This is a genomic window from Streptomyces sp. NPDC004788, assembly GCF_053601115.1.
Genome location: NZ_JBSGBF010000026.1, coordinates 1 through 86,521, shown reverse-complemented (window position 1 = coordinate 86,521; position 86,521 = coordinate 1). Strand labels below are relative to the sequence as shown.

Below are 86,521 nucleotides of genomic sequence, written 5' to 3'. Positions count from 1 at the left end.
GGGGGCGGGGGGGGGGGGGCCCGGGGGTGGTTGGGGGCCGGCCCCGCCCCCGCGGGGGAGGCGGTGGCGGGCCGGTGCGCGGTGGTGCCGCCTGGCTCAGCCCCAGGGCTGGGCGATGAGCCAGCTGGTGTCGGCGGCCCAGCTGGTGGCGCTGTCCCAGCTGTTGGAGCCGCCGTTGCTCGCTATGTAGGCCGTGTAGTTGTAGTGCCGGATGTACTTCGTCGGGAAGTTGACGGACTGGAAGGAGGTGCCGGCCCCGCTGTTGCCCCTGGTGGGGCAGAAGGTGGCGTCCTGGGCGAAGGCGCCGGCGCCGTTGTCGAAGTCCAGGTAGAGCTCGTAGTCGTAGTGGTGCAGGAACTTGCCGGGGTTGTTGGCGGACTCGAAGGAGAGGCAGGAGCTGTCGGCCAGGCCGGCGCGGACGATCCAGGTGGCGTCGGCCTTGTCGGTGGCCGAGCTGGAGGAACCGGTGCCGGCGATGACGACCTTGTTGTCGGCGTCGTTGTGGCGGAGGTAGTGCGCGGTGCAGCAGGGCGCGGTGGTGGCCTGCAGGGAGATCCGGGAGCCGGGAGTCAGCGTGCCGGTGCCGGTCGAGCCGCTGTTGTAGCCGGCAGCGGTGATGTTGGCCTGGACCGCGTTCTCGGTGGCGTCCGACGGGTAGCCCTGGGTCATGACCCCTTCGTAGAAGGTGCCTTGGGCCCACTTGCTGTTGTCGCCGCCGATGCCGAGGATGATCGCGCCCTCCTTGTGCATCGGGTTGTAGCCGGTGGCGTTGGGGCGTGCGCCGCTGTAGAAGGTGGACAGGCCGCCCGACCGGGCGTCGCCACCGCGGAGGGCCCACTGGTTCGGGCCGCCCTTGAGCATGGCGGTCAGGAATCGGTTGCCGACGCTGGGGTCATTGGCGTTGAACCCGCGGTTGACTCCGGAGAACAGGCCGTTCTCCAGGTCGGCCATGACCCAGGGGCCGTTGCCGCTGCCCCAGCCCCAGCTCTTGTTGTCGCCGAAGTAGAGGGCCTCCATGTGGCCGTTGCCGGTGTCCAGGTTGTTGGTCTCGGCGTTGCCGTAGTCGAAGCAGCAGCCGCCGTTGAAGTGCGTGCCGTCGAAGATGGCGTACATGCCCTCGGGCTGGTCGCCGGTGGCGATGCCGTTGGTGTTGTTGTTGCGGTAGCCGGTCCCGGGGGCGACGTAGACGCCGTACGCCTTGTGCCCGCCGACGGTGACCGGCGCCTCGAAGGCGTTGGCGAGGTTGTCCGGCCCGCCGGCCGCCCCGCCGGCAGGCGCCTGGGTGAGGTGGTTGCCCTTGCCGGACTGGTCGTAGAGGACCGTGATGACGCAGCTGGTGCCGGCGCAGAAGGAGTCCTGCGCGGCGGCGTCGGCGTATCCGCCGGCGCTCAGCGGGCCGATGTCCCTGGTCGCGTTGTCGGAGGCGCGCCTGACCTGGTACAGCGGGCCGCCGTACGCCCCGTACAGGGCCCGGGTGGTGCTGTGCGCCGCCACGCACGGCGTGCCACCGGCGCGGTAGATGTCGCACGGACCCTGGGTGGCCGCCTGCGAGGTCCCGGCCGTGGCGGTGAGCAGGCCGACGGAGAGCGCGGCGGTCGCACCGACCGCGAGGAGGGCCCGCCCGGCCTTGCGCATCGACGATCTGATCATGAAGCACTCCATTCACAGGGTGGGGGGTGTGAGGTGAGCGGTCTCCGGGGGTGCGCGGCGCAACCACGGTCACATGGTCTTGTTAGCGCTAACAATTCTCGGAAAGAGGCGCGCGTGATGACGGCACGGACACCTCCCGTGCCGCAACGGGCATCACTATGGCCAGCCGCCAGGACACCGTCAAGACATCGCGCATCGACGGACACTCCAGCCTCAACTGCCGCCTGGCACTTCGTATTCGCCCGGCAGCATCGAGGTCGGGGTCACCCGGCAGCAGGCCCAGGTGCAGCTGGTGGAGCACCTCGCGTCGGGGCCCGTCTCAGGCCGGGTAGGGCAGGTCCGCTTCACGGGTACCGGCCGGGTGGACGTGCAGCACGCCGTTCGGGCCGCCGATCCGCAGCCGCCAGGGGTGCGGGCTGTCGGTGGTCACCCGGATCCGGTCGCCGGTGCGGCGCACGTCGAAGCGGGCGGTCTCGCCGGGGCCGTCGCTGCGCGGGATCACCACGGTGCGCTCGGCGCCGTCGGCGAAGGCGTGCACCCGCAGCTCGACGTCCTCCGCCCAGGCGGAGACCGGGCGCTGGTCGTCCGCCCCGAGCGGGATGACGGAGTCCGGGCGGGCGAGCAGCGGCAGGGTGTGGAAGCCGTGCCGCTCGCGCACCCAGCGCGGGCCGGTGACCTGATCGCCGGTCAGGAGGTTGGTCCACGTCCCCTCGGGCACGTAGTACTCGACCGTGCCGTCATCGGTGAAGACCGGGGCGACGAGAAGGTCGTCGCCGAGCAGGTACTGCCGGTCGAGAGTGGCGGCGGCCGGGTCGTCAGGGAACTCCAGCACCATCGCGCGCATCACCGGGAGGCCGGTGGCGTGCGCCTGCTGCGCGGCGCGCTGGAGGTAGGGCGCCAGGCGGTGCTTGAGCAGGGTGAACTCGCGGGTGACCTCGACCGCCTCCTCGCCGAAGTCCCACGGCACCCGGTAGGACTTGCTGCCGTGCAGCCGGCTGTGCGAGGAGAGCAGGCCGAACTGCGTCCAGCGCTTGAACACGGCGGGGGTCGGGGTGCCCTCGAAGCCGCCGATGTCGTGGCTCCAGAAGCCGAAGCCGGACAGACCGAGGGACAGGCCCCCGCGCAGCGACTCGGCCATCGCGTTGAAGTGCGACTCGCAGTCGCCGCCCCAGTGCACCGGGTACTGCTGGCCGCCCGCCGTGGCGGAGCGGGCGAACAGCATCGCCTCCCCCTCCCCGCGCTCCTCGCGGAGCAGCTCGAACACCGCCTGGTTGTACAGCTGCGTGTAGTAGTTGTGCATCCGCTCCGGGTCGGAACCGTCGTGCCAGACCACGTCGGTGGGGACGCGCTCGCCGAAGTCCGTCTTGAAGCAGTCCACCCCGACGTCGAGCAGGGCGCGCAGCTTGCCGGTGTACCAGTCGCGGGCGGCGGGGTTGGTGAAGTCCACCAGGGCCATGCCCGGCTGCCACAGGTCCCACTGCCACACGGTGCCGTCCGCGCGCCGCACGAGGTGGCCCTCGCGCATGCCCTCGGCGAACAGCTCCGACTTCTGCGCGATGTACGGGTTGATCCACAGGCAGATGCGCAGCCCCTGCTCCTTGAGCCTCGCGAGCATGCCGGCCGGGTCCGGGAAGGTGTCCGGGTCCCAGTGGAAGTCGCTCCACTGGTACCCGCGCATCCAGAAGCAGTCGAAGTGGAAGACGCTCAGCGGGATGCCGCGCTCGGCCATGCCGCCGACGAAGCTGTTGACGGTGGCCTCGTCGTAGTCGGTGGTGAAGGAGGTGGTCAGCCACAGGCCCAGCGCCCAGGCCGGGGGCAGGGCCGGTCGGCCGGTGAGCGCGGTGTAGCGCTCCAGGATCGCCTTGGGGGTGGGGCCGTGGACGACGAAGTACTCCAGCGACTGGTCCTCGACACTGAACTGGACCTGGCCGACGGACTCGGAGCCGACCTCGTAGCTGACCTTGCCGGGGTGGTTGACGAAGACGCCGTAGCCCCGGTTGGTCAGGTGGAACGGGACGTTCTTGTATGCCTGTTCGCTGCTGGTGCCGCCGTCCGCCTGCCAGATGTCCACCACCTGGCCGTTGCGGACGAACGGGGTGAACCGCTCCCCCAGGCCGTAGACCAGCTCGCCGACGCCCAGCGAGAGCTGTCCGAGCATGTGGTGGCGGCCGTCGGCGTCGGTGACGAAACCGGTGCCGCGCTCCCCCACCGAGGTCAGCACCCGGCCGTCGGCGGTGAACTCCAGCTGCCACGGCTTGGAGGTGTCCACCCGCAGCGTCAGCTCGCCCGAGCAGAGCTCCACGACGTCGCCGTCCCGGCGTACCTTCCCGGTGCCCTGCTCGGCGCCGGGCAGCGCGAACTCCGGCCCGCGCCGCACCGAACCGGCGTGGTGGGTGGTGCGCACCCCGATCACGCCCTCGGCCGGGGACCAGCACTCGACGGTCAGCAGTGGGCTGTTGAGCGTGTCACCGCGGCCGCGCACGCGCCTCACGGGCGCGTAGAGGGTCATCCGGTCCTCGCCGGTGCGGAGGTCGGCGACCTCGGTGGCGTAGCGCGCCGTGACGCCCGGGCGCATCAGCCAGTAGCCGTCGGTGAACTTCATCGGGCAGGTTCCTCCGTCCGCGCACGGTGCGCGGTGATCAGGCCCCGGTAGCAGTGGTAGCTGTCCTTGGGCGTTCGGGTCTGGGTTTCGTGGTCGACGTGGACCAGGCCGAAGCGCTGTTCGTAGCCGCGGGCCCACGCGAAGGGGACGACCGGCCGACCGGCGACGTCCTCCGGGTAGCGGTGGTAATGGTCGAAGGCGGTGTCGCCGGTGGCGCCGCCGAGGGTGCGGCCGGGGGTGTGGCTGAAGGTGTCCCAGATGGAGGGGCCGCGGCCGTCCTCGTCGTGGGCGCCTTCGATCTGGTAGGCGGCGGTGGCGGCGCCGAAGCGGGATCCGGCGGGCAGGTCCGGGAAGGGCGGGGAGGTCACGGGCGTCCCGTCGCCGGAGGGCACGGCGCTCACAGCTCCGGCGCCAGCCCGCGCTCGCGCAGCCAGGCCAGCTGGACGGGCGGGTTGGAGCCGCAGCCGCCGGCGTGGTCGGCGAACGGCCACACCGTCATGGTGCGGTCCTCCCCCGCGTAGTGGTTGAACGCGGCGTAGACCGTCCGGGGCGGGCAGACCGGGTCCATCAGGCCGACGCTGAACAGGGCCGGAGCGGTGGCCCGCTGGGCGAAGTGGACGCCGTCGAAGTACGCGAGGGTGGCGAAGGTCGGCTGCACGCGCTCCCGACTGTGCCAGCGCAGATAGCTGACGAGCTCCTGGTACGGGCCGTCCAGAGAGGTCCGCGCGCCCTCACGGTAGTGGCACAGGAACGGGACGTCCGGCATCACGGCGGCCACCCGGTCCCCGCTGAGCCCGGCGACGGCCAGGGACAGGCCGCCGCCCTGGCTGCCGCCGGCCACGACGATCCGGCCGGCGTCGAGACCGGGCAACTGCGCGACGGCGTCGACGGCGCGCACGCAGTCGGTCATCAGCCGCCGGTAGTAGTGGTTCTCGGGGGAGTCGATGCCCTTGGTCATGAAGCCCCCCACCCACTGGGAGCCGTCGCCCATGCCCCGGTCCGGGGTGTGGTGGCCCTGGCCCCGGCTGTCGACGACGAGCTGGGCGTAGCCGGCGGCGGACCAGAGCAGGTGCTCGGTGGGCAACCCGCGACCACCGCTGTACCCCTGGTAACCGACGACGACGGGCAGCGGCCCGTCCACGCCGCGCGGGCGCAGCAGCCAGGCGGCCACCGGCTCGCCGTTCCAGCCGGGAAAGCGCACGTCGTCGACCTCGACGGTGCGCAGTCCGTACTGCGCGGTGACACGTTCGGCCTTGACCGCACCGCCGTGCGAACGGGCCTCGGCGAGGGTGCGCTGCCAGAACTCGTCGAAGTCCTGCGGGGCGATCGACTCGGGCCGGTAGTCGGCGAGTTCGTCGGCACCGAAGTCGGTGACGGGCATGGGGGGTTCCTCCGGGTGCTGCGCGTTCGAGGTCAGGTGGTGGGGCGAGGGCAGGGACATGCGGGCCGCCTCCGGGTGGCTGGTGACTGCAGGTCGGAGCCCGTGGGGCGGGCGGGATCGCCCGCGCGACGAGCCGGGCCGGAACGGGTGGCGGCCCGTCTCCCCACTGGACGGACCGCCGGTCTGCGGGGCGGTAGGCGTCAGCCGGCTGCGGCGAAGCGGAAGGCGGAGAGCCGGAAGTCGCCGTGCAGGGTCAGGCTCAGGTCGTGCACGCCGTCGAGCGGGGCGGCGAGTTGGGCCGTGACCGTCGTCCAGGCGTAGCGGTCGCCGGTCACCGGCACGTCGATGTCGGCCAGCACCCGGCCGCCGGCCCGGACCTCCAGCCGGGCAGCGCCGTTCGCGCCGTCCGCGCGGGCGGTCTCGACCTCGACCCGGACGGCGCCTGAGAGGTCGGCCTCACGGAACAGCAGCATCGCGGGCTGCCCGGGGTCGGTGGGCGTGACGGCGTCGCCGTCGGCGCGGGTGGCGTCGACGATGGTGATGTCCGTGTGGTCGTCGAAGTCGACGGCCCGGACGGTCCGTCCGACGACGGCGCGGGCAGCGGGCGCCGCCCCGGTCACGGTGAGCGGCGTGGCGAGGACCTCGTCCTCGGCCGACCGCGCCACGACGACCTCGTAGTCGCCGGGGTCGACGGCGAAGGCGCCCGTGGCGACGTCCCAGTGGGCGAACCGCTCGGCCGGCAGCCGGAACGTCAGTGCGAGGGCCTCCCCCGGCTCCAGGCGGACCTTGCGGAAGTCGGCCAGACGCAGCCGGGGCGCCGCGTAACGGGCGTCCAGGGCCCGCACGTAGACCTGGACGACGTCGCCGCCGGATCGCCGGCCGCGGTTCTCCACGGTGACGGTGAGGTCGACCACGCCGTCCGGGCCGATCGACGGCTGCGACAGGCGCGGGTCGCGGTAGGTGATGTCGGTGTAGGACAGCCCGTGGCCGAAGGGGTAGAGGGCGGCGCCCTGGTGGTACTGGTAGGTCCAGCCGGCCTTGATGATGTCGTAGTCGAGCGGGGCGGGCAGCGGGTCGTCGCCGCGGTACCACGTCTGCGGCAGACGGCCGGTGGGCTCGGCCTCGCCGAGCAGCACGGCGGCCAGCGCGTGGCCCGTCTCCTGCCCGCCGTGGGAGGTCCACACCACGGCGGGCAGGTGCTCGTCGGCCCAGTCGACGGCGTAGGGGTAGCTGCTCATCAGCACCAGTGCCGTCTGCGGGCGGGCTTCGGCGACGGCGCGCAGCAGTGCCTCCTGACCCTCGGGCAGGCGGATGTCGGCGCGGTCCTCGGTCTCGCGGCCGTTGATCATCGGGTGGTTGCCGAGGACGACGACCGCGGCGTCCGCCGTCGCGGCGGCTTCGCGCGCCTCGGCGCGGCCGTCGCGCAGCAGCTCTCGCTGCCAGCGCTCGGCGGTGTCCGGGGTCTCGGCGGTGACCGTCACCCGGCCGTCGGTCGGGTCCACGGCGGCGTAGCGGCCGGTGAACACGTTGCGCAGCAGCACGGTGTCCTCGCCGGCCGGTTCGAACCGGAAGGTCTCCTTGACGAACCAGGCCTTGATGACGTCCTGGTCGGCGGCCAGCCCATCGTCGTCCTGGAGGGTCAGGTAGCGGCCGGTGTCGACGGCGCGCAGCGTGGAGGCGCCGCCGCCCCAGTCGGTCACGTCGAAGGAGGTCTTGCCGAGCAGGTCACCGGTGGTGCGCGAGCGCAGGGCGATCCGGTCGCAGCCCTCCACCCGGACGATCTCGCCGCCGTGCGGGGCGAGGGCCGCGGCGAGGCCGGTGGCCAGGCCGACCCGGTACGGCATGGTGCCGCTGTACCAGTCCTCGAAGAGCGCGTCGGCGAGCGGGCCGATGACGGCGATCCGCGGCGTGCGGGCGGGGTCGAGGGGCAGCAGGCCGTCGTTCTTGAGCAGGACGACCGACTCGGCCGCGGCCTGCCGGGCCAGGGCGCGGTGCTCGGCGCAGTCGATCACCTCGGGGCCGATGGCGGCGTACGGGTCAAGGTCGGGGTCGAACTCGCCGAGGCGGAAACGCACTTCGAGCTGGCGGCGGACGGCACGGTCGACGTCGGCCTCCTCGATCAGGCCGCGTTCCAGCGCCTCGCGCAGCCGGCCGACCACGGTCTCCGTGTCCTCGCCGTGGTCGGTGAAGCTGTCGATGCCGGCCTTGAGCGCGGCCGCGTGGGACTCGGCGTGGTCGTCGAAGTAGTGCTCCGGGTCGACCAGGTTGGAGGGGGCCTCGGCGTCGCTGACCACGAACAGCTCGTGCCCGGTCGGCCGGGCCCAGCGGCGCAGCTCCGCCTCGATCAGCGGACTCACGTGGCAGGGGCGGCCGTTGACCAGGTTGTAGGCGGCCATCGCGCCGGTCGCCGCGCCCGAGGCGATGACGGGTCGGAAGGCGGCGAGGTCGTACTCCTGGAGCACGCGCGGGCGCAGGGCGGAGGAGGTGGTGCAGCGGTCGTCCTCGTTGTTGTAGGCGAGGAAGTGCTTGAGCACCGGGGCGGCCCGCAGGTAGTCCGGGTGATCGCCGGCCAGACCCCGGCAGAACGCCTCACCGATGCGCGCGGTGTGCACCGGGTCCTCGGAGTAGCCCTCCTCGTTGCGCCCCCAGCGCGGGTCACGCAGCAGGTTGAGCACCGGGGCCCAGGCCTGCAGGGAGTTGGCCCCGCGCTCGGGGCTGCCCACGGCCGGCGGGCGGTGGTAGTGGAAGGCCCGCAGCTCGGTGGAGACCGCCTCGGCCACCCGGCGCACCAGCTCCTCGTCCCAGCTGGCGCCCAGGCCGACGGCCTGCGGGAACACCGTCGCCACGCCCAGCCACGAGACGCCGTGCAGGCCCTCGCTGCCGGTACGGAACGGTTCGACTCCCAGCCGCGGCACCGCCGGCGCGTACTGGTGCAGCATCGCGAGCCGCTCGTCGGGCGTGAGCCGCCGGAGCAGGTCGTCGACACGCTCCCGCAGGGAGAGCGTGGGATTGCGGAAGCCGGGCAGGCCGGCAGCGGACACGGGCACGGGCACGGAACTCACGTGGAACACCCTTCGGGCGGGCTCGGCTCGGCGACCGGATGATCGAAGCGTTTCGACGCTGGCACGCTCCGAACGGGCCTGTCAACTCCCCTGAACTCAAACGGTTTTGGATTTGTTCAGCCTCTTGCCCAACTGGTAACGCGTCGTTAGTGTCGCCGAAACATCCAAGCGCTTCGACGCTTCGATGCTTCAACGCTTCGACGGAGAGGGCCACGCCATCATGAGATCCGGGTTGAACCGCAGGAGCTTCCTCACCACCGCCGTCACGGTCGCGGGAGCCGCCGCGATGGCCCCCCTGCTGTCCGCCTGCGGCGGCGGCTCGGACAAGAAGGTCGGGGCGAACACCAAGGAGGGCCTCAAGGCCGCCCTGCCGACCTACGTACCCAACCCCAACGCGGTGAAGCCGGACATAGCTCCCGTGCAGGGCTCGGGCGACGCCGCGACCGACCCGGCCTACCTCTCCTACCCCGCCTCCCCGCCCTCCAGCGTCTCCGGCGTTCCCGGCAAGGGCGGCAGCTACACGGCGATCACCCCGCTGTGGGGCACGGCCCCACCGGTCGGCAACTCCTTCTACCAGGCGATGAACAAGGCACTCGGGGTCGACCTGACCGTCAAGCCGACGGACGGGATCAACTACGACACCATCATCCCGACGATGACCGCGGCCAAGAAGCTGCCGGACTGGATCAACCTGCCGGCCTGGATGAACAACAAATTCAACACCGGTGGGCTGACCGGCACCCAGCTCGCGGACCTGACCCCCTACCTGTCCGGCGACAACATCAAGAAGTACCCCAACCTGGCCGCCCTGCCCACCGGCGCCTGGCAGCACGGCGTCTGGGGCGACAAGCTCTACGGGATTCCCTGCTTCTCCACCAGCTTCGGCATCCCCGGCGCCACCTTCTACCGCCGGGACATCCTGGACGCCCGGGGCATCACCGCCGACCAGGTGAAGTCCGCCGACGACCTGATGAACGTCGGCAAGGAACTGACCGACGCCAAACGGGGTGTGTGGGCCTTCGACGACGTGTGGACCTACCTCCAGTTCGCCTGGAACGTCCCCATGACCTGGAGGATCGACAACGGCAAGCTGGTCCACCCGTTCGAGACCCAGGAGTTCCTGGAAGCCCTCGACTGGCACAACCGCCTGGCCGCCTCGGGCTACATGCACCCGGACGCGCTCGCCGGTGACGTCGCCAACAGCGCCACCCGCTTCTACAGCGGCAAGACGCTCATCGGGGGCGGCGGACTGGGCGCCTGGAACCTGGCCGACCACCAGTCCGGCACCGCCGCGGACCCGAACTACCGGCGCGGCGCCTTCAACGCCGTCACCGCCGACGGCAAGGGCACGCCGGTGATGCCCATGGGCGCCGCCGCCAGCATGATCAGCTACCTCAACGCCAGTCTGAAGCCGGAGCAGATCCAGGAACTGCTCGCCGTCGCGAACTACCTCGCCGCGCCCTACGGCACGGCCGAGTACACCATGGTCAACTTCGGCGTCGAGGGCGTCCACCACACCTGGGTGAACGGCGTGCCGACCTTCACGGAGGAGGGGAAGAAGGACGTCCAGGTGACGAGCTACCAGTTCCTTGCCGCCGCCCCCTCCGTGACCAGCAACCCGGGCGGCGAGCAGATCACCAGGGACTACGCGAGCTGGTCGGCCGCCAACGTCAAGTACCTCACCAAGCCGCCCTTCTGGGGCATGAACCTCAGCATGCCGCAGGCCATCGCCTCGGCGGCGGCCGCGCAGAACGTCAACGACACCATCAAGGACTGCTACCACGCCAAGAAGAAGGTCTCCGAGGTGCAGGACGCCATCGCCGGCTGGCGCTCCGGCCCCGGTGAGCGGCTCAAGCGGTGGATGACCGACAACGTCCTCGACAAGTACGGCACCGGCCAGTGAGCACCGCGGCCCCGAAGCACCCGGCCGGCCCCGCGCGGCTCAACTGGCGGATCAGGCTGCGGCGCGACAAGTCCCTCCTGCTGATGACGGTGCCCGCGGTCGTCCTGCTCCTGGTGTTCAACTACGCGCCGCTGTTCGGCGTCGCCACCGCCTTCCAGGAGTACGACCCGCTGGTCGGGTTCTGGCACAGCGAATGGGTCGGGTTCGACCAGTTCCAGCAGCTGTTCGGCGACCCGGCGTTCTGGGCCTCGATGAAGAACACGCTGTACCTCAGCTTCGTGCAGCTGATCCTCTTCTTCCCGGTCCCCATCGCCCTGGCCCTGCTGCTCAACTCGGTGATCAGCGAGCGGATCCGCAACTTCTTCCAGTCCGTGGTCTACCTGCCGCACTTCTTCTCGTGGGTGCTGGCGATCACGATCTTCCAGCAGATGCTCGGCGGCGCCGGCGTGCTCAACCAGTTCCTGCGCCAGCACGACATCGGCACCTGGGACATCATGACCAACCCGCACACCTTCGCGCTGCTGGTCACCTCCCAGGCGGTCTGGAAGGAGGCGGGCTGGGGGATCATCGTCTTCCTCGCGGCGCTGAGCGCGATCAACAGCGAGCTGTACGAGGCCGCGGCCGCCGACGGCGCCGGGCGGTTCCGGCGGATGTGGCACATCACGCTGCCGGGGCTGCGCGGGGTGATCGTGCTGATGCTGGTCCTGCGGCTCGGCAACGCCCTGTCCGTCGGTTTCGAGCAGTTCCTGATCCAGCGCGACGCCGTCGGCCACGAGGCCGCGGACGTCCTGGACACCTTCTCCTTCTACTACGGCATCGCCACCGGCGGCTACAGCTACGGCGCGGCGGCCGGGCTCTTCAAGAGCGTGGTCTCCCTGCTGCTCATCTGGGGTGCCAACAAACTGGCGCACGCCTTCGGCGAGGACGGGCTGTACCGCAAATGACGAACGCACTCACCATCGGTTCGCGGGGCGAGAAGCGCCGCACCGCGACAGCAGCCGCCCTCCGCCGGGCCCGCTCCGCCCGCCCGCCCTGGGACGAGCCGCCCACCGCCGTCGGCCAGGCCGCCAAGGGCCTCACGCTCGGCGGGACGCTCGCCGTGATCCTGGTCCCGCTCTGGATCATCGTCCTGACCAGCTTCTCCACCCCCGGCGCCATCAACCGGGCCGGCGGCCTGGTGATCTGGCCGGACGGCCTGACCACCGAGACGTACCGCCAGATGCTCAGCGACTCGACGATCATCTCCGCGCTGGGGGTGAGCCTGGGCATCACCGTGGTCGGCACCGCGCTGTCCATGGCCGTCTCCATCCTGTGCGCCTACGGCCTCTCCCGGCCGCGCTCCCTCGGGCACCGCTTCGTCCTGCTGCTGCTGATCATCACGATGTTCATCAGCGGCGGCCTGATCCCGAGCTTCCTGGTGGTCACCGGTCTCGGCGGCTACGGCCAGTGGTGGGCGCTGATCCTGCCGAGCGCGGTCTCCGTCTTCAACATCCTGGTGCTGCGCGCCTTCTACCAGGAGACCTCCTCCGAACTGATCGACGCCGCCCGGATGGACGGCGCCGGGGAGTGGCGGATCCTGTGGTCCATCGTCCTGCCGACGTCACGCGCCGTCACCGCCGTCACCGCGCTGTTCTACGCCGTCGGGTACTGGAACTCCTTCTTCAACGTGATGCTCTACATGCCGACGGACAGTGAGAAGTGGCCGCTCCAGTACGTGTTGCTCACCTACGTCAACCGGGCGAACGGCCTGCCCGGTTCGGTCAATTCGGGCTTCGGGAACACCCATGTGCAGACCGCGCCGCTGTCGCTGCAGATGGCGGTCGTCGTCCTCACCCTGGTACCACTGGTGATCGTGTACCCGTTCGTGCAGAAGCACCTGCGCACCGGTGTCCTCACCGGAGCGATCAAGGGCTGAGCCGTCCGCACCGGTCCGGCGCGCCCCGGCCGGACCGGGACCGGGACCCGACCGGGACCCGGCCGGACCGGCCCGGGACCGGCCCGGGAACACGCCCTCAACGGAACCGACACGAAGGAAGCAGCGCGATGGTGACACTCGCCGATGTGGCCAGGCACGCCGGCGTCTCGTCGAGCACGGTCAGCTACGCCCTCAGCGGCAAGCGCCCGATCTCCGACGAGACCAGGACCCGCATCGAACGGGCCATCACGGACCTCGGCTACCACCCCAACGCGGGCGCCCGGGCCCTGGCCGGCAAGCGCTCGCACATCATCGCCCTGGTCGTGCCGCTCAACCCCGAGGTGCACGTGCCCACGATGATGGAGATCGCCATCGCCGTCACCGTCGCGGCCCGCGAACACGGCTACGACGTCCTGCTGCTGACCAACGACGAAGGCCCCGAAGGGGTCCGCCGCGTCGCCGCCACCGGACTCGCCGACGGCGTCATCCTGATGGACGTCCGGCTGGACGACGACCGCATCCCGGTCCTGCGCGCCGAGGACATCCCCGCCGCACTCATCGGCCTGCCCGACGACCCCACCGGACTCTCCTGCGTCGACCACGACTTCGCCACCGCCGGCGCCCTGTGCGCCGACCACCTCGCCGACCTCGGCCACCGCGACGTCGCCTTCATCGGCTACAGCAGCGGCGTCTACCGGCGCCACTCCGGCTACGCCGAGCGCACCCTGAACGGCTTCCGCTCCCGCGCCGAACGGCGCGGCCTGCGCTTCCTCCACCGGCCGTGCGAGGGCACGTACGAGAGCACCGCGGGCACCCTGGCCCGCATCCTCGCGGACCGCCCCGAGACCACCGGGTTCGTCGTCCAGAACGAGGCCGCGATCGGCCCGCTGCTGAGCCTGCTGCGCGCCGGCGGACGGACCGTGCCGGAGGACGCCTCCGTCATCGCCATCTGCCCCGACTCGCTGGCCGAGCAGCACGCACCGCGCCTCACCTCCGTCACCAGCCCGAAGAAGGACCTCGGACAGGTCGCGGTGGACCAGGTCATGGCGAGGATCGCCGCGACCACTGCGGGCGAGCAGCCCGACGACCAACTCCTCCTGATGCCACCGGAACTCGTCGTCCGCGAAAGCACCGCACCGGCCCCGCACCGCAGTTGACACCACTACCGGAAAGACGGTTCCCAGATGGACATCCGCCGGCTCACCGACCGCCTCGGCGGCCTCGCCTTCGGCGGGGACTACAACCCCGAGCAGTGGGACTCGGAGGTGTGGAAGCAGGACGACGAGCTGATGCGCCGGGCGCACGTCAACCTCGCCACCGTCGGCGTCTTCTCCTGGGCGCTGATGGAGCCCGAGGAGGGCCGCTACGACTTCGACTGGCTCGACGCCCACCTCGACCGGCTGCACGCGGCCGGCGTCGCTGTCGACCTGGCCACTCCCACCGCCTCCCCTCCGCCCTGGTTCACCCTGGCCCACCCGGACGCCCTGACCGTCCGCCCCGACGGCGTCCGTCTGACCCACGGCAGCCGGGACACCTACTGCCTCACCTCCCCGGCCTACCGCCGGGCCGCCCGCCGGATCGCCGCCGCCCTCGCCGAACGCTACGGCGACCACCCCGCACTCGCCCTGTGGCACGTCCACAACGAGTACGTCACGCCCTGCCACTGCGACCACACCGCCGCCGCCTTCCGCGTCTGGCTGCGCGCCCGCCACGGCTCCCTGGACGCCCTCAACCAGGCATGGGGAACGGCCTTCTGGAGCCAGCACTACACCTCGTGGGAGCAGATCCTCCCGCCTCGCGCCACCCAGTGGCACCACAACCCCGGCCACGTCCTGGACTACAACCGCTTCTGGTCCGACGAGACCCTCGCCGCCTACCGCGAGCAGCGCGACGCCATCCGCGCCCACAGCGACCGGCCGGTGACGACCAACCTCATGGTGCCCGACTACCAGAACCTGGACCTGTGGGCGTTCGGCCGCGAGGTCGACCTGGTCTCCGTCAACCACTACCCCGGCGCACCGGGCGTCGACGCCGCCGCCCACGCCGCCTTCGACGCCGACCGGGCCCGTTCCTTCGCCGGCGGCGCCCCCTGGCTGCTGATGGAATCGGGCACCAACACCGTCTACGCCGGCGACCGCGTCCTCCCCAAGGAGCCGGGCGACATCCTTCGCCACTCGCTCGCCCACATCGCCCGCGGCTCGGAGGGCGCGCTGTTCTTCCAGTGGCGCCAGTCCAAGGCCGGCGCCGAGACGTGGCACTCGGCGATGGTCCCGCACGCCGGGCCGGACAGCCGTACCTTCCGCGAGGTCACGGCGGCGGGAGCGGCCGTCGCCCGGCTCGGCGAGCTCGCCGGCTCCACCGTCCGGGCCGAGGTCGCCGTGCTGCACGAATCCGACGCCTGGTGGGCCATGCGGGTCGACGGTCTCCCGTCCGGCGAGCTCGACTACTACCCCGCGCTGCGCCGCGCCCACAAGGCGCTGTGGGACGCCGGCCTGACGGTCGACTTCGCCCATCCCGAGCACGACCTGAGCCGCTACCGGGTCGTCATCGCCCCGGCCCTGTTCCTGCTCACCGACGCGGGCGCCGAGAACCTGCGCCGCTACGTCGCCGACGGCGGCACCCTGCTCGTCCAGCACTTCAGCGGCGTGGTCGACGAGCGCCTGCACGCCCGGCTCGGCGGCTACCCGGCCGCACCGCTGCGCGAGGCGCTGGGCATCCGCGTCGAGGAGCACCGCCCGCTGCGGAAGGGCCAGGAGATCGTGCTCTCCGACGGCTCGACGGGCTCTTCCTGGAGCGAGTCCCTGCGCACCGAGGGCGCCGAGGCGCTCGCCGCCTACACCCACGGCATGCTCGCCGGCAGCCCGGCGCTCACCCGCCACGACTTCGGCTCCGGCCACGGCTGGTACCTCTCCACCCGCCTCGACGACGCGAGCTACGCCGCCCTGGTCGGCCGGCTGCTCACGGAGGCCGGGGTCGTCCCGGACCTGCCCGGCCTGCCGGCCGGCGTCGAGGCCGTCACCCGGCACGCACCGGACGGCCACGGCTGGCACGTGCTGATCAACCACCTCGACGAGCCCGTCCCGCTGCCGCAGCCCGGGCACGATCTGCTCACCGGCGCCACGGTGAGCCGGCTGCCCGCCGGTGGCTGCGCCGTCCTGCGCGCCTTGTGAGCGCTCACAAATGTGAACGCTCACAAGTCTCTCCCGCCTCATCGAGGAAGGCCACCATGAGCGACCCGAACGAGACGATCCGCTGGGGCCACGACGCCCTGGAGCTGGAGATCGCCCTGGGCGAGCACGGCACCCCTCGCCTGGTCCGCCTCGGCGCGCCCGGCGGGAAGAGCACCGCCCCCCGCCCCGGCGCACCGCTGCCGCTGGTGGAGGTGACGACCGCCGGTCTCGGCCGCCACTGGTCGGGCCGGCACCTCGTCAACACCGTTCTCGGCGGGCGCCTGCGCCACCGTACGCACCGGGCGACCCGGGACGGCGACTGGCATGTGCTCACCGTCGAACTCCACGACCCGGAGAGCGGTCTGACCGCCGAGGCGGTCTACCGCTCCCCGGACGGCCTGCCGGTGCTGCGCAGCGAGGTGCTGCTGCGCAACACCGGGGCGGCGACGCTGCACCTGGAATCGGTCGCCTCGCTCGTGGCGGGCTGCCTCACCGGGGGCGACCCGGTGCATCTGGACGACGCCGACCTGCTGTGGGCGGAGAACGAGTGGTTCGCCGAATGCCGCTGGCACCGCCAGCCGCTGCGCGTGTCCTCGCCCGAACGAAGCGGCCGCTTCCACACCACCAGCGGCCGCAGCACCCGCGTCGTGGCCGGACAGGGCGTGTGGTCCAGCTGCGGCCACCTGCCGATGGGCGGCCTGGCGGACCGCGAGTCCGGCCGCACCTGGCTGTGGCAGATCGAACACAACGGCGGCGGCTGGCGCTGGGAGTGCGGGGTGCGCGACGACACCGCCTACGCGGCGCTGTACGGGCCGAACGACGCGGACCACGGCTGGCGCCACCCGCTGGAGCCGGGCGCCGAGTTCCGTACCGTACCCGTGGCGCTGGCGTTCGGTACGGACGGCGGCCCGGACGACGCCTTCGCCGCCCTCACCCGCTACCGCCGCGCCACCCGCCGCCCGCACCCCGACCACCGGCGGCTGCCGGTGATCTTCAACGACTACATGAACTGCCTGATGGGCGACCCCACCACGGCCGAACTGCTGCCCCTGGTCGACGCCGCCGCCGAGGCCGGCGCGGAGTACTTCGTCATCGACGCCGGCTGGTACGACGACGGCGGCGAGTGGTGGAGCTCCGTCGGGGCCTGGGAGCCGTCGGCCTCCCGCTTCCCCGGGCCGAAGGGCATCCACGAGGTCCTGGACCGCATCCGGGAGCGGGGCATGGTCCCCGGCCTGTGGCTGGAGCCGGAGGCGGTCGGGGTGAACAGCCCGGTCGCCGCGTCCCTGCCGGAAGAGGCGTTCTTCCGCCGCGACGGGCAGCGCGTCGAGGAGGGCGGGGGCCGGTACCACCTGGACCTGCGCCACCCGGCCGCCCGCGCCCACCTGGACCGCGTGGTGGACCGCCTGGTCGGCGAGTGGGGCGTCGGCTACCTCAAGCTCGACCACAACACCGACCCGGGCTCGGGCACCAGCCGCCACCCGGGAGAGGCACCGGCGGCCGGCCTGCTCGGCCACAACCGGGCCCAGCTCGACTGGCTGGACGACATCCTGGACCGGCACCCGGAACTGGTGATCGAGAACTGCGCCTCCGGCGGCATGCGGATGGACCACGCCCTGCTCTCCCGGCTCCAGCTGCAGTCCACCAGCGACCAGCAGGACCTGCTGCGCTACGCGCCGATCGCGGCGTCGGCCCCTACCGCCGTCACGCCCGAGCAGGGCGCGGTCTGGGCCTACCCGCTGCCCGAGAACTCCCCCGACGAGGTCGCCCTGACCATGGCCAACGCGCTCCTCGGCCGCATCCACCTCTCCGGGCGGATCTCCGAACTCTCCCCGGAGGCACGGCACCTGGTCCATGAGGCGGTGACCGTCCACAAGTCGATCCGCGCCGACCTGCCGCAGGCGCTGCCCGCCTGGCCGCTCGGGCTCCCGGGCTGGGAGGACCCGTGGATCGCCCTGGCCCTGCACACCCCGGCCACCACCTACCTCACCGCCTGGCGGCGCTCCGGCGAGGACACCGTCAGGGACCTCGCCCTGCCCCACCTGCCCGGCGCCGACGTCCGAGCCGAGGTGCTCTACCCGTCCGACAGCAAGGCGTCGGCCACCTGGCACCCGGACACCGCCGCGCTGACCCTGACCCTCCCGGCGGCCCCGTCCGCCGTCCTGCTGCGCCTCACCCCCCGTCCGGGCGAACGGAGTTGACGATGCGCCGGACGACCGCGCGCGGCCCGCCGCGCCGACCCGCGTTCCGACGAAGCAGTCGAGCGTCCGGGCCCGATCCCGCAGCCGCGCGGGCCCCTGCCGTCCAGATCGCGGGAGTTCGTTTCCCCACTCGAACACCTCGCACCCCCACCCCGCTGGAGGGACGCAAGTGAAATGGTCAACCCGCACATGTCATGATCGCGTCATTACTCATCGCGTCATTGCCGCCACGGCGGCGCTGGCGCTCGCGGCCACCTGCGCGATCGCCGCCGTCGCCCCACCCGCCGCCGCCGCACCGCCCGCCCTCACCGCGAGCACCGTGTCGGTGTCGGTCGACGCCGCCCTGCAGCTCGCCACCGTTCCCGCCACCGGCGTCGGCGTGAACATCCCGGTCTACGACGCCAACATGAACGCCGCCGCCACCTCCGGCCTGCTCGGCACGGCCGGCATCAACACCGTCCGCTACCCCGGCGGCAGCCACTCCGACGTCTACCACTGGCAGACCGGCACCGCCGACGACGGTGCCTACGTCGCTCCGAACACCGGCTTCGACTCCTTCATGGGCACCGTGCGCGCCGCCGGAGCGCAGCCGATCATCACCGCCAACTACGGCTCCGGCACCCCCCAGGAGGCAGCCGCGTGGGTCCAGTACGCCAACGTCGCCAAGGGCTACGGAATCAAGTACTGGGAGATCGGCAACGAGGTCTACGGCAACGGTGAGTACGGCGCCCGGTGGGAGTACGACACCCACAGCAGCAAGAGCGCCACGACCTACGCGAACAACGTGCTCCAGTTCGTCTCGGCGATGAAGGCGGCCGACCCGAGCGTCAAGATCGGCGCCGTGCTGACCACCCCCGGCTACTGGCCGGACGGCATGGTCGGCCCGGGCGACACCATGGACTGGAACCACACCGTCCTGTCGATCGCCGGCTCGAAGATCGACTTCGCCATCGTGCACGCCTACCCCACCAGCACCAGCCCGGCCGACCTGCTCACCAAGCCGCAGGCCCAGAACCCGAACATCGCCGGCGCCGTGCGCTCGCTGATCAACCAGTACGCCGGATCCCACGCCCCCGACGTCGGCATAGCGGTGACCGAGGCGAACGCCCAGGCCTACCTCGACACCTCCCCCAACGGACTGTTCGCCCCGGACAACTACCTCACCTGGCTGGAGAACGGCGCGTTCAACGTGGACTGGTGGGACCTGCGCAACGGCACCGACTGCACGAAGGTGACCACCGTCGAGGGCGCCACCGACTACAACGACGGCGGCATGGTCTCCAGCGGCTCCCCCTGCGAACCGTCCGTCAACACGCCCTTCCCCGCCTACTACGGCATCCAGATGATCAGCAAGCTCGGCGCGCCGGGGGACACCCTGGTCAAGGCCGCCAGCTCGTCCTCGCTGCTCACCGCGCACGCCGTCCGCCGCGCCGACGGCGACGTGGACGTCATGCTGATCAACAAGGACCCGAACAACGACGCCACGGTGAACCTCTCGTACACCGGGTTCACCCCGTCCTCCGCCACCCCGACCGTCCACTCCTACCTCAAGAACGCCCACGGGATCGGCACGGCCCAGTCCGGCAGTCCGACCGCCCAGACCGTGCCCGCCTACGGCATCACGGTCGTCCAGATGCACCCGACCAGCGCGGCCTGCCGGGTCGTCTACAACAAGAACGAGTGGCAGGGCGTCATGGTCGGCTCCGTCACCGTCGTCAACAACGGACTCGGCCAGGTCAACGGCTGGTCCCTCGGCTTCGACTTCCCCGGCGACGACCTCATCACCAACAGCTGGAACGCCTCGGTGTCGCAGAGCGGCAGGAGCGTCAACGCCGGGAACGTGTCCTACAACGCCGCCGTCCCGCAGGGCGGCAGCGTCCAGTGGGGCTTCAAGGCCACCTGGTCCGGCAGTGACGCCAACCCCTCCGCCTTCCGGTTCAACGGCACCTCCTGCGCGATCGGCTGAACCCGATCAGCCGGTGGTGCCCCGGACCCCGGCTTCCTCCAGGGCCGAGGGCCCGGGGCACCACCACCCCGACCTGCACCTTCGAAAGGAACCGACCACGTGTCAGACCAGCCCCAGCCGACCGGCACCCTCCCCAACCCGGTGATCCCCGGATTCCACCCGGACCCGAGTGTCTGCCGCGTGGGCGACGACTACTACCTCGTCTGCTCCAGCTTCGAGTACTTCCCCGGCATCCCCGTCTTCCACAGCCGCGACCTGTTCAACTGGACCCAGATCGGCAACGCCCTCGACCGGCCGAGCCAGCTGCGCCTGCCGCGCGAGTCCCCGTCCTCCGGAGGGATCTACGCCCCGACGCTGCGCCACCACGACGGCCGCTTCTGGCTGATCGTCACCAACGTCAGCGGCGACGGCAACCTGCTCTTCACCGCCACCGACCCGTCCGGACCCTGGTCCGACCCGATCCGGCTGCCCGGCGTCCACGGCATCGACCCGGACCTCGCCTGGGACGAGGACGGCACCTGCTGGTGCACCGTGGCCGGCGTCTCCCAGGTCCGCCTCGACCCGGCCACCGGCGAAACCCTCGGCGAGCCGCAGCGGATCTGGTCCGGCGCGCCCGGCGCCATGGCCCCCGAGGCCCCGCACCTGTACCGGATCGGCGAGTACTGGTACCTGATGATCGCCGAGGGCGGCACCGAGCGCGGCCACGCCGTCTCCATCGCCCGCGGCACCTCGCCCTCCGGCCCCTTCGAGCCGTGCCCGGCCAACCCGGTGCTGACCCACCGCGGCATCGACAGTCCCATCCAGAACACCGGGCACGCCGACCTCGTCCAGGCGCCCGACGGCTCCTGGTGGATGGTGCTGCTCGCCGTCCGGCCGCGCGGCGGCACCCCCGCCTGGTACGTACTCGGCCGGGAGACCTTCCTCGCCCCGGTCGAGTGGGTGGACGGCTGGCCGGTGGTCGGCCCGCTCACCCCCGAACTGCCCAGCCCCGCCTGGCCGCTGCACCCCGCGCCCGCCGTACCGGCCCGGGACGACTTCGACCAGGCCGAGCTGCACCCCCAGTGGATCTCGGTGCGCGAGCGCCCCGAGCACCTGTGCACCACAAAGGAACGTTCCGGCTGGCTCACCCTGCGCGCCGCGGGTGCCTCCCTGGACGAGAACGACGTGGTGTTCGTCGGCCGGCGCCAGCAGGACCTCGGCTGCCGGGCCCGCACGCTGATTGATCCCGCCGGCGGCAGCGGCGGCCTCGCCGTACGCATGGACGAGGAGCACCACTACGAGATCGAGGCTGCCGACGGCGAGGTGAAGGTCTTCGCCCGGATCGGCTCGCTGCGCACCGAGGTCGCCTCCCGGGCGGTGCCCGCCGGAGCCGTGGTGCTCGGTGTCGATGTCGTCCCACGGCCGACGCGCGGCCCGCGCACCGGTCCCGACGACGTCGTCTTCGGCGTCGAGGAGCCCGACGGCACGTTCACCGTGCTCGCCGCCCTCGACGGGCGCTACCTGTCCACCGAGGTGGCCGGCGGCTTCACCGGCCGGGTCATCGGCATGTACGCCGCGGCCGGCACCGTCCACTTCGACCGCTTCGACTACGAGCCCCTCCCGCTCCCCTGACCAACCCGTCAGGGCTCCCCACCCTGCCTCACACGAAAGGGACACCCGTGAACGACGCACAGCAGACCGCACGCCCGCTGGGCCGCCGACTCCACCGCACCGCCTGCCTCGTGGCGGCGCTGGTCACCGCGGGCAGCCTCGCCGCCGGCACGGCCGTCGCCGCACCGGCCGACCGGGGCAAGAACCGGACCCCGGCGGTCTCGGTTCCGAGCGACCCGATGGCCGCGGTCGCCGCGATGCAGCCCAGCTGGAACCTCGGCAACACGCTGGACGCCCTCCCCGACGAGACCTCCTGGGGCAACCCGCTCACCACCAAGGCGACCTTCGACGGCCTCAAGGCGCAGGGCTTCCGCAGCGTCCGCATCCCGGTCAGCTGGTACCCCCACCAGTCCGCCACCGCGCCGTACACCATCGACGCGGCGTGGATGGCCCGGGTCAAGCAGGTGGTCGACTGGGCCCTGCAGGACGGCCTCTACGTCGAGATCAACGTGCACCACGACTCCTGGCAGTGGATCAGGTACATGTCCACCGACCACGACAACGTCATGGCCCGGTTCAACTCGACCTGGCAGCAGATCGCCACCGCCTTCAGGGACGAGCCGCGCGCGCTGCTCATGGAGAGCATCAACGAGCCGCAGTTCGCCGACGCGACCGACGCCCAGAAGACCCAGTACCTGCGCGAGCTCAACACCTCGTTCCACACCATCGTGCGCAACTCCGGCGGGCAGAACAAGGACCGGCTGCTCGTCCTGCCCTCGGAGGAGACCAACAACGCCCAGCACTGGCTCGACGACCTGTCGACCACGATGAACTCGCTGCACGACCGCAACCTGGTCGCCACCGTGCACTACTACAGCTGGTACCCGTTCAGCGTGAACATCGCCAACGGCCCGACCTACGACGCCACGGCCCAGGCCGACCTGCACGACGGCTTCACCCGGGTGCACAACACCTTCGTCGCCAAGGGCATCCCCGTCTACCTCGGCGAGTACGGCCTGCTCACCTCGCCCTACTCCGGCGTGGTCGAGCGCGGCGAGATGCTCAAGTACTTCGAGCACGTCAACTACGAGGCGCGGGTCAACGGCATGACCTCCGCCGTCTGGGACGCCGCCAACGACTTCCTGAACCGCTCCACCATGCAGTGGATGGTCCCCGAGATGAAGGCGCTGATCCAGACCTCCTGGCGGACCCGCTCGGGCACCGCCTCCACCGACAACGTCTTCGTCCCGAGGTCCGGCTCCATCGCGGCGCAGACCATCACGCTCAACCCCAACGGACAGTGGTTCACTGGGGTCTGGCAGGGCGACACCCCGCTGATCCAGTACCGCGACTACACCGTCAATGGCAACCAGCTCACCCTGACCGCCGACGCCCTCACCCGGCTGGCCGGCGACCGGGCGGCCGGGATCAACGCGACCCTCGAAGTCCGCTACTCCGACGGCGTGCCGTGGAAGCTCTTCGTGCGCTCCTACGACAAGCCGGCCATGGCCGACGCCACCGGAACGGCCGCCGGGATCGCCATCCCGACCCGGTTCAACGGTGCCCTGATGGCCAACGTGGAGTCCACGTACGCGGACGGCACCGCCGCCGGCCCGGCCTCCTGGACCACCTACCAGTCGTTCGACAACTTCCGCGCCGACTACGGCGCCGACACCACCACCATCAAGCCCGACTTCATCACGTCGCTGAAGGACGGCGCCCCGGTGACGCTCACCTTCCGCTTCTGGACCGGCGACACCGTGACCTACCACATCACCAAGTCCGGCGACACGGTGACCGGCACCGCCTCCTGACCTCAACCCTCCCGCGCCCGAAGCCCCCTGACTACCCGTCAGGGAGCTCCCTCACCCTGTTCACCCGAAGGGAAACCCCCGTGAACGACGCGCAGCAGCAGACCGCACGCCGGCGCCGCCGCCGACTCCACCGGACGGCCGGCCTGGCGGCGGCACTGTTCACCACCGGTGCGCTGACCGCCGTCCCCGCCTCCGCGGCCCCGGCCGCCCCGGCCGCCCCGGCCGCCCCGGAAGCCGCACAGTCCGCCAGTATGTTCGTCCCCAAGGACCCGATGAGCGCGGTCGCCGCGATGCAGCCCAGCTGGAACCTCGGCAACACGCTGGACGCGATCCCGGACGAGACCTCCTGGGGCAACCCGCTCACCACCAAGGCGCTGTTCGACAGGATCCGGTCGGAGGGCTTCCGCAGCGTCCGCATCCCCGTCACGTGGTCCGGCCACCAGTCCGCCACCGCGCCGTACACCATCGACGCGGCGTGGATGGCCCGGGTCAAGGAGGTGGTCGACCTGGCGCTGGCGGACGGCCTCTACGTCGAGATCAACGTCCACCACGACTCGTGGCAGTGGATCAAGTACATGTCCACCGACCACGACAACATCATGGCCCGGTTCAACTCGACCTGGCAGCAGATCGCCACCGCCTTCAAGGACGAGCCGCGCAAGCTGCTGATGGAGAGCATCAACGAGCCGCAGTTCGCCGACGCGACCGACGCCCAGCGAACCCAGTACCTGCGCGAGCTCAACACCTCGTTCCACTCCATCGTCCGGGGCAGCGGCGGAGTGAACAAGGACCGCCTGCTCGTCCTGCCCTCCGAGGAGACCAACAACGCCCAGCACTGGCTCGACGACCTGTCGGCCACGATGAACTCGCTGCACGACCGCAACCTGGTGGCGACCGTGCACTACTACAGCTACTGGCCGTTCAGCGTGAACGTCGCCAACGGCACGACCTACGACGCCAAGGTCCAGGCGGACCTGACCGAAGGCTTCGCCCGGGTGCACGACACCTTCGTCGCCAAGGGCATCCCCGTCTACCTCGGCGAGTACGGCCTGCTGAGCGAGCCCAACTCCGGCATCGTCGAGCGAGGGGAGATGCTCAAGTACTACGAGCACGTCAACTACGTGGCCCGCGCCAACGGCATCACCACCGCGCTCTGGGACGACGCCAACTACCTGAACCGCGCGACCCTGCAGTGGCGTGACCCGGCCCTGATGGCGCTGATCAAGGCGTCCTGGACCACCCGCTCGGGCACCGCCTCCACCGACAACGTCTTCCTGCCGAAGTCCGGCCCCCTCGCGGCCCGGACCATCACCCTGAACCGCAACGGCCTCCGGTTCGCCGGGCTCTGGCAGGGCGACACCGCACTGATCCCGTTCCGCGACTACACCGTCGACGGCGACCAGCTCACCCTGACCGCCGACGCCCTCACCCGGCTGGCCGGCGACCGTGCCGACGGGGTCGGCTCGACCCTCCAGGTCCGGTACTCCGGCGGCGTGCCCTGGCAGCTCAACGTGCGCACCTCCGAGCAGCCGGTGCTGTCCGACGCCACCGGAACGGGCGCCGGGCTCACCATCCCGACCCGGTTCAACGGCGACCTGCTGGCCAACGTGGAGTCCACGTACGCCGACGGCACCGCCTCCGGCCCGTACGGCTGGACCACGTACCAGGAGTTCAACAACTACGCCGCCGACTACGACGCCGACACGACCACCGTCAAGGCCGGCTTCATCGAATCGCTGAAGGACGACGCCCCGGTGACGCTCACCTTCCGCTTCTGGAGCGGCGCCACCGTGACCTACCACGTGACCAAGTCCGGCGACACGGTGACCGGCACCGCCTCCTGACCGCCGTCCTCCCCGCCCCGGCCGCCGCTCCCCCGGCGGCCGGGGCCTCACCCCGCCGAGGTTCCGCATGTTCCCGCTGCCCCCGCGCGTGCTGTTCGGCGCCGCCTACTACTACGAGTACCAGCCGTACGAGCGGCTCAAGGAAGACCTCGACCTGATGGCCGCGGCGAGGTTCACCGTCATCCGGGTCGGCGAGTCGGTCTGGTCCACCTGGGAGCCGGAGAACGGCCGGTTCGAGCTGGACTGGCTGGCTCCGGTGCTCGACGCGGCCCACGAGCGCGGCATCGCGGTCGTTCTCGGCACGCCCACCTACGCCGTGCCGCCGTGGCTGGCCCGGCAGTACCCGGAGATCGCCGGCGACCGGGCGACGGGTCAACGCATGGGCTGGGGCGCCCGCCAGGAAGCCGACTTCTCCCACCCCGCCTTCCGCTACCACGCCGAACGCGTCACCCGGAAGATCCTCGGCCGCCATGCCGCGCACCCGGCCGTCATCGGCTTCCAGGTCGACAACGAGCCCGGCCTGCGCCTGCCGCACAACCACGGCGTCTTCCAACGGTTCGTCGATCACCTGCGGCACACCTACGGCGACGTGGAGACCCTCAACCGGGAGTGGGGCCTGGTCCACTGGTCGCACCGGCTCTCCACCTGGGCCGACCTGTGGCGGCCCGACAACAACCAGCAGCCGCAGTACGACGTCGCCTGGCGGGCGTTCCAGGCACGCCAGACCACCGAGTTCGTGGCCTGGCAGGCCGGCATCGCGCGCGAGTACGCCCGCCCCGGCCAGTTCGTCACCACGTGCCTCTCCTACCACCATCCCGCGCTGGACGACGACGAGCTGACCGACGGCCTGGACGTCACCGCGGGCAACCCGTACTACGACATGCAGGACGCCCTCGCGCTGCCCGACCCCACGCCCGAGGACCACGAGCAGCAGTGGAAGACCAGCGGCGTCTGGGCCCTGTACCAGAGCGCCGACCGGATCTTCTCCTCCCGCCAGGAGCCGTTCCTGGTGACCGAGACCAACGCCCAGGCCATCAGCGGCACGTCGGAGAACCGGCCCGCCTTCGACGGCCAGTGGCGGCAGGCCGCCTGGGCTCTCGTCTCGCGCGGTGCGCGGATGATCGAGTACTGGCACTGGCACACCCTGCACTTCGGCGCCGAGACCTACTGGGGCGGCGTCCTGCCGCACAGCGGCAAGCCCGGCCGGGTGTACGCCGAACTCGCGCGTCTGGGAGCCGAGTTCGAGAAGGCGGGCGCGCTGGTCGCCGGAATGGAGCCCGATGCCGACATCGCGATGGTCTACTCGGTGCCCAGCAAGTGGCTGATGCAGAAGTACCCGCCGCTGGCGACGCCGGACGGCAGTCCGGACCCGGCCTCCTACCACCGCATCTTCGACCCGTTCTACCGCGGCGCCTTCGAGGCCGGCCGCCAGGTGCGGATCCTGCACGCCCGCCGGCTGCGCCACGCCGGCGGAAAGAGGGACGGCCTCGCCCCCGACCTGGCGGCCCGGCGCCACCCCGTGCTTGTGGTCCCCGGGCTCTACCTCGCCGAGGATGCTCTCCTTGACTGGCTGGCGGCCTACGCCGAGGCCGGCGGCCACCTCGTGCTCGGCCCTCGCACCGGATACGCCGACCACGAGGCCCGGGCACGCCACGAGACCGCTCCACCGCGACTCGCCGCCGCTGCGGGCGCATGGTACGACGAGTTCAGCAACCTGCCCTCGGACCTCAGGCTGCGTGCCGTCCCGGGCAGTCCACTGGAGCTTCCGGCGGGCGCGACCGTGACCCGGTGGGTCGAGGGCCTGACGGTCACCGACGCGACGGTGCTGGCCGGTTACGACCACCCGCACTTCGGCCGCTGGTCCGCCGTCACCACCCGCGCCCACGGCGCGGGCCGGATGACCTGCGTCGGCGCGGTGCCCGGACGCGACCTGGCCCGGGCCCTGGCCACCTGGCTGGCGCCCGCCCCCGTCGGCGGCTGGCGCGATCTGCCCGGGTCCGTCACCGCGACCACCGGGACGGGCCCCGACGGGCGCCGCGTCCATGTGGTTCACAACTGGAGCTGGCAGCCGACGCGAGCCCTGGCCCCGGTGGACCTGGCCGACGTACTGGGTGACGCCTCAATACCCGCCGGCGGGACGGTCTCCCTCGGCGCCTGGGACGTACGGGTCTTCGTCGCGCGCTGAGAGAAAGGGAGGGGTCGGGCATCCCCCGACCTCACATCGGCCCGACAGAGAAAATCGCAGGTCAGCGCACCCGCCCCCGGGCCTTCAGCCGGTTCGCCGGGACCTCCGGGGCGTCCAGCCGGCCTCCGTCGTACCCCTTCACCTCGCCGAAGCGGTCGCCCGTCATCCAGTCCTCCCTCGCCTTGCGGATCTCCTCGTCCGTGCGGCCCACGAAGTTCCACCACCACTTGATCCGTCGACGTTTCCGCAGGTCAGAGGCCCCCTAGTCAATCAAAGTCAGCAAAAGTCAGCATCGGAGTGCCTCTAGACGGCCGATTCAGCCCATAGTCCAGCCGCTGATTGCGGGGGGACAGGCAGCAAGGACCGATGCTGGGCATCCGGTCGCAGTCGACGAGGTACAGCTAAGGCTCCCGGGACGCGATGTGCGCCCCGGGAGCCTTCGGGAGGTCGGTCGCACTGCGCAGAGGATTAGATCGCGTTCCACTCGGTGGAGACGGCGACCTCATTGAGGACGCCGAGGAGCGGCTCGACTCCGAGCCCCGGGACGTCGGGACGTCGGGACGTCGAGATGGCCGTCGGCCAGGACGAACCGCTTCGTGATGTCCGTGGCGAAGTAGCGGTGCGAGCCCGAAGTGTCGCCCGGCAGGGTGAAGCCGGGGAGGGCTGCCAGGGCGACGTTGGCGGCGCGGTCGATACCGGTCTCCAGCATGCCGCCGCACCAGACCGGGACGCCATGGGCGCGGGCGACAACGTGGATGCGGCAGGCTTCGAGGTAGCCGCCAACGCGGGCCGGCATGATGTTGATGATGGAGCGGGCGCCCAGCGAAATGGTCGCGGCAGCGGACTCGATGGGCTCGTCCAAGCAGATCGGGGTGTGCAGTAGTTTGGCGAGCTGGAGGCCGAAGCCGTCGAGCTTCGCGAGCTGTTAAGCATCGACGAGCGTGTACGCGGCGTTGGTGTCGGCCTGGAGGAGGAGGTCGCCGCCGAAACGCTCGCGGACGGCGCGGACCGGTTCGACGTCCCAGCCGGGCTTGATCTTCAGCTTGATCCGGACGTGCCCCTCGGAGACGTAGCTGTCCACGGCGTCCAACAGCTCGGGTATCGAGTCCATAATGCCGCAGGGGACGCAGTCGCGAGCCGCGCCCAGGTAGGAACTGAAGGACTCGCCCGACGTTGCGGACGCCACATACGGCGTCGGAGGGCAGGTCGAAGGTGTACGGCCCTTCGGGCAGGGTCGGACCCCAGGCTGTCAGGACGCGGTCGGACTCGTCGCCGCGTTCCACCACGTTCAGGCCAAGATGTGCGCTGTGCGTTTTCGGACTGCCATGCCTGCGCAGCCTTCAGCGCAGCACCAGTGAGTGGTCAATTGCTGTACCCAGGGGGATGTCACCGTGCCGAATGAGCCGACCGAAACAGCATGGAAGATCCAGTCCGCCGTCGCGGATGCGACGGCCAAGGCGGACTCGAAAGCCGCGCTCGCCTTGACCCTGCAGTCCACCACGCTGGCCGTATTGAGTCTGCTGGCGAGTTCCCGGAGGGCAGCGGGCGGGTTCGAGTCCGCCGCGTCGCAGACGCTTTTGTGGCTCGGTGTCGTACTCATCATGGCGGGTGTCTGTTGTGCCGCATGGGCTGTTTCCCCCCGGCTCGGCAAAGAGCGGCGAGGACCAGAACCGGATGGTGACTTCCTGTACTTCGGACACCTGCGGCTTATGGAACCCGCCGCATTGGAGGGCGTGCTGCGCAACACAGACCCACTGCCCTCGCTTACCCGACAAGTGGTGGTGATGAGCGAGATCGCGTGGGCCAAACACCGCCGGGTGCAGTGCTCTCTCGTCCTGGCAGTCGCGGGTTGCGGCTGCTTCGCCGTGGCCACTGCCTTCGCGTGAGGGCGAGGAGGTGTCACGGTGAACTTCCTTTCCCTCGTGTCTCCTGAGGTATGGCGCGACTTGCTCGAACGCGGGCATCGGCGCACCTACCGGAGCCAGACGGTGCTCCTGGCACAGGGCGAGTCGCCCGACTGTGTGATCGCGCTGGTCGACGGTCTCGTCAAGGTGGTGCAGGGCAATGAGGCTGGGGACAGTTTGACGTTGATGCTCCGCGGCCCGGGTGAGGTCCTCGGTGAGATGGGTGTGCTGCTCGACCGGCCGCGTTCGGCAACCGTGACAGCGGTGCGCCCCTGCACGGGTGTCGTCATGGCTGCGCACGCCTTCCGCGGATATGTGGCCCGGCATCGCCTGGAATCTGTCGTGTACCGGCTGAGCGTGGACCGGCTGAACAGCCAGGAGCGTCTGCGCGCCGACCTTGCACACTTGTCGCCGCCGGCCCGCCTGGCACGAGTGGTCGTTCATCTCGCGGACGAGGTGGGGCACCGTGACGGAACTGGTGGTGTCGTCGTCGAACTCGGCATACCCAGGAAGGATTTGGCCACGATGGCGGCCATGAGTCGATCATCAGCATTTGCCGCCCTCGCGCGTCTCCAGTCCGACGGCATTGTCACGCTCGGCCGTCGGCGGCTCATTGTCAGAGATCCTGCCCTGCTGAGGGCTGCAGCCCAGGACGACGGAGTAGGCGGCGGCGACCGACCACGCGCGGAGCTCCTGTGATGTGACGTGTGGCACGCCCGTACCGTCCAGCGCTGGACGGTCGGCTCCCCGCTCCTCGAACAGGGTGGTGCTCTCCCCGCCGCATGGGCGGGGAGAGCTACGAGAGGAGCGGCGCATGCTGCCGTCATGGGAGCCCTTGTGGCCCTACCGGGCCGTGTTGGCTGTCGACGCCAGGGACTTCGGATCACTCGACAGCAAAGGGATGCAGCAGGTCAACGCCGACATCCCACCTCTGCTGGCCCAGGCGTTGAGCGCCAGCAACGTCAGCGCGCACTGGGAGCGGCGCGTATTCGGCCAGCACACAGGCGACGGTTACGTCGCCGGCATGGACCCCGAGGTCCTGCCCGCGCTGGTGGGGCACTTCCCCGACGCACTGCGCCAGGCGCTCTCCCGTCGGCGGGTCGAGAACCCGCACCTCAAGCCCCTGCAGCTTCGGGTCAGCATTCACGTCGGCCCGTTGCCTCAGAGTGGTCTGGGCGTGCCCATGGTGCACACCCACCGGCTCCTGGACGACAAGGCGCTGCGGGCGGTGCTCGAGCGCGGAAATCCCGAGATCACCAACACCGCCGTGATCGTCTCCCAGCGGGTGTACGAGGACGTCTTCGACAGCGGCTGCGTCAACGACGACGTGCTGCCGGCGCACTTCCACCGGCATCTGGTGAGGGTGAAGAAGTTCGAGCAGCCGGCCTATCTGCACCTTCCCGGTTTTGACTGGGGGCTCGCGGATCCGGACATCTTCGAGCCGTCCGTCGCGGCGGCAAATGAGGAGGAGCCGGGATCTGGGGCGCTTGTGGCGTCGGCTCCCACGGCTCCGGCGGGTCCCGGTGCGGTGAACTTCCACCAGTACGGCGAGCACGGCAAGCAGGGCTACAACTTCTACGACGAGCGGGGGCGGTAATGAGCGACCGCAGCAGCGAAGCACCCGACCCGACGTACCACGGAATCAATCCGGTGAGGCCCCGGGTATACGAGGATCCGGCCGACACGCCGCCATCGAACGCGTCGGAGTTCCACCAATACGGCGACCACAGCGTCCAGGCGGTCCACTACGCCGTACACCTGAACGGTGACTACGTCCAGACTCTGCCCATCGACGGCAGCGACCTCGCCTACCGTGCGAGCGAAGACGGCCGCTTCGTCGAGCCCCGGGATCCGAACCGTCTGCTCGACGCGGCCAAGATCCTCGAAGCGCACGGCGTCGTGGTGCTGTGCGCGTCCGCCGGCAGCGGCCGGCGGACCGCAGCGGTGCGGCTCCTGCGCCAAACGGCGGGACCGCAGGAGCCGGAGCTGTTCGACCTGGAACCGGAGTGGACCAAGCCCGGCACCCAGTGCTTGCCGGTGCGCTCGGCGACGGGCTACCTGCTCGACCTCTCCGACCTCCCGGACGAGCCGCCCGCCCGCTTCGGCCAAGACCTGGTCCATCATGGAGCCGCACTGCGCAAGCAGGGGTCTTTCCTGGTCGTGCTCGCCACCCCAGACGACTGGCAGGGTGCATGGGCCGACGCCACCGGCGACATCACGGTACAGCTGGAGTCCCCCAGTGCGCGGCGCCTCGTCGAGACCGAGCTCGACGCGCACGGTCACGCAGACCGGGTGGCCTGGCTGACGGACGAAAATCTCTCCCCGATCTGGGAAGCCGACCCCTCCGCCCGTGACGCGTGCCGGCTGGCTGGACTCATTAGCGCGGTGAGCGACAGGGAGCAGCTCAGGGAAGCCGTGGACCGTTTCGGGGACTGGCACACCACGGTAGAGAAGCTGCTCAACAAGCGCGGTGCCGTGGACGGCAGCCCGTCGTTGCTGTCCACTCGGGTCACGGTGTGGGCCGGAGCGCTGCTCGACGGAGGGCGGCGCGGTTCCCTCGTCCGCGCGTCCGACGACCTGCTCGCCTCGTTGGGCCAGGCCCGAGGGCCGGCCGACGTACTCACCGATGCGACGTCGTCCCGTCGACTCCAAGCAGCCGGAATCGAGGCCGTCGGCGACCGCGCCCACCACGACCGCAGCTGTCAGGGGTTGCCCGCCGCCATCCTGCGTCACCTTTGGGAGGAGTTCCCCGCCCAACACGACCTGCTGACGAGGTGGGCGGTCGGTGTCGCCGCGAATCGGTCCGTACCAGAGGACGACGCTCGACTGGCAAGCGAGGCCCTCCTGCGCCTGGCAGTGCGTCAGCACGACAGGCACGTGCTCGACGCTCTCGCAACGGGACTCACCGGCCCTCGGCGAATCTTGGCCGTCGAGGCGCTCACAAAGGCCGCGACCGACGCCGAACTCGGCCGCTATGTCCGCGACCGCCTGCTCAACTGGGCGGAGTCCAACAACTCGGAGAAGGTGGATCTGGTCGTCGACATCTGCGGCGGGCCCTGGGGCCTGGAGCAGCCGGCGCTCGCCCTGACCCGTCTGGGCAAGGCAGCGGGTGGGAAGGATTTCGGCGCCGAGAAGCTGGTCGATGCCTTCCGGGAGCTTATCCGGCACGCTCCTGGCCTCGTGGACAAAACGGTCGTTCAGTGGCTCAAGAGGCACGGGACCGAGGCCAGCGGAAAGGCGCACCGCCAAGCGTTGGGATCCTTCCTGGCACTCGTCTCCAGCGACACGGGCACGGACCTGGTCCTCGCCTCGGCCGGCGACCCGTCCAGCAGGGAGCACTTCGTCCATGCCTGGCAGACGCTGCTCACCACCAACGACGCCGTGGACGCCGTGCTCGACCAGCTCACCCGGTGGCAAGAGCGATTCGAGCACGACGCCGACCAGAGGGACGCGGTAATCGCCCTGCTGGCTGAGGTCTTCGCCCCGCCACGGCTGCGGTTGCGGCTCGACCGGCTCTTGGTGGCAGACGGAGCGGTGGTCCGACCGTTCTGGCGGGACATCCTCGGCCACGCCATGCAGCACTACAGCCTCGTCCGGAAAGCGTCGGAGGCATGACCAAGCGTCCCGGTCCCTGGTGGAGACGGCGGGTCGGCCGGTTCAAGGCGTACTGGCCCACCTGTCTGCCGGGCGTCCGCTTCCTGGCGCGTGGCACTCTCACCCATCTGGTCCCTCCCCGGGCGACCGGAACCTACCACGCGACCGCCGCGCGAGCGGCGGCCCGTCTGGCCCTGGACGAACTCGGCCGCGCCATTGCCGGGAGGCATCGGCCCGAAGAACTGGAATGCGCTCAGCATAGGCTCACCCTGGCGGTCTCGGCGTGGCACAGCCTCGACAGCCATCCCGGCCTCTGGCTCAGGGCACGACTCACCCTGCTGCTCCCCCAGCAGGACGCCGAGCGAGCCCAAAGGCACCAGAATGCCCTGCGCGAGGTTGAACTCCGTCTCGCACAGGATCGGTTGTGCCGGCAAGAGCTGGCTCGGACCGTGTGCACCGACCGTGACAGTGCCCGCCTGTGGTGGCTGGAGCAACATCTGGACGACCTGTCGGCCCTCAACTGGGCATCGTTCAGGGACACGATCCTGCCCTTGGTGGGGACGTCGGTCACCGAGCACACACAAGCCGAGCGGCTCGCCCACTCCCTCCTCTACCTCTGGGAGCGATTGGACGATGTGCCAGGACGGCAGGAGCGGTTCATGGCCACGGCCCGCACGCTCTTCGAGCAGATGGGCTGGTCCGACGGATTCCCCTGGCCGTCGTCGTCCGGCGACCTGGAGTCTGTGGCTCCGTCCCAAGCAACCGTCCCCCACGCAACGGAGGACGAGCAGTGAAGACCTTCCTACTGCGCTGGCTACTCGATCCGCTCACCAGTCTGCTCGCCCTCCGCCTGTGGTCCCCGGAGCGCAGCGGCAGGCCGTACGACGCGGCGTGGCGACTGGCCAGGGTCATTCGCCACCCGGACGAGCTCCTGCACCGCGTTCACGGCCACCGACCCGACGATCCTGGAGACTCGCTTCCCTGATCGCGGGGGGGCAGTGCTGCTGCGAAACACAACGTCAGCTCTCGCGTGCGAGAGAACCTTATCCCCAGGACTGCGCATCTCGCCGTCGTGCTCTCGATGTCTCAGGCCTCTGGTCGGGCAGCCGCTGCCTCCAGTTCTGCCAGCCGCTCCGTAGCGAACCGGACACCTGCGTCCTGCGCCTGGCGCAGGACGCGCTGCGCTCCCGCAATATCGCCGCATTCTTGACGGATCGCGGCGAGAGGCAGGAGGAGGCTCAAGTTTCCCTGGCGGATCGCTGGGAGCAGGACTTGCTCGGCGGCCTCACGCTCGCCGCGGGCAGCACGGGTCCTTGCGAGGACTTCGAGGAGGCTTACGGAACGGGCGGCTAGGTCCTCAGCTTGCCGTGTCCTTCCTGTACTCTCCAGGATGCGGACGAGATCCCTCTCTGCACTCGGGTCCCCCTCCTGAAGAATCCGCCAATAGAGTCGCTCCGCTCGCTTGAGTTCACCTGTCTCCTCTCGCAGTCTGGCCAGCTCTGGCAACGCGTAATGCACGCCGAGGTTGTACGCCCTCCAGAGCAGGCCAGCAGCAGATCGGTGGTCACCGTTGCCGCGGCGGATCATTCCCAGACCGCGCAGAGCGTTCGTATCGCCCAGGGAGACGGCCATCTCGCAGAAGTATTCGGCGCGGGCCGAATCCCCCTCTTTTTCATAAACCCACGCGAGTTCGCGAGGGGCATTCCTGTCGCCCGCCTTTATGGCGTGTAGGAACACCTCGATCGCCCGAGGCGTATCCGTGTACATGTAGCTCCAGGCGAGCCCGGTGAAGGCTTCACCATTGCCGGCTTGAAACGATAGCGTCGCGAGATCGAGGGCCCGCTCATGTTGGTCCTGATCGGCCAGCCATCGGGCCTGGTACTCAACTACCCGGGCTCCGAAGAAGCCGCGGTCTAGGACTGCCTCGTACAACTGCGCCGCAGCCGTGTCGTCTCCGCGCTGGGACAGAACGGACGCGAGCCCCACAGTGGCATCGAACCTGCCGCTGGACTCCGCAGCCTTCCGGTACAAACGTTCCGCCTCGTCGAACCGTTGCGCACGCTCGTACCGCCAGGCCAGGACAACTTGAGCCTCTGCATCGCCGGTCTCGGCAGCCAACTCGAAGTAGGGCAGAGCGTCCTCGTCCTTGTAGGCTTCCTCGAGCCATAGGGCGAACATGGACAGTGCCGCACCCTCGCCGTCCTCCGCCGCCGCCATGGCCAGGGCCTCAGCGTCCTTCGTCCTGCCGCGGGCCAAGGCTTCCCGGCTCAAGGCGACCTTGTCCCTCGCGCTGGCGGCATGCCGGACGGCAGCGGACCAGAATCCTGCGCCTGGGCACTCCATTTGGCGATTTCTTCTCGCGTGTAGTTCGACGAAGTCCGAGAGCCGGTAGTGGCTCGGTTCCAGTGAATTCGGCAGGGACGAGCCCGCGGCCGGGGCGAGGGGCCCACGTACACCCCGACACGGGACCGACAGGTACTCCACCGCTCGCTGGAACCAGTCGGGCCGGACCAGATCACGTTGTAGCGAGGTGAGGTACGCCGCAGCAGCCTCTCTGAGGAAAACGTGGGGGAGATCGAGACCGTGGCCCAGTCGGCGGGCGTCCATCGCAGCCTGCAGCACCGCGCGGGCTGCGGGGGAGCCTGTCTCGTAGCGCTCCAACTGGGCAGGGCCTCCCGTCAGGTACTGGATGACGTGTCCGCCCTCGGCAAGCCGTGCAGCCTGCAGAATCCGCCTGTCGGTGCGCTCAGGCTCTGCGGTGAGGGCGGAGAGCTCGTCGACACTGAGCATCTCCGGCACCCGGATCCAGCATTTGGCCAGCAGGGCTTTCGTCTGAGCGCGTTCGTCGCGCGGCGCGGTGGTCATCGTGGACCAGTGCTCGTGCCAGGCCGTGCCGAGGACAAGCACAGGGGCGGATCGATCACTTCTGAGCAACCCGATGAGCCTGCCAGCAACCTGCTCGTCCCGATCGGTATCGCCGGAGAGGAGGAAGCGGTTGATCTCGTTGAGCCACAAAACCGTTCGGGGGGAGACCAAGCCGATCGAATCGAGCAGGTCGTCAGGACCAGCCGGGTGCCATAGTCGCCATTCTTCGGGCAACCGCTGAATCGCCTCCCATGCCGCTCGCGTCTTTCCCGTGGAGGAGTCTCCGAGGAGCACCCTCATGACGCTTCGTTCTGCGAGGGCCTGGTCCACAGCGGTGCCGAGTTCGTCGTCGAAGGGCCGGCGGAAGTATGAGGGAAGTGGGTCATCGTCCGTGGCGTGGTCGATAGTGATCGCCTCATGGACCTCCAGGCCAAAGGGATCGGCGGCGGCAAGTGGGATGCCCGGACCAACCGGGCCGCCCGAGCGCTCCATGCGTGAGAGCTCCCCCAGTGCCTCGCGATCGCAGAACCGGCGAGCAACTTCGTCTCCGAAGTAGCGGGCCACGATGAGCGGCTGGCTACGGAGCAAGATCCCCAGGTGCTCTGCATCCCAGATCTCACCCAGGGCCAGCTCCGGATGCCGGCCCTGATAGTCATGGGCCAGGTCCCGCACTTGGGTTCGCGTTCCCCTGCATGAGGTGGCGATGACCAGGCGCGCCGCGCCCTGAGGGCGTGGACCGTGAACGAAGGTGTCCAACGCCTTCCTCGCGTCTGTCTCCGTGAACCGGGTCACTTGCTTGACCTGAAAGGCGTGCCACCCACCGTCCGTCGCACGCCCGACGATGTCGATACCACCCTGCGCCTGCCCCGGCGTTCCGTAGCGGTGGCAGGGCGACAGACACTCCACCACCTGCACAAGTTCCCAGACCAACCGTTCGAAGTCATCCCAAGGCATATCGTGGAACGGGAGGAAGTCGATCTTCTTGTCAATCACCACCGGCTGCCGTGAGAGCTGCCCCACACCAAACCCCCGCTCGATTCGTTGCGTCGCCATCCGGGCCACAGGTTAGACCGGGGGACTGACACCTCGTCGACCACGACTGCTCGCCGTTCAAGTCGCTCCGTTGCCCATCGGCGAATCACCTTCTGAGACCACATAGGTGGGGAGAACCTGGGGAGAATGGAGCCCTGCTGGGGAGCGCTGGGGAGGATCGACCGCATCAATGGGCAGCACGACACAAGAGGGCAGGAATGACGGGTCGGTGCAAGCCAGAGGGCCTCTCCGGTCGATTCCTGCAGGTCAGCACAACGAGGACGACAACCTCAAGAAGATCTCCTCACTCCTGGAGCATGAGGAATCGGGCCGCAACTGCTGACGATGGCCCATCAACGCACCCGACCGACACCCTTGATGAGTTGCACAGCGTCTCTGGTCTGCACGTATGCCGTTCAATGATCGGCAGCGTGCATCCCCAAGCCCTTGTGCCAGCCTCGCTCAGCGCCCCTGCACTCGCGCAGCGCGCTCTTTGCTTTCCGCCGTTCGCAGCAGCTCCTCTTGCTGAGCACGACCCGCTTCGGCGACGGCAGCGAGAGCCGGGACGCGAATGGAGAGGTCTGTGAAGTAGTCGATGAGATGTTGGTGTCTGGCCGCATCCTCTCCCCACCATGAATCGACCCACGCGACGTCGGCCGCGATGTGTGCGGCGGGTACGCCGTGGTCGAGGAGAAGCGGCCCGAGGCTTTCCAGTATTTCGTTCCGCTGGCCCACGAGGGCTTCGAGAAGCTTGTCGGGAGTGGCCACGTCATCCCTGATGAGCTGCTCTGCCAGGTTGCGGTCGGCGCCTACAAGCTGGACAAGTGGGCTGTGCCCGATGCGTGGAAGGTCGATACAGCGGACGGTAAGGCGATAGCGATGGCTTTGTGGAAGGCGGTCCAGGTGCAGGTCGCACCCGTGGGGCTCGGGCGCGGTGAAATAGCCCTGCTCGGCCATTTCGTCGAGGCGCGCGGTGTACCACGCTTCCAGCAGATTGGGGTCGTGCTCGGCAAGGTGGGCAAGGAGTTGGCTGGCACGCCACTCGTCGTGCTGGGGTAGATCCTCGGGGCGGATGCGGCGTACGGCATCACACCAGGTAGCTCGCCATGCATCTGGCAGTAAAGGGCCATGGGGTTGTCCGATGGCGAAGATTACCGCCGTGCTGCCGGCGACGACAGCGTCCGGGTGGCGCAGGAGACGGTGCAGTACCTCGTGCGGCTCGTCGCGGAGAAAGATCGAGTCGAGCAGCCAGGCGTCTTCGGCGCGCATCTTCGCGACCACGAGCTGGGCAGCAGTGTCGTCTGTACCTCGTCCAAGGACGGTGGAGATGACGCCGGTTCTGAAGCGGGGATCATCCAGCGCAGAGGTGAGGACCTCAGCAGACAACGTGTCGGGGGAAGTCGTGAGCCATCGGCTCAGTGCGGCTCGGTGAATCGGCGGGCTGCCAGCTGCCGTTGCCGCTGCGTGCCAGGCGGCGGGGTCGGTGAGGTGCGGCACCATGTGGTCGGCGACCCAGGTGCCGCCTCCGTGGTCTCCCGCGAGCTCGGATTGCTCAGCCAAGGCGATGAATCGCGCGACTCCGGCGGTCGGGCCGAGGGCAGCAATCCTTTGGGCGAGAGATTCCACTCTGCGGACGCTGCCTGGGGCGGTTTCGTCCTGGTGGCCCGTGGCGTCCCGACGACTCCAGCCGATGAAGGACTGCATATCTGGATCGATGTCCAGTGCCGGGAGGTTGCTTCCTTCGTCGCCGGTCCGCGCGTATGCGGCGTTGAGCATGCGTCGAGCACGGAGTGCGAGGCCGGGAGAGGCCTGGAGCAGATGATGCAGGGTAGCCAGCATGCGAGTTCCTCCCTTCGCTCCCTGGTTCTTCTGTTCCCTGCTCGGTTCGCTGTTGTGGGGAACGAATCCTGCACCGAGCCGTACCCATGAGGCGGCCAGGTCCAGCAGAGGAACAACCGCGGCGGGGGCGCTGTTCAGGCCGTCCTGTCGTTCGGTTTCCTCGATCACGGGCGCCGCCTGGTCCCACAAGGAGATGAGACGGGCCAGGTTTTCGGCACTTTCCACGCCCCGGGCGAGTGTGACCGTGTTGGGACTACCGGGGTCAGTCCAAGTCCCAGACGTTTCGGCGGAGAAGATGCTTGCGAGCACCTCGGTGGCTACACCCCAGTCAGCTGGAGAGCGGTGAGTACGCAGCCACTCAAGGACGGGCCTCAACAGCAGCCCTCGAACCTCGAATACGGTTCCGAAGTCCGGGTCGATCGTTTTGGCCACGTCGTCGAGCACTCGCAGTGGGTGCTGCGGAGTGGAGTGGCGCGGGCGCTCGTCGCCCACGGCAAGGTCGAGCAGAGCGGTTATGGCTTCAGGCAGTAGATACTGCGTCGCCGACTGTGCGAGCTGCCGAGCAGCTGCGTCAGCTTGCCGGTCCGTGATGGTGGCGTTCATTGGCTCGTCACGCGGGGCGGCGAGGATCGCACGAGCCTGGGTGACCGCGAACTGTGCAGCCTCTCGGTCCAGACGGGCGTATTCGGACACCAACGAGAGGGTGCCGGTGTCCCACTCGGCCGGTGCGGGCAATGCTCGCACCCAGTTCTCGACTGCCGTCCGAGCGTCCGAGGAGACTGAGACGCGGGCTGCGGAGATGGCGGCGGAGACGAGGTCGCGGCTCCTGGTGGGGAAGGCGTCGCAGAGAGTGGACCACGGCCTGTTTGCCGGACGTGTGAAGAACCACCGGGCAATCAGTGGCGCGCGCAGGGCTGGTTGCAGCCGCCAGACGTCGTGCACCGTCTCCACGAGGCCGTGGCGCGCAAGGCGCTCCATCAGGCCGGACATTCTGGCCGGCGGCTCGCCGACGAGCGGCGCAAGCGCGTATAGCGTCTCGCTTGAAGCCCCTCCCAGGGCCGCTACACAGGCCAGAACGTCGACGGCTGTCTCGGTCTCGGTGATACGGCGGAGATGGCGCTCTACGTTGGCCAGGTGTGCTGCGCCGTTGGCTACCTGGCCTCCCTCACCCGTTGTGAACAGCTGGCACAAGGTGACGGCCCACCCCGGTCGTCCAGCCGCCTGGTCGAGAACTGCCGCCCGGGCCCGGTGCCCAGTGACGCCCAGAGAGGTGACCAGGGCGTTCATGTCGGATCGCTCCAATAGGTCGATGTCAAGGCGGACAGCGCCGGGCAAGGCCGCCGTCACCTCGTCTGCTCTGTCGGGCCAGGTGGTCGCGACGATGGCGAAAGCATGTTCCGCACTGTGGCGCGCCCGTCGCAGCACACGCATCTCGTTGATACGAGTGTGGGCATCGTCCACGACCACGGCGGCAGGGCAAGAAGTCAGTAGCTCGTCCAGGATGCGATCTGCTTGCGCCTGCTCTAGGTAGGCGACCTTGCCTGTGAGCTCAACGGTGAGCCGGGTTTTCCCCACACCGGGCACGCCGGCCAACACGACATCCCGGCCGCTGGTGACGGCCTCGTCGAGCTTGGCCAGATCCGCCTCTCGGCCAAGGAGATCGGTGTGCTCAGCGCCGTCTTCCGGCAGCTCCAGCGGCCGGTCAAGCAGGGCCTCTAGCTCTCCTCTAACACCGAGGAGGTGGAACCTCCACATCGGCTCCTTGGACAAGCGCGAAGCGAACCAGTCCCGGGCATAGATGTGCGGCGCGGGGAGGCCACGATCTGCGCACAACCGGTCCAAGGAGGCGCGCCTGGTAGCGTTGACAGGCTGTGAGCAGGCCATCACAATCAGATCGGCTTGCACGCCCTCTTCACTCATACGACGAAGGCCCGTGCGCAGGTTCGCCACAGGATTACCCGTAGTCACGAGCAGGCGCCCACGGGCGTCCGCGTCCTGGGGTCCCCATGGGAAGTAGATGTCGGCGTCGCGACCGAAGTCATGCCCACCCTCGACCGCGGACAGGCCCGGATACTGTGATTGCAGGAGCGCACAGGCGCAACGCTCGAACTCCGTTGGATGGATGGCTTGTTCATCCATCGCCCGGCGCACGCGTGCAATGAGATCCATGATTATTCATGCTACGCGCACTGGCGTCCGTACACCCCATCCGGCGGTGGCCCCATGCCTGAAGGAAGATCGCTCCAGGCATGCACGGCAACGGCCCAGGCGAGCACACGCCGAGGTGAGACCTTTCCACGCGGCCTGACGGCTGCAACGCCACTTGCAAGGCACGTCGGCTCTGGTCGCGGACGCACGCAGGATGCCTTACGCCGACGACCCGGCATCGCCAGCTCCAAGACGGGTCCCAAGCGCCGTTTCCACAGCAGATACCGCTTCGGCCAGGCTCCGAAAGACCTGAGTGCTTCGCCCGAGCCGTCTCGCCCCCCGCGCCAGCGACTCCCGCATCTGCCGCTCACAGACGACGAAGTCGGCGTAGCCGGCCGCGCAGGAGAGATAGACCATGTCGATCACGTCATTCGGCTTCCACGTGGTGCCACGGTTGAGGTGACGTTCATGGAGCATCTCCCGGAAGAGGCCCAGAGCCGGAAGAGAGGCCATCTTCTGGACGGGCTGAGATCCTGTGCCCCATTCCTTCAGTTGCTCCGGCGTCATTCCTGCGGCAAAGGATTCCTCGGCCACCCTGTTCCGCAGGTCGCTGAGGAGCCATGCGTCGATCGCCTTGCGCTTCTGCTGAGCATCGCCGCTTTGGGTGTCCAGCCAGTCACTGAACTTCTGGTTCGCCTCCGTCCAGCCAAGCTCAGGACCACGCTCCCCACCTTCCGAGTCCAGCATGGTGTCGATCAAACTCACGGCAGAAACAAGCGCCTCCTGCTGGAACGCCGCCATCGGTGGAAAGTCCGCCGGCGCCGAAGCAGGAACGAAGCCTCTCGCGGCCGAATGAAGCGACTTCGGCTCCAACGTCACGACCGGCGCCATCACCTCAGACTGCCTGATCTGCGCACGGAACATCAGACGGAGTTCATCCCTCCACACCTGCAGGGGATCCCGCAACTGCCAGTCCCCGCTGGCCTGAAGAATGGAGAGGCCTAGACGGTAGCGCCCCTCCGCGTTCGACCACTTGGTCGTCTCGTAATAGTGCCCCGACGAAGCAGGAAGGATGATCTTGCGCTCCGCTGACCACTGCGCAAGCTGAAGAGCCGCGACTCGATCATCCGCCGTCCCGCTCCGCTGCCCTCTCATCACATCGCTCACGAGGCGCCATTTGTTCTGATCCAGATAGACGACGAGCCGTCCGGCCAACTGGTCGGCTCGGTCAGGCCGGGGGAGCTCGAACACGATGCTGTCGCCCTTGAGAGTCTGCACAACCAAGCCTTCGAAGGTCGGCGGTTAGGAGACCCGAGACAGCAGACTTGTCGGTTCGAACAAGGGGCCCGGCAGCGGCACCCGCGCCTCTTTGCCGTCGGACCTGACCAATACGAGGGCGTCCGAACCACGATCGGCTGTGATCATCACGATGGGCAACTCGCCTGGGCACTCCATCCGCTCATGATGCACAAGCAGCGGCGCTGAGGACACGGCGGTCCGATGATCGGCACTGTCTCGGGGTGCAGGCTGGGCATGCCAGATCGCTGTACGACCACCAGGCGAGGAAGCCACTGCCCCCGGCAACACACCTGATGACCCATCAGTAAAGTCAGCAAAAGGTCAGCATTCAGCTGACCAGACCTGCTCCCACACGAGCACACCACAGAAGCGCGCCGCGCTGGCTGCGCCACCGAGAGAAGGTGCGAAACCATCCCTCCCAGTGGCACGCCGAAAGTCGGAGGCACAGCCGAGCGAGCCTGCCGCGAAACGACCGCGAGGAGAAAACCCCAGCTTAGCGCACCCGCCCCCGGGCCTTCAGCCGGTTCGCCGGAACCTCGGGCGCGTCCAGCCGGCCTCCGTCGTACCCCTTCACCTCGCCGAAGCGGTCGCCCGTCATCCAGTCGTCCCTCGCCGTGCGGATCTCGTCGTCCGTGCGGCCCACGAAGTTCCACCACATGACGATCTCCTCCTCGAAGGGCTCGCCGCCGAGGAGCATCAGGCCCGCGTCGGAGACGGCGCGCAGCGGGAGTTCGGTGCGGCCGCAGCCGAGGTAGAGCATCGAGCCGGGCAGTACGGGCACGCCGTCGACGTGGGCCTCGCCGGACATGGCGAGGACCGCGTACTCGAAGTCGGGTTCGAGGGGCAGCCGGGTCTCGGTGCCGGCGGTGAGGGCGAGGTCGGCGCCGACGATCGGGGTGTACGCGGTGCCCGGCGAGGCGGCGCCGTCGAGGTCGCCGAGGATGACGGTGGCGGTGAGTCCGGGGGCCGTGACGTGCGGGAGCTCGGCGTGGTGCTGGAAGTGCGGCTCGACGTGCCGGTGCGCGTCGGGCAGGGCCACCCAGAGCTGGGCGCCGTGCAGATAGCGGGCGTGCGCCTTGGGGCTCTCCTCGGAGTGGGAGATGGCCCGGCCCGAGGTCATCAGGCCGAGTTCGCGCGGACGGACGGTCTGCAGGCTGCCGGTGGAGTCGCGGTGCAGCACCTCGCCCTCGTGGAGCCAGCTGACGGTCTGCAGACCCATGTGCGGGTGGGGCGGGACCTGCATGCCGGGTTCGTCGGCGATGTCGTCGGGGCCGTAGTGGTCGACGAAGACCCAGGCACCGACCATGCGGCGGCCCAGGTTGGGGAGCAGTCGGCGGACCTCGGTGGATTCGCCGAGCTGGACGTGGCGGGGGCTGAGGAGTTCCCGTACCGGTTCGGCGACCACGAAGCCCCGGCCGCCGCAGACCTGGAGGGCGGCCTGGCGATCAAGATTGCTCATGGCGCTCAACCTATTCCTGTCGGGGCGCCGTGGGGCGGGGACCCGCACCAGAATATTGCTGGAATGTTCAACCACCATCGGGTGTTGTCGCGACCGTCAGCACGAACGACAGGAGAGACGAGGCCCCGGTGAGCGACGAGACCTACTACGAGTTCGGCACGGCAGCCGACCGCTGGGACCGAGCGCAGATGTTCTTCGAGGCGAAGGAGTATCCGACCGCGGCCCGGATCCTGCGCGGCCTGGTCGCCGAGCACCCGGAGCAGACGGCGCAGCGACTGCTGCTCGCCCGGGCGTACTACCACTCGGCCCAGCTCGGCCGGGCCGAGGCGGAGCTTCGGGTCATCGTGGAGCGCGACCCCGTCGAGCACTACGCCCGGCTGATGCTCGGCCGCACTCTGGAGCGGCAGGGCCGGAGCGAGGAGGCGGCGCCTCATCTGCGCCTGGCCGGCGCGATGGTCGGCGACCTTCCGGAGTGACGCGACCACCGGTCCTCGGGGCGGCACGGCCGACGGGCGGCGACGGCCACTGAGGCCGCCGCCGCCCGTATGCGCGTCAGCGCGCTGTCGCCGTGCCGGCGTCAGTAGCCGATCCGCACACCGGTGACGGTGTGGCGGTCGGTGCGTCCGCCGGTCGCCCCGCTGAAGCCGACCAGGACGTTCTTGGGCAGGGTCACGGCGACGTCGATGACCCGGGTGCCGTCGACGCTGACCTGGAGACGGCCCGTACTGGTCACGACGACGTCGACGGTGTGGCTGCCGGAGCGCAGGTTCGGCACGTTGGTGGCCGTGGCCGCGTAGGTGAGGGTGGCGCCGCTGCCGCCGGTGGCCACGGCCACGAAGTTGGCCGAGGGGTCGTTCGCCCCGTTGTCGTACGTGTCGAGGGTGACGGCCACGCCGGGCAGTCCGGCGAAGCCGAGGCTGCCGCCGCTGCTGGCGGACAGCGCCTTCGGGGTGGCCTTGCTCGCGTCGAGGAGCATCATGGTCATCCCGTCGGCGCCGGTGCCGCCGCCGATGGTGGCGGTGAAGCGGGCCCTGAGGTTCGCCGAGGGCACGGCGGTGGCCTGGACGGCCGAACCGCGCTGGTAGGTCTGGAGCGGGGTGAGTTCGAGGGTGGTGCCGGACATCGCGGCGCTGCCGTTGTACGTCCAGCCGTTGGGGCCGGGCGGCGGAACGGCGTACGCGGTGGCGGTGACGGTCGCCTTGCGGACGGCGTGGATGTCGGTCTTGCCGCCGGTCGCGCCGGTGAAGGCGAGGAGCGCGCTGGGCGGGAGCGAGGCCACGCCGGTGCTGAGCCGCTGGGTGCCGTCGACGGAGACGGTGAGGGTCTTGCCGGTGACGGCGACGGTCACGGCGTGGGTGCCGGAGCGCAGGTCGGGGACGTTGGTGGTGGTCGAGGCGTAGGTGAGGGTGGAGCCGCTGCCGCTGGTGGCGATGCCGACGAAGTTGGCCGAGGGGTCGTTGGTGCCGTTGTCGTACGTGTCGAAGGTGACGGCCACGCCGGGCAGTCCGCTGTAGCCGAGGCCGCCGCCGAGGGCGCCGAGCGCGCTCGGGGTGGTCCTGGCCGGGTCGAGGAGGGCGAAGCCGAGGCCGTCGGCTCCGGTGCCGCCGCCGATGGCGGTGGTGAAGGTGGCCCTGAGGCCGTCGGTGAGCACGGGCACGGGCCAGACGGCGGTGCCGCGCTGGTTCGCGGTGGCCTGGGTCAGCTGGAGGTCGGTGCCGGAGATCTGGGCGTTGCCGTTGAGCCTCCAGCCGCCCGCGTCGGGGCCGGGGACGGTGACGCCGGTGCCGGCGGCGCCGGTGCCCACGAGGCGCTCGGCGATGGCGCCCTGACCGTCGTCGGCGGTGAGTTCGTAGCTCGCGTTCGCGGTGCCGACGGAGGTCGGCGCGAAGGTGACGGCCTGGTGGATCACGTCGCCGGGGTTGAGCACCTGTCCCTCACTGATGGGGGTGCTGACCTGGAAGGGGGCCGCGGGCGCCTTGGCCTTGGTGACGGTGAGGGGGATGTTGCCGCTGTTGCTGATGTCGAAGGTCTTGGTGAGGGACTGCCCCACCTTCACGGTGCCGAAGTCGGTCGAGGTCGGGGTGAGGGTCAGCTTGGCCTGGCCGGTGACGGCGGTGCCCTTGACGCCGACGGTCGCGGTGCCGTTCTGGCCGGTGACGGAGAGGGTGCCGGAGTCGGTGCCGTCGGTCGTCGGGGCGTAGGTCACCTGGACGGAGACGGACTGCTGGGGCTGGACGACGGTGCCGTTCGCCGGGAGTCCGGTCGCGCTGAACGGGGCGCCGGGCGGGGCGGACGCGGAGACGGTCTCGGGCCCGGTGCCGGTGTTGGTGAAGGTGACGCCGAGCGACTTGCTCGTGGACGTGGCGACCGTGCCGAAGTCGAGCGAGGCGGGCGAGGCGTACAGGCCGGGCCGGGTGCCGTAACCGGTCAGGCCGACGGCGCTCTCGCCGAGGTCGGTGGCGAGGGTGAGCACCGAGCTGTCGGAACCGGGCGTGGTCGGCGCGAAGGAGACGGGTACGGAGTAGGTGTCGCCGGCGTGCAGGGTACGGGGCAGGCCGCTCGGGCTCGCGGAGAAGGCGCTGCCGGACGGGGTGCTCGCGGAGTTGACGGTGACGTCACGGGTGGCGGTGACGGTGGCCGTGGCGTTTCCGGTGCTGCCGACGGCGACCTTGCCGAAGTCGACGGGGTTGCCGTTGAGAGCGGCGTTGGCGGGGCGGCCGAAGGCGAGGACGTGGCCGTCGCGGGTGCCGACGTAGACCCGGCCGCCGTCGGTGCCGGGGGTGGCGAACTTGGCGGCGGTGCCGATCGGCGCGGACCAGCGCAGTTTGAGCGTGCCGTTCACGGGGACGGCGTCGTACGCGCGGAGCTGGCCGTTCGCGCCGTTGGAGCCGTCCGCGTAGATCGACCAGACGAGGGCCGAGCCTGAGTTGGTGCCGGTGGAGGTGAGCACGGGAGAGCCGGAGGTGTAGCCGAAGGTCTCGGGGCTGCGGCCGGTGTTGGTCAGCGCGGGTTTCCCGTCGCCGGTGAGGCCGTACCGGAAGGCGCGCAGCGGGCCGCGCGAGCCGATGGTGTAGACGTAGCCGCCCTCGCCGCCGTACACGGCCGGGTGGCCCCAGACCCCCTCGTAAGGTCCGAAGGCGCCGAGCACCTTGTCGGTGCCGTTCGGTCCCTGGCCGCGGCCGCCGAGGTCGTCGCGGTCGAGGAGGAAGAGCCGGCCGTCCTTGCCGATCTGGACGAGGAGATGGGGGTGGGCGCCGGTGCCGAAGTAGCTGTCGGGAAGGCCGACGGGGGAGCCGGAGCCGAGGTCGGTGTCGTTGAGGTCGAGCTGGTTGGCGTTGCTCGGGGCGAAGAAGTCCTGGGCGGACATGGTGCCGTCGCTGTTGACGCCGAGCCGGACGACGGATTCGGAGAGCTGGCCGGGCGGCATCTTGCCGGGGCCGGGCGCGGGGGTGACGCCGTTTCCGGTGGTGAAGAGGATCCGGCCGGCGCCGTCGGAGACCAGGCCGCCGCCGCTGTGCCAGATGCCGGCCTTGCCGTCGGCGGAGGAGTCCTCGGTGGCCCACAGGGTGGTCTTGCGGGTGCTGGTGTTGACGCCGAGGACGTAGCCGACGTAGGGGCCGCGGTCGCAGTGGGAGGCGAACCCGGCGTACACGGAGCCGTTCATGAGGAGCAGCCCGGGGCGCTGGGCGGCGGTGTACGGGTTGAAGGAGCGGCTCGGGTCGTTGGTGGGGGCGCCCGCGACCTTGACCGGCCAGCCGCTGCGTTCGCCGCCGGTGGTGGGGTCGAGGGCGTGCACGTACCAGCTGGGGTGCTGGGTGTCGGCGCCGTCGTCGACCTTGGAGGTGAGGTAGAGGGAGCCGCTCGCCGGGTCGTAGACGGGGGTGGAGGTGACGCCGATGTCGGGGACGAGGTCGCCGCAGTTGATCGCGGAGGCGGGCCAGGGCGCGCCGAGGTTCCTGGTCCAGTTGATCTTCCCGGAGGCCGGGTCGAGCCCGTACACCTTGTTGTTCTCGGTGGCGACGACGAGGGTGCCGCCGACGACGAGGGGCTGGGCGTAGACCTGGCCGTCGACGGTGGTGGAGAACTGCCGGCCGAAGTCGGAGCTGGAGACCTGGCCGGGGGCGAGACCGGGTTCGTTGCGGTCCCAGCCGGTGCGCAGGTTGTCGGTGGAGATGGTGTTCTGATCGGCGGCGGCCCGGTCGTCGGCCGGGGCGGCGGGGGCCGCCTCGGCGGCACCGGCGGTGGCTGCCGAGGGCAACGCACCGCCGGTGCCGAGGATCAGGCACATCGTCAGGATTCTGGCGAGCGCCCTGCGTCTGCCGGTCATCGTCTCCACCCTCGTGTGCGCGCGTGGGGCGGAGACCGGAGTGTGCCCCGCCCAGGACATGGTGGAGCGCGCCCGCCGTCCTCGGCGGGGGCGCCGCACCGAAACGGCGTGCTTCACCTGGTCGGGTGGCCGGGAACCCGCTGGACGGGGGTGCCTGCCGCCGCCTGGACGCCCGGCGGCCTCAGCCCCAGGTGCGGGAGCAGAGCACGAGCCGGTAGCCGTCCGGGTCGGCGACGGTGGCCCCGTACTCGTCCCAGTAGGGGTTGTGGGACGTCACCCGGGTGCCACCGGCGGCGATCAGACGGTCGATCAGGGCGTCCTCGACCGGCCGGCCGAGATAGACGACGAAGAGGTCGTCGACGGTCGGGCTCGGTACGAGGGGCGGCTCGGCGGCCGGGTCGAGGGTCAGCTCGAAGTGCCAGCCGCCGCCGGCCGGACCGACCATCAGCAGTTCGTGCTCGCCGGGGGCGGGGTCGGCCTTGCGCCACAGCACGTCGAGGCCGAGGCCGTCGACGTAGAACCGCTCGGCGGCGGCGAGGTCCCGGGAGGGACGGGCCACGCGGACATGGGTGGTGGCGTCGATCACCCGGGGACCTCCCGGCTCGGTGGTGGCGCGTTCCGTCATGACGTCGACCTTACGATCTTGGAGCCGGGCCCCACCACCCCGTGCCCGTCAATGGCTCCTTCACGCGGTGTGCACCACCTCGCCGCCGACCACGACCGTCTCGGCGACCGTGCCCGGAATGGCGTCGGGCTCGACGCGCAGGATGTCGCGGGAGAGCACGACGAAGTCGGCGAGCTTGCCGACGGTGAGCGAACCCCGTTCGCGCTCCAGGAAGTTGGCGCGGGCGGAGCCCATCGTGTAGCCCTCGACGGCGGTGGTGACGTCGATGGTCTCCTCGGCGGTCCAGGCCGCCCCGCCGCCGGGCGGGCGGCGGGTGACGGCGGCGTGGATGCCGATCAGGGGGTCCATCTCGGCCACGTTCCAGTCGCTGGACAGCGCGAGCAGGGCCCCGGCCCGGTGCAGACTCCGGAGCGGCCACGCCTTGTGCCAGCGCTCGGGGCCGATGTTCTCGGCCCAGTCCTGGCCGGGGCCCGCGATGTCGGGGGCGGCGTGCCGGGGCTGCATGCACGCGGTGACGCCGAGGGCGGCGAAGCGCGGGGTGTCGGCCGGGTCGAGGCACTCGACGTGCACGATCTGGTGGCGGGCGTCGCGCGGCCCGTTGACGGCGCGGGCCCGTTCGACGGCGTCCAGGACCGTGCGGATGCCCCGGTCGCCGGTGGCGTGCACGAAGCACTGGAAGCCGCGGGCGTCGAGGCGGGTGAGCAGCTCGGCGAACTCCTCGGGCGGGTAGAAGGTGTCGCCGCGGTGGTGGCCGCAGCCCGCGTACGGTTCGAGGAGGGCGGCGGTGCGGGGTTCGACGACGTCGTCGATGTAGAGCTTGAGCGGGCCGACGCGCAGCCGGTCGTCGGCGAACTCCGCGGCGGCCGCGGCGAATGCGTCCAGGTCGGCGTCGGTGGTGCCGCGCGGGTGGAAGAGCGCGGCGACGATCCGCGAGCGCAGCCGGCCCTCGGCGCGGGCGCGCCGGAAGAGGGCGAGGTCGTCGAGGGAGTTCTGGGGCTCGACGACGGTGGTGATGCCGTAGCCGACGGCGGCGTCGAGGCTCTTGGCGAGCCGCCCGTACTGGCGGTCGGCCGAGGCCCACGGCACGCCGAGCACGCGCAGCGCGCGGTGGCCGTCGCGCGAGAGACCCTTGACCGCGAAGTCCTTGACGAATCCGGTGGGTTCGCCGGTGGCCGGGTCGGTGACGGCGGTGCCGAAGGGCAGGTCGGTACGGTCCGGGCGGACGTCGAGACGGCGCAGGGCGGCGGTGTTGAGCCAGGCCGTGTGGACGTCGTACGAGAGGACGAGGGCCGGCGTGTCGCCGGTGACCGGGTCCAGGTCGGCGGCGGTGGGCATCCGGCCGCCGGGGATCGCGGAGTAGTCGAACGCCTCGGCCTCGATCCAGCGGGCGTCGGGGTGGGCGGAGCGCCAGGCGCGGATCCGGGCGTGGATCTCAGGGAGGTCGCGGGCGCCGGCGAGCTGGACGCAGGCGTCGTCGGAACCGAGGCGGACGTGGTTGTGGGCGTCGACGAAGCCGGGCAGGACGAGCCTGCCGCCCGCGTCGACGACCCGGGTGCCGGGTCCGGCCCAGGCTCCGGCCGCGGCATCGGCGTCGGATCCGATCCAGACGATCCGTCCGCCACGGACGGCGAGCGCCTCGGCCTCGGGCAGGGCCGGGTCGACGGTGTGGATGCGGGCATGGGTGAGGAGGAGGTCGGCGGGGTGGTTCATGCGGGTCTTTCTCCTGGTGGAGGGGATGTCAGGCGGAGGCGGGGCGGACGGCGCGGCGGGCGAGGGGGACGTACACGGCGGCGGAGACGACGGCGCCGAGGAGGGAGAGGTCGGCGCCGCCGAGCGGGGCGACGAGCGGTCCGGTCCACAGTTCGGAGTCGCAGGTGAGGGCCGCGAAGGTCATCCCGGCGAGCAGGGCGGCGGTGCCGGCCGGGTGCCAGCCGGCCCGGTACCAGTAGGCGCCGTGCCCGTGCGCGTGCAGCGCCTCGGCGTCGTAGCGGCAGCGGCGCAGCACCATGTCGGCGAGGAAGACGCCGCCCCAGGGGGCGAACACGATGATGAGGAGGGAGAGGAAGGAGAGCAGCGAGGTGGTGAAGTCGGCGAGGAACAGGGCGCCGAGGGAACCGGCGGCGGTGACGGCGGCGCTGATCAGGATCGCGCGGGCGCGGTTCCACGGGATGCCGAGGACCTGGAGGTTCAGGCTGGAGGAGTAGAGCGTGATGATCGAGTTGGTGACCGAGCCGCCGAGGACGAGTGCGAGGAACAGCGGCTGGAACCAGCCCGGCAGCAGTCCCTCCGTACCGGCCACGGCGTCGGTCATGTCGGCCTGGGTGGCGGCGGCGACTCCGGCGATGCCGAGGGCCACCGAGGAGACCAGTCCGCCGAGGCCGCCGCTCCAGGTGAGCGCCTTGAGGCTGGTGGTGCGCGGCAGGTAGCGGGTGTAGTCGGCGGGCATCGGTACGTACGAGAAGGGGCCGGCCAGCATGACGACGAGGGCCAGGCTCCAGCCGGAGGCGCCGGGCGCGGCGGCGGGGGCGGTGGTGTCGGCGCCGGGCAGGACGAGGACGAGCAGGGCGGCGAAGCCGACGGCGAGGACGTAGGCCATCCAGCGCTCGGCCCACTGGACGGTGGCGTGGCCCCAGAGGGCGACGGCGAAGGTCAGGGCGAGGGTGACGGCGAGGGCGAGGGCGCGCGGCAGGTGGCCGCCGCGCCAGCCGAGGTCGGCGAGGAAGGCTTCGAGCGCGAGGGTGCCGACCACGGTGTTGACGATGGTGTAGCCGATGCTGACGACCCAGTTGAGCAGTCCGGCGGGCCAGTTGCCGCGGACGCCGAAGGCGGCGCGGGAGATGACGAGGGTGGCGGTGCCGGTGCGGACGCCGCTGAGTCCGGCGGCGCTGATGACGAAGAAGGAGAGCCCGCCGAGCACGACGACGAGGGTGGCCTGCCAGAAGGACAGGCCGAAGGCGACGGCGAGGGCGCCGTTGATGACGTAGGTGAAGGTCAGGTTCGAGCCGAACCACAGCCAGAAGAGGTCCTTGGCGCCGCCGTGGCGTTCGGCGTCGGGGATGGGGTCGATGCCGTGGCCCTCGACCTGGAAGACCTCGTCGCGGCCCACCGGGCCGGCGGCGTCCGCTCTGCCCGCCGGGCCGGCTGGGCCGGCCGCGTCGGGCGTCGTCTCGTGTCCGGGCATACCGCGCCCCTCTCATTCCTTGAACGACGTTCTAATTTCTTGAACGGCATTCAAGATGTGGGAGAGGTTCCGGCCGCGTCAAGACCCCGGCGGGAAGCGGTTAGGGTCGTGCCCGTACGGCAGTGGGCGACCAGGAAGGGCACGGCACCGGTGGCAGCGGCAGCGCGGGCGGGACGGCGGCGGGACGGGAGCATCACGCGCGAGCGGATGCTCGAGGAGGCCATGAACGCCATCGCCGAGGACGGCCTGGCCGCACTGACCATGTCGGCCCTCGCCGACCGGCTCGGCACCAGCGGCGGCCACATCCTCTACTACTTCGGCAGCAAGGACCTGCTCCTGCTCGCCGCCCTGCGCTGGAGCGAGGCCGCCCTCGCCGAGGAGCGCCGCGCCCTCCTCGCCCGCCGCCTCACCGCGCCCCGCCGCCTCGACCTCTTCCTCGAGCTCTACCTCCCACGCGGCCCCCGCGACCCGCGCTGGACGCTCTGGATCGAACTCTGGGCCCGCATCCCGGCCAACGAGGAACTCCGCACCGCCCAGCGCGAACTCGACCGCGGCTGGCACGAGGACCTGGAGCTGCTCCTCGCCAAGGGCGTCACCCAGGGCCGCTTCGCCGCCATGGACGTCACCGCCCGCGCCTCCGAACTCCTCGCGCTCCTCGACGGGTTGAGCACCCGCGTCGTCCTGGGCGAGGACCCGGGCCGGGACCCGCGGCCCGCACTGGAGGCGGCGCGGGCGGCGGCGGAACTGCTGGTGCCGCGCGTCGACGCCGGCTAGTCCGGCTGGACCGGTTCGCTGGGGGCCGGGTCGGGCAGGGGCTCCCAGGGCTGCGGCTGCACCGGCGTGAACGGCCAGTCGGCGGCCTCGGGGTGACGGCTCATCTGTTCCGCGTGCCAGAGGATCTGCTCGGTGTGAAGGGCAGGGCGCGAGAGCCGGGCCAGCGGCGCGTGCCGGGAGGCGATCTCGTCGGCGAGCAGCAGCGCCGCCCCGGCGTCCGAGCCGGGGTCTCCGGGGTGGGCGTGCGGGACTCCGTACCACTTGGCGACGGAGCGGAGGGAACGGCTGCCGGGGCGGTAGCGGTCCGCGTGACGGTCGAGGACGAGGGGGTCGCAGATCGGGGCGACGCCGCCGGGGAGGCGGGTGGTGAGCGGGGCGAGGTCGTGGCGGAGGAGCTCGGCGTGGAGGGTGGAGAGGACGTGGGGGGCGTACCAGACGACGAGGAGCTGATGGGCGGCGAGGTGGGCGGCGACGAGGGTGGCGAGTTCGTCGAGGGCGGCGGTGGGATCCTGGGTGTCGGATCCCATGTCCGAACTCCTGGATCCAATATCCGGGATGCCGGATCCAGAATCCTGGAGGCTGGATCCAGGGTCCTGGAGGTTGGATCCGAGACCGTGGAGGTTGGATCCAGGATCCTGGACGTCGGATCCGAGACCCTGGACATCGGATCCGATATCCAGGACCCAATCGCGAACCGTGCCGTCGCTGCCGCGCAGCGCCGCGGATCGGATCCGGTCGACGGCCGGACGATGGCCGGTGGATCCGATGTCCAGCGACAGCAACGGCCGCCGGTGCCAGCCCGGATGGTCACCGCGCGGCGGCGGACCCGGCTCCGGGGCGTGATGCGGGTGGTAGACCTCCCATCCCTTGGGGCCGTGCCGCAGCAGACCGGTGCCCGCGGGGACCTCGCCGCCGCAGCGGGCGCAGGAGGCGTCGTACTCGTTGACGCGCTCCGGCGGGGTCACGAGGTGCCCGCTCCGTCGCGGTACGCCTCCAGGAGCCGGAGCCAGGCCTCGCTCAGGGTGGGGTAGGCGGGAACGGCGTGCCAGAGGCGGGAGATGGGGACCTCGCCGGCGACGGCGATGGTGGCGGAGTGGAGGAGTTCGCCGATGCCGGAGCCGACGAAGGTGGCGCCGAGGACGGTCTCGCGCTCCGGGTCGACGACCAGGCGGGCGTGGCCGCGGTAGCCGCTGGCGAAGAGGCCCGCGCCGGCGACCGAGGCCAGGTCGAGGTCGATGGCACGGGCAGGGCGGCCGGCGTCCCGGGCGGCGGCGAGGGTGAGTCCGACGGAGGCGGCTTCGGGGTCGGTGAAGACGACCTGGGGCACGGCTGCGTGGTCGGCGGTCGCGCTGTACGGCCCCCAGGGGGCCGGGTTCGCCTCTCCCTTGGCGCGGGCGGCGATGGCGGCTCCGGCGATCCGGGCCTGGTACTTGCCCTGGTGGGTCAGCAGCGCGCGGTGGTTGACGTCGCCGACGGCGTAGAGCCAGTCGGATCCGGCCACCCGCATGCTGTCGTCGACATCGAGCCAGGAGCCGGGCTCCAGGCCGACCGTGTCGAGGCCGACGTCCTCGGTGCGCGGCCTGCGGCCGGTCGCGAACAGCACCTCGTCGCCCTCGACGTGGTCGCCGTCCGCCAGGACGACGGTGACCGGACCGGTGCCGCCGTCCCGTACCAGCGCGGTGACGGAGACACCCGTGCGGACCTCGCCGCCGCGTTCGGTGAGGGCGGCGGCGACGTGCTCGCCGGCGAACGGCTCCATCCGGGACAGCAGTCCCCCGCCCCGTACGAGCACGGTGACGTGGGAGCCCAGTGCCTGCCAGGCCGTCGCCATCTCGGCCGCCACCACTCCCCCGCCGACGACGACGAGCCGGTCCGGCACCTGGCTGGAACTGGTCGCCTCGCGACTCGTCCAGGGCCGGGCGCCGGTCAGCCCGGGCAGCTCGGGCAGCACCGCGCGACTGCCGGTGCAGACGGCGACGGCGTGCCGCGCGGTCAGCGCGTAGTGGTCGCCTTCGGGCGCCTGCACGGTGACCCGGCGGGGGCCGTCCAGCCGCCCGTGGCCGCGGTAGAGGTCGGCGCCGGTCGACCGCACCCAGTCGACCTGCCCGTCGTCCTGCCAGTTCCCGACGACGGAGTCGCGGTGGGCGAAGACCTCGTGGGCGTCGAGCGGTCCGAAGGCGTGGCCGCGCAGACCGGGCACCTTGCGGGCCTCGGAGCGGGCGATGGCGGGCCGCAGCAGCGCCTTGCTGGGCATGCAGGCCCAGTACGAGCACTCGCCGCCGAGCAGTTCGGCCTCCACCACCGCGCAGCTGAGCCCGGCCGCCCGGACCCGGTCCACCACGTTCTCCCCGACCGGTCCCGCGCCCAGGACCACTACGTCGTACTCGAGTGTCATGGGTTCCAGTCTGGGGGCGGCGGCGTGGAATAGCGCGGCTCGATACGCCGTTGTGCGTGGCGGGTCCCGAGGGGACCGTGAGGAAACCGCCAGGAGACCGCCCCGGAGAGGCAGGAAGCATGAGCACCGTAGAGCTCACCAAGGACAACTTCGACCAGATCGTCAGCGACAACGACTTCGTTCTGATCGACTTCTGGGCTTCCTGGTGCGGTCCGTGCCGTCAGTTCGGTCCTGTCTTCGAGGCCGCGTCCGAGCGCCACGAGGACCTGGTCTTCGCCAAGGTGGACACCGAGGCGCAGCAGGAGCTGGCGGCGGCGTTCGAGATCCGCTCGATCCCGACCCTGATGATCGTCCGTGACAAGGTCGCGATCTTCGCCCAGCCGGGCGCCCTGCCCGAGGCGGCCCTCGAGGACGTCATCGGCCAGGCCCGTCAGCTGGACATGGACGAGGTGCGCAAGTCGATCGCCGAGGCGCAGCAGCAGTAACGGGTGCGCTGGGCGGGATCGGAGGCGAGGGCCGCGGTCTGACGAAGAGAGGGTTCCGGGTGTGTCCGGAACCCTCTTTCGCGTACGCGGGGTGTCAGCGCTCCAGGACCAGCGCGAGCCCCTGGCCCACGCCGATGCACAGCGCGGCGAGGCCCGTGCCGGAGCCCGCGGCCGCGAGCTGGTGGGCGACCGCGCCGGCGAGGCGGGCGCCGGAGGCGCCGAGGGGGTGGCCGATGGCGATGGCGCCGCCGCGCGGGTTGACCACGGCGGGGTCCAGTTCCGGCCACTCGGCGAGACAGCCGAGGGACTGCGCGGCGAAGGCCTCGTTCAGCTCGAAGGTGGTCAGGTCGGCGAAGCCGCGGCCGGCCTTGGCCAGCGCCCGGCGCACGGCCTCCACCGGGCCGAGTCCGAAGAGCTGCGGCTCGATGCCGGTGACGGCCGACGCGCGGATCCGGGCGAGCGGCTCGCGCCCGGTCTCGCGCAGGCCCGCCTCGTCGACGAGCAGGAGGGCCGCGGCGCCGTCGTTGAGCGGGGAGGCGTTGCCGGCCGTGACGGTGCCTCCGTCACGGCGGAAGGAGGGCTTCAGCTTGGCCAGGGCCGCCATGGAGGTGCTGTCGCGGATGCACTCGTCCCGTGCCAGGTCGACGCCCTCGTAGGGGACGACCTCACCGTCGTACAGCCCCTTGGCCCATGCCTCGGCGGCCTTCTGGTGGCTCGCGAGGGCGAAGGCGTCCTGCTGCTCGCGGCTGATGGCGTGCTTGTCGGCGATCAGTTCCGCGCCCTCGCCGAGGGCGACGGTCCACTCGGCGGGCATCCGCGGGTTGGTCATCCGCCACCCGAGGGTGGTGGAGTGCAGCTGCTGGTGTCCGGCTGGGAAGGCGCGCTCGGGCTTCTGCAGCACCCAGGGGGCGCGGGACATCGACTCGACGCCGCCCGCGATGGCCACGGAGGCGTCGCCGACGGCGACGGCGCGGGCGGCCTGGATGACGGCCTCCAGGCCGGAGCCGCAGAGCCGGTTGACGGTGACGCCGGGGACGGAGACGGGCAGCCCGGCGAGCAGCACGGCCATGCGGGCCACGTCGCGGTTGTCCTCGCCGGCGCCGTTGGCGTCGCCGAAGAAGACGTCGTCGACGCGGGCCGGGTCGAGGGCGGGGCTGCGGTCGACGAGCGCGCGGACGACGTGCGCGGCCAGGTCGTCGGGGCGGACGGAGGAGAGCGCGCCACCGAACTTTCCGATCGGGGTGCGGACGGCGTCGACGATGTAGACGTCGCGGATGCTCATCGGTTCTCTCCCACGTGACCTGCGCCTTGGACGGACGGTTCGGGAGCGCCGTTCGCCTGGTGAAACAATCTTCGCTCCCGTCGCGCCCGAGTCTCCGCCCGACCGTCCGTTCTGTCAACGCCCCTTCGGGCCGCCGCGAGCGGTTTCCGGCCCTCGGATCAGCGCGGTCAGGCCGTAGTCGAGTTCCCGGCCGTCGACGAGCAGCTTCTCCACGGTCCGCGTCTCGGGATCGATCTCCGCGACGAGGCCGTGCCCCTCGTAGATCGGATAGCCGGACTCGCCGACGCGTCCGCTCGACTCGACGACCGCCGAGCGGACGGCGCTGTTCTCCACGGAGTCCCCGCCCCGGTCCTCCACGTGCTCGGGCACCAGCAGGATCTCGAAGCGCTGCGGGCGCCCGCCCTTCGGCTGCGGCCTCTTGGCGTGTGTGCTCATGGACCGACGCTAAGCCGGTGGAGCCGTCGGCGCTCAGCTGGACTCGCGGTGCACCACCTGCGAGTCGAGCAGCTCGTGCCGCTCGGGAGCCGCATCGGGGTCGCGGACCGCGCGGTCGACCAGCTCGGCGAGCTCCCGCACCCCGACCATGTCGACGTGCACCGTGCTGAGCCGGGGCCGCAGCAGCCGGCCGAGCACCAGGTCGTCCGCGCCGACCACGGCGGTCTCCCCGGGGATCGCGATCCCGGCGTCCTGGAGGGCCCGCATGAGCAGCATCGCGTACTCGTCGTTGTACGCGAAGACCGCGTCCAGGCCCAGCTCGCGCCAGCGGGCGGCGAGCGCGTTCGCCGGCTCCTCCTCGTACCGCAGCGGCAGCGGTACGACGGTGGCGCCGGCCTCCTCGGCGGCGGCGCGGACGCCCTCCAGCCGCGGGACGGAGAACATCTCCAGGCCGGGCTCCTCGGGCATCACGACGCCGATGGCCCGCCGGCCGCGCTCGACGAGGTGGGCCCCGGCGACGCGGCCGACCCGGGTCTGGTCCATGACGAGGGCGTGGGTGCCCTCGATCCGCTGCGGGCCGAGCGTGATGACCGCCCTGGCACCGGCCCGCTTGAGCAGTTCGACACCGGCGGCGGTCAGCTCCACCTGACCGAGCGAGATCACCGCGACCGGGCGCAGCTCGGCCCAGGCGCGGGCCGCCTCGTCCGGGTCGAGGCCGACGCTGCCGTGCTGCACCACGGTGTAGTCGAGCCGGCGCAGGGCCCATTGGAGCTCGCTGAGGAATCGGCTGTAGAGGGGGCCGATCGGCACGTGGGCGGTGGGCAGCAGGACGGTCCGACTGTGGCCGGCGCGCAGGCTGCGGGCGGCCGCGTGCGGGACGTAGCCCAGCTCCTCGGCGGCCTCCCGGACGCGGCGGCGGGTGGGCTCGCTGATCCGTACGGCCGCGGTGTTGTTCAGGACGTAACTCACGGTGGCCCTGGAGACCCCCGCGAGTCGCGCCACATCGGCGCTGGTGGGGACGGAGCGTCCGGCGGACGCCTTGGGTGACTGGCTCATCGGTTCGGCATCTTTCCAGAACGATCCGGCGCAGGGTCTGGCGGATGGCCGGAATCGAGTGCTACACAAGGTTTACACGCGTCACTGACACGTGTCACCACTCCTTGCACCCCCTCACCCCGTGCACCAGCGGCACGTGGGCCATCACCCGCACATCACCCGCACCACCCGCACCACCCCCTCGTTCCTTTCCGCTCCCGCCCCCGCATCGGGCGATGACTCCAGGAGGGCACCGTGGCCCTTTCCTCCCCCGGTACGTCCCCCGGCGCCGCTCCCGGCGCCGACGCCGACGCCCGCCCCGCCTCCCCCGCCGGGCCGCGGCCGACGCGCGGGCTGCTGCCGTTGCTGCTCGCCGGCAACACGGCGATGTACGCGCTCTACATCGGCGTCCCCGGCATGCTCCTCGCGCTCCAGATCGAGGACATCGCGCCGGCCGACAAGGTGGCCAACTTCGGTCTGGTCTCCGGTGTCTCCGCGATCTTCGCGACCGTCTTCAACCCGGTGGCCGGCGCGCTCTCCGACCGCTCGGGGCGCCGCAACCCGTGGATCCTCGCGGGCGGCCTGCTCGCCCTGCCGATGATGCTGCTGCTCGGCAGCGTGCACTCGATCCTGCTGGTGATGATCGCCTGGTGTCTCGGCCAGGCCGTCATGAACGTCTACCAGGCGGCCCTCACCTCCGTGGTGCCCGACCGCGTGCCGCTCACCTCGCGCGGCAAGGCGTCCGCCGCCGTGGGCCTCGGCCTGCCGATCGGCTCGACCATCGGCGCGCTCGTCGGCGCGGCCTTCTCCGAGCACTACCGCACCGGCTACCTCGTCTTCGGCGCGATCGTCGCCGCGACCGCCGTCCTGTTCACCTCCTGCGCCCGCGAGGAGCGGATGCCGGGCAAGGCGCCGATGCCGGTGAAGGCGCAGCTCGCGGCCTTCGGCAGCGCGTTGAAGGCCCATGACTTCCGCTGGGCGTTCATCGGCCGCGCGCTGCTGATCCTGGGCTACTTCGCGGTGGCCGGCTTCCAGCTCTACATCCTCAAGGACCACACCGACCTGCCCGCCGGGATGTCCGCCGAGGCGGCGGTGGCCGTACTGACGCCGCTCAACTCGGTGGCGATGGTCGTCTCCACGGTGCTCGGCGGCTGGCTCTCCGACCGCTTCGACCGGCGCAAGCTGTTCGTCGGCGCCTCGGCCGCACTCGCCGCCGTCGCCCTCGTCATCCCGGCCGTCTCGACGAGCTGGGCCGCGATGCTCGCCTTCTCCGTCGTCAACGGCCTCGGTTTCGGCTGCTACATGGCGGTGGACACGGCCCTGGTGACGATGGTGCTGCCGAAGGCCGAGGACGCCGCCCGTGACATGGGCGTGCTGAACGTCGCCAACGCCGGCCCGCAGATCGTGGCGCCGTTCGTCGCCTCGCTGATCGTCTCGCTCAGCGGCGGCTACACGGCGTTGTTCCTCGTCGCCGCCGTGCTCTCGGTGCTCGGCGCGCTCGCGGTGCGCCCGATCCGCGGCGTGCGCTGACCGATCCGCGGCGTTCGCTGACCGGTCCGCCCCGTGCGCCGAGCCGGTCCACGAGCCGGCGTCCGGGCCCGGAGCAGCGGGTTCTGACGTACCGTGTGGTCATGGACGACGCTTCGATGGTGGGCCTGCTCGGCCGGGTGACCGGCACCGTCGGACCCGGCCTCGTGGGCGAGGTCATCGTCCGGATCCGCGGCGGCGCCGAGCACTTCCTCGCCTATCCGGCCTCGGGCGGCGACCGGATCGAGGTCGGCACGGTCGTCATGGTCATGGAACATCTCCCTCCGCGCACCGTGTATGTCACAGCCGCATACGACAGTTGACCGATCCATTGATCGCGGGGCGCCCCGGGCGCACACTCCCTTCACCGGAACCGCACGGGTCCGGTGAAGGGGGACCTTGCCCATGAGCCTCGGGATCCTGGCGGGCGCCGTCGCAGGCGCCGTCGTTGTTCTGATCGCTCTTTTCAAACTGATGTGGCGCGTCGCCGAGCCCAACGAGGCGCTGGTCATCTCGGGTTCGAACCACAAGACGGAGGGCCTCGGCGAAGGCATGGGCTTCCGGATCGTCACCGGACGGGGCACGCTCGTGATCCCCGGCGTCCAGGCGGTGCGGAAGCTTTCGCTCGACCTCAACGAGACCCAGCTGTCCGTGGAGTGCGTCACGCACCAGGGCATTCCGCTGAAGGTGCGGGGTGTCGTGATCTTCAAGGTGGGCGACGACTTCGTGTCGATCGCCAACGCCGCCCGCCGCTTCCTCGATCAGCAGAAGCTGATGTCGGAGCGGGTGCACATCGTCTTCGCCGGCCACCTCCGCGCCATCGTCGGCGGGTTGACGGTGGAGGACATGATCCGTGACCGGGAGAAGCTGACCGGGCAGGCCCGTTCGGCCTGTGGCACGGAGATGGAGAAGCTGGGTCTGATCGTGGACTCGCTGCAGATCCACGAGATCGAGGACCCCACCGGCTACATCAAGAACCTGGCCGCGCCGCACGCGGCGGCCGTCCAGCGCGATGCCCGCATCGCGCAGGCGGAGGCGAACCGGCGGGCGACCGAGGCGGAGCAGCAGGCCGCGGCGCGCATGTCGGAGGCGACCAGGGACAGCGAGATCCTCCAGGCCGGCTACCAGGCCGAGCGGGACCGGGCGGCGGCGAAGGCCCGGCAGGCGGGCCCGCTCGCCGACGCGTCGGCCCGGCAGGAGGTCGTGGTCGAGGAGACCCGGGTCGCCGAGCTGGAGGCCCACCGCAGGGAGCAGCAGCTCCAGGCGGACGTCCGCAAGCCGGCCGACGCCCGCGCCTACGAGAAGCGGACGCTGGCGGCGGCCGAGCGCGACGCCCGCATCCTGGCGGCCGAGGCCGAGGCCAAGCAGACCGAACTGGCGAGCGCGGCGACCGCGACGGCCACCCGGGTGACGGGTGAGGCGGAGGCGGCCGCGGCTCACGCCAAGGGTCTCGCGATCGCGGAGGCGACGCGGGCGAAGGGACTCGCCGAGGCCGACGCGATCAAGGCGCGGGCCGCGGCCCTCGCCGAGAACCAGGAGGCCGTGGTCGCACAGCAGCTCGCCGAGAAGTGGCCGGAGATCGTCGAGGCCGGCGCGTCGGCGTTCGGCAACGTCGACCAGATGGTGCTGCTCAACGGCGCCGACGGAATGGCGGAGATGTTCGCCAAGGCACTCACCATGGGCGGTGCGGGGCTCGGCGTGGCCCGTCAGCTGCTCGGCAACATCAAGCCGGACGCGAGCGCGGCCGCCGCCGCGGCGGTGCCCGCGCCCCGTACGGAGGAGATCACGGTCGGCGACGACACGTCACCGGGCGCGTGACCGGGTGAGCGCAGGGGCCCGGCGCGGAACATCGCGCCGGGCCCCTGCGCGTACGGCGAGATCGTACGGCGTGGTCGTACGACGTCCCCGTACGGCGTCCTCGTACGGTCAGCAGTTCTCGTCCTTCTTCACCGCGCCGAGGACGATCGTCTTCCCGGACTCGATCCGGGCTCCGGGCGCGGGATCCTGGGTGCAGATCTTCCAGTCGGTGGCGTTCATGGGGACCTCCCGCCCCTGGCCGGAGACGTCCTCGACCTGCATGGTCGCGGTCAGCTGACCCATCGCGCTCTCGACGCTGCCGCCCCTGAGGTCGGCCATGAACTCGCCGTCGCCCTGCGCCATGTTCGCGGGAGCGGTCGGCGCCGAAGTGGCCGGTTCCGGTGTCGCGTCGGCGTCGGACTTCGAGGCGGCGCAGGCGGTGAGTCCGGCGAGCAGGGCGGCGGACAGGACGGCGACGCCGGCCGTGCGACGGATGGTTCGCATGTTCCCCCCAGGGACGAGCGTGAACGGAGGTACATCATTCACACCTCGCCCCTTCGGCGGTCAACCACCCCTGCTCCGTGACTCAGTTGTGCCCGAACTTCCGTTCCCTGCGGTGCGACGGTACGTCCAGGGTCGGGCGCGGTGCCTCGGACCTGGCGGGCTCGTGCGAGGTCTCCTTGGCGGCGGCGGCCGTCCGGTGTTCATGGCCGCCGGTACGGGCGCCCTTGTTGACCCGGGTCTGTTTCTTGCCCACGATCGTGCCTCCCGTTCCTGGCTGGATCTCGTTCCAGACTCGCACGGGGGTACGAAAGCCGCATGTCAGCCGGGCTGGCCCAGGACGCGCCGGAAGGCCCCGAGGGTGGCCCGGTCGCGAGTCCGGTCGAGGACGCCGAAGACGATCTCGTCGAAGTGGCGGGCGAACCGCCCGTCACCGGTGAGCAGCGCCCTGAAGACGCCCGCGACGACGGCCGGGTCGTTGCCGAAGACCCCGCAGCCCCAGGCGCCGAGCACGAGCCGGCGGTAGCCGTGCGCGGCGGCGGTCTCCAGGACCCGTTCGGCGCGGGCGGCGAGGGCGGCCGGGACGCGGTCGGCGAGCTCGGGGGTGCGGCGTCGGATCACCCCGGCGTTGGGGGCGGGCGAGGTGAGGAAGCCGGTGGTGAAGGGTTCGTCGAGCAGGCGCCCGCCGTCGTCGCGGAAGACGGGCACGCCGGGCGAGTGGATGACCCGATCGGTGTAGAAGGGGGCTCTTTCGGCGCGGTGGTGCTCGTAGTACTCGGGCGCACGCAGCAGCGTGGCGTACAGGGCGGAGCAGCGGCACAGGGCCTCCTCCTGCGCCTGGGCACCGTTGAGGTAGCCGCCACCGGGGTTGCGGGCGGAGGCGAAGTTGAGGACGGCGACCGGGGCGCCGGGGTTCTCCCGGGTCATCCGGCGGGCGGCGGCGAGGCTGCTCTCGCCGGTGACCTGGAGGGTGGTCGTGCGGTCGGTGTCGGGCGTGACGGCGACCGGTCCGGGGCCGTGCAGTGCGGTTCCGGCCAGGGCGGCGGCCAGCTGTCCGGCGAGGTCGACGGTCCGGCCGTCCGGTGCGGTGTAGCGGCCCGCCGCCACGATCTCCTCGGTCTCGCGGGCGAGGGCCCGCAGTCGTGCGCTCATGTGCCAGAAGCATGATCGACCCGGGTGGTCGGCGACAAAGGGTTTTCAGGCCGAGGCGCGAGGGGCGCTCTTGCACGCCCGGGAGTCGTGGCTTTAGGTGGAATCAGCGCTTTCCCAGGAGGTGAAGCGATGACGACACCGTCGTCGGGCGGCATACCCCGGGGCGGTCCTCCGCTGTCCGAGAGCGAGGCCGAGGCCCTGTTGCGGGGCATCTGTTTCAAGACGGGGCCGCCGCGCACGGTCGGGGCCGAGCTGGAGTGGCTCGTCCATGAACTGCGTGATCCCCGTCTTCCCGTTCCGCCGGGCCGGCTGGCCGCGGCGATCGACACCGTACGGGCGCTGCCGCTGGTGGCGGCGCTCACCTTCGAACCCGGCGGGCAGCTGGAGCTCAGCTCGCGGCCCGCCGCCTCCCTGATGGAGTGCCTGGACTCGCTCGCCGCCGATCTGCGGGCGGTGCGGGAGGCGCTCGCTCGTCTCGGACTCGGCCTGAGCGGTTACGGGGTCGACCCGTGGCACGCGCCCCGCGCGCGGGTGCTGCACGAGCCGCGCTACGACGCCATGGAGACCGTCCTCGGCCGGACGGGTCCGGCCGGGCGGGCCATGATGTGCGAGTCGGCGTCCGTGCAGGTCTGCCTCGACGCCGGGCTCGACGACTCCGGGCCGCTGGGCTACCGGCGGCGCTGGCGGCTCGCGCATCTGCTGGGCGCGGTGCTGGTGGCGGCGTTCGCCAACTCTCCGGTGCACGGCGGCCGGCGGACCGGCTGGCGGTCGACCCGGCAGGCGCTGTGGACGGAGCTCGATCCGTCGCGGGCGCTGGCCCCGTCGGCGGACGGCGAGCCGCGCGCCGAGTGGGCGGCGCACGTCCTGGACACGCCGGTGATGTGCGTACGGACCGAGAGCGGGCCGTGGGCGGTGCCGGAGGGGCTGACCTTCCGGGAGTGGCTGCGCACGGGCGCGCCGCGCCGCGCCGACGCGGACGACCTGCGTTATCACCTGACGACCCTCTTCCCGCCGGTGCGACCGCGCGGGCACATGGAGCTGCGCATGATCGACGCACAGTCCGGCCGGGACGGCTGGATGGTGCCGGTGGCCGTGACCACGGCGCTCTTCGAGGATCCGGTGGCCGCCGAGGCGGCCGAGCGGGCGGTGGCGCCGCTGGTGGCGCTCGCCGGGTCCGGTCCGGCGCCGCGCAATCCGCTGTGGCGGGCGGCTGCCCGGGACGGCCTCACGGATCCGGGGCTGCGCACCGCCGCGCGTTCGGTGTTCGCCGCCGCCCTGGAGGCGCTGCCCCGGATCGGGGCGACCGCCGAGGTGACGGGCGCGGTGGCCGCGTTCCGCGAACGATACGTACTGCGGGGCGCGTGCCCGGCCGACGAGCTGCAGGAGGTGGCGTCATGACCGCGCCGGCCGAACGGGATCCGAAGCAGCGGGCGGTGGTGGCGCTGACCAGGGCGCGGGAGCGGACGGCGCTGCTCACCTCGTGCGTGGACGACGGTGAACTGATCGCCCAGCACTCGCCGTTGATGTCGCCGCTGGTGTGGGACCTGGCGCACATCGGCAACCAGGAGGAGCAGTGGCTGTGGCGCGCGGTCGGCGGGCGGGAGGCGCTGCGGCCCGAGATCGACCCGCTGTACGACGCCTTCCAGCACCCGCGCGCGGCGCGCCCGTCGCTGCCGCTGCTCGCGCCGGGCGAGGCGAGGGCGTACGCGGCGGACGTACGCGGCCGGATCCTGGACGTGCTCGACGGCGCCCGGTTCGACGGGGCCGGGCCGCTGGTCGAGGCGGCGTTCGCCTTCGGGATGATCGCGCAGCACGAACAGCAGCACGACGAGACGATGCTGATTACCCATCAGCTGCGGAAGGGGCCCGCGGCCCTGTCCGCCCCTCCCCCGCCGGTGAAGGAGTCCGGCGGGCCGCTGGAGCGTGAGGTCCTGGTGCCGGGCGGCCCGTTCACGATGGGGACGTCCGACGAGCCGTGGGCGCTCGACAACGAGCGCCCCGCGCACACCCGGATCGTCCCGTCGTTCTTCATCGACACCGTGCCCGTCACCAACGGCTCCTATCTGGCCTTCATGGCCGACGGCGGCTACCGCGACGAGCGGTGGTGGCAGCCGGAGGGCTGGGCGCAGATCCGTGAACACGCCATCGAGGCACCGCTGTTCTGGCGGCACGAGGGCGGGCAGTGGCTGCGTCGCCGGTTCGGGGTGACCGAGCCGGTGGCCGAGGACGAGCCGGTGCTGCACGTGAGCTGGTACGAGGCGGACGCCTACGCGCGCTGGGCGGGGCGCAGACTGCCCACCGAGGCCGAGTGGGAGAAGGCCGCCCGGTACGACCCGGCGACCGGCCGCTCGCGCCGCTATCCGTGGGGCGACGCCGACCCCGAGCCCGTACACGCCAATCTCGGGCAGCGGCACCTGGGGCCTTCGGCCGCCGGGAGCTATCCCGAGGGCGCGTCCCCGCTCGGGGTGCGGCAGCTGATCGGTGACGTGTGGGAGTGGACGGCGAGCGACTTCCTGCCGTATCCGGGCTTCCGGGCCTTCCCGTACAAGGAGTACTCGGAGGTCTTCTTCGGGCCCGCCCACAAGGTGCTGCGGGGCGGCTCGTTCGCCGTCGACCCGGTGGCCTGCCGGGGCACCTTCCGCAACTGGGACCTTCCGGTGCGGCGGCAGATCTTCTCCGGCTTCCGCACCGCCCGGAACGCGGAGCCCGCCTGATGTGCCGTCACCTGGCCTTTCTGGGACACCCGTTGCCGCTCGGCGAACTGCTGCTTCGTCCCCCGCACTCCCTGGAGCGGCAGTCCTGGGAGCCGAAGACGCAGCGCAGCGGCGTCGTCAACGCGGACGGTTTCGGCGTCGGCTGGTACGCGGAGGGCGATCCGGTGCCCGCCCGCTACCGGCGGGCCACGCCGATCTGGGGCGACCCGGGCTTCGCCGATCTGGCCCGGGTGGTGCGGACCGGGGCGCTGCTCGCCGCCGTGCGCGGGGCCACCGTGGCGGGGCCGGACGGGGAGGCCGCCGCGGCGCCGTTCGCGTCCGACCGGTGGCTGTTCAGCCACAACGGGGCCGTTCCGGGCTGGCCGGACGTGCTGGCGCCGGTGGCCGCGACCCTGCCGGCCCCGGCACTGCTCGCCCTGGAGGCGCGGACGGACTCGGCGCTGGTCTGGGCGCTGGCGCTGCACCGGCTGCGGGCCGGGGAGCCGCCCGGGCGGGCGCTCGCCGGCACCGTACGGGAGGTGGCGGAGGCCGCCCCCGGTGCCCGGCTCAATCTGCTGCTGACCGACGGGGCGACGATCGCGGCGACGACGTGGGGGGATTCGCTCTGCTACCTCACCGGGCCCGACCGGACGGTCGTGGCCTCCGAACCGTACGACGACGATCCGCGCTGGACGGCGGTGCCGGACCGCACGGTCCTCACCGCCGCCCGCACCGGCGTCGTCCTCAGCCCCATCGAGGAGCCCTCCCCGTGAGCCCCTTCCAGCTGACCCGCACCCTCCCCGAGGACGCCACGGACGCCGCGCTGCGCGCCGACGTCCTCCACGGCCTGACCCGCACTCCCAAGGAGCTGCCGCCCAAGTGGTTCTACGACGCGCACGGCAGCGACCTGTTCGAGGAGATCACCCGGCTGCCCGAGTACTACCCGACGCGCGCCGAGCGCGAGATCCTGATCGCCCGCTCCCCGGAGATCGCCGCGGCGAGCGGGGCGCGGACCCTGGTGGAGCTGGGCTCCGGGTCCTCCGAGAAGACCCGGTACCTGATCGACGCGCTGCTGCCGGGGCTGGTCGCGTACGTACCGGTGGACGTGAGCGAGGCGGCGCTGAAGGGCGCGGGCGCGGCGCTGCTCGCGGAGCTGCCGGAGCTGGCCGTGCACGCCCTGGTGGCCGACTTCACCCATGGCCTCGACCTGCCCGCGACGCCGGGGCCGCGGATCGTGGCGTTCCTGGGCGGCACGATCGGCAATCTGCTGCCGGACGAGCGGCGCGAGTTCCTGCGGGCGGTGCGGGGGATGCTGACGCCCGGTGACGCGCTGCTGCTCGGCACGGACCTGGTGAAGGACGAGGCGACGCTGGTCGCGGCCTACGACGACGCGGCCGGGGTGACGGCGGCGTTCAACAAGAACGTGCTCGCCGTCATCGACCGGGAGCTCGGGGCGGACGCCCGCCCGGAGGACTTCGACCATGTGGCGCTCTGGGACCGGGAACGGGAGTGGATCGAGATGCGGCTGAGGGCGCGGCACGCGCTCGTGGTGAAGATCCCGGAGCTCGATCTGGTGGTGCCGTTCGAGGCGGGTGAGGAGCTGCGGACGGAGATCTCGGCGAAGTTCCGTCAGGAGGGGGTGCGGGCGGAACTGGCGGAGGCGGGACTGACGCTGTCGCGCTGGTGGACGGACGAGGCGGGGAGGTTCGCGCTCTCTCTGGCGACGGTGGGCTGAGCGGGGACGGCGGGGAGGGTGGCCCTGGAGGGCGGATCCTGGATGTCGGAGATCGGATCCCGCATGTTGGAGATCGGATCCTGGATGGGGTAGATCGGATCCAGGGCGACGGCGCTGTGGGCGGCGCGGGCGAGGACACGTCGGACCGGATATCGGCTATGGGATCCCGGATATCGGCTGCTCGATGCCGGATGTTGGGTGCTGGATATCGGATCCAATATCCGTATCTCCGCGACCAGCCTCCGCGCCGTCGCGATCCGCCACAGCGAGGCCCCCAGCGTGTCGTCCCCCACGTACGCGGCGGCTCCCACGGGCGTGTAATCGATCCGTACGGGCTGGATATCGGACCCGGTATCCACCGCGGCCTGGAACGCGGCCGCCCGGAACACCCCCCGCGCCCGTCCGCACCAGGTCGAGCCCTCCGGGAAGACGATCACCCGGCCGCCGCCGGCGAGGACACAGGCCATCGCGCCGACGGTGCCGGGCAGGCTCCTGAGCCGGTCACGGTCGATGAACAGCGTCCCGCCGAGCGCGGCGAGCCGTCCGAGCACGGGCCAGCCGCGCACCTCGCGCTTGGCCAGCATCCGGCCCGGGAGCACGGCGGCGATCAGCGGGATGTCCAGCCAGGAGATGTGGTTCGCGACGACGAGCAGCGGACCGGCATCGGGCACGGCACGGCCGGTGACCCGGATCCGGACGCCGAACGCCCCCAGCACGCTCCGGCACCAGCACCGGACGAGGAGCCGGCGCCCCGCCATGGGCAGCGGGGCCGTGAGCGGAGACAGCACCACGCCGAGCAGGACCGCGGCGAGCCCGGCGGTCAGCCGGAGCACGCCCACGGCGGCGCCGCGGGCCGCGGCCGCGGGCCCGGGGTGCGCGGCGCACCGGCCGGGCGTGCAGGGTGCCGTGGGCAGCCACGGCGACACGGCGGCGGGGGCGCTCACCGGGCCGGCGCGAGCGAGAGGAAGTGGCGCAGGTAGCGGGGGTTGGTGCGGTCCAGCGACAGCAGGACGTAGAGGTCGGCGCAGCCGAAGTCGGGGTCGTAGGCGGGCGCGCCGCACACCCAGGCGCCGAGCCGCAGGTAACCGCGCAGCAGCGGGGGCAGTTCGACGCGGCCCTGGGCGGGCGGCACGGCGGTGTCGGGGGTCCACAGCCGGTGCGGGGTGACCCAGTACTCCTCGGGGGCGAGGTGCTTGGTCCTGACGGTGTCCCAGGTGGCGGCGGCGAGGGCGCCGCCGTCGGCGAGCGGGACGGAGCAGCAGCCGGCCAGCCAGTTGTGCCCGGTGCGGGTCATGTAGCGGGCGAGACCGGCCCAGACGAGGGCGATGACGGCGCCGTTGCGGTGGGCGGGGTGCACACAGGAACGGCCGACCTCGACGAGGTCGTGGCGGATCGGGGCGAGCCGGGTGAGGTCGAACTCGCTCTCCGAGTAGAGCCGTCCGGCCACGGCGGCCCGCTCGGGCGGCAGCACCCGGTAGGTGCCGACGACCTCGCCGGTGTCCTCGCGGCGTACGAGGAGGTGGTCGCAGTAGGCGTCGAAGGCGTCGCTGTCGAGACCGGGCTCGGGGCCGTCGAGGTGGGCGCCCATCTCGCCCGCGAAGACCAGGTGGCGCAGCCGCTGGGCGGCCCGGACGTCCTCCTGGTCGCGGGCGAGGCCCACGACGTAGCGGGGCTGCGGGGCGCCGTCGGGGTGCGGGGCGCCGTCGGGGTGCGGCTGCGCCGGTACGGCGGCGAGGGGTCCGTCCACGGGTACGGCGACGGGCTGGGCGAGGGGTACGGCGGCCATGTCGGGCTCCTCCGGCGGTACGGAAGGGACGGTCGGGGCCGGGCCGTGCGAGCGGTGGCCCGGCCCCTCGTTTCTTCCGCTGCCGGCTGGATTCGACGTGACCGTCCGGGGGCCGGTTGGTGTGGAGGCGCTGAATGGTGGGCGGAGCGGTCCGGGCCGGCCCCGGTCCTCGGGGCGCGCCCTACTCGGCCAGGCTGTCGGTGATCTTGTCGGAGGCCTTCTCGGCGGCTTTCTCCGGGTCGTCGCCCATGAGGACCGAGGTCATGTAGGGCTTGATGGGGTTGTCGGCCTCGACGTCGGCCCACTGGGGCGAGTTGGGAGTGGCGCGGCCGCGGGCGGCGGCGACGGCCATGGTGGCGGTGGCCTCCTGGCCGGCGACGACGGAGGCGAGGGTCGTCTTGTTGGGGACGTAGTTCATGGCGCGGGCGAGTTCGCCCTGCCACTTCTCGCCGGCAAGGGCCTTGACGACGTCGATGGCGGCGGCGCGCTCGGGGGCGTTCTCCGGGACGATCAGGTCGGATCCGCCGGTGAACACGGCGCAGGGCCGTCCGGCCTTCTTTCCGGGTATGGGGAAGTAGCCCAGCTTGTCCGCGAGGGCGGGGTTGGCCTTGGTGATGGCGGGGACCGCGCTCGGCGGCGCGATGATCTGGGCGACGTCGCCCCTGGCGAAGACCTCGGCCTGCGGCGGGTTCTGCTCGTCGGCGTCCTTCGGACCGTCGCCGAGCGACTGGAGCTCCTTGTAGAACTCCATGCCGCGCAGGGCGGCCGGAGTGTCGAGGGCTCCGGCCCACACGCCGCCCTTGTCGACGGCGAGTTCGCCGCCCTCCTCCCAGATGAAACCGGAGAGCGTGTACCAGTCCTGGCCGGCCAGGTAGATCCCCTGCTCGTCGCCCTTGTCGAGCTTCTCGGTCTCGGCGAGCCACTCGGCGCGGCTCTTCGGCGGCCTGACGCCGGCCCGCTCGAAGAGGTCCTTGTTGTAGATGACGATGCGGCTGGCCGCGTACCAGGGGATGCCGTACTGGGCGCCGTCGATGCTGCCGGGCTGGGCGAGACCGGGCAGCCAGTCCTGGCCGCCGAGGTCGCGGACGGACTCCAGGGTGAGGTCGTAGAGCTTCTCGGTGTCGGCGTACCGGGCGACCTGGGTGTTGCCGACCTCGATGACGTCCGGGCCGCCGGGGCCCTCGATGGCCTCGGTGACCTTCTTCCCGATGCCGGTCCAGTCCTGGATGGTGACCCGGAGTTCGACGCCGTCGTGCTCGGCCTCGTAGGACTCCTTGAAGCGCTTCAGGAAGTCGTCGCTGACGCTGTCCCGCATCAGCCACACGTTCACCGTCCTGGTCGGACTCCCGCCACCCGGGAGCAGCCCGCACCCGGCGAGTGCGAGGGCGGAGACGACTGCCAGGGCACAGACGAGACGGCGGTTCTTCACGTAGGTCACCTTCTGCGTAGGGGGCTGACCCGACGTGTGGGGGGACCGAACGGGAGGTTCGCGCGGGTTGGTGGCCTGGATTCTGGTCTGGACCAATAGGGATGGTCAAGTCCTCGCGGCGCGTTCCCCGGCATCGGCGCGGCGCCCGGCCGGCGGCGGACGTGTCGCGGACCTCGGGCCGGTGGGGCACGGTGGAGGGAACGCACCGAGGGCACCCCGAGAGGAGTCCGGCTCCATGTCGAACCACACCTACCGCGTCACCGAGATCGTCGGCACGTCCACCGAAGGAATCGACCAGGCCATCCGCAACGGGATCGAGCGGGCCTCACAGACCCTGAGGGGCCTCGACTGGTTCGAGGTCACGCAGATGCGCGGCCATCTCGTCGACGGGGCGATCGAGCACTACCAGGTCGGTCTCAAGGTGGGCTTCCGACTGGAGGACGGCGCCTGAGTCCCGCAACGCCTCAGGTACGCCCCTCCTTCTCCTGCGCCTCCTTCAGCGCCTCCGACTCCGCCGCCCACCGGGCGCGTACGACGGTGAACCCCGCCGCCTCCGCGGCGTCGCACACCAGCTCGTCGTCGTCCACGAGCATCCGCACCTCGCGCTCGCCCTCCAGCCGGCGCAGCACGTCCAGTTTGGTCTGCCGCGCCGGGCGGAAGTCACGCTCGCGGCGCATGTGCACCGGACCCTCCGGGAGCCCGTGGGCGGCGAGCCAGTCGAGGGTGTCGCGGCGGCAGCGCTCGGGCCGGCCGGTGAGGTAGACGACGTCGCACTCCTCCGCGGTCTCCAGGCAGAGCGCGACGCCCTGCGCGAGTGGCGGGTCCTGGGGGGCGGCGCTGAAGAAGCCGTCCCAGTCGCGCGGACGCCCTTCGAGGAAGTGCTGGCGGTGGGCGGTGGAGCTGAGGGTGTTGTCGAGGTCGAAGACGGCCACGGGCCTGCGGTGTCGGGTCACTCCCCCAGCCTAGGCAGCGCGCCGCGTCGCCGGGAATCCCCGGCGACGCGTGGTGTTGAACCCTTCGTGAGCACCATGACGACGTCCCCGCCCGTCTTCGACGGCATCCGCTTCTCCGTTCTCGACCGCTCCCGCACCCGGGAGGGCGAGGACGGCGGCCAGGCGCTGCGCGACACGGTGCTCCTGGCGCGCGAGGCGGAGGCGCTGGGCTACCACCGGTTCTGGGTGTCGGAGCACCACAGCGTGCCGGGTGTGGCCGGCTCGGCGCCCACCGTGCTCGCGGCCGCCGTGGCGGCGGCCACCACCCGGATCCGGGTCGGGACGGGCGGGGTGATGCTGCCGAACCACCAACCGATGGTGGTGGCGGAGCAGTTCGGCGTCCTGGAGTCGTTGTTCCCCGGGCGGATCGACATGGGCCTCGGACGTTCCGTCGGCTTCACCGACGGCATCCGGCGGGCGCTCGGCCGGGACAAGGAGGACGCGGACCGGTTCGCGGAGCAACTGGACGAGCTGCTGGGCTGGTTCACCGGCGAGCAGACCGCCCACCCCCAGGTCCACGCCCGCCCCGCCGAGGGCCTGCGGGTGCCGCCGTTCGTGCTCGCGACGGGTGAGGGCGCGGCGATCGCCGCGGCGGCCGGGCTGCCGCTGGTCGTCGGGGACCTGCGCGGCCGGGCCCGGCTGCGCGGGGCGGTCGACGCCTACCGGGCCGCGTTCCGGCCGTCGCAGTGGGCCGCGGAGCCGTACGTGGCGGTCGCGGGCACGGTCGCCGTGGCGGAGACGGAGGAGGCGGCGCGGCGGCTGCTGATGCCCGAGGCGTGGTCGCTGGCGTACTCGCGGACCCGGGGCGAGTTCCCGCCGCTGCTGCCGCCCGAGCGGATCGAGGCGCTCGACATGTCGGAGAAGCAGCGCGGTTTCTACGAGTCGGGGCTGCGCGGCCATGTGTACGGCACGCCGGAGCAGGTCGCCGGCGCGCTGGCGAGCGCGGTGCGGGAGACCGGCGCGCAGGAGGTCCTGGTGACGACGAGCACCCACGACCGGGGCGCGCTGCTCGACTCGTACCGCTCGCTCGCCCGGCTGGCCGGGCTGACCAGGGCAAACACGGCAAGCCGGGCCTAGAATCGGCGGATGCGCGACACCGGCACCGACCCGTTTCCCACCAGCCCCGCCGCACCCGCCGCGCCCCACGACCCGTTCGTACGGGTCCGGGGCGCGCGTGAGCACAATCTGCGGGGCGTCGACGTCGACATCCCGCGCGACGCGCTGACCGTCTTCACGGGAGTGTCGGGTTCGGGGAAGTCGTCGCTCGCCTTCGGCACGATCTACGCGGAGGCGCAGCGCCGCTACTTCGAGTCGGTGGCGCCGTACGCGCGCCGGCTCATCCACCAGGTGGGCGCGCCGCAGGTCGGGGAGATCACGGGGCTGCCGCCGGCGGTCTCGCTGGAGCAGCGGCGGGCGACGCCGAACGCGCGCTCATCCGTGGGCACGGTGACGACGCTGTCCAACTCGCTGCGGATGCTGTTCTCCCGCGCGGGCAGCTATCCGCCGGGGGCGCAGCGCCTCGATTCCGACGCCTTCTCCCCCAACACCGCCGTCGGGGCCTGTCCTTCGTGTCACGGACTGGGCCGGGTGCACGAGACGAGCGAGGAACTCCTCGTGCCCGACCCCGGGTTGTCGATCAGGGAGGGCGCGATCGCGGCCTGGCCGGGGGCCTGGCAGGGCAAGAACCTGCGGGACGTGCTGGACACGCTCGGGTACGACGTGGACCGGCCGTGGCGGGAGCTGAGGGCCGAGGACCGGGAGTGGATCCTCTTCACCGACGAGCAGCCGGTGGTGACGGTGCATCCGGTCCGGGAGGCCGGGCGCATCCAACGCCCGTACCAGGGCACGTACATGAGCGCCCGGCGCTATGTCATGCACACCTTCTCCGACTCGAAGAGCGCGACGCTGCGGGCGAAGGCCGAGCGTTTCCTCACCAGCGCCCCGTGCCCGGCGTGCGGGGGCAGCCGGCTGCGCCCGGAGGCGCTCGCGGTGACCTTCGCGGGCCGTACGATCGCCGAGCTCGCCGCCCTGCCGCTGAACGAGCTGGCACGGACCCTGGAGAACGGCTCGGGCGGGTCGGAGACCGCCCGCGTGCTCACCGCGGACCTGGTGGCGCGGATCGGTACGGTCACGGAGCTGGGTCTCGGCTATCTGAGCCTGGACCGGGCGACGCCGACGCTGTCCAACGGGGAGCTGCAGCGGCTGCGGCTCGCCACCCAGCTCCGGTCCGGCCTCTTCGGGGTGGTGTACGTGCTCGACGAGCCGTCCGCCGGGCTGCATCCGGCGGACACGGAGGCGCTGCTCGTGGTCCTGGAACGGCTGAAGGCGGCCGGGAACACGGTGTTCGTGGTGGAGCACCACCTGGATGTGGTGCGGCGCGCCGACTGGCTGGTCGACGTCGGGCCGCGGGCCGGTGAGCACGGCGGCCGGGTGCTGCACAGCGGCCCGCCGGAGCGGCTCGCGGAGGTCGCGGAGTCGGCGACCCGCCGGTTCCTCTTCGAGCGGGCGGCCCCCGAGGAGCGGGAGGTGCGCGAGCCGGCCGGCTGGCTGCGGTTCGGGCCGGTCACCCGGCACAATCTGCGCGGTCTGCGCGCGGCGTTCCCGCTCGGGGTGCTCACGGCGGTCACGGGTGTGTCGGGCTCGGGCAAGTCGACGCTGGTGGGCGCGTTGACCGAGGCGGCGGAGGAACAGGACTCCGTGGCACGCGTGGTGACCGTCGATCAGAAACCGATCGGCCGGACCCCGCGCTCCAACCTGGCCACGTACACGGGTCTGTTCGACGTGGTGCGCAAGCTCTTCACGGAGACGGAGCAGGCGCGGGCGCGCGGCTACAAGGCGGGGCGCTTCTCCTTCAACGTCACCGGCGGGCGCTGCGAGACCTGCCAGGGCGAGGGTTTCGTCTCCGTCGAGCTGCTGTTCCTGCCGAGCACGTACGCGCCGTGCCCGGACTGCCGGGGCGCCCGCTACAACCCGGAGACGCTCCAGGTGCGGCTGCGCGGGCTGACCATCGCGGAGGTGCTCGACCTCACCGTGGAGGCGGCGGCCGAGTTCTTCGTGGACACCCCGGCGGCGGCCCGCAGTCTGCGCACGCTGCTCGACGTGGGCCTCGGCCATCTGCGGCTCGGCCAGCCGGCGACGGAGCTGTCGGGCGGGGAGGCGCAGCGCATCAAGCTGGCCGCCGAGCTCCAGCGGCCGCGGCGGGCGCACACCCTCTACGTCCTGGACGAGCCGACGACGGGGCTGCACCCGGCGGACGTGGAGGTGCTGATGCGGCAGCTGCACGGCCTCGTCGACGCGGGCCACACGGTGGTCGTCGTCGAGCACGACATGGACGTCGTCGCGACCGCCGACCGGGTCCTCGACATGGGTCCCGGCGGCGGCGCGGAGGGCGGCCGGATCGTGGCGGAGGGCACCCCGGCGGAGGTCGCGGAGGTACGGGCCAGCCGCACCGCGCCCTACCTGGCGGCCCGGCTCGGCCGGTGACGCCGCGGCGCCCGGCGGGTGCCGCCGTCAGCCCGGCACGAGGGAGCCCTGCGGGTGGCGCCGTCAGGCCGGGCGTGGGGCCGCCCCGGCGGGTGACGTCGCCAGGCCGGCGTCGCGGCGCGCCGGCCGGTGGCGCCGTCAAGTGGGGCGTCGGGGCGAACCGGCCGGTGGCGCCGTCAGGCGGGCGTCGGGGCGAACCGGTGCAGTTCGTCGGCGCCGGGCTGGACGACGCCGTAGCTGTTCTCCGGCACCTCGTTCCAGGCACCGGGCAGGTCCCCGAGGGGTTCGGAGACGACGAGGCGGGTCTCGTCGGAGACCTCCCGCAGGAAGGCCACGTCGGGGTGGAGCCTGCGCAGCGCCTCGACCTGACTGCTGTAGTACAGCGACCGGGAGGCCTGGGCGCTGGAGTAGCGGAACGCCCAGACGCGCTCGCCGTCGGTGACGGCCAGCGTCATCTGCAGGGGGTTGTCGATGCCGTGCTCGCGGCCCACGCGCTCGACGACGCCCGCCATCCTGGCGACGGCGGCGGGCGGGTCCTGGTGGAGGCCGAAGGTGAGGGCGAGATAGAACATCACCTCGGAGTCCGTCGTGCCCTCCATGTCCGCGTACAGCCCGGGGTCGACGCCCAGGGCGAGGTCACGGCGCACGAGGGGGAACCCGGAGATGGCGCCGTTGTGCATGAACATCCAGCGGCCGTGCCGGAAGGGGTGGCAGTTCGACTGCTGGACCGCCGTCCCGGTCGACGCCCGGATGTGGGCGAAGAACAGCGGGGACCGGACGTGGTCGGCCAGCTCCCGCAGATTGCGGTTGTTCCAGGCCGGGCCGACGTCTCTCAGCAGCGCCGGGGTGTCGTTCTCCGGCGAGTACCAGCCGACGCCGAACCCGTCGCCGTTGGTGGTCTCCACGCCGAGTCTGGAGTGCAGGCTCTGGTCGATCAGCGAGTGGGCCGGCTTGTAGAGAATGGTGTCGAGCAGCACCGGTGTTCCCCAGTACGCGAGCCAGCGGCACATCCCTGATCACCTGGATCCCTGCCGGATCTCGGGGCCGGGACCCCTCCGCGGGCGGGCGTCACCGAGCTGTCCTTCCGGCCCTCCCATTCTCGGCGCCCCCGCCGGAGGGCGCCACAGCGGCACCCCCTAGGAACGCCCGGCCTTGCGCCGCGCCCGCAGCCACTCCTTGTTCATGGCCGCGATCGACGGCAGCGGGATGCCCTTGGGGCAGGCGGTGGCGCACTCGCCGGTGAGGGTGCAGCCGCCGAAGCCCTCGGCGTCCATCTGGGCGACCATGTCGAGCACGCGGGTCTCGCGCTCGGGCGCGCCCTGCGGGAGCACGCCGAGGTGGTTGACCTTGGCGGAGGTGAAGAGCATCGCCGAGCCGTTGGGGCAGGCGGCGACGCAGGCGCCGCAGCCGATGCACTCGGCGTGTTCGAAGGCGAAGTCGGCGTCGGCCTTGGGCACCGGCGTGGCGTGGGCCTCGGGGGCGGAGCCGGTGGGGACGGAGACGTAGCCGCCCGCCTGGATGATGCGGTCGAAGGCGGAGCGGTCGACGACGAGGTCCTTGACGACGGGGAAGGCGGCGGCCCGCCAGGGTTCGACGTCGATGGTGTCGCCGTCGCGGAAGGACCGCATGTGCAGCTGGCAGCTGGTGGTGCTTCCCCAAGCTTTCGACTCCGCTCGAGCAGGGGAGGCCCCATTGGGGCCGTGGGCGTCGCCGTTGATGACGAGGCTGCAGGCGCCGCAGATGCCCTCGCGGCAGTCGTGGTCGAAGGCAACGGGGTCCTCGCCGCGCAGGATCAGTTCCTCGTTGAGGGTGTCGAGCATCTCCAGGAAGGACATGTCGGAGGAGATCCCGTCCACCTCGTAGGTGGCCATGGCGCCTTCGGCGCCGGCGTTCTTCTGGCGCCAGACGCGCAGGGTGAGCCTCATGCGTAGCTCCGCTGGGTGGGGTGGACGTGTTCGAAGGTGAGGGCTTCCTTGTGGAGCACCGGCGCGCCGGACTCCCGGAACTCCCAGGCTGCGGCGTACGCGAACTCCTCGTCGCGGCGGGCGGCTTCGCCGTCCGCGGTCTGGGACTCCTCGCGGAAGTGGCCGCCGCAGGACTCCTCGCGGTGCAGCGCGTCGAGGCACATCAGCTCGGCGAGCTCCAGGTAGTCGACGATCCGGTTGGCCTTCTCCAGGGACTGGTTGAACTCCTCGCCGGTGCCGGGCACCTTGATGCGGCGCCAGAACTCCTCGCGGATCTCGGGGATGCGGCGCAGCGCCGTGCGCAGGCCCTCTTCGGTGCGGGCCATGCCGCAGAACTCCCACATGAGTTCGCCGAGTTCGCGGTGGAAGGAGTCCGGGGTGCGGTCGCCGTCGACGGCGAGCAGGAGGTGGAGCCGGTCCTCGGTCTCGGCGAGGACCTCGCGGACGGCCGGGTGGGCGTCGGTGACGGCCTCGGCGTGCGGGTGGCGGGCCAGGTAGTCGTTGATGGTGGCCGGGAGCACGAAGTAGCCGTCGGCGAGGCCCTGCATCAGGGCGGAGGCGCCGAGCCGGTTGGCTCCGTGGTCGGAGAAGTTGGCCTCGCCGATGGCGAAGAGGCCGGGGATCGTGGTCTGGAGGTCGTAGTCGACCCAGAGCCCGCCCATCGTGTAGTGCACGGCGGGGTAGATCCGCATCGGCACCTCGTACGGGTTCTCGGCGGTGATCCGCTCGTACATGTCGAAGAGGTTGCCGTACTTCTCCTCGACCTTGGCCCGGCCCATCCGCCGGATGGCGTCGGCGAAGTCGAGGTAGACGCCCTGCCCGCCGGGGCCGACGCCGCGGCCTTCGTCGCAGACGTTCTTGGCGGCGCGGGAGGCGATGTCGCGCGGGACGAGGTTGCCGAACGAGGGGTAGATGCGCTCCAGGTAGTAGTCGCGCTCGTCCTCGGGGATCTCGTTCGCCGGGCGGGTGTCGCCGACGGCCTTCGGCACCCAGATGCGTCCGTCGTTGCGCAGCGACTCGCTCATCAGGGTGAGCTTGGACTGGTGGTTCCCGGTGCGCGGGATGCAGGTGGGATGGATCTGGGTGAAGCAGGGGTTGGCGAAGAAGGCGCCGCGCCGGTGGGCCCGCCAGACGGCGGTGGCGTTGGAGTTCATCGCGTTGGTGGAGAGGTAGAAGACGTTGCCGTAGCCGCCGGTGGCGAGCACGACGGCGTCGGCGTAGTGCGTGGAGATCCGCCCGGTGACGAGGTCGCGGGCGACGATGCCGCGGGCCCGGCCGTCGACGACGATCAGGTCGAGCATCTCGGTGCGGGCGTGCAGCTCGACGTTTCCGGCGGCGATCTGCCGGGACAGCGCCTGGTAGGCGCCGAGGAGGAGCTGCTGTCCGGTCTGGCCGCGTGCGTAGAAGGTGCGGGAGACCTGGACGCCGCCGAAGGAGCGGGTGTCGAGCAGTCCGCCGTACTCGCGGGCGAAGGGCACGCCCTGGGCGACGCACTGGTCGATGATCTCGACGGAGATCTGGGCGAGCCGGTGCACGTTGGACTCGCGGGCGCGGAAGTCGCCGCCCTTGACGGTGTCGTAGAAGAGGCGGTGGATGGAGTCGCCGTCGTTGCGGTAGTTCTTGGCGGCGTTGATGCCGCCCTGGGCGGCGATGGAATGGGCGCGGCGCGGGGAGTCCTGGAAGCAGAACTGGACGACCTGGTAGCCCTGTTCGGCGAGGGTGGCGCCGGCGGAGCCGCCGGCGAGGCCGGTGCCGACGACGATGATCCGGTGGGCGCGGCGGTTGGCCGGGTTGACGAGCCTGGCCTGGAAGCGGCGGGTGTCCCAGCGTTCGGCGATGGGGCCGGCGGGGGCCTTGGTGTCGGCGATCGGCTCGCCGACCTCGTAATCGACGTGTTCGGAAAGGGTCATGTCAGCTCACCACTCCGGTCATGACGGCGACGGGTACGGAGACGAAGCCCGCGGTCAGGACGAGCGCGAGGGAGTTGGCCAGGAACTTCAGGGCGCGTTCGCGGCGCGCGTCGCCGACGCCGAGGGTCTGGGCGGCGCTCCAGAAGCCGTGCCGGACGTGGAGTCCGACGGCCAGCATGGCGACGATGTAGATCACGTCGCCGTACCAGGTGGAGAAGGTGTCCACGACGTTCTGGTAGGGCTTGCCCTCCTCGAAGCCGCCGGGGTGCACGGTGCCGGTGGTCAGGTCGAGGACGTGCCACACGATGAAGAGGCCGACGATCACGCCGCCCCAGCGCATGGTGCGGGTGGCGTAGGAGGAGCCCTTGCGACGGTGTACGTAGCGGGTGGGCCGGGCCTTGATGTCGCGCCGGCTGAGCTGGTACGCGGAGACGGCGTGCGCCACGACCGACGCGAGCAGCACGACGCGGGCGATCCACAGGCCCCAGTGGTGGTGCAGGACCGGGGCGCCCATGACGCGCAGCCAGTGGCCGTAGCCGTTGAACTCCTCGAGGCCGAAGAAGACCTTGAGGTTGCCCGCGACATGGGCGACGAGATAGGCGAGCATGATCAGGCCGCTCACGGCCATCACGGTCTTCTTGCCGATGGTCGACGCCCAGAAGCCGCGGGTGGGGGCGGCGCGGGTGAGGGCGCCGGACGGCGGCGCGGTCCGCCGGTCGGACTTGGTTGCCAGAGCCATGTCAGCGACGGTAGGGGCGGAGGACCCGAGAGGTCCAAGACATGGTTCGGCTGATCTCGATAGGCGCAGGCTATGAGCCCGGGTAGGCTGGTGCCATGCAGTTCCAGCAGCTCCTCTACTTCGTCGCCGTGGCCGAGACCCGGCACTTCACCCAGGCCGCCGAGCGGGTCCATGTCTCGCAGCCCTCGCTCTCGCAGCAGATCAAGGCCCTGGAGCAGGAGCTGGGCGCCGAGCTGTTCAGCCGGGCCCGGGGCAACATCACGCTGACCGACGCGGGCGAGGCGCTGCTGCCGCTGGCCCGCCGGATCCTCGCCGACACCGACACCGCGCGGCACGAGGTGCAGGAGCTGGTGCAGCTCAGGCGGGGCCGGGTGCGGCTCGGGGCGACGCCCAGCCTGTGCACCGGGCTGCTGCCGGACGTGCTGCGCACCTTCCACGACCTGCACCCGGGGATCCGGCTGCTCATCGAGGAGGGCGGCTCGCACGATCTCGTACGGCACCTGGCGCGCGGCGCGCTCGACCTGGCGCTCGTGGTGCTGCCGCTGCCGACGCCGTCGCCCGCGCTGACCACGGTGGAGCTGCTCACCGAGGACCTGGTGGTGGTCTCCGCGGCCTCGGCGCCGGCGCCGCGCCGGCCGGTCAGGATCGCGGATCTGCGCGACCAGCCGCTCGTGATGTTCCGGCACGGCTACGACCTGCGGGAACTGACCGTGGCGGCCTGCCGGGCGGAGGGCTTCGAGCCGTCGTTCACGGTGGAGGGCGGCGAGATGGACGCGGTGCTCGGTTTCGTACGGGCGGGGCTCGGCCTCGCGGTCGTGCCGGCCATGGTCGCGGCGCGGACGGGCCGCGACCTGCGGGTCACGGCCCTGGCCCGGCCGGGCCTGCGCCGGACGATCGCGCTGGCGCACCGCAGCGACGTGGCGCCCCCGCGGGCGGCGCGCGAGCTGCAGAAGCTGCTCATGGCCTCCCGCCGGGGCACCCCGACGGCGTAGGTCTCGCGAACCGTCTAGATCGCGTCCGCCAGGACGAGTGAGCGGATCCGGTCCGGGGCGCCCGGACGCGCGTAGTACCAGCCCTGGGCCGTGTCGCAGCCGAGGTCGCGGAGCTGCTGGGCCTGGGCGCCGGTCTCGACGCCCTCGACGGTGACGGCCAGCTCCAGGCTGTGTGCGAGCTGGACGATGCCCTCGACGATCTTGAGGTCGACCGGGTCCGCCGGGTGCTGCTGCATGCCCTGGGTGAAGGAGCGGTCCAGCTTGAGGACGCTCACCGGGAGCCGGCGCAGGTTCGCCAGGTTGGAGTAGCCGGTGCCGAAGTCGTCGAGCGCGATGTCCACGCCCATCTCGGCCAGCTGCCGCAGCGGCTTGAGCAGGTCCTCGTCCGCGCCGATCAGGGCCGACTCGGTGACCTCCAGGCAGAGCGCGCCCGGTTCGAGCCCGGCGCGCTCCAGGACGTCGACCGTCTCGGCGACCAGACCCGGGTGGTGCAGCTGGGTCGGCGACAGGTTGACGTTGATGCGCAGCGGGCCGGTGGCGGGCTGGCCGCCGGGGGCCTCGTCCTGCCAGAAGCGGGCCTGCCGCACCGCCTCCTGGAGCACCCAGCGGCCGAGCGGCACGATCAGGCCGGTGTTCTCGGCGAGCGGGATGAACCGGTCGGGCCCGAGCACCCCGTGCTGCGGGTGGCACCACCGGACGAGCGCCTCGGCGCCGTGCACGCTGCCGTCGCCGAGGTGGACCAGCGGCTGGTACTCGATGAAGAACTCGCCGCGTTCCAGCGCGGCGGGCAGCGCCGTGGTGAGCCCGTGCCGGGTGATGGCCCGCGCGTCGGCCTCGGCGTCGGCGTACTCGAAGCGGTTGCCGCCCGCCGACTTGGCCCGGTACATGGTGATGTCCGCGCTGCGCAGCACCTCGGCCGCGGTGCGCTCGCCCGCCGGTCCCTCGACGATGCCGACGCTGCCGCGCACGGTGAGCTCGCGGCCGTCGATGCCGATGGGAGTGGCCAGCGCGGCGAGCATCCGGTCGGCGAGCTCGGCGACCTGGCGCTCGGTGCCGGGCCCGGTGGTCAGGGCGACGAACTCGTCGCCGCCGAGCCGGGCGACCATCTCGCCGGGCGCGGTGACGCAGCTCTGCAACCGGTCGGCCACCTCGACGAGCAGCCGGTCGCCGGTGGAGTGGCCGAGGCTGTCGTTGATGACCTTGAAGCCGTCGAGGTCGAGGTAGCAGAGCCCGAAGCGGCTGTCGGCGCCCGGCCCGAGGGCCTTCTCCAGACGTTCGAAGAACAGCGTGCGGTTGGGCAGGCCGGTGAGGGCGTCGTGCGTGGCCTCGTACCGCAGCCGCAGGTTGAGCAGCCGCCGTTCGGTGGTGTCCTCCATGAGCGCCAGCTGGTAGCGCGGGACGCCGGCGGCGTCCCGCAGCAACGAGACGGTGAGGTTGGTCCACAGGGCGGTGCCGTCGCTGCGGTAGAAGGGCTTCTCCACGCGGTAGTTCTCGCGCTCGCCGCGCACCAGCTCGTCGTAGAGCCGCCAGACGTGCGGGCCGTCCTCGGGATGCGCCCAGTCGACGATGTTGCGGCTGAGCACGGTCTGCTCCAGGCCGCCGAACATCCGGGTGAGGGTCTCGTTGACCTCCAGGACGTTGCCGTCGAGGTCGGCGATGCCGATGCCGATGGCCGCGCCCTCGAAGACCGCGCGGAAGCGGCTCTCGGTGGCGTGCAGCGCGAACTCGGCGGCACTGCGGGCGGAGAGCGCCGAGTGGGCGATGGACTCCTGCTCGGCGAGCGTCCGCTCGCGCAGGGCCTGCGCGAAGCCGGCGGCCATGGCGTGCTGCAGCCGGGAGCAGCGGGCGCGCAGCTCCTCGGCGTCGAGCGGTGCGTCGAGCGCCGTGTCGGGTGCCGGGCGGGGCGCGGCGCCGTCCGCCGCGCCCGCGCCCTCGGCGCCTTCCGCGCAGTAGAGCACCAGATACGCGTCGACCACGCCGAGGCTGCGGGCGAGCGCGTCCGGGTCGGTGCAGTGGGCGGCCACCAGGGCCTGCCCGACGCGGTGCGCGGGCGTGGTGTCGAAGGGCCTGGCGTGCAGGGCCGCGCACAGTTCCCGGGCCGGCTGCAGCAGGTGCCGTTCGAACTCCTGGCGGGTCATCGAGGTGGCGGTGACCGGGAACACGGCGCGGCTCCAGATGGTCACGAACCGCCTGAGTCTGTCTTCGGGGCCGTCGGCGTCGGCGACGGAACCGGAGGTCGTGGAGGGCACCTTCACGGCTTGTGCCCCACCCCTGCGTAGCCGGAGAAGGCGTACGGGTCCTCCTCCTCGTCCGGGCTGTCCGGCCGCCACAGCGGCATCGGGACGAGTCCGGGCGCGGCGAGCTCGGTGCCGTCGAAGAAGCGGGCGATCTCCTCGCGGGAGCGCATCACCAGCGGGTTGCGGATGTCGCGGTAGACCCCGACGGTGCCGGCGGCCCGCTCCTGCGGGACCGGGACGCCCTCGTAGGAGGCGTGGGTGATGACGAGGAGACTGCCGGGCGCGAGCGCGTCGAGGAGCTCGGCGACGGCGGCGGCGGGCTCGTCGGCGTCCTCCAGGAAGTGCAGCACGGCGACGAGCAGCAGGGCCACCGGGCGGTCCAGGTCGAGGAGTTCGCCGACCTCGGGGCTGTGCAGGATCTCGCGCGGCTTGCGCAGGTCGGCGGCGACCACGGCCGAGCGGTCGTCGCCGGCGAGCACGGCCCGGCTGTGGGCGACGGCGACCGGGTCGTGGTCGACGTAGACGACGCGCGCCTCGTCGGTGGCGGCCTGGGCGACCTCGTGGACGTTGCCGAAGGTCGGTATGCCGGAGCCGATGTCCAGGAACTGGGTGATGCCGTTGTCAACGGCGTGGCGTACGGCGCGGCGCATGAAGGCACGGTTCGCCTGCATGATCTTCGGCAGCCCCGGCAGGAACTCCATGGCCTTCCGGGCCGCGTCCCGGTCCACTTCGAAATTGTGCGAGCCGCCCAGATAGAAGTCGTACATACGGGACACGCTCGGCACCGAAATATCGATGCCCGGCGGAGCCCAGGCGGGACGCTCCATCAAAGTCTCCAACAAGTCGCCATGGGGGATGCGGCCGGCTGCAAGCGGCCGACGTTCGAGCTGAGGCTACTGATCGCCCGCCGAGAGAGCGAGTAGAAACGGAAATTCGCGATCCGTTCTTGGTCACACGCCATTGGCACGTGCCGTGGGTAAGGAAGAGTTCACGCCTTCAGATCGTGCAAATTCACGTGCATATGGTTGTGCGAAGGTCCGAACAGGGCTTCCGGTGCAGCCTGGAGGGCCACGGCCCGGCCCGTTGCGACCAAGGAAGGGCGACAACCGGCCAGTTCCGGGCACCGGCGGTTCCCGGCCGCGCCGGACGTCACTCAATACCTCCGAACCACCCGCAACGGCAAGGGTGTTGGCGGCGTTGATCACGCGTGAGACGACAGAAGACGGCGAAACGTCAAACCCGCACACCGCGAGATCCGCTCCATCCGGGGAATCCGCGACCGTTCCGGCCCGCCGGGGCGACGCGTCTGATCAAGCTGCTCGGCGTGTCCCTCTTGTCTCAGAACGGGTTGTCCCGCTACGGACCGCTCCTGACGCGGCCGCTCGCGGCCGGCGCGCTGGTGTGGCTGCTCGCCACGCCCGTGCCCGCCACCGCCGACGCGTGCGCGTACGCCTCGACCGGACCGGACGGATCGAGCGTCGCCATCGTCTCCGTCGGGCCGGGGCCCTGCCGCCCGAACCACCCTCCGCACCCGCCGCATCCCCCGCACCCGAGCCATCCCCCGCACCCGTCACACCCTCCGCACCCCACGCATCCGCCGCACCCCTCCAAGCCGCCGAAGCCGGAGCCGAAGCCCACACCGCCTCCGCCCGCGCCGAAGCCGCCGCGGTCCGCTCCCCCGCCGAAGCCCGCGCCGCCCCGGCCCGCGCCGCCGCGCCCCGCGCCGGCCCCGGCCGTGCCGGAGGCGGAGCCGACGCCACCGCCACCACCGTCGCCTTCGCCGACCGTGCGCCCGCGCCCGCCGGCCCCCGGGCCGGTGGCCCTGCCGCACTACAAGCGCGCGGCCCGGGCCAAGCCCAAGAGCTCCCCGAACGTGCTCACCACGACCCTGCTCGTCACGGCCCCCGCGGTGCTCGCGACGGCGATCCTGCGTCCCCGCTCGTCCCGCTGACCGCCTGATCGACCTCTTGCCGACGATTCTGGAGAAACCTTGTCCGAATGGCTTGTTCTCACCCTTGCGATGGCCGCGGCGTGCGCCGTCGTGCTCGCCATCGTGGTCATCAACCACCGCCGGATCCCCGAGGACGACGACCCCAGTGAGACCCCCGACGTCATCGAGTACATGACGATGATGATCGGCGTGGTGTACGCCATCGTCCTGGGCCTCGCCATCGCCGGCGTCTGGGAGGCGCGCAGCGCCGCCCAGGAGACCGTGCGGCAGGAGGCGCAGGCGCTGCACGAGATCTCCGAGCGGGTCGAGGTGTACCCGCTGCCGGTACGGCAGAGGATCCGGGCCGACATCGACGCGTACGTGTCGTACGTCGTCGACGACGAGTTCCCTTACATGGCGGACCACGGCGAGCTGAACGACAAGGGGACGGAGCTGCTCGAGAAGGTCCGCCGCGGCGTGACGGACTACCAGCCCGCCAACGACTTCGAGGGCCAGGCGTACCAGCCGCTCGTCGACCAGGTGGCCGTCGTCGACGACGCGCGCGGCGCACGCGGGCAGAACGCGGGCGAGACGATGCCGGGCGTGGTCTGGTTCGGCCTGATCATCGGCGCGCTGGTGACGGTGGGCCTGATCTTCACGCTCCAGATCAGGCGCACCGGACGGGAGTTGCTGCTCGCCGGCCTGTTCAGCGCGCTCATCGCCTTCCTGCTGTTCCTCATCTGGGACTTCGACGCGCCGTTCGGCCGTGGCATCGCGGCCACCGCCGGGCCGTTCACCGACCTGTTCCCGCAGCTCACCGGCTGACGCCAGGGCCGCGACGGCGGCCGGCCCTGGGACCGTTCGGGTGACCTGGGTGCCCCATTCGCGCGCCTGGGATCGCGGCTGTGATAGGGCGCTCCTAGCGTTTCGGGCATCGAGGTGCATCTCCTGCCTTTGTGGAAACCCCTTCCGCAGCTGCTCCTCGGGGACCCGGAGGTCTGACCATGCGCGCGATACGTGCCGCGTCCATCACAGCTCTGGGGGCGGCCGCCCTCGCCCTGGCCGCCCCCGTCACCGTGTCCGCGGCCGCCGACGGCGTCCCCGCGCCGAAGGGCGGCGGAAAGCCGGGGAAGGTCGCGAGCCTCTTCGTCGTCTCCCCCTCGGTGGTCGCGCCGGGCGGGCGGGTCACGCTCAGTGCCCCGGGCTGCGCCAGTACGGCGACCGCCTCGTCCGGCATCTTCGACACGGTCACCATCGCGCCGGGCTCGGCGGCCACCGCCACGGTGGACCTCGACGCCAAGCGGGGTGCCGTCTACACCGTCTCTTTCAACTGCACGGGTGGCGTCCAGGGCTCCGTGGACCTGACCATCAGCGGCGGAGCGACCTCGACGCCGACGGCCCTGTCGACCGTGTCCGTCGCGCCGCGCGGGGTACAGGGCGGTCTGGGCGGCTCGATGAACTCGGCCAACGCCTGGACGATGGCCGGCGGCGGGGCCATGGTGCTCGTCGCCGTGGGCGGTGTGGTCTACGTGATCCGTCGCAAGGCGGCCGCCGGCCGGCGCCACTGACGGCGCGGACGGTGCCCGCACCACGTGTAACGGCGCGGACGGTGTCCGCGCCACCTGGCACCGCGGAATCACCCGCAACACCGCAACGCCCGTCGCCCCCGGGTCCTGGCCCGGACTCGGCGGCGAC

The 86,521-nt window shown here is 71.4% G+C and carries 64 protein-coding genes and 4 pseudogenes; 34 read left to right on the top strand and 34 right to left on the bottom strand.

Annotated features, from left to right (window positions below):
• Nucleotides 1-96: 96 nt before the first annotated feature.
• The 6 genes and pseudogenes from ACWEJX_RS14635 to ACWEJX_RS14610 all read right to left on the bottom strand — a co-directional run bounded on the left by ACWEJX_RS14635 (nucleotide 97) and on the right by ACWEJX_RS14610 (nucleotide 8,695).
• Complete coding sequence (locus tag ACWEJX_RS14635) at nucleotides 97-1,650, bottom strand: alpha-L-arabinofuranosidase B (protein WP_451607809.1); 1,554 nt, start codon at nucleotides 1,648-1,650, stop codon at nucleotides 97-99.
• A 319-nt stretch (nucleotides 1,651-1,969) separates the two neighbouring features.
• Nucleotides 1,970-4,252, bottom strand: a complete 2,283-nt coding sequence (gene yicI / locus ACWEJX_RS14630; RefSeq protein WP_451607808.1) for an alpha-xylosidase — start codon at nucleotides 4,250-4,252, stop codon at nucleotides 1,970-1,972.
• A pseudogene (locus ACWEJX_RS14625) lies at nucleotides 4,249-4,383 on the bottom strand (family 1 glycosylhydrolase); the annotation flags it as partial. The gene yicI and the pseudogene ACWEJX_RS14625, both read right to left, overlap by 4 nt.
• 30 nt (nucleotides 4,384-4,413) lie before the next feature.
• A pseudogene (locus ACWEJX_RS14620) lies at nucleotides 4,414-4,620 on the bottom strand (family 1 glycosylhydrolase); the annotation flags it as partial.
• Between the two features lie 29 nt (nucleotides 4,621-4,649).
• On the bottom strand, nucleotides 4,650-5,633 hold the full coding sequence (locus ACWEJX_RS14615; protein WP_451607807.1) for an acetylxylan esterase: 984 nt from the start codon (nucleotides 5,631-5,633) through the stop codon (nucleotides 4,650-4,652).
• Between the two features lie 200 nt (nucleotides 5,634-5,833).
• Entirely contained in the window at nucleotides 5,834-8,695 is a 2,862-nt protein-coding gene (locus tag ACWEJX_RS14610; RefSeq protein WP_451607806.1) for a glycoside hydrolase family 3 C-terminal domain-containing protein, read from the bottom strand.
• Nucleotides 8,696-8,915: 220 nt separating this feature from the next.
• On the opposite strand from ACWEJX_RS14610, the gene ACWEJX_RS14605 reads away from it, so the two are divergent.
• From ACWEJX_RS14605 to ACWEJX_RS14555, 11 genes are all read left to right on the top strand, one after another.
• A complete protein-coding gene (locus tag ACWEJX_RS14605) occupies nucleotides 8,916-10,598 on the top strand; it encodes an ABC transporter substrate-binding protein (RefSeq protein ID WP_451607805.1) in 1,683 nt (560 codons plus the stop codon).
• Complete coding sequence (locus ACWEJX_RS14600; protein WP_451607804.1) at nucleotides 10,595-11,542, top strand: ABC transporter permease; 948 nt, start codon at nucleotides 10,595-10,597, stop codon at nucleotides 11,540-11,542. Before ACWEJX_RS14605 ends, ACWEJX_RS14600 begins: the two co-directional genes overlap by 4 nt.
• On the top strand, nucleotides 11,539-12,513 hold the full coding sequence (locus ACWEJX_RS14595) for a carbohydrate ABC transporter permease (RefSeq protein WP_451607803.1): 975 nt from the start codon (nucleotides 11,539-11,541) through the stop codon (nucleotides 12,511-12,513). The genes ACWEJX_RS14600 and ACWEJX_RS14595 overlap by 4 nt, the downstream gene beginning before the upstream one ends.
• A 128-nt stretch (nucleotides 12,514-12,641) precedes the next feature.
• Complete coding sequence (locus ACWEJX_RS14590; RefSeq protein ID WP_451607802.1) at nucleotides 12,642-13,670, top strand: LacI family DNA-binding transcriptional regulator; 1,029 nt, start codon at nucleotides 12,642-12,644, stop codon at nucleotides 13,668-13,670.
• 27 nt (nucleotides 13,671-13,697) lie between these two features.
• Nucleotides 13,698-15,683, top strand: a complete 1,986-nt coding sequence (locus ACWEJX_RS14585) for a beta-galactosidase (RefSeq protein ID WP_451607801.1) — start codon at nucleotides 13,698-13,700, stop codon at nucleotides 15,681-15,683.
• A 56-nt stretch (nucleotides 15,684-15,739) separates the two neighbouring features.
• Nucleotides 15,740-17,881, top strand: coding sequence for an alpha-galactosidase (locus ACWEJX_RS14580; RefSeq protein ID WP_451607800.1), 2,142 nt, complete (start codon nucleotides 15,740-15,742; stop codon nucleotides 17,879-17,881).
• Between the two features lie 169 nt (nucleotides 17,882-18,050).
• Entirely contained in the window at nucleotides 18,051-19,847 is a 1,797-nt protein-coding gene (locus ACWEJX_RS14575) for a cellulose binding domain-containing protein (protein WP_451607799.1), read from the top strand.
• Nucleotides 19,848-19,946: 99 nt separating this feature from the next.
• A complete protein-coding gene (locus ACWEJX_RS14570) occupies nucleotides 19,947-21,458 on the top strand; it encodes a glycoside hydrolase family 43 protein (RefSeq protein WP_451607798.1) in 1,512 nt (503 codons plus the stop codon).
• 47 nt (nucleotides 21,459-21,505) lie between these two features.
• Entirely contained in the window at nucleotides 21,506-23,251 is a 1,746-nt protein-coding gene (locus ACWEJX_RS14565; RefSeq protein WP_451607797.1) for a cellulase family glycosylhydrolase, read from the top strand.
• 80 nt (nucleotides 23,252-23,331) lie between these two features.
• Entirely contained in the window at nucleotides 23,332-25,095 is a 1,764-nt protein-coding gene (locus ACWEJX_RS14560) for a cellulase family glycosylhydrolase (protein WP_451607796.1), read from the top strand.
• A gap of 67 nt (nucleotides 25,096-25,162) precedes the next feature.
• Nucleotides 25,163-27,280 carry a beta-galactosidase gene (locus ACWEJX_RS14555; protein ID WP_451607795.1) on the top strand — a complete coding sequence of 706 codons (2,118 nt, stop codon included), beginning with the start codon at nucleotides 25,163-25,165 and terminating at the stop codon, nucleotides 27,278-27,280.
• A 61-nt stretch (nucleotides 27,281-27,341) separates the two neighbouring features.
• Here ACWEJX_RS14555 and ACWEJX_RS14550 read toward each other — a convergent pair.
• A pseudogene (locus ACWEJX_RS14550) lies at nucleotides 27,342-27,503 on the bottom strand (pirin); the annotation flags it as partial.
• A gap of 245 nt (nucleotides 27,504-27,748) precedes the next feature.
• Nucleotides 27,749-28,451 (bottom strand): annotated as a pseudogene (locus tag ACWEJX_RS14545) (enolase C-terminal domain-like protein); the annotation flags it as partial.
• A 220-nt stretch (nucleotides 28,452-28,671) separates the two neighbouring features.
• Here ACWEJX_RS14545 and ACWEJX_RS14540 point away from each other — a divergent pair.
• The 6 genes from ACWEJX_RS14540 (at nucleotide 28,672) to ACWEJX_RS14515 (ending at nucleotide 33,763) form a co-directional block, all read left to right on the top strand.
• A complete protein-coding gene (locus tag ACWEJX_RS14540) occupies nucleotides 28,672-29,166 on the top strand; it encodes a Pycsar system effector family protein (protein WP_451607794.1) in 495 nt (164 codons plus the stop codon).
• A gap of 18 nt (nucleotides 29,167-29,184) precedes the next feature.
• A complete protein-coding gene (locus tag ACWEJX_RS14535; protein ID WP_451607793.1) occupies nucleotides 29,185-29,883 on the top strand; it encodes a Crp/Fnr family transcriptional regulator in 699 nt (232 codons plus the stop codon).
• Between the two features lie 115 nt (nucleotides 29,884-29,998).
• Nucleotides 29,999-30,781, top strand: coding sequence for a hypothetical protein (locus ACWEJX_RS14530; protein ID WP_451607792.1), 783 nt, complete (start codon nucleotides 29,999-30,001; stop codon nucleotides 30,779-30,781).
• Entirely contained in the window at nucleotides 30,781-32,799 is a 2,019-nt protein-coding gene (locus tag ACWEJX_RS14525; protein ID WP_451607791.1) for a hypothetical protein, read from the top strand. The genes ACWEJX_RS14530 and ACWEJX_RS14525 overlap by 1 nt, the downstream gene beginning before the upstream one ends.
• A complete protein-coding gene (locus ACWEJX_RS14520) occupies nucleotides 32,796-33,572 on the top strand; it encodes a hypothetical protein (RefSeq protein ID WP_451607790.1) in 777 nt (258 codons plus the stop codon). The genes ACWEJX_RS14525 and ACWEJX_RS14520 overlap by 4 nt, the downstream gene beginning before the upstream one ends.
• Entirely contained in the window at nucleotides 33,569-33,763 is a 195-nt protein-coding gene (locus ACWEJX_RS14515) for a hypothetical protein (protein ID WP_451607789.1), read from the top strand. The genes ACWEJX_RS14520 and ACWEJX_RS14515 overlap by 4 nt, the downstream gene beginning before the upstream one ends.
• A gap of 101 nt (nucleotides 33,764-33,864) precedes the next feature.
• Here the strand turns inward: ACWEJX_RS14515 and ACWEJX_RS14510 are convergent, their stop codons facing one another.
• The 4 genes from ACWEJX_RS14510 to ACWEJX_RS14495 all read right to left on the bottom strand — a co-directional run bounded on the left by ACWEJX_RS14510 (nucleotide 33,865) and on the right by ACWEJX_RS14495 (nucleotide 43,420).
• Nucleotides 33,865-36,696, bottom strand: coding sequence for an SEL1-like repeat protein (locus tag ACWEJX_RS14510; RefSeq protein WP_451607788.1), 2,832 nt, complete (start codon nucleotides 36,694-36,696; stop codon nucleotides 33,865-33,867).
• A 441-nt stretch (nucleotides 36,697-37,137) separates the two neighbouring features.
• Nucleotides 37,138-40,683, bottom strand: a complete 3,546-nt coding sequence (locus ACWEJX_RS14505) for a hypothetical protein (RefSeq protein ID WP_451607787.1) — start codon at nucleotides 40,681-40,683, stop codon at nucleotides 37,138-37,140.
• Nucleotides 40,684-40,881: 198 nt separating this feature from the next.
• Nucleotides 40,882-41,940, bottom strand: a complete 1,059-nt coding sequence (locus tag ACWEJX_RS14500) for a hypothetical protein (RefSeq protein ID WP_451607786.1) — start codon at nucleotides 41,938-41,940, stop codon at nucleotides 40,882-40,884.
• A 514-nt stretch (nucleotides 41,941-42,454) separates the two neighbouring features.
• Nucleotides 42,455-43,420 carry a pirin family protein gene (locus ACWEJX_RS14495; RefSeq protein WP_451607785.1) on the bottom strand — a complete coding sequence of 322 codons (966 nt, stop codon included), beginning with the start codon at nucleotides 43,418-43,420 and terminating at the stop codon, nucleotides 42,455-42,457.
• 188 nt (nucleotides 43,421-43,608) lie between these two features.
• On the opposite strand from ACWEJX_RS14495, the gene ACWEJX_RS14490 reads away from it, so the two are divergent.
• Nucleotides 43,609-43,896, top strand: coding sequence for a tetratricopeptide repeat protein (locus ACWEJX_RS14490; protein ID WP_451607812.1), 288 nt, complete (start codon nucleotides 43,609-43,611; stop codon nucleotides 43,894-43,896).
• A gap of 101 nt (nucleotides 43,897-43,997) precedes the next feature.
• Here ACWEJX_RS14490 and ACWEJX_RS14485 read toward each other — a convergent pair whose 3' ends face one another.
• The 4 genes from ACWEJX_RS14485 to ACWEJX_RS14470 all read right to left on the bottom strand — a co-directional run bounded on the left by ACWEJX_RS14485 (nucleotide 43,998) and on the right by ACWEJX_RS14470 (nucleotide 51,553).
• Entirely contained in the window at nucleotides 43,998-47,747 is a 3,750-nt protein-coding gene (locus ACWEJX_RS14485; protein WP_451607784.1) for a choice-of-anchor D domain-containing protein, read from the bottom strand.
• Between the two features lie 181 nt (nucleotides 47,748-47,928).
• Nucleotides 47,929-48,372: a VOC family protein gene (locus tag ACWEJX_RS14480; RefSeq protein ID WP_451607783.1), complete on the bottom strand. Its 444-nt coding sequence runs from the start codon at nucleotides 48,370-48,372 to the stop codon at nucleotides 47,929-47,931.
• 60 nt (nucleotides 48,373-48,432) lie between these two features.
• Complete coding sequence (locus tag ACWEJX_RS14475) at nucleotides 48,433-50,082, bottom strand: amidohydrolase (RefSeq protein WP_451607782.1); 1,650 nt, start codon at nucleotides 50,080-50,082, stop codon at nucleotides 48,433-48,435.
• Between the two features lie 28 nt (nucleotides 50,083-50,110).
• Nucleotides 50,111-51,553, bottom strand: a complete 1,443-nt coding sequence (locus ACWEJX_RS14470) for a purine-cytosine permease family protein (protein ID WP_451607781.1) — start codon at nucleotides 51,551-51,553, stop codon at nucleotides 50,111-50,113.
• Between the two features lie 222 nt (nucleotides 51,554-51,775).
• On the opposite strand from ACWEJX_RS14470, the gene ACWEJX_RS14465 reads away from it, so the two are divergent.
• The gene (locus tag ACWEJX_RS14465) at nucleotides 51,776-52,327 is read left to right on the top strand and encodes a TetR/AcrR family transcriptional regulator (protein WP_451607780.1); all 552 of its coding nucleotides are present in this window, start codon (nucleotides 51,776-51,778) and stop codon (nucleotides 52,325-52,327) included.
• On the opposite strand, the gene ACWEJX_RS14460 is transcribed toward ACWEJX_RS14465, so the two are convergent.
• Complete coding sequence (locus tag ACWEJX_RS14460) at nucleotides 52,324-53,292, bottom strand: hypothetical protein (protein ID WP_451607779.1); 969 nt, start codon at nucleotides 53,290-53,292, stop codon at nucleotides 52,324-52,326. The two genes, ACWEJX_RS14465 and ACWEJX_RS14460, sit on opposite strands and share 4 nt — an antisense overlap.
• Nucleotides 53,289-54,722, bottom strand: a complete 1,434-nt coding sequence (locus ACWEJX_RS14455; protein WP_451607778.1) for a dihydrolipoyl dehydrogenase family protein — start codon at nucleotides 54,720-54,722, stop codon at nucleotides 53,289-53,291. Before ACWEJX_RS14455 ends, ACWEJX_RS14460 begins: the two co-directional genes overlap by 4 nt.
• 119 nt (nucleotides 54,723-54,841) lie before the next feature.
• Here ACWEJX_RS14455 and trxA point away from each other — a divergent pair, with 119 nt between their 5' ends.
• Nucleotides 54,842-55,207, top strand: coding sequence for a thioredoxin (trxA, locus tag ACWEJX_RS14450; RefSeq protein ID WP_451607777.1), 366 nt, complete (start codon nucleotides 54,842-54,844; stop codon nucleotides 55,205-55,207).
• A gap of 94 nt (nucleotides 55,208-55,301) precedes the next feature.
• Here the strand turns inward: trxA and ACWEJX_RS14445 are convergent, their stop codons facing one another.
• From ACWEJX_RS14445 to ACWEJX_RS14435, 3 genes are all read right to left on the bottom strand, one after another.
• The gene (locus ACWEJX_RS14445) at nucleotides 55,302-56,489 is read right to left on the bottom strand and encodes a thiolase family protein (protein ID WP_451607776.1); all 1,188 of its coding nucleotides are present in this window, start codon (nucleotides 56,487-56,489) and stop codon (nucleotides 55,302-55,304) included.
• Nucleotides 56,490-56,603: 114 nt separating this feature from the next.
• Complete coding sequence (locus ACWEJX_RS14440; protein ID WP_403790150.1) at nucleotides 56,604-56,924, bottom strand: hypothetical protein; 321 nt, start codon at nucleotides 56,922-56,924, stop codon at nucleotides 56,604-56,606.
• 33 nt (nucleotides 56,925-56,957) lie between these two features.
• A complete protein-coding gene (locus ACWEJX_RS14435) occupies nucleotides 56,958-57,980 on the bottom strand; it encodes a LacI family DNA-binding transcriptional regulator (protein WP_451607775.1) in 1,023 nt (340 codons plus the stop codon).
• A 234-nt stretch (nucleotides 57,981-58,214) separates the two neighbouring features.
• Here ACWEJX_RS14435 and ACWEJX_RS14430 point away from each other — a divergent pair, with 234 nt between their 5' ends.
• The 3 genes from ACWEJX_RS14430 to ACWEJX_RS14420 all read left to right on the top strand — a co-directional run bounded on the left by ACWEJX_RS14430 (nucleotide 58,215) and on the right by ACWEJX_RS14420 (nucleotide 61,304).
• Entirely contained in the window at nucleotides 58,215-59,489 is a 1,275-nt protein-coding gene (locus ACWEJX_RS14430) for an MFS transporter (RefSeq protein ID WP_451607774.1), read from the top strand.
• A 95-nt stretch (nucleotides 59,490-59,584) separates the two neighbouring features.
• Entirely contained in the window at nucleotides 59,585-59,809 is a 225-nt protein-coding gene (locus ACWEJX_RS14425; RefSeq protein ID WP_403790144.1) for a hypothetical protein, read from the top strand.
• 82 nt (nucleotides 59,810-59,891) lie between these two features.
• On the top strand, nucleotides 59,892-61,304 hold the full coding sequence (locus ACWEJX_RS14420; protein WP_451607773.1) for a flotillin family protein: 1,413 nt from the start codon (nucleotides 59,892-59,894) through the stop codon (nucleotides 61,302-61,304).
• A 108-nt stretch (nucleotides 61,305-61,412) separates the two neighbouring features.
• On the opposite strand, the gene ACWEJX_RS14415 is transcribed toward ACWEJX_RS14420, so the two are convergent.
• The 3 genes from ACWEJX_RS14415 to ACWEJX_RS14405 form a co-directional block, all read right to left on the bottom strand.
• Nucleotides 61,413-61,787: a PASTA domain-containing protein gene (locus ACWEJX_RS14415; protein ID WP_451607772.1), complete on the bottom strand. Its 375-nt coding sequence runs from the start codon at nucleotides 61,785-61,787 to the stop codon at nucleotides 61,413-61,415.
• A gap of 82 nt (nucleotides 61,788-61,869) precedes the next feature.
• Nucleotides 61,870-62,085 (bottom strand): hypothetical protein, encoded by a 216-nt coding sequence (locus ACWEJX_RS14410; protein WP_451607771.1) that lies wholly within the window; start codon nucleotides 62,083-62,085, stop codon nucleotides 61,870-61,872.
• Between the two features lie 20 nt (nucleotides 62,086-62,105).
• A complete protein-coding gene (locus ACWEJX_RS14405; RefSeq protein WP_451607770.1) occupies nucleotides 62,106-62,936 on the bottom strand; it encodes a TIGR02452 family protein in 831 nt (276 codons plus the stop codon).
• Nucleotides 62,937-63,065: 129 nt separating this feature from the next.
• Here ACWEJX_RS14405 and egtA point away from each other — a divergent pair, with 129 nt between their 5' ends.
• Genes egtA through egtD form a run of 4 tightly spaced genes read left to right on the top strand, consistent with a single transcriptional unit; the run spans nucleotide 63,066 to nucleotide 67,364 of the window.
• Nucleotides 63,066-64,334, top strand: a complete 1,269-nt coding sequence (gene egtA / locus ACWEJX_RS14400; protein WP_451607769.1) for an ergothioneine biosynthesis glutamate--cysteine ligase EgtA — start codon at nucleotides 63,066-63,068, stop codon at nucleotides 64,332-64,334.
• A complete protein-coding gene (egtB, locus tag ACWEJX_RS14395; RefSeq protein ID WP_451607768.1) occupies nucleotides 64,331-65,650 on the top strand; it encodes an ergothioneine biosynthesis protein EgtB in 1,320 nt (439 codons plus the stop codon). Before egtA ends, egtB begins: the two co-directional genes overlap by 4 nt.
• The gene (egtC, locus tag ACWEJX_RS14390) at nucleotides 65,650-66,402 is read left to right on the top strand and encodes an ergothioneine biosynthesis protein EgtC (protein ID WP_451607767.1); all 753 of its coding nucleotides are present in this window, start codon (nucleotides 65,650-65,652) and stop codon (nucleotides 66,400-66,402) included. Before egtB ends, egtC begins: the two co-directional genes overlap by 1 nt.
• Complete coding sequence (gene egtD, locus ACWEJX_RS14385) at nucleotides 66,399-67,364, top strand: L-histidine N(alpha)-methyltransferase (RefSeq protein WP_451607766.1); 966 nt, start codon at nucleotides 66,399-66,401, stop codon at nucleotides 67,362-67,364. The genes egtC and egtD overlap by 4 nt, the downstream gene beginning before the upstream one ends.
• On the opposite strand, the gene ACWEJX_RS14380 is transcribed toward egtD, so the two are convergent.
• The 3 genes from ACWEJX_RS14380 to ACWEJX_RS14370 form a co-directional block, all read right to left on the bottom strand.
• Nucleotides 67,259-68,290: a lysophospholipid acyltransferase family protein gene (locus tag ACWEJX_RS14380; RefSeq protein ID WP_451607811.1), complete on the bottom strand. Its 1,032-nt coding sequence runs from the start codon at nucleotides 68,288-68,290 to the stop codon at nucleotides 67,259-67,261. The two genes, egtD and ACWEJX_RS14380, sit on opposite strands and share 106 nt — an antisense overlap.
• A gap of 14 nt (nucleotides 68,291-68,304) precedes the next feature.
• Nucleotides 68,305-69,150, bottom strand: a complete 846-nt coding sequence (locus ACWEJX_RS14375) for a GNAT family N-acetyltransferase (protein WP_451607765.1) — start codon at nucleotides 69,148-69,150, stop codon at nucleotides 68,305-68,307.
• Between the two features lie 181 nt (nucleotides 69,151-69,331).
• Complete coding sequence (locus ACWEJX_RS14370; protein WP_451607764.1) at nucleotides 69,332-70,579, bottom strand: extracellular solute-binding protein; 1,248 nt, start codon at nucleotides 70,577-70,579, stop codon at nucleotides 69,332-69,334.
• A gap of 235 nt (nucleotides 70,580-70,814) precedes the next feature.
• Here ACWEJX_RS14370 and ACWEJX_RS14365 point away from each other — a divergent pair, with 235 nt between their 5' ends.
• Nucleotides 70,815-71,030, top strand: coding sequence for a dodecin (locus ACWEJX_RS14365; RefSeq protein WP_403790124.1), 216 nt, complete (start codon nucleotides 70,815-70,817; stop codon nucleotides 71,028-71,030).
• Nucleotides 71,031-71,043: 13 nt separating this feature from the next.
• On the opposite strand, the gene ACWEJX_RS14360 is transcribed toward ACWEJX_RS14365, so the two are convergent.
• Nucleotides 71,044-71,532 (bottom strand): phosphatase domain-containing protein, encoded by a 489-nt coding sequence (locus ACWEJX_RS14360; protein ID WP_451607763.1) that lies wholly within the window; start codon nucleotides 71,530-71,532, stop codon nucleotides 71,044-71,046.
• Between the two features lie 75 nt (nucleotides 71,533-71,607).
• On the opposite strand from ACWEJX_RS14360, the gene ACWEJX_RS14355 reads away from it, so the two are divergent.
• Together ACWEJX_RS14355 and ACWEJX_RS14350 are read left to right on the top strand one after the other, a co-directional pair.
• A complete protein-coding gene (locus ACWEJX_RS14355) occupies nucleotides 71,608-72,648 on the top strand; it encodes an MsnO8 family LLM class oxidoreductase (RefSeq protein ID WP_451607810.1) in 1,041 nt (346 codons plus the stop codon).
• A gap of 9 nt (nucleotides 72,649-72,657) precedes the next feature.
• Nucleotides 72,658-75,054, top strand: coding sequence for an ATP-binding cassette domain-containing protein (locus ACWEJX_RS14350; RefSeq protein WP_451607762.1), 2,397 nt, complete (start codon nucleotides 72,658-72,660; stop codon nucleotides 75,052-75,054).
• A gap of 176 nt (nucleotides 75,055-75,230) precedes the next feature.
• Here the strand turns inward: ACWEJX_RS14350 and ACWEJX_RS14345 are convergent, their stop codons facing one another.
• The 4 genes from ACWEJX_RS14345 to ACWEJX_RS14330 all read right to left on the bottom strand — a co-directional run bounded on the left by ACWEJX_RS14345 (nucleotide 75,231) and on the right by ACWEJX_RS14330 (nucleotide 79,667).
• Complete coding sequence (locus ACWEJX_RS14345) at nucleotides 75,231-76,064, bottom strand: class II glutamine amidotransferase (RefSeq protein WP_451607761.1); 834 nt, start codon at nucleotides 76,062-76,064, stop codon at nucleotides 75,231-75,233.
• Between the two features lie 126 nt (nucleotides 76,065-76,190).
• Nucleotides 76,191-76,979 carry a succinate dehydrogenase/fumarate reductase iron-sulfur subunit gene (locus ACWEJX_RS14340; protein ID WP_451607760.1) on the bottom strand — a complete coding sequence of 263 codons (789 nt, stop codon included), beginning with the start codon at nucleotides 76,977-76,979 and terminating at the stop codon, nucleotides 76,191-76,193.
• Nucleotides 76,976-78,928 (bottom strand): fumarate reductase/succinate dehydrogenase flavoprotein subunit, encoded by a 1,953-nt coding sequence (locus ACWEJX_RS14335; RefSeq protein WP_451607759.1) that lies wholly within the window; start codon nucleotides 78,926-78,928, stop codon nucleotides 76,976-76,978. Before ACWEJX_RS14335 ends, ACWEJX_RS14340 begins: the two co-directional genes overlap by 4 nt.
• A gap of 1 nt (nucleotide 78,929) precedes the next feature.
• Nucleotides 78,930-79,667 (bottom strand): succinate dehydrogenase, encoded by a 738-nt coding sequence (locus ACWEJX_RS14330; protein WP_451607758.1) that lies wholly within the window; start codon nucleotides 79,665-79,667, stop codon nucleotides 78,930-78,932.
• Nucleotides 79,668-79,762: 95 nt separating this feature from the next.
• On the opposite strand from ACWEJX_RS14330, the gene ACWEJX_RS14325 reads away from it, so the two are divergent.
• Complete coding sequence (locus ACWEJX_RS14325) at nucleotides 79,763-80,659, top strand: LysR family transcriptional regulator (RefSeq protein WP_451607757.1); 897 nt, start codon at nucleotides 79,763-79,765, stop codon at nucleotides 80,657-80,659.
• A 14-nt stretch (nucleotides 80,660-80,673) separates the two neighbouring features.
• Here ACWEJX_RS14325 and ACWEJX_RS14320 read toward each other — a convergent pair whose 3' ends face one another.
• Together ACWEJX_RS14320 and ACWEJX_RS14315 are read right to left on the bottom strand one after the other, a co-directional pair.
• Entirely contained in the window at nucleotides 80,674-82,914 is a 2,241-nt protein-coding gene (locus ACWEJX_RS14320; RefSeq protein ID WP_451607756.1) for a putative bifunctional diguanylate cyclase/phosphodiesterase, read from the bottom strand.
• Entirely contained in the window at nucleotides 82,911-83,723 is an 813-nt protein-coding gene (locus ACWEJX_RS14315; protein WP_451607755.1) for an SAM-dependent methyltransferase, read from the bottom strand. The genes ACWEJX_RS14320 and ACWEJX_RS14315 overlap by 4 nt, the downstream gene beginning before the upstream one ends.
• Before the next feature lie 497 nt (nucleotides 83,724-84,220).
• On the opposite strand from ACWEJX_RS14315, the gene ACWEJX_RS14310 reads away from it, so the two are divergent.
• The 3 genes from ACWEJX_RS14310 (at nucleotide 84,221) to ACWEJX_RS14300 (ending at nucleotide 86,394) form a co-directional block, all read left to right on the top strand.
• Nucleotides 84,221-84,847 (top strand): hypothetical protein, encoded by a 627-nt coding sequence (locus ACWEJX_RS14310; RefSeq protein WP_451607754.1) that lies wholly within the window; start codon nucleotides 84,221-84,223, stop codon nucleotides 84,845-84,847.
• A 39-nt stretch (nucleotides 84,848-84,886) separates the two neighbouring features.
• A complete protein-coding gene (locus ACWEJX_RS14305; RefSeq protein ID WP_451607753.1) occupies nucleotides 84,887-85,651 on the top strand; it encodes a bestrophin-like domain in 765 nt (254 codons plus the stop codon).
• A 179-nt stretch (nucleotides 85,652-85,830) separates the two neighbouring features.
• Complete coding sequence (locus ACWEJX_RS14300) at nucleotides 85,831-86,394, top strand: hypothetical protein (RefSeq protein ID WP_451607752.1); 564 nt, start codon at nucleotides 85,831-85,833, stop codon at nucleotides 86,392-86,394.
• The last annotated feature ends 127 nt before the right edge of the window (nucleotides 86,395-86,521 follow it).

Excerpts from the sequence above, each read along its gene's own strand:
- ACWEJX_RS14495 (WP_451607785.1), bottom strand. The coding sequence starts at position 43,420 with ATGAGCAATCTTGATCGCCAGGCCGCCCTCCAGGTCTGCGGCGGCCGG.
- ACWEJX_RS14335 (WP_451607759.1), bottom strand. The coding sequence starts at position 78,928 with ATGACCCTTTCCGAACACGTCGATTACGAGGTCGGCGAGCCGATCGCC.
- ACWEJX_RS14615 (WP_451607807.1), bottom strand. The coding sequence starts at position 5,633 with ATGCCCGTCACCGACTTCGGTGCCGACGAACTCGCCGACTACCGGCCC.
- ACWEJX_RS14470 (WP_451607781.1), bottom strand. The coding sequence starts at position 51,553 with ATGCCCGGACACGAGACGACGCCCGACGCGGCCGGCCCAGCCGGCCCG.
- ACWEJX_RS14415 (WP_451607772.1), bottom strand. The coding sequence starts at position 61,787 with ATGCGAACCATCCGTCGCACGGCCGGCGTCGCCGTCCTGTCCGCCGCC.
- ACWEJX_RS14510 (WP_451607788.1), bottom strand. The coding sequence starts at position 36,696 with ATGGCGACGCAACGAATCGAGCGGGGGTTTGGTGTGGGGCAGCTCTCA.
- ACWEJX_RS14465 (WP_451607780.1), top strand. The coding sequence starts at position 51,776 with ATGAACGCCATCGCCGAGGACGGCCTGGCCGCACTGACCATGTCGGCC.
- yicI (WP_451607808.1), bottom strand. The coding sequence starts at position 4,252 with ATGAAGTTCACCGACGGCTACTGGCTGATGCGCCCGGGCGTCACGGCG.
- ACWEJX_RS14420 (WP_451607773.1), top strand. The coding sequence starts at position 59,892 with ATGAGCCTCGGGATCCTGGCGGGCGCCGTCGCAGGCGCCGTCGTTGTT.
- ACWEJX_RS14350 (WP_451607762.1), top strand. The coding sequence starts at position 72,658 with ATGCGCGACACCGGCACCGACCCGTTTCCCACCAGCCCCGCCGCACCC.
- ACWEJX_RS14580 (WP_451607800.1), top strand. The coding sequence starts at position 15,740 with ATGAGCGACCCGAACGAGACGATCCGCTGGGGCCACGACGCCCTGGAG.
- ACWEJX_RS14330 (WP_451607758.1), bottom strand. The coding sequence starts at position 79,667 with ATGGCTCTGGCAACCAAGTCCGACCGGCGGACCGCGCCGCCGTCCGGC.
- egtC (WP_451607767.1), top strand. The coding sequence starts at position 65,650 with ATGTGCCGTCACCTGGCCTTTCTGGGACACCCGTTGCCGCTCGGCGAA.
- ACWEJX_RS14405 (WP_451607770.1), bottom strand. The coding sequence starts at position 62,936 with ATGAGCGCACGACTGCGGGCCCTCGCCCGCGAGACCGAGGAGATCGTG.
- ACWEJX_RS14635 (WP_451607809.1), bottom strand. The coding sequence starts at position 1,650 with ATGATCAGATCGTCGATGCGCAAGGCCGGGCGGGCCCTCCTCGCGGTC.
- trxA (WP_451607777.1), top strand. The coding sequence starts at position 54,842 with ATGAGCACCGTAGAGCTCACCAAGGACAACTTCGACCAGATCGTCAGC.
- ACWEJX_RS14525 (WP_451607791.1), top strand. The coding sequence starts at position 30,781 with ATGAGCGACCGCAGCAGCGAAGCACCCGACCCGACGTACCACGGAATC.
- egtB (WP_451607768.1), top strand. The coding sequence starts at position 64,331 with ATGACCGCGCCGGCCGAACGGGATCCGAAGCAGCGGGCGGTGGTGGCG.
- ACWEJX_RS14300 (WP_451607752.1), top strand. The coding sequence starts at position 85,831 with ATGCGCGCGATACGTGCCGCGTCCATCACAGCTCTGGGGGCGGCCGCC.
- ACWEJX_RS14530 (WP_451607792.1), top strand. The coding sequence starts at position 29,999 with ATGCTGCCGTCATGGGAGCCCTTGTGGCCCTACCGGGCCGTGTTGGCT.
- ACWEJX_RS14595 (WP_451607803.1), top strand. The coding sequence starts at position 11,539 with ATGACGAACGCACTCACCATCGGTTCGCGGGGCGAGAAGCGCCGCACC.
- ACWEJX_RS14435 (WP_451607775.1), bottom strand. The coding sequence starts at position 57,980 with ATGAGCCAGTCACCCAAGGCGTCCGCCGGACGCTCCGTCCCCACCAGC.
- ACWEJX_RS14445 (WP_451607776.1), bottom strand. The coding sequence starts at position 56,489 with ATGAGCATCCGCGACGTCTACATCGTCGACGCCGTCCGCACCCCGATC.
- ACWEJX_RS14340 (WP_451607760.1), bottom strand. The coding sequence starts at position 76,979 with ATGAGGCTCACCCTGCGCGTCTGGCGCCAGAAGAACGCCGGCGCCGAA.
- ACWEJX_RS14475 (WP_451607782.1), bottom strand. The coding sequence starts at position 50,082 with ATGAACCACCCCGCCGACCTCCTCCTCACCCATGCCCGCATCCACACC.
- ACWEJX_RS14605 (WP_451607805.1), top strand. The coding sequence starts at position 8,916 with ATGAGATCCGGGTTGAACCGCAGGAGCTTCCTCACCACCGCCGTCACG.
- ACWEJX_RS14555 (WP_451607795.1), top strand. The coding sequence starts at position 25,163 with ATGTTCCCGCTGCCCCCGCGCGTGCTGTTCGGCGCCGCCTACTACTAC.
- ACWEJX_RS14365 (WP_403790124.1), top strand. The coding sequence starts at position 70,815 with ATGTCGAACCACACCTACCGCGTCACCGAGATCGTCGGCACGTCCACC.
- ACWEJX_RS14585 (WP_451607801.1), top strand. The coding sequence starts at position 13,698 with ATGGACATCCGCCGGCTCACCGACCGCCTCGGCGGCCTCGCCTTCGGC.
- ACWEJX_RS14590 (WP_451607802.1), top strand. The coding sequence starts at position 12,642 with ATGGTGACACTCGCCGATGTGGCCAGGCACGCCGGCGTCTCGTCGAGC.
- egtA (WP_451607769.1), top strand. The coding sequence starts at position 63,066 with ATGACGACACCGTCGTCGGGCGGCATACCCCGGGGCGGTCCTCCGCTG.
- ACWEJX_RS14520 (WP_451607790.1), top strand. The coding sequence starts at position 32,796 with ATGACCAAGCGTCCCGGTCCCTGGTGGAGACGGCGGGTCGGCCGGTTC.
- ACWEJX_RS14480 (WP_451607783.1), bottom strand. The coding sequence starts at position 48,372 with ATGACGGAACGCGCCACCACCGAGCCGGGAGGTCCCCGGGTGATCGAC.
- ACWEJX_RS14455 (WP_451607778.1), bottom strand. The coding sequence starts at position 54,722 with ATGACACTCGAGTACGACGTAGTGGTCCTGGGCGCGGGACCGGTCGGG.
- ACWEJX_RS14345 (WP_451607761.1), bottom strand. The coding sequence starts at position 76,064 with ATGTGCCGCTGGCTCGCGTACTGGGGAACACCGGTGCTGCTCGACACC.
- ACWEJX_RS14315 (WP_451607755.1), bottom strand. The coding sequence starts at position 83,723 with ATGGAGCGTCCCGCCTGGGCTCCGCCGGGCATCGATATTTCGGTGCCG.
- ACWEJX_RS14375 (WP_451607765.1), bottom strand. The coding sequence starts at position 69,150 with ATGGCCGCCGTACCCCTCGCCCAGCCCGTCGCCGTACCCGTGGACGGA.
- ACWEJX_RS14325 (WP_451607757.1), top strand. The coding sequence starts at position 79,763 with ATGCAGTTCCAGCAGCTCCTCTACTTCGTCGCCGTGGCCGAGACCCGG.
- ACWEJX_RS14485 (WP_451607784.1), bottom strand. The coding sequence starts at position 47,747 with ATGACCGGCAGACGCAGGGCGCTCGCCAGAATCCTGACGATGTGCCTG.
- ACWEJX_RS14490 (WP_451607812.1), top strand. The coding sequence starts at position 43,609 with ATGTTCTTCGAGGCGAAGGAGTATCCGACCGCGGCCCGGATCCTGCGC.
- ACWEJX_RS14355 (WP_451607810.1), top strand. The coding sequence starts at position 71,608 with ATGACGACGTCCCCGCCCGTCTTCGACGGCATCCGCTTCTCCGTTCTC.
- ACWEJX_RS14440 (WP_403790150.1), bottom strand. The coding sequence starts at position 56,924 with ATGAGCACACACGCCAAGAGGCCGCAGCCGAAGGGCGGGCGCCCGCAG.
- ACWEJX_RS14505 (WP_451607787.1), bottom strand. The coding sequence starts at position 40,683 with ATGGATCTCATTGCACGCGTGCGCCGGGCGATGGATGAACAAGCCATC.